Source organism: Cupriavidus sp. GW823-FHT06D04 (genome assembly GCF_058795055.1).
Genome location: NZ_JBXAHL010000027.1, coordinates 1 through 106,815, shown reverse-complemented (window position 1 = coordinate 106,815; position 106,815 = coordinate 1). Strand labels below are relative to the sequence as shown.

Annotated in this window: 102 protein-coding genes, 5 tRNA genes and 1 pseudogene; 41 read left to right on the top strand and 67 right to left on the bottom strand. The window is 66.2% G+C overall.

The window, feature by feature from the left end; translation table 11 throughout:
- Window positions 1-168: pseudogene (locus tag AC1Q7H_RS27345) on the top strand (bifunctional UDP-4-keto-pentose/UDP-xylose synthase); the annotation flags it as partial.
- A gap of 197 nt (window positions 169-365) precedes the next feature.
- Here the strand turns inward: AC1Q7H_RS27345 and AC1Q7H_RS27340 are convergent.
- The 13 genes from AC1Q7H_RS27340 to AC1Q7H_RS27280 all read right to left on the bottom strand — a co-directional run bounded on the left by AC1Q7H_RS27340 (window position 366) and on the right by AC1Q7H_RS27280 (window position 13,507).
- Entirely contained in the window at window positions 366-791 is a 426-nt protein-coding gene (locus AC1Q7H_RS27340) for an Hsp20/alpha crystallin family protein (protein ID WP_013956438.1), read from the bottom strand.
- A gap of 15 nt (window positions 792-806) precedes the next feature.
- The gene (locus tag AC1Q7H_RS27335) at window positions 807-1,247 is read right to left on the bottom strand and encodes an Hsp20/alpha crystallin family protein (RefSeq protein ID WP_153956169.1); all 441 of its coding nucleotides are present in this window, start codon (window positions 1,245-1,247) and stop codon (window positions 807-809) included.
- Window positions 1,248-1,472: 225 nt separating this feature from the next.
- Window positions 1,473-2,609 carry an alpha/beta fold hydrolase gene (locus AC1Q7H_RS27330; RefSeq protein WP_211980973.1) on the bottom strand — a complete coding sequence of 379 codons (1,137 nt, stop codon included), beginning with the start codon at window positions 2,607-2,609 and terminating at the stop codon, window positions 1,473-1,475.
- A gap of 67 nt (window positions 2,610-2,676) precedes the next feature.
- Window positions 2,677-3,066 (bottom strand): hypothetical protein, encoded by a 390-nt coding sequence (locus AC1Q7H_RS27325; protein ID WP_153956167.1) that lies wholly within the window; start codon window positions 3,064-3,066, stop codon window positions 2,677-2,679.
- Window positions 3,067-3,272: 206 nt separating this feature from the next.
- Complete coding sequence (locus AC1Q7H_RS27320) at window positions 3,273-3,677, bottom strand: hypothetical protein (protein WP_153956166.1); 405 nt, start codon at window positions 3,675-3,677, stop codon at window positions 3,273-3,275.
- Window positions 3,678-3,939: 262 nt separating this feature from the next.
- Window positions 3,940-5,841: a potassium transporter Kup gene (locus AC1Q7H_RS27315; protein ID WP_153956165.1), complete on the bottom strand. Its 1,902-nt coding sequence runs from the start codon at window positions 5,839-5,841 to the stop codon at window positions 3,940-3,942.
- 300 nt (window positions 5,842-6,141) lie between these two features.
- On the bottom strand, window positions 6,142-6,855 hold the full coding sequence (locus AC1Q7H_RS27310) for an ABC transporter ATP-binding protein (RefSeq protein ID WP_013956432.1): 714 nt from the start codon (window positions 6,853-6,855) through the stop codon (window positions 6,142-6,144).
- A complete protein-coding gene (locus tag AC1Q7H_RS27305) occupies window positions 6,852-7,622 on the bottom strand; it encodes an ABC transporter ATP-binding protein (RefSeq protein WP_013956431.1) in 771 nt (256 codons plus the stop codon). The genes AC1Q7H_RS27310 and AC1Q7H_RS27305 overlap by 4 nt, the downstream gene beginning before the upstream one ends.
- Entirely contained in the window at window positions 7,619-8,716 is a 1,098-nt protein-coding gene (locus tag AC1Q7H_RS27300; RefSeq protein ID WP_013956430.1) for a branched-chain amino acid ABC transporter permease, read from the bottom strand. Before AC1Q7H_RS27300 ends, AC1Q7H_RS27305 begins: the two co-directional genes overlap by 4 nt.
- A 1-nt stretch (window position 8,717) precedes the next feature.
- Window positions 8,718-9,584 carry a branched-chain amino acid ABC transporter permease gene (locus tag AC1Q7H_RS27295; RefSeq protein WP_153956163.1) on the bottom strand — a complete coding sequence of 289 codons (867 nt, stop codon included), beginning with the start codon at window positions 9,582-9,584 and terminating at the stop codon, window positions 8,718-8,720.
- 72 nt (window positions 9,585-9,656) lie between these two features.
- Complete coding sequence (locus AC1Q7H_RS27290) at window positions 9,657-10,859, bottom strand: ABC transporter substrate-binding protein (RefSeq protein ID WP_013956428.1); 1,203 nt, start codon at window positions 10,857-10,859, stop codon at window positions 9,657-9,659.
- A 120-nt stretch (window positions 10,860-10,979) separates the two neighbouring features.
- Entirely contained in the window at window positions 10,980-11,795 is an 816-nt protein-coding gene (locus AC1Q7H_RS27285; protein ID WP_228772678.1) for an alpha/beta fold hydrolase, read from the bottom strand.
- Window positions 11,796-11,851: 56 nt separating this feature from the next.
- Entirely contained in the window at window positions 11,852-13,507 is a 1,656-nt protein-coding gene (locus AC1Q7H_RS27280) for a benzoate-CoA ligase family protein (RefSeq protein WP_153956162.1), read from the bottom strand.
- A 268-nt stretch (window positions 13,508-13,775) separates the two neighbouring features.
- Here AC1Q7H_RS27280 and AC1Q7H_RS27275 point away from each other — a divergent pair, with 268 nt between their 5' ends.
- From AC1Q7H_RS27275 to AC1Q7H_RS27225, 11 genes are all read left to right on the top strand, one after another.
- The gene (locus AC1Q7H_RS27275; RefSeq protein WP_013956425.1) at window positions 13,776-14,735 is read left to right on the top strand and encodes a helix-turn-helix transcriptional regulator; all 960 of its coding nucleotides are present in this window, start codon (window positions 13,776-13,778) and stop codon (window positions 14,733-14,735) included.
- A 107-nt stretch (window positions 14,736-14,842) separates the two neighbouring features.
- Window positions 14,843-16,552, top strand: a complete 1,710-nt coding sequence (boxC, locus tag AC1Q7H_RS27270; RefSeq protein WP_013956424.1) for a 2,3-epoxybenzoyl-CoA dihydrolase — start codon at window positions 14,843-14,845, stop codon at window positions 16,550-16,552.
- A gap of 35 nt (window positions 16,553-16,587) precedes the next feature.
- Window positions 16,588-18,012 (top strand): benzoyl-CoA 2,3-epoxidase subunit BoxB, encoded by a 1,425-nt coding sequence (boxB, locus tag AC1Q7H_RS27265; RefSeq protein ID WP_013956423.1) that lies wholly within the window; start codon window positions 16,588-16,590, stop codon window positions 18,010-18,012.
- Between the two features lie 43 nt (window positions 18,013-18,055).
- A complete protein-coding gene (gene boxA / locus AC1Q7H_RS27260) occupies window positions 18,056-19,306 on the top strand; it encodes a benzoyl-CoA 2,3-epoxidase subunit BoxA (RefSeq protein ID WP_013956422.1) in 1,251 nt (416 codons plus the stop codon).
- Window positions 19,307-19,398: 92 nt separating this feature from the next.
- Window positions 19,399-19,788 (top strand): MbcA/ParS/Xre antitoxin family protein, encoded by a 390-nt coding sequence (locus tag AC1Q7H_RS27255; protein ID WP_013956421.1) that lies wholly within the window; start codon window positions 19,399-19,401, stop codon window positions 19,786-19,788.
- Window positions 19,748-20,500: an RES family NAD+ phosphorylase gene (locus AC1Q7H_RS27250; RefSeq protein WP_013956420.1), complete on the top strand. Its 753-nt coding sequence runs from the start codon at window positions 19,748-19,750 to the stop codon at window positions 20,498-20,500. Before AC1Q7H_RS27255 ends, AC1Q7H_RS27250 begins: the two co-directional genes overlap by 41 nt.
- A gap of 122 nt (window positions 20,501-20,622) precedes the next feature.
- A tRNA-Met gene (locus tag AC1Q7H_RS27245) sits at window positions 20,623-20,698 on the top strand.
- 214 nt (window positions 20,699-20,912) lie between these two features.
- Window positions 20,913-21,497, top strand: coding sequence for an NUDIX hydrolase (locus tag AC1Q7H_RS27240; protein ID WP_153956161.1), 585 nt, complete (start codon window positions 20,913-20,915; stop codon window positions 21,495-21,497).
- 40 nt (window positions 21,498-21,537) lie between these two features.
- A complete protein-coding gene (gene aat, locus AC1Q7H_RS27235) occupies window positions 21,538-22,290 on the top strand; it encodes a leucyl/phenylalanyl-tRNA--protein transferase (protein WP_013956418.1) in 753 nt (250 codons plus the stop codon).
- 68 nt (window positions 22,291-22,358) lie between these two features.
- Entirely contained in the window at window positions 22,359-23,147 is a 789-nt protein-coding gene (locus AC1Q7H_RS27230; protein ID WP_013956417.1) for an arginyltransferase, read from the top strand.
- 88 nt (window positions 23,148-23,235) lie between these two features.
- Entirely contained in the window at window positions 23,236-24,270 is a 1,035-nt protein-coding gene (locus AC1Q7H_RS27225; protein ID WP_114136441.1) for a quinone-dependent dihydroorotate dehydrogenase, read from the top strand.
- 53 nt (window positions 24,271-24,323) lie between these two features.
- On the opposite strand, the gene AC1Q7H_RS27220 is transcribed toward AC1Q7H_RS27225, so the two are convergent.
- The 3 genes from AC1Q7H_RS27220 to AC1Q7H_RS27210 form a co-directional block, all read right to left on the bottom strand.
- Window positions 24,324-24,809, bottom strand: a complete 486-nt coding sequence (locus tag AC1Q7H_RS27220) for a hypothetical protein (protein ID WP_013956415.1) — start codon at window positions 24,807-24,809, stop codon at window positions 24,324-24,326.
- 11 nt (window positions 24,810-24,820) lie between these two features.
- On the bottom strand, window positions 24,821-25,639 hold the full coding sequence (locus AC1Q7H_RS27215) for a DUF2092 domain-containing protein (RefSeq protein ID WP_013956414.1): 819 nt from the start codon (window positions 25,637-25,639) through the stop codon (window positions 24,821-24,823).
- A gap of 246 nt (window positions 25,640-25,885) precedes the next feature.
- Window positions 25,886-26,077, bottom strand: coding sequence for a hypothetical protein (locus AC1Q7H_RS27210; RefSeq protein WP_148271572.1), 192 nt, complete (start codon window positions 26,075-26,077; stop codon window positions 25,886-25,888).
- A gap of 200 nt (window positions 26,078-26,277) precedes the next feature.
- Between AC1Q7H_RS27210 and AC1Q7H_RS27205 the strand changes: the two genes are divergently transcribed.
- The 3 genes from AC1Q7H_RS27205 (at window position 26,278) to AC1Q7H_RS27195 (ending at window position 29,123) form a co-directional block, all read left to right on the top strand.
- Window positions 26,278-27,255: an ABC transporter substrate-binding protein gene (locus AC1Q7H_RS27205; protein WP_013956413.1), complete on the top strand. Its 978-nt coding sequence runs from the start codon at window positions 26,278-26,280 to the stop codon at window positions 27,253-27,255.
- Between the two features lie 175 nt (window positions 27,256-27,430).
- The gene (locus tag AC1Q7H_RS27200) at window positions 27,431-28,327 is read left to right on the top strand and encodes an ABC transporter permease (RefSeq protein ID WP_013956412.1); all 897 of its coding nucleotides are present in this window, start codon (window positions 27,431-27,433) and stop codon (window positions 28,325-28,327) included.
- Between the two features lies 1 nt (window position 28,328).
- Window positions 28,329-29,123 (top strand): ABC transporter ATP-binding protein, encoded by a 795-nt coding sequence (locus tag AC1Q7H_RS27195; RefSeq protein ID WP_013956411.1) that lies wholly within the window; start codon window positions 28,329-28,331, stop codon window positions 29,121-29,123.
- A gap of 64 nt (window positions 29,124-29,187) precedes the next feature.
- On the opposite strand, the gene AC1Q7H_RS27190 is transcribed toward AC1Q7H_RS27195, so the two are convergent.
- From AC1Q7H_RS27190 to AC1Q7H_RS27180, 3 genes are read right to left on the bottom strand one after another with little or no spacing between them, the layout of a single operon-like run.
- Window positions 29,188-30,234: a tripartite tricarboxylate transporter substrate binding protein gene (locus AC1Q7H_RS27190; protein WP_211980971.1), complete on the bottom strand. Its 1,047-nt coding sequence runs from the start codon at window positions 30,232-30,234 to the stop codon at window positions 29,188-29,190.
- Window positions 30,235-30,290: 56 nt separating this feature from the next.
- Complete coding sequence (locus AC1Q7H_RS27185; RefSeq protein WP_013956409.1) at window positions 30,291-31,127, bottom strand: phosphate/phosphite/phosphonate ABC transporter substrate-binding protein; 837 nt, start codon at window positions 31,125-31,127, stop codon at window positions 30,291-30,293.
- Entirely contained in the window at window positions 31,124-32,125 is a 1,002-nt protein-coding gene (locus AC1Q7H_RS27180; protein WP_013956408.1) for an ornithine cyclodeaminase family protein, read from the bottom strand. Before AC1Q7H_RS27180 ends, AC1Q7H_RS27185 begins: the two co-directional genes overlap by 4 nt.
- Before the next feature lie 151 nt (window positions 32,126-32,276).
- On the opposite strand from AC1Q7H_RS27180, the gene AC1Q7H_RS27175 reads away from it, so the two are divergent.
- On the top strand, window positions 32,277-33,164 hold the full coding sequence (locus AC1Q7H_RS27175; RefSeq protein WP_013956407.1) for a LysR substrate-binding domain-containing protein: 888 nt from the start codon (window positions 32,277-32,279) through the stop codon (window positions 33,162-33,164).
- An 18-nt stretch (window positions 33,165-33,182) separates the two neighbouring features.
- Here AC1Q7H_RS27175 and AC1Q7H_RS27170 read toward each other — a convergent pair whose 3' ends face one another.
- The 3 genes from AC1Q7H_RS27170 to AC1Q7H_RS27160 are packed head-to-tail and all read right to left on the bottom strand — an operon-like array spanning window position 33,183 to window position 35,616.
- Complete coding sequence (locus tag AC1Q7H_RS27170; protein WP_153956159.1) at window positions 33,183-33,452, bottom strand: hypothetical protein; 270 nt, start codon at window positions 33,450-33,452, stop codon at window positions 33,183-33,185.
- Complete coding sequence (locus AC1Q7H_RS27165) at window positions 33,449-34,861, bottom strand: LutB/LldF family L-lactate oxidation iron-sulfur protein (protein ID WP_153956158.1); 1,413 nt, start codon at window positions 34,859-34,861, stop codon at window positions 33,449-33,451. The genes AC1Q7H_RS27170 and AC1Q7H_RS27165 overlap by 4 nt, the downstream gene beginning before the upstream one ends.
- A 29-nt stretch (window positions 34,862-34,890) precedes the next feature.
- The gene (locus AC1Q7H_RS27160) at window positions 34,891-35,616 is read right to left on the bottom strand and encodes a (Fe-S)-binding protein (protein WP_011615043.1); all 726 of its coding nucleotides are present in this window, start codon (window positions 35,614-35,616) and stop codon (window positions 34,891-34,893) included.
- Between the two features lie 235 nt (window positions 35,617-35,851).
- Between AC1Q7H_RS27160 and AC1Q7H_RS27155 the strand changes: the two genes are divergently transcribed.
- The 3 genes from AC1Q7H_RS27155 to AC1Q7H_RS27145 all read left to right on the top strand — a co-directional run bounded on the left by AC1Q7H_RS27155 (window position 35,852) and on the right by AC1Q7H_RS27145 (window position 38,955).
- Window positions 35,852-36,637, top strand: a complete 786-nt coding sequence (locus AC1Q7H_RS27155; RefSeq protein WP_013956405.1) for an IclR family transcriptional regulator — start codon at window positions 35,852-35,854, stop codon at window positions 36,635-36,637.
- Window positions 36,638-36,777: 140 nt separating this feature from the next.
- The gene (locus AC1Q7H_RS27150) at window positions 36,778-37,527 is read left to right on the top strand and encodes a FadR/GntR family transcriptional regulator (protein WP_153956157.1); all 750 of its coding nucleotides are present in this window, start codon (window positions 36,778-36,780) and stop codon (window positions 37,525-37,527) included.
- Window positions 37,528-37,542: 15 nt separating this feature from the next.
- Entirely contained in the window at window positions 37,543-38,955 is a 1,413-nt protein-coding gene (locus AC1Q7H_RS27145; RefSeq protein ID WP_211980970.1) for an FAD-binding oxidoreductase, read from the top strand.
- Between the two features lie 68 nt (window positions 38,956-39,023).
- Here the strand turns inward: AC1Q7H_RS27145 and pbpG are convergent, their stop codons facing one another.
- The 5 genes from pbpG to AC1Q7H_RS27120 form a co-directional block, all read right to left on the bottom strand.
- A complete protein-coding gene (gene pbpG, locus AC1Q7H_RS27140) occupies window positions 39,024-40,247 on the bottom strand; it encodes a D-alanyl-D-alanine endopeptidase (RefSeq protein WP_211980969.1) in 1,224 nt (407 codons plus the stop codon).
- Window positions 40,248-40,519: 272 nt separating this feature from the next.
- Window positions 40,520-41,242, bottom strand: a complete 723-nt coding sequence (locus AC1Q7H_RS27135; RefSeq protein ID WP_153956154.1) for a nitroreductase — start codon at window positions 41,240-41,242, stop codon at window positions 40,520-40,522.
- On the bottom strand, window positions 41,239-41,718 hold the full coding sequence (locus AC1Q7H_RS27130; RefSeq protein WP_492381915.1) for an acyl-CoA thioesterase: 480 nt from the start codon (window positions 41,716-41,718) through the stop codon (window positions 41,239-41,241). The genes AC1Q7H_RS27135 and AC1Q7H_RS27130 overlap by 4 nt, the downstream gene beginning before the upstream one ends.
- Before the next feature lie 72 nt (window positions 41,719-41,790).
- Window positions 41,791-42,714 carry a DMT family transporter gene (locus tag AC1Q7H_RS27125; RefSeq protein ID WP_013956399.1) on the bottom strand — a complete coding sequence of 308 codons (924 nt, stop codon included), beginning with the start codon at window positions 42,712-42,714 and terminating at the stop codon, window positions 41,791-41,793.
- A complete protein-coding gene (locus AC1Q7H_RS27120; RefSeq protein WP_041228360.1) occupies window positions 42,711-43,631 on the bottom strand; it encodes a histone deacetylase family protein in 921 nt (306 codons plus the stop codon). Before AC1Q7H_RS27120 ends, AC1Q7H_RS27125 begins: the two co-directional genes overlap by 4 nt.
- Before the next feature lie 359 nt (window positions 43,632-43,990).
- On the opposite strand from AC1Q7H_RS27120, the gene phaP1 reads away from it, so the two are divergent.
- Entirely contained in the window at window positions 43,991-44,569 is a 579-nt protein-coding gene (phaP1, locus tag AC1Q7H_RS27115; protein ID WP_013956397.1) for a TIGR01841 family phasin PhaP1, read from the top strand.
- 281 nt (window positions 44,570-44,850) lie between these two features.
- On the opposite strand, the gene amrS is transcribed toward phaP1, so the two are convergent.
- The 7 genes from amrS to aceE form a co-directional block, all read right to left on the bottom strand.
- Complete coding sequence (gene amrS / locus AC1Q7H_RS27110; protein ID WP_153956152.1) at window positions 44,851-45,939, bottom strand: AmmeMemoRadiSam system radical SAM enzyme; 1,089 nt, start codon at window positions 45,937-45,939, stop codon at window positions 44,851-44,853.
- On the bottom strand, window positions 45,936-46,130 hold the full coding sequence (locus AC1Q7H_RS27105; protein ID WP_013956395.1) for a hypothetical protein: 195 nt from the start codon (window positions 46,128-46,130) through the stop codon (window positions 45,936-45,938). The genes amrS and AC1Q7H_RS27105 overlap by 4 nt, the downstream gene beginning before the upstream one ends.
- A gap of 94 nt (window positions 46,131-46,224) precedes the next feature.
- Window positions 46,225-46,662 (bottom strand): universal stress protein, encoded by a 438-nt coding sequence (locus AC1Q7H_RS27100; RefSeq protein WP_041227872.1) that lies wholly within the window; start codon window positions 46,660-46,662, stop codon window positions 46,225-46,227.
- A gap of 331 nt (window positions 46,663-46,993) precedes the next feature.
- A complete protein-coding gene (lpdA, locus tag AC1Q7H_RS27095; protein ID WP_492381914.1) occupies window positions 46,994-48,778 on the bottom strand; it encodes a dihydrolipoyl dehydrogenase in 1,785 nt (594 codons plus the stop codon).
- A 33-nt stretch (window positions 48,779-48,811) separates the two neighbouring features.
- Window positions 48,812-49,489, bottom strand: coding sequence for an Ntn hydrolase family protein (locus AC1Q7H_RS27090; protein WP_013956392.1), 678 nt, complete (start codon window positions 49,487-49,489; stop codon window positions 48,812-48,814).
- 72 nt (window positions 49,490-49,561) lie between these two features.
- The gene (gene aceF / locus AC1Q7H_RS27085) at window positions 49,562-51,232 is read right to left on the bottom strand and encodes a dihydrolipoyllysine-residue acetyltransferase (RefSeq protein WP_492381913.1); all 1,671 of its coding nucleotides are present in this window, start codon (window positions 51,230-51,232) and stop codon (window positions 49,562-49,564) included.
- Window positions 51,233-51,399: 167 nt separating this feature from the next.
- Window positions 51,400-54,087, bottom strand: a complete 2,688-nt coding sequence (aceE, locus tag AC1Q7H_RS27080; protein WP_153955938.1) for a pyruvate dehydrogenase (acetyl-transferring), homodimeric type — start codon at window positions 54,085-54,087, stop codon at window positions 51,400-51,402.
- A 422-nt stretch (window positions 54,088-54,509) separates the two neighbouring features.
- On the opposite strand from aceE, the gene AC1Q7H_RS27075 reads away from it, so the two are divergent.
- Window positions 54,510-57,095 (top strand): PAS domain S-box protein, encoded by a 2,586-nt coding sequence (locus AC1Q7H_RS27075; RefSeq protein WP_492379700.1) that lies wholly within the window; start codon window positions 54,510-54,512, stop codon window positions 57,093-57,095.
- Between the two features lie 169 nt (window positions 57,096-57,264).
- A complete protein-coding gene (locus AC1Q7H_RS27070) occupies window positions 57,265-57,897 on the top strand; it encodes a response regulator transcription factor (protein ID WP_010813074.1) in 633 nt (210 codons plus the stop codon).
- A 102-nt stretch (window positions 57,898-57,999) separates the two neighbouring features.
- Here the strand turns inward: AC1Q7H_RS27070 and AC1Q7H_RS27065 are convergent, their stop codons facing one another.
- The gene (locus tag AC1Q7H_RS27065; RefSeq protein ID WP_153955936.1) at window positions 58,000-58,680 is read right to left on the bottom strand and encodes a hypothetical protein; all 681 of its coding nucleotides are present in this window, start codon (window positions 58,678-58,680) and stop codon (window positions 58,000-58,002) included.
- 160 nt (window positions 58,681-58,840) lie between these two features.
- On the opposite strand from AC1Q7H_RS27065, the gene folD reads away from it, so the two are divergent.
- The 5 genes from folD (at window position 58,841) to AC1Q7H_RS27040 (ending at window position 65,122) form a co-directional block, all read left to right on the top strand.
- Window positions 58,841-59,692, top strand: coding sequence for a bifunctional methylenetetrahydrofolate dehydrogenase/methenyltetrahydrofolate cyclohydrolase FolD (folD, locus tag AC1Q7H_RS27060; RefSeq protein ID WP_013956386.1), 852 nt, complete (start codon window positions 58,841-58,843; stop codon window positions 59,690-59,692).
- Window positions 59,693-59,795: 103 nt separating this feature from the next.
- A complete protein-coding gene (locus tag AC1Q7H_RS27055) occupies window positions 59,796-61,880 on the top strand; it encodes a M3 family metallopeptidase (RefSeq protein ID WP_013956385.1) in 2,085 nt (694 codons plus the stop codon).
- Window positions 61,877-62,707, top strand: a complete 831-nt coding sequence (gene xth / locus AC1Q7H_RS27050) for an exodeoxyribonuclease III (protein ID WP_492381912.1) — start codon at window positions 61,877-61,879, stop codon at window positions 62,705-62,707. Before AC1Q7H_RS27055 ends, xth begins: the two co-directional genes overlap by 4 nt.
- 86 nt (window positions 62,708-62,793) lie before the next feature.
- Complete coding sequence (hpaR, locus tag AC1Q7H_RS27045; RefSeq protein ID WP_492381911.1) at window positions 62,794-63,312, top strand: homoprotocatechuate degradation operon regulator HpaR; 519 nt, start codon at window positions 62,794-62,796, stop codon at window positions 63,310-63,312.
- A gap of 19 nt (window positions 63,313-63,331) precedes the next feature.
- Complete coding sequence (locus AC1Q7H_RS27040) at window positions 63,332-65,122, top strand: SulP family inorganic anion transporter (RefSeq protein WP_013956382.1); 1,791 nt, start codon at window positions 63,332-63,334, stop codon at window positions 65,120-65,122.
- A 221-nt stretch (window positions 65,123-65,343) separates the two neighbouring features.
- On the opposite strand, the gene AC1Q7H_RS27035 is transcribed toward AC1Q7H_RS27040, so the two are convergent.
- On the bottom strand, window positions 65,344-65,607 hold the full coding sequence (locus AC1Q7H_RS27035; RefSeq protein WP_010813081.1) for a DUF1488 family protein: 264 nt from the start codon (window positions 65,605-65,607) through the stop codon (window positions 65,344-65,346).
- Between the two features lie 226 nt (window positions 65,608-65,833).
- On the opposite strand from AC1Q7H_RS27035, the gene AC1Q7H_RS27030 reads away from it, so the two are divergent.
- Window positions 65,834-65,909: transfer RNA gene (locus AC1Q7H_RS27030), tRNA-Lys, on the top strand.
- Window positions 65,910-66,024: 115 nt separating this feature from the next.
- Here the strand turns inward: AC1Q7H_RS27030 and AC1Q7H_RS27025 are convergent.
- Both AC1Q7H_RS27025 and AC1Q7H_RS27020 read right to left on the bottom strand, forming a co-directional pair.
- A complete protein-coding gene (locus AC1Q7H_RS27025; RefSeq protein ID WP_211980964.1) occupies window positions 66,025-67,413 on the bottom strand; it encodes an 8-oxoguanine deaminase in 1,389 nt (462 codons plus the stop codon).
- A gap of 133 nt (window positions 67,414-67,546) precedes the next feature.
- Window positions 67,547-68,455, bottom strand: coding sequence for a LysR family transcriptional regulator (locus AC1Q7H_RS27020; protein WP_153955931.1), 909 nt, complete (start codon window positions 68,453-68,455; stop codon window positions 67,547-67,549).
- Window positions 68,456-68,602: 147 nt separating this feature from the next.
- Here AC1Q7H_RS27020 and AC1Q7H_RS27015 point away from each other — a divergent pair.
- The 3 genes from AC1Q7H_RS27015 (at window position 68,603) to AC1Q7H_RS27005 (ending at window position 70,675) form a co-directional block, all read left to right on the top strand.
- Window positions 68,603-68,678 (top strand) — tRNA-Lys (locus AC1Q7H_RS27015).
- A gap of 339 nt (window positions 68,679-69,017) precedes the next feature.
- A complete protein-coding gene (locus AC1Q7H_RS27010; RefSeq protein WP_013956378.1) occupies window positions 69,018-69,998 on the top strand; it encodes a Bug family tripartite tricarboxylate transporter substrate binding protein in 981 nt (326 codons plus the stop codon).
- Window positions 69,999-70,315: 317 nt separating this feature from the next.
- Window positions 70,316-70,675: a hypothetical protein gene (locus tag AC1Q7H_RS27005; protein WP_114130423.1), complete on the top strand. Its 360-nt coding sequence runs from the start codon at window positions 70,316-70,318 to the stop codon at window positions 70,673-70,675.
- A gap of 81 nt (window positions 70,676-70,756) precedes the next feature.
- Here the strand turns inward: AC1Q7H_RS27005 and scpC are convergent, their stop codons facing one another.
- A complete protein-coding gene (scpC, locus tag AC1Q7H_RS27000; protein WP_013956375.1) occupies window positions 70,757-72,274 on the bottom strand; it encodes a succinyl-CoA:acetate CoA-transferase ScpC in 1,518 nt (505 codons plus the stop codon).
- A gap of 396 nt (window positions 72,275-72,670) precedes the next feature.
- On the opposite strand from scpC, the gene AC1Q7H_RS26995 reads away from it, so the two are divergent.
- Both AC1Q7H_RS26995 and AC1Q7H_RS26990 read left to right on the top strand, forming a co-directional pair.
- The gene (locus AC1Q7H_RS26995; RefSeq protein WP_153955930.1) at window positions 72,671-73,225 is read left to right on the top strand and encodes a MarR family transcriptional regulator; all 555 of its coding nucleotides are present in this window, start codon (window positions 72,671-72,673) and stop codon (window positions 73,223-73,225) included.
- A gap of 168 nt (window positions 73,226-73,393) precedes the next feature.
- On the top strand, window positions 73,394-78,250 hold the full coding sequence (locus AC1Q7H_RS26990) for an NAD-glutamate dehydrogenase (protein ID WP_211980963.1): 4,857 nt from the start codon (window positions 73,394-73,396) through the stop codon (window positions 78,248-78,250).
- A 22-nt stretch (window positions 78,251-78,272) separates the two neighbouring features.
- Here the strand turns inward: AC1Q7H_RS26990 and AC1Q7H_RS26985 are convergent, their stop codons facing one another.
- The 4 genes from AC1Q7H_RS26985 to AC1Q7H_RS26970 all read right to left on the bottom strand — a co-directional run bounded on the left by AC1Q7H_RS26985 (window position 78,273) and on the right by AC1Q7H_RS26970 (window position 79,628).
- A complete protein-coding gene (locus AC1Q7H_RS26985) occupies window positions 78,273-78,632 on the bottom strand; it encodes a hypothetical protein (RefSeq protein ID WP_013956372.1) in 360 nt (119 codons plus the stop codon).
- Between the two features lie 100 nt (window positions 78,633-78,732).
- On the bottom strand, window positions 78,733-78,921 hold the full coding sequence (locus AC1Q7H_RS26980) for a hypothetical protein (protein WP_018310329.1): 189 nt from the start codon (window positions 78,919-78,921) through the stop codon (window positions 78,733-78,735).
- A 91-nt stretch (window positions 78,922-79,012) separates the two neighbouring features.
- Complete coding sequence (locus AC1Q7H_RS26975) at window positions 79,013-79,246, bottom strand: hypothetical protein (protein WP_035817458.1); 234 nt, start codon at window positions 79,244-79,246, stop codon at window positions 79,013-79,015.
- 40 nt (window positions 79,247-79,286) lie between these two features.
- Window positions 79,287-79,628 (bottom strand): DUF6566 family protein, encoded by a 342-nt coding sequence (locus AC1Q7H_RS26970; protein WP_235205703.1) that lies wholly within the window; start codon window positions 79,626-79,628, stop codon window positions 79,287-79,289.
- A 271-nt stretch (window positions 79,629-79,899) separates the two neighbouring features.
- Here AC1Q7H_RS26970 and AC1Q7H_RS26965 point away from each other — a divergent pair, with 271 nt between their 5' ends.
- The 4 genes from AC1Q7H_RS26965 to AC1Q7H_RS26950 all read left to right on the top strand — a co-directional run bounded on the left by AC1Q7H_RS26965 (window position 79,900) and on the right by AC1Q7H_RS26950 (window position 81,618).
- Window positions 79,900-80,160: a hypothetical protein gene (locus tag AC1Q7H_RS26965; RefSeq protein WP_035817461.1), complete on the top strand. Its 261-nt coding sequence runs from the start codon at window positions 79,900-79,902 to the stop codon at window positions 80,158-80,160.
- Between the two features lie 43 nt (window positions 80,161-80,203).
- Window positions 80,204-80,710, top strand: a complete 507-nt coding sequence (locus tag AC1Q7H_RS26960; protein WP_492381910.1) for a cupin domain-containing protein — start codon at window positions 80,204-80,206, stop codon at window positions 80,708-80,710.
- A gap of 314 nt (window positions 80,711-81,024) precedes the next feature.
- Window positions 81,025-81,303 carry a type II toxin-antitoxin system RelE/ParE family toxin gene (locus AC1Q7H_RS26955; RefSeq protein WP_041228359.1) on the top strand — a complete coding sequence of 93 codons (279 nt, stop codon included), beginning with the start codon at window positions 81,025-81,027 and terminating at the stop codon, window positions 81,301-81,303.
- A gap of 12 nt (window positions 81,304-81,315) precedes the next feature.
- The gene (locus AC1Q7H_RS26950; protein ID WP_013956365.1) at window positions 81,316-81,618 is read left to right on the top strand and encodes a HigA family addiction module antitoxin; all 303 of its coding nucleotides are present in this window, start codon (window positions 81,316-81,318) and stop codon (window positions 81,616-81,618) included.
- Window positions 81,619-81,710: 92 nt separating this feature from the next.
- Here the strand turns inward: AC1Q7H_RS26950 and AC1Q7H_RS26945 are convergent, their stop codons facing one another.
- From AC1Q7H_RS26945 to phaZc, 14 genes are all read right to left on the bottom strand, one after another.
- The gene (locus tag AC1Q7H_RS26945) at window positions 81,711-82,004 is read right to left on the bottom strand and encodes a hypothetical protein (RefSeq protein WP_238553062.1); all 294 of its coding nucleotides are present in this window, start codon (window positions 82,002-82,004) and stop codon (window positions 81,711-81,713) included.
- 160 nt (window positions 82,005-82,164) lie between these two features.
- Window positions 82,165-82,241 (bottom strand) — tRNA-Pro (locus AC1Q7H_RS26940).
- A gap of 55 nt (window positions 82,242-82,296) precedes the next feature.
- Window positions 82,297-82,722: a MerR family transcriptional regulator gene (locus tag AC1Q7H_RS26935; protein ID WP_013956331.1), complete on the bottom strand. Its 426-nt coding sequence runs from the start codon at window positions 82,720-82,722 to the stop codon at window positions 82,297-82,299.
- Between the two features lie 116 nt (window positions 82,723-82,838).
- Window positions 82,839-83,249 (bottom strand): integration host factor subunit alpha, encoded by a 411-nt coding sequence (locus AC1Q7H_RS26930; RefSeq protein WP_153955928.1) that lies wholly within the window; start codon window positions 83,247-83,249, stop codon window positions 82,839-82,841.
- 101 nt (window positions 83,250-83,350) lie between these two features.
- Window positions 83,351-85,798, bottom strand: coding sequence for a phenylalanine--tRNA ligase subunit beta (pheT, locus tag AC1Q7H_RS26925; RefSeq protein WP_153955927.1), 2,448 nt, complete (start codon window positions 85,796-85,798; stop codon window positions 83,351-83,353).
- A gap of 57 nt (window positions 85,799-85,855) precedes the next feature.
- Window positions 85,856-86,887 carry a phenylalanine--tRNA ligase subunit alpha gene (gene pheS / locus AC1Q7H_RS26920; RefSeq protein ID WP_013956328.1) on the bottom strand — a complete coding sequence of 344 codons (1,032 nt, stop codon included), beginning with the start codon at window positions 86,885-86,887 and terminating at the stop codon, window positions 85,856-85,858.
- Window positions 86,888-87,125: 238 nt separating this feature from the next.
- Window positions 87,126-87,482 (bottom strand): 50S ribosomal protein L20, encoded by a 357-nt coding sequence (rplT, locus tag AC1Q7H_RS26915; RefSeq protein ID WP_008650487.1) that lies wholly within the window; start codon window positions 87,480-87,482, stop codon window positions 87,126-87,128.
- 28 nt (window positions 87,483-87,510) lie between these two features.
- Window positions 87,511-87,708 (bottom strand): 50S ribosomal protein L35, encoded by a 198-nt coding sequence (gene rpmI / locus AC1Q7H_RS26910; RefSeq protein ID WP_006575466.1) that lies wholly within the window; start codon window positions 87,706-87,708, stop codon window positions 87,511-87,513.
- A 167-nt stretch (window positions 87,709-87,875) separates the two neighbouring features.
- Window positions 87,876-88,397, bottom strand: a complete 522-nt coding sequence (gene infC, locus AC1Q7H_RS26905) for a translation initiation factor IF-3 (protein ID WP_080569535.1) — start codon at window positions 88,395-88,397, stop codon at window positions 87,876-87,878.
- Window positions 88,398-88,445: 48 nt separating this feature from the next.
- Complete coding sequence (gene thrS / locus AC1Q7H_RS26900) at window positions 88,446-90,353, bottom strand: threonine--tRNA ligase (protein WP_013956326.1); 1,908 nt, start codon at window positions 90,351-90,353, stop codon at window positions 88,446-88,448.
- A 361-nt stretch (window positions 90,354-90,714) separates the two neighbouring features.
- Window positions 90,715-90,791 (bottom strand) — tRNA-Val (locus AC1Q7H_RS26895).
- Between the two features lie 21 nt (window positions 90,792-90,812).
- Window positions 90,813-93,041 (bottom strand): RelA/SpoT family protein, encoded by a 2,229-nt coding sequence (locus AC1Q7H_RS26890; RefSeq protein ID WP_153955926.1) that lies wholly within the window; start codon window positions 93,039-93,041, stop codon window positions 90,813-90,815.
- Between the two features lie 15 nt (window positions 93,042-93,056).
- Window positions 93,057-93,419, bottom strand: a complete 363-nt coding sequence (locus AC1Q7H_RS26885) for a RidA family protein (RefSeq protein WP_010813105.1) — start codon at window positions 93,417-93,419, stop codon at window positions 93,057-93,059.
- Window positions 93,420-93,463: 44 nt separating this feature from the next.
- Entirely contained in the window at window positions 93,464-94,345 is an 882-nt protein-coding gene (gene phaZc / locus AC1Q7H_RS26880) for a 3-hydroxybutyrate-oligomer hydrolase PhaZc (protein ID WP_013956324.1), read from the bottom strand.
- A 206-nt stretch (window positions 94,346-94,551) separates the two neighbouring features.
- Between phaZc and AC1Q7H_RS26875 the strand changes: the two genes are divergently transcribed.
- Complete coding sequence (locus tag AC1Q7H_RS26875) at window positions 94,552-95,328, top strand: 3-hydroxybutyrate dehydrogenase (protein WP_114130446.1); 777 nt, start codon at window positions 94,552-94,554, stop codon at window positions 95,326-95,328.
- Window positions 95,329-95,338: 10 nt separating this feature from the next.
- Window positions 95,339-95,821, top strand: a complete 483-nt coding sequence (locus AC1Q7H_RS26870; protein ID WP_153955925.1) for a DUF411 domain-containing protein — start codon at window positions 95,339-95,341, stop codon at window positions 95,819-95,821.
- 35 nt (window positions 95,822-95,856) lie between these two features.
- Here the strand turns inward: AC1Q7H_RS26870 and AC1Q7H_RS26865 are convergent, their stop codons facing one another.
- The 3 genes from AC1Q7H_RS26865 to AC1Q7H_RS26855 form a co-directional block, all read right to left on the bottom strand.
- The gene (locus AC1Q7H_RS26865; protein ID WP_013956321.1) at window positions 95,857-96,240 is read right to left on the bottom strand and encodes a putative zinc-binding protein; all 384 of its coding nucleotides are present in this window, start codon (window positions 96,238-96,240) and stop codon (window positions 95,857-95,859) included.
- A gap of 225 nt (window positions 96,241-96,465) precedes the next feature.
- Window positions 96,466-97,104, bottom strand: a complete 639-nt coding sequence (locus tag AC1Q7H_RS26860) for a CoA transferase subunit B (RefSeq protein ID WP_013956320.1) — start codon at window positions 97,102-97,104, stop codon at window positions 96,466-96,468.
- A gap of 11 nt (window positions 97,105-97,115) precedes the next feature.
- On the bottom strand, window positions 97,116-97,817 hold the full coding sequence (locus tag AC1Q7H_RS26855) for a CoA transferase subunit A (protein WP_013956319.1): 702 nt from the start codon (window positions 97,815-97,817) through the stop codon (window positions 97,116-97,118).
- Between the two features lie 182 nt (window positions 97,818-97,999).
- Between AC1Q7H_RS26855 and AC1Q7H_RS26850 the strand changes: the two genes are divergently transcribed.
- Entirely contained in the window at window positions 98,000-98,545 is a 546-nt protein-coding gene (locus AC1Q7H_RS26850; RefSeq protein ID WP_013956318.1) for a PAS and helix-turn-helix domain-containing protein, read from the top strand.
- Window positions 98,546-98,560: 15 nt separating this feature from the next.
- Here the strand turns inward: AC1Q7H_RS26850 and AC1Q7H_RS26845 are convergent, their stop codons facing one another.
- The 5 genes from AC1Q7H_RS26845 to AC1Q7H_RS26825 form a co-directional block, all read right to left on the bottom strand.
- Complete coding sequence (locus tag AC1Q7H_RS26845) at window positions 98,561-98,962, bottom strand: acyl-CoA thioesterase (RefSeq protein WP_013956317.1); 402 nt, start codon at window positions 98,960-98,962, stop codon at window positions 98,561-98,563.
- 52 nt (window positions 98,963-99,014) lie between these two features.
- Window positions 99,015-100,043 carry a DctP family TRAP transporter solute-binding subunit gene (locus tag AC1Q7H_RS26840; RefSeq protein ID WP_013956316.1) on the bottom strand — a complete coding sequence of 343 codons (1,029 nt, stop codon included), beginning with the start codon at window positions 100,041-100,043 and terminating at the stop codon, window positions 99,015-99,017.
- A 49-nt stretch (window positions 100,044-100,092) separates the two neighbouring features.
- Window positions 100,093-101,397, bottom strand: a complete 1,305-nt coding sequence (locus AC1Q7H_RS26835) for a TRAP transporter large permease (RefSeq protein ID WP_013956315.1) — start codon at window positions 101,395-101,397, stop codon at window positions 100,093-100,095.
- Window positions 101,394-101,996: a TRAP transporter small permease gene (locus tag AC1Q7H_RS26830; RefSeq protein WP_013956314.1), complete on the bottom strand. Its 603-nt coding sequence runs from the start codon at window positions 101,994-101,996 to the stop codon at window positions 101,394-101,396. The genes AC1Q7H_RS26835 and AC1Q7H_RS26830 overlap by 4 nt, the downstream gene beginning before the upstream one ends.
- Before the next feature lie 268 nt (window positions 101,997-102,264).
- On the bottom strand, window positions 102,265-103,050 hold the full coding sequence (locus AC1Q7H_RS26825; RefSeq protein ID WP_013956313.1) for an SDR family oxidoreductase: 786 nt from the start codon (window positions 103,048-103,050) through the stop codon (window positions 102,265-102,267).
- A 310-nt stretch (window positions 103,051-103,360) separates the two neighbouring features.
- Between AC1Q7H_RS26825 and AC1Q7H_RS26820 the strand changes: the two genes are divergently transcribed.
- On the top strand, window positions 103,361-105,049 hold the full coding sequence (locus tag AC1Q7H_RS26820; RefSeq protein WP_013956312.1) for an electron transfer flavoprotein-ubiquinone oxidoreductase: 1,689 nt from the start codon (window positions 103,361-103,363) through the stop codon (window positions 105,047-105,049).
- A 73-nt stretch (window positions 105,050-105,122) separates the two neighbouring features.
- Here AC1Q7H_RS26820 and AC1Q7H_RS26815 read toward each other — a convergent pair whose 3' ends face one another.
- Both AC1Q7H_RS26815 and AC1Q7H_RS26810 read right to left on the bottom strand, forming a co-directional pair.
- A complete protein-coding gene (locus AC1Q7H_RS26815; RefSeq protein WP_256449307.1) occupies window positions 105,123-106,172 on the bottom strand; it encodes a lipase secretion chaperone in 1,050 nt (349 codons plus the stop codon).
- Window positions 106,159-106,692 carry a hypothetical protein gene (locus AC1Q7H_RS26810; protein WP_013956310.1) on the bottom strand — a complete coding sequence of 178 codons (534 nt, stop codon included), beginning with the start codon at window positions 106,690-106,692 and terminating at the stop codon, window positions 106,159-106,161. Before AC1Q7H_RS26810 ends, AC1Q7H_RS26815 begins: the two co-directional genes overlap by 14 nt.
- Window positions 106,693-106,815: the final 123 nt, after the last annotated feature.

Genomic DNA, 106,815 nt, shown 5'->3' with positions numbered 1-106,815 from the left:
TATGGCAAGGGCTACCAGGACGTGCAGCACCGCGTGCCGAAGATCGACAACACCATCGAAGAACTGGGCTGGAAGCCCGGGATCAGCATGGAAGCGGCGCTGCGCCGCATCTTCGAGGCGTATCGCACGCACGTGACGGACGCAAGGACGTTGGTGAACCAGGGGTGAGGCTGGAGGCAGTCTCAAGCCGCATGCCGAAGCCTGCTGGCGTTCCTTCTGGCTTGGGTACTCCCTCTCCCGCTTGCGGGAGAGGGTTGGGGTGAGGGCCAGGTGTATCGACGAAGTAACGCGTGTCGGTATGCCTGTGCCTGCCCTCACCCCCTGCCCCTCTCCCGCAAGCGGGAGAGGGGAGCACACCCGCGGCCTCAGCCGACCGACACTTCAATCCGCCGCGGCCGCGCCTCTTCCCTGCGCGGGATCGTCAGCTTCAGCACGCCGTCCTGCAAGTTGGCCTCGATGCGCGAGGCGTCAAGATCCGGGCTGAGCGTAAACGTACGTGCATAGCGCGGCTGCCGAATCTCGGCATGCTGCACGCGCAGGCTCGCGGGCGTCGGCACGACGGCTTCGCCTTCGATGCGCAGGCTGCTGTCGTGGACGTTGACCTCGAGGTTCTCGCGCGGCACGCCGGGCAGATCCGCCCACAGCGTGACTCCTGCTGAGGTTTCGTAGATATCGACCGCGGGCACCAGCGTCATGGTCTGGATTTCCTCGCGGCGTTGCGCGACGGCGCCCCGCTCGCCTTGGCCGCTTGTGTTCTGGTCGCGCTGGACGACCTGCTTCGAATCGTTCATGGCGTCCTCCTCACGTTAGCTGACGGTGATGGCGCGCGGACGCGACGCTTCGCGCTTGCCTACGCTGATCGAGAGGCAGCCGTTGGTATAGCGTGCCTGCACCTTGTCCGGATCGGCCGACTGCGGCAACTCGATCACGCGGCGGAAGCTGCCGAAGAAGCGCTCCTGCGCATAGGGCCGTATCTCGGCTTCGCCCTCCGGCTGCACCTGGGCACGCTCGCCGCTGATGGTCAGCAGGCCCTTGTCGATCGATACCTCGAGCTGGTCCGTCTTGATGCCGGGCGCGAACACCACGATCTCGATCGAGTCATCGGTCGCGCCGATATTCAGCGGGGGGAACGCCCCGAAACGCCCGGAGCGCAGGCTGGTTGAAAACCCGCCGAAGAGATTCGCCATCTGCCGTTGCATCCGGTCGAATTCACTGAACGGGTCGTTCCCGAAAAAGAAGTCACTCATGGTTAGATCCTCCTTCTATGCAGCGGGGAGGCGCAGGACCCTGATGTAGTGCACCTGGCCTCCTGCCAGGCCGCTGCAAACCAACGGAAAACACGCAGCGCCGCGTTGCCGCGACGACTGGGCAATCCATAATTAGTGCTGCCCCGCGCGAATTTCAAGGGGTCGGATAGCGGGACAATCTGACGCTGGCAGGTATCGACCGCATCACAGCCTCAGGTCCGGAATTCAGGCGCCGGCGCGATCGAAGCCGGCCTTGCGCGCCAGCACGATGGCCTGCGCGCGGTTCTCCACTTCCAGCTTGGCGAAAATGCTGGTGATGTGGTTGCGCACGGTCTTTTCACACAGGTCAAGATGCGCGGCGATCTGGGCGTTGTCGCGGCCCTGCGCGATCAGTTCGACGATATCGCGCTCGCGCCGTGTCAGCGCGGTGAAGGCCGGGTCGCGCACTGGCTCCCCAGCCTGCAGGAAGGCGCGCACCTCGTCCAGCCAGCGCAGCCATGCGGGCTCGGTTTCCAGCAACAGGTGATTGCCGCTTTCCAGCGGCACGAAGCGCGCGCCGGGAATCTCGCTGGCGATCAGGCGCCCTTCGTCGAACGGCACGCGCGCATCGCGCACCGCGTGCAGCACCAGTGTCGGGCACGATACCTGGGGCAGCAGCGCCACCACGTCGATCTCATTGAAGACGCGCATGAAGCGTGCGGCATTCAGCGGCGAGGTCGAGACCCGCTCCAGTTCATTGAACCATGCATGCTGCTCGGCCGTGCCGCCGGGGATGAACTGGGTGGTGAAGAACTGGCGGAAAGCCGGATTCTCCTGGCCCCAGCCAAGCTCGGCGAGCTTGTTCATCAGCTCGGCCTCTTCCAGCAGGCGCTGGCTCAGGTGGTCGCGCTTCAGGCGCCCCCGCGCGTAGCCACCGTGCAGCACCAGATGGCTGACCCGCTCGGGATGCGCGACCGCGTAGGCGACGGCAATCGACGCGCCCTGCGAGATGCCCAGCAACGGAAAATGGTCCACCCCGGTGGCGTCGACGATGGTTTCCAGGTCGCGCAGCCACGCGTCGAAGGACAGGTCCTCGATATCCCGGTCAGAGAGCCCGCAGCCGCGCTCGTCATAGCGGATCAGCGTATGCGTGGCAGACAGCGCCGTGATCATGTGGCTCCACACCGGGCTGCCGACGTCGAACTCCAGGTGGCTCATCCAGTTGGCCGCCTTGACCAGCGGCGCGCCGCTGCCCGTGATGGCGTACGCAAGGCGAACGCCGTCACGGCTGGTGCACAGGCGGAGCTGCTGCTTGAACATCGGCATGTCGGGGCCGCGCGGTGCTGGGACGGCCTGCCGGCAGCCGCGGGCCGCGGCTGCCATGCGGGCGCGCCGCGTGACTTCCCTAGCTTAGGCAAAGGATGGGCGGCGCCAAAGCGCCGTCGATCACTCAGGACAGGCATTCCTCGCTGCCGCGTGCATCGCTGCGCGCGCCGTCGGTGAAACCATCGCGAGAACTGATATGCGTCCCCTCGGTAAAGGGATCGAAGCGTCCCATGCGCGCGCCATCCGTGTATGGATCAGGCTTGCGCTTCGCATCCCGGTTCGGATCAAAGCCACGGACCACGCACACTGACATGCTGCCGCGAGCCACCACGGGCCGCATCGCGGCCTCGGCGGCCGGACTGCGCGCGCCGTCCGTGAAGGCGTCGCGCTGCGCGTTGTGGCGCGGCACGGCAGCGGCCAGGGCTTCGCCATATGCACCGGCGTGGGCGGCATGACTGAACCCGGCGGCGAGTGCGGCAGCGACTAGCAGGGTCTTGGCAAAATTCTCATGCATTGCAATCTCCAACAGGGATGCCGGCGGCATTGCCGCGACGGCACGCCTCATGCGGGCGATCGGCTACGAAACAGCACGGGCCGCACGGGATCGCCTCGAGCCGTGCCAGCCGTTGCCTGGCGCAAGCCGGCTGCCATCCCATCATGGCAGCGGCGCAGCGCCTGACTCCTGGATCAGTGTTATGCGGATGCGGGAAAGCGGCCGCCCTAGTGCAGCCATGCGAGCATCGCGAACAGCGCTGTCAGCGACGGCAGCAGCCGCGCCGGACTGCGCCCGAGTGCTGCCAGGCACGCCGCCCCCCGGTCGGCGGCCAGCTGCACCGCGGCGTGCCAGGCAGCCGGATCCGGTGCCTGGCGTCCGCGCAGGGAGCGCGCCAGCGACAACGCGCGTCCCAGCTCGCGCGCCGGCGCGCCGTGATCGTGACTCAGCTCACGCAGTGAGGCGAGGCACGATTCCCAGTTCGCATGTGAATGACAGAAGACGTAGAGCAGCAGGAGCGCCGGCAGCAGCAGCGGCAGCCACGGCGGCAGCGCCCGTCGCAGCCGACGGATGCGACGGATACCGTCGGCATGCCGGCTGGACTGGCGAGACCACTGCTGCAACGCGCACATGGCACAGGCTCCTTCTGGAAGAGACCGCCTTGAAGGCGGTCAGTGACAAGCTGAGGGTTGCATTGTGTGGCGCGGGGCGGTGTGCACGCATGAGGCCGGTGTCCCAGTTCGGGGTCCGCAATGCGCGACTTCCCGGGACATGCGCCCCGAGGGCCGGGCTGCAGGCGGCGCAAACCAGGCAGAAAGCAAAACCCCCGGGTTGCCTGGCGGCGCGTCCGGGGGTTGCTGAGTTCGACGGAAGCGGGCGCCGGGGCCCGCGCGCTCAGATCTCGACCTTGGTGCCCAGCTCCACCACCCGGTTGGCCGGGATCTGGAAGAAGTCCGACGGCTTGGCGCCGTTCTGGTGCATCCAGGCGAACAGGCTCTCGCGCCACATCGGCATGCCCGGCAGCTTGGACGGAATCACCGATTCGCGCGCGATGAAGAACGAGGTCTCCATCAGCTCGAAGTGCATGCCAAGCTTGTGGTCGGCCAGGTCCAGCACCCTCTGCACATCTGGCGTTTCCTTGAAGCCGTATTCGGACTTCAGGATAAAGACGCCGCCGCCGAGGTCCTTGCTGCTCACGCGCTGGTTGTCGTCCACGTAGGGGATATCGCGGGTGACGAAGGTCAGGAACACCACGCGCTCATGCAGCACGCGGTTGTGCTTCAGGTTGTGCAGCAGCGATACCGGCACGGAGTCGGTATTGCCGGTCAGGAACACCGCGGTGCCCTCGACCCGGTGCGGCGGGTGCGCCAGCAGCCCGGCGATAAAGGGCTCGAGCGGGATGCCGTCTTCCAGGCTGCGCGCGCGCAGCAGCTTGCGGCCGCTGTGCCAGGTCATCAGCAGGAAGAAGGCCGTACCGCCCATCAACAGAGGGAACCAGCCGCCTTCGGCAATCTTCAGCAGGTTGGCCGAGAAGAACGCCAGGTCGACCAGCAGGAATGACAGGCCGATCAGCGTGACCAGCACCGGATGCCACTTCCAGACATTACGCATCACGACGGCCGCCAGGAAGGTCGTGATCACCATGGTCGTCGTGACGGCAATACCGTAGGCAGCCGCCAGGTTCTCAGACTTCTTGAACGCCACCACCACGATCACCACCAGTACCAGCAGGATCCAGTTGATCACCGGCAGGTAGATCTGGCCGATTTCTGCTGCAGAGGTATAGCGGATGCGCATGCGCGGCACGAAGCCAAGCTGGATCGCCTGGCTGGTCAGCGAGAAGGCTCCCGAGATCACGGCCTGCGAAGCAATCACAGTGGCGGCGGTCGCCAGCAGCACCATCGGCAGCTGCAGCATGTCCGGCACCATCAGGTAGAAGGGATTGGAGATGTTTGCCGGATTGTTCAGCAACATCGCGCCCTGGCCAAAATAGTTGAGCATCAGGCAGGGCATCACCAGCGCGAACCACCCATACCGGATCGGGCGCGCGCCGAAGTGGCCCATGTCCGCGTACAGGGCCTCGGCACCGGTCAGCACCAGGAACACCGAACCCAGCACGACGAAGGCCTGCAGCGAATGCTCCATCAGGAAGCTGATCGCATAGTGCGGGCTGACTGCCAGAAGGATGCCCGGCGCCTTCACCAGGTGCAGCAGCCCCAGCGCACCAAGCGCGAGGAACCACGCAACCATGATCGGGCCGAACAACTTGCCCACGGCATGCGTGCCGCTGCGCTGGATGAGGAACAGCGCACACAGGATGACCAGCGTGATCGGAATGACGAATTGCGACAGGCCCGGCGCGGCGATCTCCAGCCCTTCCACCGCCGACAGCACTGAGATTGCCGGCGTAATGACCGCATCGCCATAGAACATGCAGGCACCAAAGATGCCCAGCATCATCAGCAGGCGCGCCATACGCGAGCGCGGTGCCGCTGTGCGCAGCGCCAGCGCCATCAGGGCCAGCACGCCGCCCTCGCCGTCGTTATCAGCGCGCATCACGAACATCACGTACTTGAGCGAAACGACGATGATCATCGCCCAGAACAGCATCGAGATGATGCCAAGCACGGCATCAGCGCTGAAGGGAATGCCGTGTTCCTGGCTGAAGCACTCCTTGAGCGCGTAAAGCGGGCTGGTGCCGATATCCCCGAAGACGACACCGATCGCTCCCACGATCAGCGCCCGCGTACTGGGGCTTTCGACAAAATAATGACTGGTTGTTGCGGATTGGGTCATGAGTATTGGTCTGATTGACCGGGCTCGCGGGCGATTGATGCCTCTCCGGCGACCCGGCCCTGACGCGGTGGCTGCGGGTCCGCTAACTTCTTCTATTGCATCGCACAAACGCGCGCAATTTTAGATGAACTGTCGACGATCGACCACTGCGGCAAAAAGGGATGCCGCTTTCGTGACTTCGCAAGGATGGGAGGGAAGCGGCGGATGGTCAAGCCCCGGGAGAGCAAAACAGCGTGTCCTTGCGCCCGCAAGCAGCGTTGCGGCAGGACAACATAAGGGTCTTATGCGGCGCTTTCCACCTCAAACGCCCAGATAGCGGTCCAGCGCTTCGGGCTTGCCGGCAAGATCCGACGCGGGGCCAGACATCACCACCCGGCCCTTTTCCAGCACCACGGCGCGGTCGGCGTGGGCCAGCACCGAGCGGAAATTGCGGTCGACCACGACCGAGGCGATGCCGGTGCCGCGCACGGTGGCGATGACCGCCCAGATCTCGCGCACGATGCGCGGGGCCAGCCCTTCGGTGGCCTCGTCCAGCACCAGGCAGTCGGGATTGGTCATCAGCGCGCGGCCGATGGACAGCATCTGCTGCTCGCCGCCGGACAACTGCTGGCCGCCATGGGACAGGCGTTCCTTCAGCCGCGGGAACAAGTCGAGCACGCGCGCCTCGTCCCAGTCGTTGCGGCCGTTGCAGCCCTTGCGCGCGGCCATCAGCAGGTTTTCACGCACCGACAGGCTGGGGAAAATGCCGCGGCCCTCCGGCACGTAGGCCACGCCCAGGCGCGCGACCTCGAACGGCTGCGCGCGCGAGACGTCGCGGCCAGCCACGCGGATCTGCCCCTGGCGCTGGCGCACATGGCCCAGCAGCGTGCGCAGCAGCGTGCTCTTGCCCATGCCGTTGCGGCCCAGCAGCCCGACCGTTTCGCCCACGCCCACGGTGAAGTCGACGTCGCGCAGCACGTGGCTGGAGCCATACCAGGCGTTGATGCCGGTGGCTTCGATCATCGGGGCATTCATGCGGCCTCGCTCTCTTCCTCGCCCAGGTAAGCGACCTGGACCTCGTGGTTGGTCCGGATCGCCTCGGGGCTGCCAGTGGCAATCACGGCGCCGTTGACCATCACGGTGATGCGGTCGGCGACCGAGAACACCGCGTCCATGTCATGCTCGACCAGCAGGATGGCGTGGCCCTCGCGCAGGCCGCGCAGCAGCGCCAGCATCCGCGCCGACTCTTCCGCGCCCATGCCGGCCAGCGGCTCGTCCAGCAGCAATGCGACCGGCTGCGTGGCCAGGCACATCGCCACCTCCAGCTGGCGCTTCTGGCCATGCGCCAGGTCGCTGGCGAGCCGGTCCGCCAGCGGTGCCAGGCCGGCCCGCTCCAGGGCCTCGTCGGCCAGCGTGGCGCTGGTGCGGCAGCCCTGGGCGCTTTCCCACAGCCGCCACGCGCGCTGCGCGCGCGATTGCGCGGCGAGCCGGCAGTTTTCGCGCACCGTCAGCGGCAGGAAGATATTGTTGCGCTGGTAGCTGCGCCCGACCCCATGGCGCGCCAGCCGCGGCTGCGACCAGCCGGTCACGTCCTCGCCCTTCAGGTGCAGGCGGCCGGACGACGGCGGCAGTTCGCCAGACAGCATATTGATCAGCGTGGACTTGCCCGCGCCGTTGGTGCCGATCACGGCATGGATCTCATGCAACTCCAGCGACAGGTCGACGCCCGCCACGGCGGTCAGGCCGCCGAAGCGCCGGGTCAGTTGCTGCGCCTGCAGGATCGGGGTTCCTTGCGATGTCATGCGGCCTCCGTATTGCGGCGTCCTTCGCGGCGGCTGTCCGCGGCGCCCGCGGCCTCATCCGTGCCGGTGCCGGCATCGCCATTGCGGCGTCCGCGGCGACCGTGCCGCAACACCGACGGCAGGCTGACCAGTCCGCGCGGCAGCAGTGCCACCGCGACGATGATGAAGCCGCCCATCAGCAGCTGCCAGTGCTTGGTCAGGGTGCTGAACCACTCGGCCAGCAGCACGAACGAGAACGCGCCCAGCACCGCGCCGGCCAGGCTGCCCACGCCTCCCAGGATCACCATCAGCATGGCGTTGCCGGACTGGTGCCACGACGCGATCTCCGGATTGACGAAGCCAAACTGGATCGCATACAGAAACCCGGCCAGCCCCGCCAGCAGCCCGCCCGCGACAAAGGCGCCAAGCTGGTAGCGGTAGGTGGCATAGCCGGCCGCGCGCATGCGCTGCTCGTTGTGGCGGATGCCGACCAGCGCGTGCCCGAAGCGCGAGCGCAGCACCAGCGCCAGCACCGCTACCGTCAGCACCAGCCCGATCCATACCATCCAGTAGAAATGCGTGGGATCGTTGACCGTCAGCAGGTGCTCGCCAGGCACCGGGAATTCCGGCCGGAAGTAGATATAGGTGCCGTCGCTGCCGCCCGCGATCTTGGTGTCATGGAAGACGAAATACACCATCTGCGCGAACGCCAGCGTGACCATGATGAAATACACGCCGCGGGTGCGCAGCACCAGCGCCCCCACCACCAGCGCCAGCAGCGCGGACGCGGCCAGCGCACCCGCCAGCAGCAGCCAGCCGTTGCCCGGGCCGGCCTGCGGCGCCAGGATTGCGGTGGCATACGCCGCCATGGCGAAGTACGCGGCATGGCCCAGGCTGACCAGCCCGGTGTAGCCGATCAGCAGCTGCAGCGACAGCGCGAAGATCGCCATGATCATCACCTTGCTGAGCAGCTCGATGTAGAACTTGTTGCTGTCCGCGGTCAGCAGCAGCGGCAGTGCCGCCAGCACCGCGAACGCCACCAGCCAGCCCAGCCCGGTGGCCAGCGTGGCATTGCGCAAGGAGTGCCGGCGCGCCGGCAATGTCGTCGGGTTCATGTCATCCTGCCTTGAACAGCCCCTGCGGCTTCCACAGCAGGATCACCGCCATAAGCAGGTAGATCAGCACGCCGGCCGCCTCCTGCCAGAACACCTTGCCGAAGGTATCGACGAAGCCCAGCAGCAGCGACGCCACCAGCGCGCCCTTGACCGAGCCGATGCCGCCGATCACCACCACCACGAAGCAGACGATCAGCACCTGCGCGCCCATGCCCGGATAGACCGACGACACCGGCGCGGCGATCATGCCGGCCAGCACTGCCAGCGCCACGCCCAGCGCGAACACGAAACGGTACAGCACCGTGATGTTGATGCCCAGCGACTGCACCATCTCGCGGTTGGTGGCGCCGGCGCGGATCATCATGCCCAGCCGGGTGCGCCGGATCACGTAGTACATCGCCAGGGCCACCACCAGGCATACCGCGGAGATAAAGAGGCGGTACACCGGATAGGTCATGTCGTTGCCGATCGCCAACGAGCCGTCCAGCAGCGCAGGCACCTGCACGCCGTGCACGTCATCGCCGACCAGGATGCTGCGCAACTCCTCGAACACCAGGATCAGCCCGTAGGTCATCAGCACCTGCTGCAGGTGGTCGCGCTCATACAGGTAGCTGAAGAAGGCCCATTCCAGCACGTAGCCGAATGCCACCGCCAGCACGATGCCGAGCGGGATGGCGATAAACAGGTTGCCGGTCAGGCCGGCGAGCGTGAAGGCCAGGTAGGCGCCGAGCATGTAGAAGCTGCCGTGGGCGAGGTTGATCACGCCCATGATGCCGAAGATCAGCGTCAGGCCGCTGGCCACCAGGAACAGCAGCAGGCCGTACTGGACGCTGTTCAGGCACTGGATCAGGAAGGAGACGATATCCATGTTGCGTCAGCCGCCACCGCGCCTGTCCCTGGAGGACGAAGGCGCGGTATCAGGCTGCTCCGGAAGAGCCGATCAGAGGCGGCAGCCGCGGGCCGGGTCGGCCAGTGCCTTGACGGCCACCGAGCTGACCTTGTTCTCGCGCCCGTCGACCTTGCGCAGGTAGAAATCCTGCACCGGGTTATGCGCCTTGGACAGCGTGAAGGCGCCGCGCGGGCTGTCGATCCTGGCCGCGCCCATGGCCTTGTACAGGTCGGCCTTGCGCGTCATGTCGCCCTTCACCGCCGTGGCGCCGGCGGCCAGCAGCTGGGCGGCATCGTAGCCCTGCACTGCGTACACGTCCGGCTGCAGCTTGTAGGTCTTGGCGTAGTCCAGGCGGAAGTTCTTGTCGCGCGGGTTGGTCAGGCCATCGGCGTAGTGCAGCGTGGTTTCCAGCCCCTGCGCGGCGTTGCCCTGTGCTTCGAGCGTGCCGTCGGTCAGGAAGCCCGAGCCGTACAGCGGAATCTTGTCCTTGAGCCCCGCCGCAGCCCAGTCCTTGACAAACTTGACCGCGCCGCCGCCGGCAAAGAACACGAACACGGCGTCAGGCTTGAGCGACGCCACTTCGGTGATCAGCGCCTGGAACTCGACATTGGGGAACGGCAGGTTCAGTTCCTTCACCACCTTGCCGCCCTTGGCCTCGAACGCTTCCTTGAAGCCCTTCACCGACTGTTCGCCGGCGGCGTACTTCCAGGTCAGCGTCACCACCTTCTTCAGGCCGCGCTCGCCCAGCACCTGGCCCATGGCGTAGCCCGGCTGCCAGTTCGAGAACGAGGTGCGGAAGATATTGGGGCCGCACAGCGGACCTGTTGCCTCATCCACGCCGGCATTGGGAATGATCAGCAGCGTGTTGTTCTCCTTGGCCACCTTGACGATGCCCATCTGCACGCCCGAATGCACCGTGCCGACCACCACGTCGACCTGGTCGCGCTTGACCAGCTTGGTGGCGTTCTCCGGCGCCTTGGCCGGATCGGATTCATCGTCGACCTTGAAGTACTCGATGTCGCGTCCGCCAAGCTTGCCGCCCTGCTGCTGCACGTACATGCGGAAGCCGTTCTCGATGGCCGTCCCCAGGGCCGCGTAGGTGCCGGTGTACGGCAGCATGAAGCCGACCTTGATCTTTCCCCCGGGTGCAGCGGGTGCGGGGGCTGCTGGCTGCGCGGACGCGCCGGCCATGGCAAAGACGGTGGCGACGGCAAGGCAGGCAGGCGCAAGCCTGCGCGAGGTGAAGCGACGCATGGTGTCTCCTGGTGGTCAAGCCGGTGGCTCGCTGGACCGTTGCCGGTCACCCCTGCCCTTGCCGTGTCCCGCGCTGGCGCATGCACCGTGAGGACCCTTCGCAACAGGCGGGAAGCCGAATTATTTTAGGTTTGAAGTATGCAGATTTATATGCCGAACGGCAGCCAGCGTCAACGGTTCTTTTTGGTCCCGGTGTGGCGAATGCCCGCATCGCGCGAGTTTAAGCAAGGTGGTCTGGGGGGCATATCGATGGATACCCTCGATCTGCGCCATGGTGCCGTACACGTCGTCCTCGCCCTGCACCGCCAGCACCGGGCAGCGCAGCCCAGACAGCAGCGGACGCAGGTCCCACTGGCGGAATTCGGGGTCGAGCCAGATATCGTTCCAACCCCAGAAGGCCGAATCGACGTCGTCATGATGGCGCGCCAGCCGCTGGCGCAGGTCGGTTTCCAGGTAAGCCCGGCGCGTGCCCGCGATGCTGCGCACCGACAGGTCTTCGACCACGATATGCGGCGCCAGCACGGTGATGCCGGCAACCGCCTGTGGAAAGCTGGCGGCGTGGATCAGCGCGATCGAGCCGCCGTCGCTGTGACCCAGCAGCCAGGGCATGCCGTGCGCGCGGCCGGGACCGATGTCGAGCGCGTCGAACAATGCGGGCAGCGCCTCGCATGCCTGGCGATGCATGAAGTCGGGACGCCATTTTTCGTCGTGCGGCCGCGGCGTCGAACGTCCGTAGCCGTAGCGCGAGAACACCAGGCCACGATAGTCGCCGGCTTCACAAAATTCACGCGGAAAATCGCGCCACATGCTGACCGAGCCCAGCCCCTCATGCAGGAACACCACCAGCGGGCGCTGCGCGCGTTCAGGTCGCAGCCACTGGTACTCGATCCGGATACGGCGGTTGTCGAAGGGAATTTCCACCAGGCTGCTTTGCATGGGCACGCTATTGTCTTGCATCGGTTCAGAAGGAATGTCCAGAAGCTACGGGCGCTTCATTGCGCCGCCTCCCGCGCGGCTTGCTCGCGCTGGCGCAGGCGGAAACGCTGGATCTTGCCGGTCGCGGTCTTGGGCAGTTCGGGCACGCATTCGATCTGGCGCGGGTACTTGTACGGCGCGAGGCGCGACTTGATAAAGGCCTGCAGTTCCGCCGCCATGCCGTCATGCCATTGTTGGCCGGGCCGCAGCACGACAAAGGCCTTGGGCTTGACCAGTTCGTCGGCATCCGTGACCCCGATCACCGCCGCCTCCAGCACGGCCGGGTGCTGCGCCAGCGCGGCCTCGACCTCGAACGGCGACACGTAGATGCCGCCGACCTTGAGCATGTCGTCGCTGCGGCCGGCATAGGTGTAGTAGCCATCGGCATCGCACAGGTACTTGTCGCCGCTGCGCGTCCATTCGCCGACAAAGGTATCGCGACTCTTGTCGCGGTTGCACCAGTACATCAGCGCGGCACTGGGGCCCTTGATATAGAGATCGCCGATCTCGCCGGGCGCGCACGGCTCGCCGCGCTCGTCCAGCAGCTTCAGCGCGTAGCCTGGCACCGGCTTGCCGGTGGTGCCGTAGCGCACCTCACCCGGCCGGTTCGACAAGAAGATATGCAGCATCTCGGTGGAGCCGATGCCATCCAGGATGTCGCAGCCGAAATGCGCCAGGAAGCGTTCGCCGATATCGCGCGGCAGGGCCTCGCCGGCAGAGGTGCATACACGCAACGCCACCTCGGCGCGCGGCGGCAGCTCAGGCGCCGCCAACATGCCCGCAAACAGCGTGGGCACGCCGCAGAACACCGTGGGCCGCTGCTCGCGCAGCCGCCTGAACACGGCCGCCGGCGTGGGCCGCTCGGCCATCAGCACGGTGGTGGCGCCGACCGACATCGGAAAGGTTAGCGCATTGCCCAGCCCGTAGGCAAAGAACAGCTTGGCGGCCGAGAACACCATGTCGTCTTCGCGGATGCCCAGCACCTGGCGGGCATACAGGTCAGCCGTATGGAACAGGTTGCCATGCGTGTGCACGGTGCCCTTGGGCCGTCCGGTCGAGCCCGACGAATACAGCCAGAACGCCATGTCGTCCGGGCCGCTGCGCACGGTCTGCGCGGGGGAACGCGTGCGCGCCAGCATCGCGCCCACGCTGCACGCCGGCGCGCCATCGGCATGCGGCGCCGCCTGGATCACCATCGGCGCCAGCCCGCTCTTCTCGATGGCCGCCTTCATCACCGGCAGCAGCGGCTCCGACACCACCACGGCGCGCGCGCCGCTGTGGCCAAGCATGTAGGCGTAATCGTCCGCGGTCAGCAGGGTATTGACCGCCACCGGCACAACGCCCGCCAGCAGGCAGCCGAGAAATACCGTGGGGAAATCAATGGTATCGAGCGCGCACAGCAGCAGCCGCTCTTCCTGGCGGAAGCCCGCGTCGCGCAGCGCGCCGGCAAAACGGCGGGCGCGGGCATCGAGCTCGGCGTAAGTCAGCGAGGTGGTGTCGTCGATGTAGGCAGTCTTGCCCCCGCGCCCTGCCTCCAGATTGCGCGACAGCAGGTCCTCGGCGGCGTTGTAGCGGGTGGGCAGTGCCGCCACGACATCGGTAGCGGGTGGAACATCCGGCAGCACGGGCGATGCTGCCGCTGGCATGCCGGCGGCGGTATTGGGGGGCGTCATTGTCTCCACTCCTTGGTGTCGCGCCGCGGGCCACGGGCGCCGCGCCAGCGTCAGTCCAGTCGCTGTTCTGTTTGCCGATGTCCGCCAATGTGCATGCCGGCATCCGCTTGTTGATGCATTTTATTTCATATCAACTATTATGCAAGCGAGGGGATGCACTATAGGACAGGCTTTATCGAACCGACTGCCTGCCGCGCCACTTGGCGCACCAGGGCTGCTCGTATAATGCGCCCTTGCTTTTTCTGCCGGTCAACCCGAAACCACCACCATGCGCCGCGATCCCACCCCGCTGCCCGCCAACGAGACCGAAGCCGACGCGCGCCCTGCCGGGGATGCGCCCGCCGCAGCCGCCAACGCCGAGCGCGACCCCTACCTGACGCTGCTGGGCGAGCGCATCCGCTCGCTGCGCGCCTCGCGCGGCATGTCGCGCAAGGACCTGGCGCGCGGCGCCGGCGTGTCCGAGCGCTACCTGGCCAACCTGGAAACCGGCACCGGCAATGCGTCGGTGCTGCTGCTGCGCCAGGTGGCGCGCGCGCTCGACGTGCCGCTGCCGGTGGTGCTGGCCGAAGTGGACGGCCTGAAAGGCGAGCAGGCCACCGCGTTTGCGCAGATGGTGCAATGGCTGGCGCAGTTGCCCGCGGGCGATCTGGCGCGCGTGCGTGAAGCCTGCCGCCATGCACTGGCCCCCGCAGAGTCCGGCGATGCGCGCCACCGCCGCATCGCGCTGATCGGCCTGCGCGGCGCCGGCAAGTCCACCCTGGGCCGCGCGCTGGCAGCGGCCAGGGACGTGCCCTTTGTCGAACTGAACACCGTGATCGAGCAGGAAGCCGGCGCCAGCCTGTCGGAAATCCATTCGCTCTACGGCCAGGCGGCCTACCGCCGCTACGAAATGCGCGCGCTGGAACGCACCCTGCGCGAGCACGACCGCCTGGTGCTGGCCACGCCGGGCAGCCTGGTCTCTGAACCGGCCACCTTCAACCTGCTGCTGTCGCAGTGCTACACCATCTGGGTGCGCACCTCGCCGGAGGAACACATGGCGCGCGTGGTGGCCCAGGGCGACATGCGGCCGATGGAAGGCAACCGCGAGGCCATGGCCGACCTGCGCCGCATCCTGCAGGCACGCGCGCCGCTCTATGACCGCGCCGATATCTCGATCGACACCAGCGGCCAGGACGCCGCCGCCTCGCTGCAACAGTTGCGCGCCCAACTGCAGGCCGCCGGCGCCTAACCACCCTGCCGGCGGCGCACGGCTGACAAAGACATTGCGCCGGCCGCCTCCATGCACTATATTTCATCAAAAGCCGCAAGGCACTATAGTGCACTCAGGAGACAGCCATGTCCGCGCCGGCAACCGCCCCACTGCGCCCTGACCAGGCAGCCGCCCCGTCAGATGCGCCCGCCCCCGTCACCTTCGAGCGTCATCCCGACCAGTACCGCCACTGGAAACTGAGTTTCGACGGCCCCGTCGCCACGCTGGCGATGGACGTCGACGAGGAAGGCGGACTGCGCCCCGGCTACGCGCTGAAGCTCAATTCCTACGACCTTGGCGTCGATATCGAACTGCACGACGCGCTGCAGCGCATCCGCTTCGAACACCCCGAAGTGCGCACCGTGGTGCTGACCAGCGCGCGCGAGCGCATCTTCTGCTCGGGCGCCAATATCTTCATGCTGGGGCTGTCGTCGCATGCGTGGAAGGTCAACTTCTGCAAGTTCACCAACGAGACCCGCAATGCCATCGAGGATGCCAGCCGGCACTCGGGGCTGAAGTTCATCGCCGCCTGCAACGGCACCACCGCCGGCGGCGGCTATGAACTGGCGCTGGCGTGCGACGAGATCGTGCTGGTCGATGACCGCTCGTCCGCGGTAAGCCTGCCCGAGGTGCCGCTGCTCGGCGTGCTGCCCGGCACCGGCGGCCTGACCCGCGTGACTGACAAGCGCCACGTGCGCCGCGACCACGCAGACATCTTCTGCACCACCACGGAAGGCGTGCGCGGCCAGCGCGCCAAGGACTGGAAGCTGGTTGACGAAGTGGTCAAGCCGGCGCGCTTTGCCGAGCATATCGCCGAGCGCGCGGCGGCGCTGGCGGCCACCAGCGACCGGCCACAGGGCCACCATGGCATCACGCTGACACCGCTTTCGCGCACCATCGAGCCCGACGGCTACCGCTACGAGACCGTGCGCGTGCATGTCGATCCCGCTGCGCGCAAGGCCACGCTGACCGTGTTCGGGCCCGACAAGCACCAGCCCGCGGATCTCGCCGGCGTGGTCGCGGCCGGCGCGCAATGGTGGCCGCTGAAGATGGCGCGCGAACTGGACGACGCCATCCTGACACTGCGCGCCAACCACCTGGATATCGGCATCTGGGTGCTCAAGACCGATGGCGACTCGGCCGCGGTGCTGGCCGCCGACGCGCTGCTGCAGGCGCATGCCGGCCACTGGTTCGTGCGCGAGACCATCGGCATGCTGCGCCGCACGCTGGCGCGGCTGGATGTGTCGTCGCGCAGCCTGATCGCGCTGATCGAAGCCGATTCCTGCTTTGCCGGCACGCTGCTGGAACTGGCGCTGGCCGCCGACCGCAGCTACATGCTGCACCTGCCCGACGCCCCGGACGATGCGCCGCGCGTGTTCGCGTCCGCGCTCAACTTCGGCCACTACCCCATGCCCAACGGGCAAACCCGGCTGGCGGCGCGCTTCTATGGCGACGAGGCCGCGCTCACGGCGGTACGCGAGCATATCGGCGCGCCGCTGGATGCGCTCAGCGCCGACTCGCTCGGGCTGATCACCGCCGCGCCCGACGATATCGACTGGGAGGACGAAATCCGCATCGCCCTGGAAGAACGCGCCAGCCTGTCGCCGGATGCATTGACCGGGATGGAAGCCAACCTGCGCTTCGGCGGCGCCGAGACCATGGAAACGCGCATCTTCGGCCGCCTGACCGCATGGCAGAACTGGATCTTCCAGCGCCCCAACGCCGTCGGCGAGTACGGCGCGCTGAAGGTCTTCGGCAGCGGCAACAAGGCACGCTTCGACTGGGACCGGGTGTAGCGCCCGGGCCCCGCCAGACAACAAGGAGACAGCACGTGAGCATCGACTACAGCCAGAAGATTCCCAACAACGTCAACCTGTCCGACGACCGCGCGCTGCAGCGCGCGCTGGAACACTGGCAACCAGCGTTCCTCGACTGGTGGCGCGACATGGGACCGGACGGCTCGCACAACTTCGATGTGTACCTGCGCACCGCGGTGTCGGTCGATCCATCGGGCTGGGCGCACTTCGACCACGTCAAGATGCCGGACTACCGCTGGGGCATCTTCCTGCAGCCGGCCGACCCCGAGCGCAGGATCCACTTCGGCGAGCACAAGGGCGAAGCCACCTGGCAGGACGTGCCGGGCGAGCACCGCGCCAACCTGCGCCGCATCATCGTCACGCAGGGCGACACCGAGCCCGCCTCGGTCGAGCAGCAGCGCCACCTGGGCCTGACCGCGCCGAGCCTGTACGATCTGCGCAACCTGTTCCAGGTCAATGTGGAGGAAGGCCGCCACCTGTGGGCGATGGTATACCTGCTGCACCGCTATTTCGGCCGCGACGGCCGCGAGGAAGCCGAGGCGCTGCTGGAGCGCCGCTCGGGCGACCAGGACAATCCGCGCATCCTCGGCGCCTTCAACGAGCGCACCCCGGACTGGCTGGCGTTCTTCATGTTCACCTACTTCACCGACCGCGACGGCAAGTTCCAGCTGTGCGCGCTGGCCGAATCCGGCTTCGATCCGCTGGCGCGCACCACGCGCTTCATGCTGACCGAGGAAGCGCATCATATGTTCGTGGGTGAATCCGGCGTGTCGCGCGTGATCCAGCGCACCTGCGAGGTGATGCGCGAACGCGGCATCGAAGACCCCGCCGAAGTGCGCGCCGCCGGGGTGATCGACCTGGAGACCATCCAGCGCTACCTGAACTTCCACTACAGCGTCACCATTGACCTGTTCGGCGCCGACCAGTCGTCCAACGCCGCCACCTTCTACAGCGCCGGCCTGAAGGGCCGCTTCGAGGAAGGCAAGCGCGCCGACGACCACGTGCTCAAGAGCGATGTCTACCGCGTGCTGGAAGTGCGCGACGGCCACCTGGGCGAGCGCGAGGTGCCAATGCTCAATGCGCTCAATGAAGTACTGCGCGACGACTACATCAAGGACAGCATGGGCGGCGTCGCGCGCTGGAACAAGGTCATCGAGAAGGCCGGCATCGCGTTCCGCCTGACCGTGCCGCACAAGGCCTTCAACCGCAAGATCGGCACGCTCGCCAATGTGCACGTCTCGCCCGAGGGCCAGCTGATTTCCGAAGCCGAGTGGAAGGCCAACGAACGCAAATGGCTGGCCACCGATGAAGACCGCGCCTTTGTGGCCTCGCTGATGGGCCGCGTGGTGGAGCCGGGCAAGTACGCCAACTGGATCGCGCCGCCGGCGGTGGGCATCAACCGCCAGCCGATGGATTTCGAGTACGTGCGTTTCAACTGAACCAGAACCACAAGGACAGGCCAGGAGCCACCGGAGACACGCCATGGGCGCCCCCGACATCATCAAGCAGCACCTGATCGATCCGGAAATCTGCATCCGCTGCAATACCTGCGAGGACACCTGTCCGATCGATGCCATCACCCACGACGACCGCAACTACGTGGTCAGGGCGGACGTGTGCAACGGCTGCAACGCCTGCCTGTCGCCCTGCCCGACGGGCGCCATCGACAACTGGCGCACCATGCTGCGCGGCCAGGCCTACCCGATCGAGGCGCAATTGCTGTGGGACGAATTGCCGGCCGAGGTGCCGCTGCCGGAACTGGCCGACCTGGGTGAGGCACCGCAGGCAACCCTCGGCAGCGGCACGGCAACCGGCGCCGCACCCGACGCCGTCATCCAGTCCGTGGAAACCAGCCGCCACACCTCGCCGCGTGCGCCGTGGTCGGCGGCCCATCCCTATGTGAACCTGCATGGCGTGCGCGCACCGGTCACCGCGACCGTGGCCGGCAACTACCGGCTGACCGCCGAGGACGCGTCCAGCGACATCCACCATATCGTGCTGGATTTCGGCACGCACTTCTTCCCGATCCTGGAAGGCCAGTCGATCGGCATCGTGCCGCCCGGCACGGATGCGTCGGGCAAGCCGCACTACATCCGCTTGTACTCGGTGGCCAGCCCGCGCGACGGCGAGCGCCCCGGCTACAACAACCTGGCGCTGACCGTCAAACGGGTCGACCAGGACCACGATGGCAAGCCGGTGCGGGGCGTCGCGTCCAGCTACCTGTGCGACCTGGCCAAGGGCGACAACGTTCAGGTGGTGGGCCCGTTCGGATCGACCTTCCTGATGCCCAACCATGCCGAGGCCAGCATCATGATGATCTGCACCGGCACGGGCTCGGCGCCGATGCGCGCCATGACCGAGCGCATGCGCCGCAACATGGCGCACTTCGGCGGGCGCCGGATGCTGTTCTTCGGCGCCCGCAACGCCAACGAACTGCCCTACTTCGGCCCGCTGCTGAAGCTGCCCAGGGACTTCCTGGACATCCATTTCGCCTTTTCGCGCGACCCCGCCGCGCCGCGCCGCTACGTGCAGGACGCGATCCGCGAGGCCGGGGACAGCGCCGCCGCCCTGCTGGCCGATCCCAACGGCCATGTCTATATCTGCGGACTGAAGGGCATGGAAGCAGGCGTGCTGGAGGCATTCGAAGCGGTGTGCGCCGGCGCCGGGCACGCCTGGCTGGAGATCGAGGCCGCCATGAAGGCGGAGGGCCGGCTCCATATCGAGACCTACTGACGCCGCCCCGCTGCTTGCTGGTCTTTTCAGCAAGCGCTTCCCTTCTGAAAGGCATCGCCTATAATATTTCTCAAGAAACAGGAGTGATGGCGATGCAATCCAGGCGGATTCCGGAAATCGATCCCGCCGGCGGCCCCGACCCCGGCACCACGCTGACCAAGGCGGTGATGCGCGCCGCGGGCTTCCTCGGCATCAGCCAGGCCATCGTGGCAAGCGTGCTGGGCATCAGCACGGCATCGGTATCGCGTATGGCATCTGGCGGCTATGTGCTCGATGCGCACCGCAAGGAGTGGGAATTCGGCGTGCTGTTCGTGCGCCTTTTCCGATCGCTGGATGCCATCCTGGGCCACGGCGACCAGGCCCGGCTATGGCTGACCAATGAAAACCTCGCGCTGGGCGGCAAGCCCCTTGAAATGATCCGCACAACGGAAGGTCTGGTCCGTGTCGTTCACTACCTGGACGCCACCCGCGGTCGCATCTGAGCGCCGGCAGTTTGCGCTCACGCTGTGGCGGGCGGTGGAGGCCCAGCACGTCGTATCCACCATGCCGCTGGTCGACAGCCTGGAAGAACAGGCTGTGCTGGAAGCCGTGCTTGACGCCGGCAAACCCGCCGTGCCCGCCGAGGCGCGCCACCTGCACTACCTGCTGTTCACCCCGTTCCGCTATCCGCCCTCGCCCTGGGGCTCGCGCTTTCGCGCCAGCCAGGACCCGGGCGTGTTCTACGGCGCCAACGAGATCCGCACCGCCTGCGCCGAACTCGGCTACTGGCGCTGGCGCTTCCTCAACGACAGCCCCGCGCTGCCGGGCATCGACGCCCGCGCGCAGACGCTGTTCGAAGTGCGCGTCGAGACCTGGGGCGTGGCGCTGGACACACCGCCGTTCGACCAGGACCACGCAACCTGGACCGACCCCGACCACCACGAGCCCTGCCAGGCCTTCGGCCGCATTGCGCGCGAGGCCGGCCTTGGCATGATCCGCTACACCTCCGTGCGCGATCCCCAGCATGGCCCCTGCGGCGCGGTGCTGACCCCGCGCGCGTTCTCCCACCCGGCGCCGCTGGCCACCACCACCTGGATGCTGACGGTACGCCGCGACCGCGTGATCTGGCAGCGCGACGACCTGCAGCAACGCGACAGCTTCGAGTTCGAAGCCGCGCTGTGGCAGCGCACAACCAATAGCGCTGGAAAGGGCTGAACCTCTGCCCCGTGCCGGCGATCTAATCGTTATGGCAGGCGGCAATGCTCACCGCTGGAAGGTATTTTTAAACAAGTGTTGCATTGCGCAACCGGATGCCATATAATCTTTTCTTCGACGGACGCGGGGTGGAGCAGTTGGCAGCTCGTCGGGCTCATAACCCGAAGGTCGCAGGTTCAAGTCCTGCCCCCGCAACCAACCGCATGATGCGTATCATGTGGCGCCGTTAAAGCAGATAAACCCGCCTCTGGCGGGTTTTTTGTTTTCTGCTGCCCCGGTGCTGGCAATCGGATGCTGCCCTCCGTGCAGCACGCAGGTTGCGTTGACCGATGGTGCCCCACCGCCCCAATCATGCCTGCCGGCCCCCTCGGCGAGGGTGATACACTTTCGCCATTCCTCCCGGACGCCCCTCATGAAATTCTGCTCGAACTGTGGTCATGCGGTCGTGTTGCGCGTGCCTGACGGCGACAACCGCCCGCGCAGTGTTTGCGACAACTGCGGCACCATCCACTACGTCAATCCCCGCAACGTCGTCGGCACGATCCCGGTGTGGGAAGACAAGATCCTGCTGTGCAAGCGCGCGATCGAGCCGCGCTACGGGTTCTGGACCCTGCCGGCGGGCTTCATGGAGATCGGCGAGACCACCGCGCAGGCCGCCTCGCGCGAGACACTGGAAGAAGCCGGCGCGCGCGTGCAAGTTGGGGAACTGTTCTCGATACTGAACGTGCCGCATGTGCACCAGGTGCATCTTTTCTACCTGGCCACGCTGGACGACCTGGATGTCGCCCCCGGCGAGGAAAGCCTGGAGGTCAAGCTGGTGGAAGAGGCCGATGTGCCCTGGGATGAACTGGCGTTCCCCACCGTGATCCACACCCTGCGCTGCTTCTTTGCCGACCGCGCCGCCGGCCGGCTGCAGGACGGCAGCTTCCGGCTGCACAGCCTGGATATCGACAAGCCGATGCGCCCGCTGACCAGCCGGGCCACGGTCACGCCCTGAGCGGCGCGGCTGCCGCGCATCGCCCTACGGCGCAGCCCGCATGATTGCCTGGCTGGACCCGCAAGATCCGTTTCCGCCGGTTGCCGAGGCGCTTGGGCCCGATTCCGAGGCCCCCGGCCTGCTGGCGGCCAGCCGCGACCTGTCGCCCCAGCGGCTGCTGCTGGCGTACCGCCAGGGCATCTTCCCGTGGTATTCGAGTGGCCAGCCGGTGCTGTGGTGGAGCACCGATCCGCGCATGGTGCTGCCCCCGTCGGCGCTGCGCGTCTCGCTCAACCTGCGCAAGACCCTGCGCCGCGTGCTGCGCGATGCTGACTGGGAGATCCGCGTCGACGACGACTTCCTGGCGGTGATGCGCGCCTGTGCGACCACGCCGCGCGACGGCCAGGATGGCACCTGGATCACCGACGACATCATTGCCGCGTACGGTACGCTGCACCGCAACGGCATGGCCCATTCGGTCGAAAGCTGGTACCGCGGCGAACGCGTGGGCGGCCTGTATGGGGTGGCGCTGGGGCGGATGTTCTTCGGCGAATCGATGTTCGCGCACCGCACCGATGCATCAAAGATTGCGCTGGCGGCGCTGTGCGCGTTCCTCGGCAATCACGGCGTGGCGATGATAGACTGCCAGCAGGAAACCGACCACCTGGCCTCGCTGGGTGCGCGCCCGATCCCCCGCGCGGAATTCGTGGCCCATGTGCGGGCGGCGACGGCGCAACCGGCGATCAGCCCGTGGCGGTTCGACAAATCGGTGCTGGAGCGCTGGGCCGGGACGCCAGCCGCGCCGGCCGGCTGAAACCTGGCACGGGGCGCCCCGCTGACTGCGCGTCCGGCCGCATCGTCCCGCCCGGAGCCCCCTGAGTCATGAGCAAGCTGAAGGAACTTCCGCTCTCCGCGCTGCAGTTCTATGCCACGGCGCCCTACGCTTGCAGCTATCTCGACGGCCGCATGGCACGCTCCCAGGTCGCCACCCCGGCGCACCTGATCAATGCCGACGTCTATTCACGCCTGGTGCGCGCCGGCTTTCGCCGCAGCGGCATCTTCACCTACCGGCCGTATTGCGACGAATGCCACGCCTGCACGCCATGCCGCGTGGTGGTCGACCAGTTCGCGCCGGACCGCTCGCAGCGCCGCGCCTGGAGCCGCCACCAGCACCTGCAGGCACTGGTGGCGCCGCTGACCTATGTCGAAGAGCATTATTCGCTGTACCTGCTGTACCAGTCGATGCGCCACGCCGGCGGCGGCATGGACCAGGACAGCCGCGACCAGTACGAACAATTCCTGCTGCAGAGCCGCGTCAACTCCCGTCTGGTGGAGTTCCGCGAACCGCCGGGCTCGCCCGAGGCCGGGCGCCTGCGCATGGTCAGCATGATCGACGTGCTCGACGACGGACTGTCGTCGGTCTACACCTTCTACGACCCGCTCGAACGCAACGCCAGCTACGGCACCTACAACATCCTGTGGCAGATCCGCCAGACGCGCGAGCTGGGCCTGCCGCACCTCTACCTGGGCTACTGGATCGCCGACAGCCGCAAGATGGCCTACAAGGCACGCTTCCGGCCGCTGCAGGTGCTGACCGGCAACCACTGGCATGCGTTCGAGGACGAAGCCGGGGATACGGCCACCGCCGCGCCTGCACCCACCCGGGAATAGGCGGGTCGCGGCATCCGTCCGCGCGCTGCCCGGGTATGCGGCCCAGCCGCTACAATGCGGGCCTGGTATTCACTCTGCCCTGCCTCACGTGCTCAACGCGCTCTACCCCCTGTTTCGCCCGGCCCTGTTCTCGATGGATGCCGAGGACGCCCACCATTTCACGCTGAACAACCTGCTGCGCGCCCACCGCATGGGCCTGGGCGGCTGCATCGGCAATAAGATCGCCGACGACCCGCGCACGGTCATGGGGGTGCGTTTCCCCAACCCGGTCGGCCTGGCCGCGGGGCTGGACAAGGACGGCGCCTATATCGACGGGCTGGCCGCGCTCGGCTTCGGCTCTATCGAGGTGGGCACGGTCACGCCGCGCGCGCAGCCGGGCAACCCGCGCCCGCGCATGTTCCGGCTGCCGCAGGCAGATGCGCTGATCAACCGCATGGGCTTCAACAACGGCGGCGTCGATGCCTTTGTCGCCAATGTGCGGGCCTCGCGCTGGAAGGCCGAGGGCGGCGTGCTGGGGCTGAACATCGGCAAGAACGCCGATACGCCGATCGAGCGCGCCAACGATGACTACCTCTACTGCCTGGAGCGCGTCTACCCGCACGCCAGCTACGTGACGGTCAATATCTCGTCGCCCAACACCAAGAACCTGCGCCAGCTGCAAGGCGCGAGCGAGCTGGACAGCCTGCTGTCGACGCTGAAGGACGCGCAGCAGCGCCTGGCCGACCAGCACAAGCGCTACGTGCCGCTGGCGCTGAAGATCGCGCCGGACCTGGATGCCGACCAGGTCGGCAACATCGGCGACGCGCTGGTGCGGCACAAGATCGACGGCGTGATCGCCACCAACACCACCATCTCGCGCGAGGCGGTCAAGGGCCTGCCCCACGCTGAAGAAGCCGGTGGCCTGTCCGGCCGCCCGGTGTTCGAGGCCTCGACCCGGGTGGTGCGCGCGCTGCACGGCGTGGTCGGCGACGCGGTGCCGATCATCGGCGTGGGCGGCATCTTCGGCGGCGCCGATGCGCGCGCCAAGATCGATGCCGGCGCGAAGCTGGTGCAGGTCTACAGCGGCCTGATCTACCGCGGCCCGGCGCTGGTGCGCGAGTGCGCCGCGGCGCTGCGCGGCTGAGCCGGCGCCGTCAGGCAGGACTGGCGCGGCTCAACCCATCGCAGCCGGCCGCGTCAGTACGGAGCATTCACCACGACGTACTGGGTTCCCTGCGGCTGATACCAGGTGCTGCCGCATTGCTGGTACACCATGCCGCCATAGCTGACTGGGACGCAGCTTGGCGGGACCGAGCGCACGACCGACCCCACCACGGCAGCGGTCACAGCCACCGTTGCGGTAACGGCGGCAGCGGTGGCAACCGGATGGTAGTCATTGTCCCAGCCGCCGCAGCATCCGCCATGCGTGTCGACATTGACGTTGACGTTCCGGTTCGTATTGACGTTGACATTCCGGTTGGCACTGACACTGTTCACGCTGGCGCTGCGGACATTGTTCGTGCGCGCGTCGGCCCGCACGTTGCTGACCTGTGCGCCGCCGCCACCACCGCCGCGCCCCGCGGCGTGACCGCCGCCACGCGCTTCAGCCTGCGGCACCCAGCCATAGGTGGCAAGCACGACGGCACCCAGGACCGCGAGGAGGGACGTTTCGACTCGTTTCATGTGCCTCTCCTTCACTGGGTCTTGAGCGGAACGAACTTGGCCTCACGGGCGCCCTGCGGCGGCGTGAAGTGGAAGACGGAATCCTTGAAAGCCGGCTTCAGCTTCCAGTCCAGCCAGGTTACCGACTGCGGACGTGCCTCGTCAGCCCGGTTGGTCATCACCACCTTGCGCGGCACCGGACGGCTGCCGCTTGCAATCCAGATCTGCCAGTCGACCGCCTCCTGGCGCAAGGCATAGTGATCGCAGAGGGTGCCATCGATGTAGTCGCTGCCCGCATACATGGCCGAGGTGATGTTGTCCACGGGTGCCGCGGGCGTTCCCCACAGGAACAGGTCGCCGATCGGCACCTCGATCCCGAACCGCTGGCGCAGATGAACGATCAGATCGCCAAGGTTTTCCGTCACGCCGGCTGACGCGTAGTACTTTTGCGCCGGCTGGTAGAGCGTAACGGTCTTGCCGTCGTAGATCAGGTCACGTTGCGCGCGCGCGCTTCGCATCTGCGCCCGCATCTTGTTCGGCCGGTCGATGTCGACCTTGGCGGTCGCCGAATGCTGCAGCTTCTGGCCATCGGCCAGGACGCGCTCTCCGTCCAGGTCGATATCGACGCTGAAACGCTTCAGCGTCGACAGGTAGGTGCCCATGTTGTTCAGGGCCTGGATCACCGCCGGGTCCACGGCATTGGCTGCCGGCTTGCTGGCAGCCGCCGGTTCAGTGGAAGCCGCGGGCTGGACCGACGCGGGCTGGGTAACCGGCGCCGAAGCTGTCGGGGCCGGGCTGCTGCACGCCGCAAGCGAGACCCCCAGCACGGCAATACTCAAGACACGATACATAGCGAACCTCACAGGTTTTGATGCCATCACGGAGGACAATCCATCTCATCGCTCGCGGATCCGGCGATGTGCCGGAGAGTTCGGGGCAAAGCCCTCTTCCAGGGGTGTCCCGGCGCTGCCACGGTGGATGAATGCTAGCTGATCTGAAATTCCGGATATCGATCGGAAGACATGAATCTTTTCGAAACGTGAATTCAAGATCCCCGCTTTGACCGCCACTACGTGGCGCGTGCCGCATCGTTTTCATCATGCTGGTGAAAGCCAGGGATCGAGGAAAGCCTCGACACCCGGATCGCGCAATTGCATGAAGATGTCGCCGCCGCAATCAGGGTAATCCACAAGCAAAATATGAATCCCGCGCAATAAAATGCGCCTCGATGGCGGATTGCGGGCGTCTGACAGCATCCGATGCCCCACTTCGGCATGATGACTGTCCATATCGTGCGCGGGAAGTGGTATCCTCGCAGGCTTATCGCTGTCGCATCCGACGCGCCCGCGCACGCTCCCTCCAGCCGCAGGAAGCCGCCGCGCCCGCCCGGACCGGCACCGTACGCCAGCATGCGCGCGGGCCAGGACGGCGGACCGAACCATCCGCGGCCGTATCCAATCCAGAACCGAGTTTCGGGGGAGAACAGACAATGAAGTCCATCAGGGGTCTCGCAGCAACCAAGTCCATCCTGGGCGGCGCCGTGGCGCTGGCACTGCTGTACGGCGGCGCCGTGCAGGCCCAGACCGTCAAGGTGCTGTCGATCGTTGACCATCCCGCGCTGGACGCCATCCGCGACGGCGTGCGCGCCGAACTGAAGGCCGCCGGCTATGACGCCGACAAGAGCCTGAAGTGGGAATACCAGAGTGCCCAGGGCAACACCGGCACCGCGGCGCAGATCGCCCGCAAGTTCGTCGGCGACAACCCGAACGCCATCGTTGCCATCGCCACGCCGTCGGCCCAGGCCGTGGTTGCCGCCACCAAGACCGTGCCGGTGGTGTACTCGGGCGTGACCGATCCGGTCGCCGCGCAGCTGGTCAAGAGCTGGTCGGCCTCGGGCACCAACGTGACCGGCGTGTCGGACAAGCTGCCGCTGGACAAGCAGGTCGCCCTGATCAAGCGCGTGGTGCCCAAGGCCAAGACCGTGGGCATGGTCTACAACCCGGGCGAAGCCAACTCGGTGGTCGTGGTCAAGGAACTGAAGGAGCTGCTGGCCAAGGACGGCCTGACGCTCAAGGAAGCCGCCGCGCCGCGTACCGTTGACATCGGCCCGGCCGCCAAGAGCCTGATCGGCAAGGTCGACGTGATCTACACCAACACCGACAACAACGTGGTGTCGGCGTATGAGTCCCTGGTCAAGGTCGCCAACGAATCCAAGATCCCGCTGGTGGCCGCCGATACCGACAGCGTCAAGCGTGGCGCCGTGGCCGCGCTGGGCATCAACTACGGCGACCTCGGCCACCAGACCGGCAAGGTCGTAGTGCGCATCCTGAAGGGCGAGAAGCCGGGCGCGATCGCCTCGCAGACCAGCGACAACCTGGAGCTCTTCGTCAACACGGGCGCCGCTGCCAAGCAAGGCGTCACGCTGTCGCCTGAGCTGGTCAAGGAAGCCAAGACGGTCATCAAGTAAGCACAGACCAGCATTGCCCCCTGCCGCCGCAAGGCGGCGGGTGCTCCGTCGGGCCTATCCGGCCCGACGGGACAGAACAGGGCGAGGCGGCCGGCAGCCCCACACGGGCGTGCCGGCCCACCCGCCCCGAAGGCGGCGCCAAGGCAGCCGCCAGCCCCTGCAACAGGATTCCCCCATGTCCCTCTTTTCCCTTCTGGGCGCCCTGGAGATCGGCCTGATCTTCAGCCTGGTGGCGCTCGGGGTGCTGATCTCCTTCCGCATCCTCAACTTCCCCGACCTGACCGTTGATGGCAGCTTTCCGCTCGGCGGCGCCGTCGCCGCGACGCTGATCGCCGCCGGCCAGGACCCGTTCGTGGCCACTGCCGTGGCGATCGCGGCCGGCGCGCTGGCAGGCTTCATCACCGGCTGGCTCAATGTGCGCCTGAAGATCATGGATCTGCTCGCCAGTATCCTGATGATGATCGCGCTGTACTCGGTCAACCTGCGCATCATGGGCCGCCCCAATGTGCCGCTGATCACCGAGCCCACGCTGTTCACCATCCTGCAGCCCGAATGGCTGCCTGACTACGTGCTGCGCCCGCTGGTGCTGCTCGTGGTGGTGGTGGTGGCCAAGGTCGGCCTGGACTGGTTCTTCAGCTCGCAGCTGGGCCTGGCGATGCGCGCCACCGGCGCCAACCCGCGCATGGCCCGCTCGCAGGGCATCCCCACCGGCCGCGCCACGCTGGCCGGCATGGCGCTGTCCAATGCGCTGGTGGCACTGGCCGGCGCGCTGTTCGCGCAGACGCAGGGCGGCTCCGATATCTCCATGGGCATCGGCACCATCGTGATCGGCCTGGCCGCGGTGATCATCGGCGAAACCATCCTGCCGGCACGCCGCCTGATCTGGACCACGCTGGCCGTAGTGCTGGGCGCCATCCTGTACCGCTTCTTCATCGCGCTGGCGCTGAACAGCGACTTCATCGGCCTCAAGGCGCAGGACCTGAACCTGGTCACCGCCGCGCTGGTGACGATCGCGCTGGTGCTGCCGGCGACCCGCAAGAAGCTGTTCGCCCGCAAGAACGGAGGTGCCTGAGATGCTGCGCGCACAAGACCTGAAGCTCACCTTCAACCCGGGCACCCCGATCGAGACCCGCGCCCTGCGCGGCCTCAGCCTGGAGATCCCGAGCGGCCAGTTCGTGGCCGTGATCGGCTCCAACGGCGCCGGCAAGTCGACCTTCCTGAACGCGATCAGCGGCGACCAGATGGTCGACTCGGGCCGCATTGCCATCGATGACACCGACGTCACGCGCCAGCCCGCATGGGACCGCGCCCAACTGGTGGCCCGCGTGTTCCAGGACCCGATGGCCGGCACCTGCGAGGCGCTGACCATCGAGGAAAACATGGCCCTGGCCATGGCCCGCGGCAGCCGCCGCGGCTTCCGCCCGGCACTAAACCGCGTCTCGCGCGAGCTGTTCCGCGAGAAGCTGCGCCTGCTCAACCTGGGCCTGGAAAACCGCCTGACCGACCGCATCGGCCTGCTCTCCGGTGGCCAGCGCCAGGCGGTGAGCCTGCTGATGGCGTCGCTGCAGCCGTCGCGCATTCTGCTGCTGGACGAGCACACGGCCGCACTGGATCCGAAGACCGCGGCCTTCGTGCTGGAACTGACCGCGCGCATCGTCGAGGAAAGCAAGCTGACCACGATGATGGTGACGCACAGCATGCGCCAGGCGCTGGACTATGGGCAGCGCACGGTGATGCTGCACCAGGGGCAGGTGGTGCTGGACGTGTCGGGCGACAAGCGCAAGGGCCTGGATGTGCCGGACCTGCTGAAGATGTTTGAGCAGACGCGGCACGAGCAGCTGGATGATGATGCGCTCTTGCTGGGTTGAAGACAGCGTGCAATGAAGAGGGGGAGCCAGGCGGCTCCCCTTTTTCATGCCAGTGCGCGACGCGTCAGTCGATAGTGATATGCCGCTGCCGAATCACGCCGGCCCAGCGCGTACTTTCCTTCTGGATGGTGGTGGCAAGCTGCTGCGGCGTGCCGCCGGCCGCTTCCATCCCCAGCGTGGCCAGCTTTTCCTTCAGCGTCGCATCAGCCAGCACTGCATCAACATGCTGACTGAGCTTGCGCACGATCTCCGCGGGCGTACCGGCCGGGGCCATCAGCGCATACCACGACAACGCCTCGAACTTCGGGAAGCCCTGTTCGGCGATGGTCGGTACATCGGGCAGCACCGCCGAGCGCTTGGCGCTGGCCACACCCAGCGGGCGCAGCTTGCCGGCCTTGATATAGGGCAGCGCCGCCGACATCTGCGCGAACATCATCGTCACCTGGCCGCCGACCACATCGGTCATGGCCGGGCTGATGCCCTTGTACGGCACGTGGTTCAGCTTGACATGGGCATCCAGCTGCAGCAGTTCGCCGGCCAAGTGCGCCTGGCTGCCGGCGCCGGGCGAAGCAAAGCTCAGCTCACCCGGCTTCTGCCCGGCCAGCTTGAGCAGTTCCGCCAGCGATTTGACTGGCGTGGCCGCATTGACCACCAGCACGTTCTCGGCGGTGGCCAGCATCGCCACCGGCGCCAGGTCGGCCGGCTTGTACGGCAGGTTCGGCATCAGCGTGGGGTTAACCGCGATATTGCCGACCGGCACCAGCGCCAGCGTATAGCCGTCGGGCGCGGCCTTGGCCACCATGTCGACGCCGATGGTGCCGGCGGCGCCGGCCTTGTTCTCCACCAGCACGCTCTGGCCGGTGGCCTTGGCGATGCCTTCGCCGACCGCGCGGCCGAGCACATCGGCGGGCCCGCCGGCGGCGAACGGCACCACGATGCGCACCGGCTTGGCGGGATACCCAGGCGGCTGGGCCAGCGCGGGTGCGGCAGCGAGCCACGGGGCGCAGGCCGCGATGCAGGCAAGCACGCAGCGCATGGCCATGCGTCGAAGGACAGGATTTACGGCGGGCTTCACGGCAGCTTCCACATCAGGTTTCACAGCGGTCTTCATGACGGTTTCCCCTATTTGGCAGTGATCAGGCTTGGCTCCCCCACCGCGCCGGCAGTCTAGTTATCGTGCTTGGCCGTGCCCGGTCCGGCATCGGTCAGCGCAAACCCCGCCTGGTCCGCTTCGCGTGCGAGTTCAGGCAGAACGGCATAGTCGGCCGGTTGCACCGGCGCAAAGCGCGCCAGCCCCAGCATGGACAGCAACGCGCTCCCCGTTGCACCCTCATGCAGCGTCAGCAGCGCGGCACGCACATACGCGCACTCGTGCGGGTCGGCCTGCGCGGAGGCGACCAGCGGCGGGATCGGCGCGGCCGGGGTCACCTCCAGCGTTTTCAGCTGCCCCGCGAGCCCGGGTTCGAAGCGGCGCAGCAGGTCCAGCACATAGCTGTCGACCACTCCCACCTCGGCATCCCCGCCGATGACCGCGTCGATGACTTGGCGCGGGGTCGGCGTGGGTGCGGCGGCAGGCCGGTACAGCGCACGGGTGCCGGCCGGCGCCAGCCGCATCAGGTGATGGCGCGGCGCGTTGTAGCCCGAGTTGGACTCAGGCAGCATGCATGCCAGCCGAGCGCCGAAGGTCTGCGCCAGCGCCTGCACCGGCGCGTCAGCACGCACGATGAATTCGCTGAAGTAGACCGGGCGCCCGCCGTAGCGCGCCAGCGCCGGCACCGGCGCGGCCAGCAATTGCGGCGTTGCCGGCGCGCTGGCATAGGGATAGCCGCACATGAATACGCAGCCGCAGTCCAGCCGCGCCCACAACGCGTTGACCGGGGCCGGCGCGGGATGTTCGACATATGGCAGGTCCACGCCGGCGCGGTCGGCCACGTGCGCCAACAGCGCGCGCCACGCCTGCTCCACCGGCGCGCTGACCGAGTACATGCGGGCGTTGGCGATCATGCGTAGAGCAACCTCTGGCCCAGGCCGCGGCTCTCGGCCTTTTTCAGGATAGCGTGGCCCAGCGCGATATCGCTCAGCGACAGGCCGCGGTGCCAGAACAGGTTGGTCTCGTCGTCGCTCTGGCGGCCCGGCTTGCGCCCGGCGACGATCTCGCCCAGTTCGGCATAGAGCGTCTGTTCCGACAGCTTGCCGGCTTCCACATGCGCGCGCAGCGAGCCGAACATGCCGCCCTTGCACTGGCCCCAGTCATCCACCACCATCCTGGTCATGATGTCGGTCAGCGACAGCTCGACCGCGCTCATGGTGCCGTACGGCACGATAAAGGCGCCGGGCTTGATCCACTCGGTCTTCAGCATCGGCGTCGGCCGCTCCAGGCGCGAGGCCTCGATCACGATATCGGCGCCGCGCACGCACGACTCCCAGTCTTCGGTGACGACGATCTTCTTGCCGAGATCACGCTCCAGCCTCGCGGCGAAGGCATTGCGGCTTTCGGGGCGGCGCGAGTGCACGCGGATCTCGTCGAAGTCGAACAGGCTGTCGAGCAGGCGCACATTCCAGTAGGAGGTGCCGCGCGCGCCGATATGGCCCAGCACCTTGCTGTTGCGGCGCGCCAGATGCTTGGCGCCGAGCGCGGTTAGCGCGCCGGTGCGGGCATCGGTAATGAAGGTGGCATCGATCATCGCCACCGGCATGCCGGTGCGCGGATCGAACAGGTTGAGCATCGCCATTTCCGATGGCAGCCCGAGCTTGTAGTTGTCGACGAAGTCGCCGACGATCTTGACGCCTGCCAGCCCCAGCGGCGCCACATAGCCGCGCAACACGTTGAAGTGGCCGTTGAAGGCGGGGTCGGGAATCAGGTGCACGCGTGGCTCGATCACGGTCTGGCCGTTGCCCTGCGCCACGAGCGCCTGCTCGACCGCGTCGAGGATCTCGGCGTCGGTCATTTCCAGGCGCGCGATGTCCTTGCCGTTGATGTAGGTGAGATGGATGTCGCTCATACAGTCTCCTGCCTCCGGGATGGAAAACCCTGCACATCGCTGGTGCGTGCCCTGCGGCGCGCGGCGTGTGTCGATGGAGTTCAGTGTAGGTATGGCGCCATTGACTGTCATATGCTTATATGTCCGCCAGCCTTAACATCAGGTTAATGTCATGAAAATGAACCTGCGCCAGATCGAGGTGTTCCGCGCGGTGATGCTGACCGGCTCGATCAGCGGTGCGTCCAAGCTGCTGTACGTGTCGCAGCCGGCCATCAGCCGGTTGATGTCGCACACCGAGCAACGCCTCGGCCTGGAATTGTTCCGCCGCACCAAGGGGCGGCTCTACCCTACGCCGGAAGCGCGGCGCCTGCTGGGCGAAGTGAATGCGGTCTATGAAGGGATCGAGCGCGTCAACGAGATCGCCGAGGACCTCGCGGCCAACCGCACCGGCAGCCTGCGCCTCACATGCAGCCCCAACCTGGGCCAGACCGTGCTGCCGCGCGCCATCGCGAGCTTTCGCGCTGCGCACCCGGCGGTGCGGGTGGTGGTGCGTACGCAGATCCCCGGCAATATGCTGCGCGCGTTACTGTCGGGACAGGTGGACCTGGCCGTGTCGAACATGCCGCTGGTGCACCCCAACCTGGAGGCGCGCCTGCTGGTAAAGAACGCGATCGTGGCGCTGGTGCCGGTGGATCACCGGCTGGCCACGCGGAGTTGGGTGCGCCCGGCCGAGCTGGTCGGGGAGGACCTGATCGGCTACGGACCGGACGTGCCGTTCGGATTGCTGGTCCATGAGATGTTCGGCAGCGAGGGCAACCAACCCGATATGCGCGTGCAGGTGGAGCAGGCGCACGTGGCGCGCGCGCTGGCGCAGGCCGGCGCCGGCATCGCGCTGGTCGATGCCATGACCGTGTTCGGCCAGAGCTGGCCCAATATCGTCGCGGTGCCGGTACGCACCAAGGTCAATGCCTCGGTGCAGATCTTCCATGTGCAGACTGAACCGCTGTCGCGGCTATCGCTGGAATTCGTGGATACGCTGACGGGGATGATGAAGGGTTAGTGGTGCTGTACTGAAGCCTCAGACTGTTGCCGCCTTGTCCAGCCAGCGCGTCAGCTGGTCTGTCACAGCCGAGCTCGAGAACGAGCAGCTATCCTGCGCGAACACTGCCGACATCTCGAGCCGGCGCAGCAGCTCTTCCATTGCCTGCCCGTAGACCGGCGGCAGCGCCAGCCCCGTACCGGCTTCGCGCCATGCGCGCACCAGGTCGCCAGCGGGCATCGATCCGGCCAGGTGCTGGTCCAGTGCGGCACGCATGCGCACCAGTGCTTCGTTGTTGGCGGCGCTCATGAACGTGCCCTCCTTTCCTTGTACAGTTCGCGGAACGTGCGGCCCGACGGGGCCGGCATGTCGCGGGTTTCGGTCCAGCCCTTGCCGGCCATCGGCAGGCTGGCAATCAGCTTGTTGCTGCCGCCCATGCGGCCCAGCAGCCAGGCGCCGATGCGGGTGGCAAAGGCATACAGCTCCGGGCGCTTGGCGACGTAGCCCCACGCCTGCAGCGCGAAGCGCTCCTGCCATGGGCGCAGCCCGCGTTCCATCTGCTTCTCGCGCAGCTTGCGCAGCAGGTCCGACAGCGGGATCGATGCCGGGCACACGCGGTTGCACTCGCCGCACATGGTCGCCGCCTGTGGCAGGTCGATCGCATTGGCGAGGCCGACATAGCTTGGCGTCAGCACGCTGCCCATCGGTCCCGGGTAGACCCAGCCATAGGCATGGCCGCCGATCTTCTGGTACACCGGGCAATGATTCATGCAGGCGCCGCAGCGGATACAGCGCAGCATCTCCTGGAAGTCGCCGCCGATCAGCCCGGTGCGGCCGCCATCGACCAGCACGAAGTACATGTGCTCGGGGCCGTCGCGCTCGCCCTCGGCGCGCGGGCCGGTCAGCAGCGAGAAGTAGTTCGAGATGGCCTGGCCGGTGGCCGAGCGCGGCAGCAGGCGCATCACCGTGGCCAGGTCTTCCAGCGTCGGCAGCACCTTTTCGATGCCGGTCACGGCCACGTGCACGCGCGGCATCACCGTGCACATGCCTTCGTTGCCCTCGTTGGTGACCACCGCCACCGAGCCGGTCTCGGCAATGATGAAGTTGCCGCCGGTGACGCCCATGTCGGCGCTCAGGAACTCGGGCCGCAGCACTTCGCGCGCCTCGCGCGTCATCTCCGGGATCTCGGTCAGCCGCGGCTTGTGGTGAACCCTAGCGAACAGGTCGGCGATCTCGTCCTTGTCCTTGTGCACCACCGGCGCAATGATGTGCGACGGCGGCTCCGAGTCGTTGATCTGCAGGATGTATTCGCCCAGGTCGGTCTCGATGCTCTGCACGCCCATCTCGCCCAGCACCTGGTTCAGCCGCATTTCCTCGGTCACCATGGACTTGCTCTTGATGACCTTCTTCACGTCATGCTTCTGCGCGATCTCGGCCACCAGGCGCGCGGCATCGGCGGTGGTCTCGGCAAACAGCACCGTGGCGCCGCGCCTGGTCGCGTTCTCTTCGAAGGTGGCCAGCCAGACGTCGAGGTTCTCCAGCGCGCGGTTGCGGCGCTCCTTGAGGGCCTCGCGCGTGGCGTCGAAGTCGATATCGCGGATCGCATCCGCGCGGGCCGTGACGAACTTGGTCGAAAGCTTCTTCAGGTTCTGCTGCAGGCGCTGGTCGGCCAGCTTCTGGCCGGCACGCGCCTTGAATTCCATGCTGTGGACTTGCATCGTGGCGATTCCCCGGATTTCAGCGGATGTCAGGCGTCGCCCGCCAGCACCTGGGCGATATGCAGCACGCGCGTGCTGCTGTCGCCGGTGCGGCGCAGGCGGCCTTCGATATTGAGGATGCAACCCAGGTCGCCCAGCACCACCGTATCGGCGCCGCTGGCCTTGATGTTGGCGCACTTCTCATCGACGATCGCCGTCGAGATATTGCCGTACTTGACCGAGAAGGTGCCGCCAAAACCGCAGCAGGCTTCGCAATCCTTCATTTCTGTCAGCTGCACGCCCGGCAGGCGCGACAGCAGCTCACGCGGCTGCTGCTTGACGCCCAGCTCGCGCAGGCCGGAACAGGAATCGTGATAGGTGACATGGCCCGAGAACGACGACGGCAGCGTCTGCACCCTGGCCACGTTGACCAGGAAATCCGTCAGCTCGAACACGCGTTCGCGCAGGCGCTCGTAGCGACCGTTGAGTTCGGGATCGTTGTGCAGCAGGTCGCCGTAATGCTGGCGGATCATGCCGCCGCAACTGCCCGACGGCACCACGATGTAGTCGAACATCTCGAACTCGCGCAGGAATTTCTCCGCCAGGTCGCGCGACACCGCGCGCTCGCCCGAGTTGTAGGCCGGCTGGCCGCAGCAGGTCTGCGCCTCGGGCACCATGACCTCGTAGCCGGCGGCTTCCAGCAGCTTGAGCACCGAAAACCCGATTTCCGGACGCATCAGGTCCACCAGGCAGGTGGCGAACAGACCAACTCGCATTGTCGACTTCTCCAGACCCCGAAACCCCACAATTATGCGCGTTTGCGTCGCGCGTGGCGCACAAACCGTTCAGCAAGGGCGTGAATCAGGTGCAATGCACATCACTTGCGCGAGCGACATCACCGGGCATTTCTTACGGTAATGTCATTTCACCTATTGAAATTTTCACAATGCGAGATAGAATCAGGCAGACGCTTAAAAATGCCGCAAGGCAACATTTTTCTTTTTCCCATCTATGTCCGACGCAGACAAGTCACCCGGCAAGACGTCCATCCAGGTCATCGAGCGCATGATGACCCTGCTGGACGCGCTCGCGCAGCACGCCGACCCGGTCAGCCTGAAAGAGCTGTCACTGGCCACGGGGCTGCATCCCTCAACTGCCCACCGCATCCTCAACGACATGGTGGCCTGCCGCTTTGTCGACCGCTCCGATCCCGGCAGCTACCGGCTCGGCATGCGGCTGCTGGAACTGGGCAACCTGGTCAAGGCACGCCTGTCGGTGCGCGACGCGGCGCTGGCGCCGATGCGCGCGCTGCACCGCGTCACCGGCCAGACCGTGAACCTGTCGGTGCGCCAGGGCGACGAGATCGTCTACATCGAGCGCGCCTACAGCGAGCGCTCGGGCATGCAGGTGGTGCGCGCCATCGGCGGCCGCGCGCCGCTGCACCTGACCTCGGTCGGCAAGCTGTTCCTGGCTGCGGACGAAGCCGCGCGCGTGCGCAACTACGCCACCCGCACCGGGCTGGCCGGACATACGCGCACCTCGATCACCGACCTGACCAAGCTCGAGCGGGAACTCAGCTGGGTGCGCTCCAACGGCTATGCGCGCGACAATGAAGAGCTGGAACTTGGCGTGCGCTGCATTGCCGCCGGCATCTATGACGATTCGCGCCGGCTGGTGGCCGGGCTGTCGCTGTCGGCGCCGGCCGACCGGCTGCAGGACAGCTGGCTGCAGAACCTGAAGGACACGGCGCTGCAGATCTCGCGCGGCATGGGCTACGTGACCGAAGCTGCCGCCTGAAAAGACCGAATCACCAGCCACCGCCAACGCGCGGATTGCCATCATGGCAGTCCGCGCGTTTTGCTTTGGGGCCGCGGCCATCCCAATTCAATGGTTTACCCTATGTTTTCAGATAACCAGCAAACCTTATAATCGGCACCATGCGAACCCGTGCCGTCACCCTCACCGAACAGGTCACCCGCCAGTTGCGCGCCGACATCGAAAGCGGCACCTACCCCGTCGGCAGCCGACTGCCGACCGGCAGGCAGCTGGCCGAGCAGTACGGCGTCAGCGCCGCAGTGATCCGCGAAGTCACCGAGCACCTGCGCTCGCAGGGGCTCGTCGAGTCACGCCAGGGCGTTGGCTGCACGGTGCGCTCGCGTACCGGCGCGGCGGGGTTCCAGCTGCCGCGCGAACCCGATATCGACGCCAGCGGGCTGGCGGACCTGTACGACCTGCGCATCGACCTGGAAGGCGCCGCCGCGGCGCTGGCCGCCGCGCGCCGCAGCGATGAGGACGTGGCCGCACTGAGCGGGTTGCTGCAGCGGCTGCACGCTCATCTCTATGACCCGCAGCCGGCCGCCGATATCGACGCCGCCTTCCATATCGGCATTGCCGCCGCCACGCACAACCCCTACTACCGCCAGCTGCTGCAGTACCTGAACCTGCAGCTGCACCAGGCCGTGGCCACCGCGCGCGCCAATACGCTGCGCCAGGCCGGCCTGGCCGAGACCGTGCATGCCGAGCATGAAGCGATCGTCGATGCTATCCGCCGTGGCGATGCCGCGGCAGCCCGCGCCGCCGCGGTGACGCACCTGCAATGCGCCGCACGCCGACTTGGCCTTGTGCTGCGCACGCGCGCCGATGAAACGTCGACAGCGCGCGCCAGCAGCCACCCTTCCCTTTCCTGAAACGACACCGCCATCATGCAAACCGGCCAATTCGCCCAGCGGCTCACCGAGGCCCTCGGCGCCGACACCGTCCTGACCAACCCCGACGACATCGCCCCGTGGCTGTCCGACTGGCGCGGCATCTACCGCGGCCAGGCCCAGGCCGTGCTGCGGCCGCGTACCGTGGACGAGGTGTCGCGCGCCCTGGCGCTGTGCCAGCAGGCCGCGGTGCCGGTGGTGCCGCGCGGCGGCAATACCGGCCTGTGCGGCGGCGCCACACCCGATGCGCAGGCGCAGAACGTGGTGCTGAGCCTGGATCGCATGAACGCGGTGCGCTCGCTCGACACCATCGCCAACACCATGGTTGCCGAGGCCGGCTGCATCCTCGGCAACCTGCGCCGCGCGGCGCAAGACGCCAACCGGTTGCTGCCGCTGTCGCTGGCGGCTGAAGATTCATGCCAGATCGGCGGCAACCTTGCGACCAATGCCGGCGGCGTGAACGTGGTGCGCTATGGCATGGCGCGCGAGCTGGTGCTGGGCGTGGAAGCCGTGCTGCCCAACGGCGAGGTCTTCCACGGCCTGCGCACGCTGCGCAAGGACAATACCGGCTATGACCTGAAGCAGTTGCTGATCGGCTCCGAAGGCACGCTCGGCGTGATCACCGCGGCCGCGCTGCGGCTGTTCCCGCGCACCGACACGCGCAGCGTGGTGCTGGCGGCGGTGGCCTCACCGGCGCAGTCGCTGGCACTCTACGAGCTGCTGTTCGCGCAATGCGGCGCGCGCCTGCAGGCCTTCGAGTTCTTTACCGGCGACTGCCTGGACCTGGTGCTCACGCACGCGGAAGGGGTGCAGGAACCGTTTGCGCAGCGCTACCCCGCCTATGTGCTGGTGGAACTGGCCGACACCACCGATGAAGCGGCACTGAACGCGCTGCTCGAACGCGTCATCGGCGAGGCGCTGGAGCGCGAGCTGTGCCTCGATGCAGCCGTGTCTGCCTCGCTCGCACAATTGCAGGCGCTGTGGAAACTGCGCGAGGAAATCTCCGAGGCACAGCGCGCCGACGGCCCGCACCTGAAGCACGACATCTCGCTGCCGATCGAGCAGATCCCGGCCTTCATGACCTCGATGGAAACGCGGCTGCGTGGGCTCGATCCCGCCATCCGGCCCTTTATCTTCGGGCACTTCGGCGACGGCAACCTGCACTACAACCTGTCGCGCCCAGCCGGCGCGCCCAGGGACTGGGCGGCCACGCAAGGCGATGCGGTGACCGACGCAGTGCTGGACGAAGTGATGCGCTACGGCGGCAGCATCAGCGCCGAGCATGGCATCGGCCAGCTCAAGCGCTATGCCTTCCTGGCCATGAAGGACCCGCTGGAACTGCGGCTGATGCGCGAAATCAAGGCCGTGTTCGACCCGGCCGGGATCATGAACCCCGGCAAGCTGCTCTGACGGCCGCGGCCGCCAAAAAGAAAAACGCGCCGTAGCACGGCGCGTTTTTTCCGGTCAGGCGTTCCGTATCAAATGCCGCGCGACTGCTGCGAAGCCAGGATCGCGTGCGCGCCGCCCGGAGCCTGCGTCAGGTTCGGCGACGACGGGAAGCCACGCTGCGGGGACGATGGCGACGGCGCATGCTCCAGCCATTCCTTGACGCGGTTGGCATCGGCAAAGCGCGACAGCTTGCCGGCCGAGTCCAGGAACACCATCACCACGTTGCGGCCCTGGACCTTGGCCTGCATCACCAGGCACTGGCCAGCTTCGGAGATAAAGCCGGTCTTCTGCAGGCCGATCTCCCAGTTGCCGCCGCGCACCAGGCGGTTGGTGCTGACGTAGTGCTGGGTGCGGCCCATCACGTTGACCTCATGCTCGGTCTGCGTCGAGAACTCGCGAATGGTCGGGTTGCGGTACGCTGCGTTGACCATGCGCACCAGGTCTGTCGCGCTCGACACATTGCTGCTCGACAGCCCGCTGGAATCGACGAAGTGGCTGTCGTTCATGCCCAGCTCGCGGGCCTTGCGGTTCATCGCCTGCACAAAGGCCGGCAGGCCGCCCGGATAGTTGCGGCCCAGTGCCGACGCGGCGCGGTTCTCGGACGACATCAGCGCCAGCAGCAGCAGTTCCTGGCGCGTCAACTGCGTACCGAAGCGCAGGCGCGAACTGCTGTGCTTCTCGGTGTCGCGGTCGTCCTCGGAGATGGTCAGGACTTCGTCCATCGGCAGGCGGGCGTCCATCACCACCAGCGCGGTCATCAGCTTGGTGATCGAGGCAATCGGCAGCACCGCGCTGGCGTTCTTCTGGAACAGCACCTCGTTTGAGTTCTGGTCCATCACCAGCGCCACGCTGGAACGCAGTGCCAGCGCGTCATCGGTGTCGCGCAAGCCCATGGCTTCGCCCAGCGACGGCTTGGCCGGGGTGAAGACGGCGCGCACGGGTGCCGCGCGCTGGGCCACAACGGTATGGCGCTTGCCGTTCCTCAGCACCACCACCTTGCGCGTGCTGCTTGCTTCGCTCTTGGCGACCTTGCCGCCACGCGAACTCTTGGCGACAGTCTTCGAAGCACTCTTTTTCTCGGCGTTAGCCGATTTTGCCTGCTTCTTGGACGTTTTTTGGGTGGTTGCAGACGTGGTGGCCGCTAGGGCCACGGGTGCCGCGACCATCGACACCGACACCAGGACCGCGGCAGCAACAGCGGACAGGGGTGCGGAGCCGAAGAATCTGGAAAAAATGGAATCAGACCGGAACATGATTCGTTCAGCGCATAGGAATGGCGCTAGTGTAGGAAAGAAAGAAATTGTTAGCAAGATTAAAGACTTACAGACGCTCCTTAAAGTTCGATTTGCAAACATTTCCACATTGTGGAAAAAGCAACCAAAAGGTCACGTTTGCATGCGAACCGCCTCTGGCTTGCCCCGGGCGTACCCGGGTTCACCTTGCTGCCTCCTGGAAACACTCCAGCCAACACAGGGAAGTCACCTTGTATATCGGCATTCATCGTTACACATTGATACAAGCTTTACTATGAGAGGAAACGCGCGAACTCGCTGACCGGTTCACGTTCCGTGGTCAGTTGGTTCTCGATCGCTTCCGGGTCGGCAAAACCCAGTGACATGCCGCACACCACCATTTCCTCCGGCGGCAGCCGCAGGTGACTGCCGATGATCTTGTGGAATTGCGTGAACGCCGCCTGCGGGCAGGTATCGAGCCCCCGCGCCCGGGCGGCGACCATGATGCTTTGCAGGAACATGCCGTAGTCCAGCCAGCTGCCCTGCTCCATGATGCGGTCGATGGTGAAGATCATCCCCACCGGCGCATCGAAGAAACGGAAGTTGCGCGCATGCTGTTCATGCATGCGCGCCTTGTCTTCACGGCTGATCTCAAGCAGCCCGTACAGGTCCCAGCCCACCTTGCGCCGCCGCGACAAGTAGGGATCGGCCCACTCGCGCGGGTAGTACGGATACTCCTCCAGGTACTTGCTGTCGCGCTCGGGGTCTTCGTAGGCGCCCAGCACATCGGCGCACAGCTTGGCCTTGGCCTCGCCGGACAGCACATAGACGCGCCACGGCTGCGTATTGGTGCCCGACGGCGCACGGCTGGCCACAGCCAGGATTTCTTCGACGGTCCGGCGCGGCACCTGCGTATCGAGAAAGGCCCGCACCGAACGCCGCGTCAGGATCGCGCGATCCACGCAGTCCACGGCATCCTGCGAACCGAATTGCACCTCGTGGGACATCTTGTTCATCTCCTGTTGCCCCGTTCCCACCCTTGCTCGCCCGCCACCGCGTCGGTCATCACCAACGGCAGCAGCGCCTCGCGCAGCGGCTCGGGCAACGGCACCGGCCGGCGCGTGGCGCGATCGACATAGACGTGGATGAAATGCCCCTGCGCGGCGGCGATCTCGTTGTCGCCGCTGAACAGCCCGACCTCATAGCGCACGCTCGACGTGCCCAGCCTTGCCACGCGCAGGCCGGCCACGACGGTCTCGGGGAAGCTGAGCGACGAGAAGTAGTTGCACTGCGTCTCGATCACCAGCCCGATCGTGTCGCCCGATGTGACATCGAGCACGCCCTGCCGGATCAGGTAGGTATTCACCACGGTATCAAAATAACTGTAGTAGACAACGTTGTTAACGTGGCCATAGACATCGTTATCCATCCAACGCGTGGTGATCGGCTGGAAGTACAGATAGGCACTGCGCGACTCGGCTTGCGGTTTCATGAGACGTGGACGGAACAGGATGGAATAGGAATACTCTGAAGTAGCCGCGTACGCGACTCGAACGCGCCGCGGCTAGCGGCGGATGACAAGTGCGACACCCAGCGCCGCGAGCACCATGCCGGCAGCGGCCAGCGGCGGAAAGCGCTCGCCGAAGAGCAGCCAGGCCATCACTGCGGTAGTGGGCGGCGTCAGGTACATCAGGCTCGACACCTTGGTGGCCGCGCCCTGCCGGATCAGCAGGAACAGCAGCGAGATCGCGCCGATCGACAGCGCCACCACCGACCACGCCATGGCACCGAACATCGCGGCACTCCACTGCACCGCGCGGGTCTCGAACAGGAACATGAACGGCACGCACGCAAGTGCCGCCGCGGCGAACTGGATCACCGAGCCCATGCGCAGGTCGAACACCGGGCAGTAGTGCTTCTGGTAGACCGTGCCGACCGTGATGCTGAGCAAGGCGCCACCCGCCAGTGCCAGGCTTGCCGGCGTGAGCCCGCTGGCACCCAGTTTGTTGGCCACCACCAGTGCCACGCCGGCAATGCCCAGCAGCAACCCCAGCCACTGGCGCGCGCCGATGCGCTCACCCATGCGCGTGGCGATCAGCGCGGTCAGGATCGGCTGCATGCCGACGATCAGCGCCGATACGCCGGCGGGCATGCCAAGCTTGATCGCCGCCCAGACGCCGCCCAGGTAGCCCGTCTGCAGCAGCAGCCCGGCGACGGCGATATGGCCGACGGCGCGCCAGTCCGTTTCCGCCTTGCCTGGCAGGCGCGGCAGCGGCACGCGCGCCAGCAGCACGAATGGCACCATCAGCACCACCACGCCGGCAAAGCGCAGGAACAGGAAGGTCATCGGCTCCGCATACGGCATGCCGTATTTGGCGACGATAAAGCCGGTGCTCCAGATCAGCACGAACAGCCACGGCATCGACGCCACCCACAGGGTGGCGCGGGCGCTTGCCGCTGCGCCGCCTTGCTCCATCACGCCACTCATGAGGCCAGCGCCACCTGTGCATGGCGCGCGTGATATTGCGCGGCTAGGCTCACAGTCTGCGCGTGGACCGCAACCGTATCCTCGATCTGGTTGCCGTAGCCGCCCGCCATCGCCACTGCCACCGGCAACTGGCGTGCATGCGCGGCATCGAACACCAGCCGGTCGCGCCGTGCCAGGCCCGCCAGGGTCAGCCTGAGCCGCCCGAGGCGATCGCCCTCATGCGGATCGGCACCGGCCAGGTAGATGAGCAGTTCAGGATCGAAGCGACTGAACAGCGTGTCCAGCGCCGCCTGCAGCGCCTGCGCATAGGTGTCGTCGTCGCAGCCGTCTGGCAGGCCGACGTCCAGGTTGCTGGCTTCTTTGCGGAACGGATAGTTCTTCTCGCCATGCAGCGACAGCGTGAACACGGAGGGATCGCCTTGCAGGATCGACGCGGTGCCGTTGCCCTGGTGCACGTCCAGGTCGACCACGGCCACGCGGCGCACGGCACCATCGCGCTGCAGCACGCGGGCCGCAATGGCGGCATCGTTGAACACGCAGAAGCCGCCGCCCTTGTCGGCATACGCATGGTGGGTGCCGCCCGCCAGGTTCACGGCAACGCCTTCGCGCAGCGCCGTCCGGCAGGCCTCGATGGTGGCGCCGGCGGAGCGCCGCGAGCGTTCCACCATGGCCTCGGACCACGGGAAGCCGATTTCGCGCTGGCGCGCCGCGTCGAGCGTGCCGGTTGACGCGGCCTGCACGTACCCGGGCGTGTGCGCCAGCAACAAGGCGTCGTCGCCCGCGCGCGGCGCCTCCACCAGGCGCAACCCCGGCACCTGCGCCGCGACGGCATCGCGCAGCATGCTGTACTTGCGCATCGGGAAACGGTGCCCGGGTGGCAGTGGCAGCACAAAGTGGTCGGCGTAGAAAGCGAGCATGGAAGTGGCCTGGGCGGTTCGGTTCATGTCTTGTTGGATTCCCGGCGGCGGCCAGCCGTGCGGGCGCGGGCAATCCGGGATGGTAGCACCCCTGCCCGGCCATCGCCGGAGCGTGCCGGGATAGCGCAGCCGCCACATCCGTACATCGTCTGCAACGCTCTTTTGTGCATCGCACAAAATCCACTTGACATTGAATCCGGCGTCTCTACAATAGGAATTGTTGCGGCGCACCAAACAAGAAATGCGCCTTGACCCACCCACACGCCTGGGCTGGCCGAATCCGGCACAACACCGTCACGGCCCTGACATCTAGGCGGCTTAATTTGCTAGACCTTGAAGTTCACCACTGGAGACCAGCAATGATCCTCACCCCGGAACAAGTTGCAGCAGCGCAAAAGGCCAACCTCGAAACGCTGTTCGGCCTGACCACCAAGGCGTTTGAAGGCGTCGAAAAGCTCGTCGAGCTGAACCTGCAGGTCGTCAAGACCTCGTTCGCAGAAAGCGTCGACAACGCCAAGAAGGCACTGTCGGCCAAGGACGCGCAGGAACTGCTGGCCATCCAGGCCGCAGCCGTGCAGCCGGTTGCCGAAAAGACCCTGGCCTACACGCGCCACCTGTATGAAATCGCTTCGGAAACCCAGAGCGAGTTCACCAAGGTAGCCGAGGCCCAACTGGCCGAAGGCTCGAAGAACGTGCAAGCCCTGGTCGAGAACCTCGCCAAGAACGCCCCGGCCGGTTCGGAATCGACCGTGGCCATCGTGAAGTCGGCGATCTCCGCTGCCAACAACGCCTACGAGTCGGTGCAGAAGGCGACCAAGCAAGCGGTCGAAATCGCTGAAACCAACTTCCAGGCTGCGGCAACGGCTGCCACCAAGGCTGCCCAGCAAGCCAGCGCCACGGCCCGTACGGCCACGGCGAAGAAGACGACGGCTGCCTGATAGCAGTCTGCGTTGAAGATGGACCGGCTACGGCCGGTCCGTTGGCAAAGCATATCGACGCCTGGCGTTTGCGGTGTGCTTTGCCAACGATGAAGGTAGTGCCCTGACTGAGTTGCACCGGCGCTGCCTTGTCTGCCGATGTCTCCTCGGTACCGCGGTCTCCTTGTCCAAAGGTATCGTTAAACCCGACCTCTACAGGTCGGGCTTTTTTTTGCGCTTCCCCCTTCCACCAGGTTGGTCCCAGCGACCAGCGGCTGTGGGCACTGCGCCTGCATGCCGGCTTATTCCCCGATGTACACAGGAATCCGCCGCCGCCCGAACTGACGCTCAAAATTCCCGAAACGTCCTGCAATCTGCGCAAAGCAGTCCGGGCAAGTTCCCGTGGGCGTCAGGCGATAGCTTTCGATCGCATGCCAGTCGCGCACAATGAGCTGCGCGCGGCAAACAGGGCAATACGTGGTGGCACCGGCAGTATCGTGGACGTTGCCGGTGTAGACGTAATGCAGCCCCTCCGCCAACGCGTGCTTGCGAGCGCGCGCAAGGGTGGAGCATGGTGTCGGCGGCACGTCGCGCATCTTGTAGTCCGGATGGAATCCGGTGAAGTGCAGCGGCACGTCGGGGCCAAGCTCCCTGGCGATCCACTGGGCCTCGGCGCGAATCTCGTCATCGCTGTCGTTCTTGCCGGGAATGAGCAGCGTCGTGATCTCCAGCCAGACATCGGTTTCGTGTTTCAGGTACTGGAGCGTCTCCAGTACCGGCTGCAGGTGCGCCCCGGTGAAGGCAACATAGAACGCGTCGGTAAAGCCTTTCAGGTCGACGTTTGCCGCATCCATCCTGGCGTAGAAATCACGCCGCGCCTGGGCGCCCATATACCCGGCGGTCACTGCCACCGCCTTGATCCCCAGTTCGTGGCAGGCATCGGCTACGTCCATGGCGTATTCGGCGAAGATCACCGGGTCGTTGTAGGTGAAGGCCACGCTCTTGCAACCATGCGCCGCCGCCGATGCGGCGATCGCTTCGGGCATGGCCGCATCGGCCAGGGTCTCCATCTCGCGCGATTTACTGATATCCCAGTTCTGGCAGAACTTGCAGGCCAGGTTGCAGCCGGCCGTGCCGAACGACAGGACGGCGGAGCCCGGGTAAAAGTGGTTGAGCGGCTTCTTCTCTACAGGATCGATACAGAAGCCCGACGAGCGGCCGTAGGCGGTCAGCACCATCCGATCGCCGACCCGCTGGCGCACGAAGCAAGCGCCGCGCTGCTCGCCGTGCAGGCGGCAGTTGCGCGGGCACAGGTCGCATTGCATGCGGCCGTCATCCAGGAAATGCCAGTAACGGCCGGGGTAGCTCCCTGAACCGGGCACATCCTTCATGGATGGTCCTTGTGCGGCTTGCTGATCACGGTTACCGACAACACATCCAGGTCGAAGAACGGGCTGTCCGCCGGAGGCGGGGGCAATCCGGCACCCCAGCCGGCGATGGCATGCTTGATGTACTCTGCCATCTGCTCGTCGGCAACGTCCCTGGGCTGGTCGATCATCACGACATAGCGGCGAGTGCTCATGGCGGATCCTTTATGGCGCCCATGACAGGCAACCATGGTGGCATCACGAACGTGTCCGGCATCATCGATGCCGGCGACCCCATTCACGCGGCGTTCAGCGATATACCAGCACCGGAATCTTGCTGTGGGTCAGTACCTTCAGGGTTTCGCTGCCGATCAGCAGACCCTTCACACCCCTGTGTCCATGAGATGCCATGACAATCAGGTCACAATCCTTTTCTTCGGCAGCCTTGATGATGGCATCGTAGGGGTGGTCGTCGACCACGCTGCTGGTGTCACAAGGCACGCCTGCTGCGGCGGCCTCTCGGGCGATGCCGTCCAGGTATTTCGATGCGTCCTCGAGGACCGCCTCTTCGAACTGCTCTCGGGTGTCGGTGAGCATTTCGGTGTGGTAAGTCGTGATGTGGAAATCCGGGCAGGCGCGCACCGCCGTAATGCTGGCTTGCGTCTCCTGCGCGAACACCAGTGCCTTGCGAAAGGCCGCTTCGGCCAGGGCGGAGCCGTCTACCGCAACAAGAAGATGCCTGAACACGTCGTGCCTCCTTGTCAGCTGAACGGTAGCCACACGGGGGGCCACCGGATCCCGCCAGCAGACATCTGGCAAGCGAACGGCCGCGTGCGAATATGCAGTGCCGCCCTCGGTTGCATTGAGGTGCATGCCGGCTGCATTCAGTATAGGCAGCGAAGATCTTGCGCCGCTCCTGTCGCAAACTGCATCCGGGCCGCGATGCAAGCGGTTGTGGCACCAGATCTCGCGGACGCCGCCAAACCCTGGCGGTTAATTGCATAATTGCCCATGAGAAAGCCCGCCTGGACAGGCGCTGCCTGGACAGGCGGGCTTTCTCGCTTGCGGCGACCGGCGCTCAGCGCTTGCGCGGCGGCGGCACGTCAGTACACGTACCTTCATAGATCTCCGCCGCCATGCCGATCGACTCACCCAGCGTCGGGTGCGGATGGATGGTCTTGCCGATATCCACCGCGTCGGCGCCCATCTCGATCGCCAGGCAGACCTCGCTGATCAGGTCGCCGGCATGCGTGCCGACGATGCCGCCGCCGATCACGCGATGGGTTTCCTCGTCGAAGATCAGCTTGGTGAAGCCCTCGTCGCGGCCGTTGGCGATGGCGCGGCCCGAAGCCGCCCAGGGGAACACGCCCTTGCTGTACTTGATCCCATTCGCCTTGCATTCGTCTTCGGTCAGGCCGGCCCAGGCCACTTCCGGATCGGTGAAGGCCACCGACGGGATCTGCTTGGCATCGAAGTAGGCCTTCTCGCCATGGGCGGCTTCCGCCGCCACGTGGGCTTCGTGCACGGCCTTGTGCGCCAGCATCGGCTGGCCGACGATGTCGCCGATCGCAAAGATATGCGGCACGTTGGTGCGCAACTGATTGTCGACGTTGATAAAGCCGCGGTCGGTCACGGCAACGCCTGCCTTCTCGGCGCTGATGCGCTTGCCGTTGGGCGAGCGGCCTACCGACACCAGCACCAGGTCGTAGCGCTGCGGCTCGGCCGGTGCGGCCTCGCCTTCGAACTTGACGTAGATGCCGTCCGATTTGGCTTCCACGCCGACGGTCTTGGTCTTCAGCATGACCTTGCCGAAGCGGTCCTTGTTTTTCTTTTCCCAGACCTTGACCAGGTCGCGGTCAGCGCCGTTCATCAGGCCGTCGAGCATTTCCACGACGTCGATCTCGGCACCCAGCGTGCTGTACACCGTGGCCATTTCCAGGCCGATGATGCCGCCGCCAATGACCAGCATCTTGTTGGGCACTTCGGGCAGCTCCAGCGCGCCGGTCGAGTCGACGATGCGCGGGTCTTCGGGGATGAAGGGCAGCTTCACCGCCTGGCTGCCGGCGGCGATGATGGCCTTCTCGAAACGGATCACGGTCTTCTTGCCGGTGGTCTGCTTGCCCTCGCCTTCAGTCAGCTCCACCTCCAGGTGATGCGGGTCGAGGAAATTGCCGACGCCGCGCACCACCTGCACCTTGCGCGCCTTGGCCATGCCGGCCAGGCCGCCGGTCAGCTTGCCGACCACCTGGTTCTTGTAGTGGCGCAGGCCGTCCAGGTCGATCTTGGCTTCGCCGAACAGGATGCCGTGGGCAGCCAGCGCCTTGGCTTCGTCAATCACGGCGGCGTTGTGCAGCAGCGCCTTGGACGGGATGCAGCCCACATTCAGGCAGACGCCGCCCAGGGTGCCATAGCGCTCCACCAGCACGGTGTTCATGCCCAGGTCTGCGGCGCGGAAAGCGGCCGAATAGCCGCCGGGGCCGGCGCCCAGCACCAGCATCTCGCACTGGATATCGGCGCCGCCGCTGTGGCTGGCGGCGGCAGGAGCCGGGGCCGGAGCAGCCGCCGCGGGTGCGGGAGCCTGCGCCGGTGCCGGGGCTTGCGCGGGCGCCGGGGCGGCCGCGGCCTGCTGGGCCTCGATGGTGCAGATCACCGCGCCCTGGCCGACCTTGTCGCCGACCTTGACCTTGACCTCAACCACCTTGCCGGCGGCCGACGACGGCACGTCCATGCTGGCCTTGTCGGATTCCAGCACGATCAGGGACTGTTCCACCTCGACCGTGTCGCCGGCCTTGACCAGCACCTCGATCACTTCCACCGCGTCGAAATCGCCGATATCCGGCACCTTGACTTCGATCACACTCATGTTTGCTCCTCTATGCGCGCCCGCCTCTCGGCTTCAGGGCGCGCCGTCGTTGTTGGTTGCCGCGCTGTCGGGTGCTGTATTGCCGGTCGACGGATTGCCACCCGCGGTACCGCCAGCCACCGCCGCCGGTGCGGCGTCACCCTCGTGCAGCCGCACGGTGTGCACCTCGATCGGCCCCGCCGAACTCTTGTCGAACTCCACGCCCGCATCGACGCCGATACGCGCGATCTCGCCCGCATCCAGGTCCGGCCGGTCATAGACCGCATGCATCGCGCCCAGCGCGTAGTTGCGGCCCGAGCCGATGCCCCAGAAGCGGTCGAACGAAAACACCTCGCGGTACGAATAGACGCCGAAGATGCCCGCCGGATTGGCGATCAGGCATACGATCTGCGACGACTCGTAGGGATCGTCCTCGTCTTCCTTGGTGTTGACGAAATAGTCCGACTTCAGCTTCTCATGCACCTTCAGGAAGGTGCGGAACACGTCGTCGCGCGAGCCCAGCCGGCACTCCTCGCCCAGCCCCGCCAGCAGCGTGCGCATGACCGGGAAGTGCGCGGTGGTCCCGGCCAGCGCGATAAAGCCGTCGCCCACCGGGAACACCTTCTGGTTGCGCTCGTAGGCACGCGACAGGCGCGTGTCGCCAAAGGTGACAAGCGCGTCTGCCGCGATGGCCACCTCGGCGCCCTTCCTGACGACCACGCAGGTAGTCATGGCTCGCTCCCGGTTGCGCGTGGTGCGCCGGGCAGGCCAGGCCGTCGGCCTGCCCGCCCGGCGCAACCCCGCTTACAGCAGGATCCGGCGGAAATCCGCCAGCAGTTGCCCGAAGTACGTGTTGAAGCGCGCGGCCTCGGCACCGTCGATGACGCGGTGGTCCCACGACAGCGACAGTGGCAGCGTCAGGCGCGGCACGAACTGCTTGCCGTCCCACACGGGCTTCTGGTACGACTTGCACACGCCCATGATGGCCACTTCCGGCGCATTGATGATCGGCGTGAAGTACGTGCCGCCAATGCCGCCCAGCGACGAGATCGAGAAGCAGCCGCCCTGCATCTGGTCCGGCTTGAGCTTGCCGTCGCGTGCCAGCTTGGCCAGTTCGTTCATTTCCTGGCTGATCTCCAGCACGCCCTTCTTGTCGGCGTCCTTGATCACCGGCACGACCAGGCCGTTCGGGGTGTCCGCGGCGAAACCGACGTTGAAGTACTTCTTCAGCACGAGGTTGTCACCGTCCAGCGAGGCATTGAAGTTCGGGAACTTCTTCAGCGCCGCCACCGTGGCCTTGATCATGAAGGCGAGCATCGTCACCTTGATGCCGGCCTTTTCGTTTTCCTTGTTCAGCTGGACGCGGAAGGCTTCCAGTTCGGTGATGTCCGCTTCGTCATGGTTGGTGACGTGCGGGATCATGACCCAGTTGCGGTGCAGGTTGGCGCCCGAGATCTTCTTGATGCGCGACAGGGCCTTGCTTTCGACCTCGCCGAAGCGGGTGAAATCGACCTTCGGCCACGGCAGCAGGCCGAGCTCGCCACCACCGGCACCAGCCGCGGCGGCCTGCGCGGGCGCGGCGGCCTGGCCGCTCATCACGCCCTTGACGTAGCCCTGCACGTCTTCCTGGGTGATACGGCCCTTGGGGCCGGTACCCGGCACGCGCGACACGTCCACGCCCAGCTCGCGTGCGAACTTGCGCACCGAGGGGCTGGCGTGGGCGGCCTTGCCGGTTGCGCCAGCGGCGGCCGGCGCGGCAGCAGGCGCTGCGGCCGGAGCCGGGGCGGCGGCTGCGGGGGCCCGCGCCGGTGCGAGCGCGCTGGCAGCCGGAGCCGGTGCCGCGGCGGCAGCGGCCGGGGCGGCGGCTGCGGCGGCGCCTTCCAGGATCAGCAGCAGCGTGCCTTCGGCGACGTTGTCACCGACCTTGACCTTGACTTCCTTGACCACGCCGCCTTGCGGCGACGGCACGTCCATGGTGGCCTTGTCGGACTCCAGCGTCACCACGGCGTCTTCGGCATTGATGGTGTCGCCCGCCTTGACGTGAACTTCGATGACCGGCACGGCGTCGTAGTCGCCGATATCAGGCACCTTCACCTCGATGATGCCGCCACCGCCAGCCGGCGCTGCGGCCGGAGCCGGCGCGGGGGCTGCGGGGGCTGCGGCGGCTGTCGGGGCCGGTGCAGCGGCGGCAGGCGCCGGTGCGGCTGCAGGCGCGGGCGCAGCAGCGGCCTGGCCGGCCGGCTCCAGCATCACCAGCACCGAGCCTTCGGCGACGTTGTCGCCAACCTTGATCCTGACTTCCTTGACCACGCCGCCCTGCGGCGAGGGCACGTCCATGGTGGCCTTGTCCGACTCCAGCGTCACCAGCGCGTCTTCCGCGTCGATGCTGTCGCCGGGTTTCACATGCACTTCAATGACGGGAACGGCGTCATAGTCGCCGATATCCGGCACCTTGATTTCAATCGCTTGACTCATTCAGTGTCTCCTGGGCAGGCCGGCACGCGCGACGTCCGCAAGCGGCGAGATTACCTTCGCCGCCCGCTTCTGTCACGCCGCCATGCCGCAAGGCGCCGTCCGGGCTCTGGCCGGGGCGCCCGCGGCACGGCGTTGCCGTACTGCGGGGGTTGGTGCTGGCTGCCGGATCAGACCGACATCGGGTTGGGCTTGTTCGGATCGAGGTTGTACTTCTTGATGGCCTCGGCGACCTTGTCGCGGCCGATCGCACCCTCGTCGGCCAGCGCCTTGAGCGCGGCCAGCGTGACCCAGTAGCGGTCCACTTCAAAGAAGTGGCGCAGCTTCTCGCGCGTATCCGAGCGGCCGAAGCCGTCGGTGCCCAGCACCACGTAGCGGCGCGGCACGAACGGACGGATCTGCTCGGCAAAGGCGCGTACGTAGTCGGTGGAGGCGATCACCGGGCCGCGGGCCGATTTCAGACTCTTGGCCACGTGCGATTCGCGCGGGGTCTCGGTCGGGTGCAGCAGGTTGAAGCGCTCGACGTCGTGGCCTTCGCGGGCCAGTTCGGTGAAGCTCGGGCAGCCCCACAGGTCCGACTCCACGCCCCAGTCCTTCTTGAGGAGGTCAGCAGCGGCGATCACTTCGCGGAAGATCGTGCCCGAGCCCAGCAGCTGCACGCGCGGCGCGTTGCTGTTCTCGACGCCCTTGCGGAACTGGTACATGCCCTTGACGATGTCCTGCTCTACGCCAGCCGGCATTTCCGGATGCTCGTAGTTCTCGTTCATCACCGTCAGGTAGTAGTAGACGTCTTCCTGCTCGGCGTACATGCGGCGCAGGCCGTCCTGCATGACCACCGCCAGCTCGTACTGGAAGGTCGGGTCGTACGAGATGCAGTTCGGGATGGCGGCGTGGAACACGTGCGAGTGGCCGTCTTCATGCTGCAGGCCTTCGCCGTTCAGCGTGGTGCGGCCGGCGGTGCCGCCCAGCAGGAAACCGCGCGAGCGCATGTCGGCAGCGGCCCAGCACAGGTCGCCGATCCGCTGGATGCCGAACATCGAGTAGTAGATATAGAAGGGGATCATCTGCACGCCGTGCGTCGAGTACGACGTGGCGGCGGCGATCCAGTCGCACATGGCGCCGGCTTCGTTGATGCCTTCCTGCAGCACCTGGCCAGTCTGCGATTCCTTGTAGAACATCAGCTGGTCATGGTCTTCCGGCACGTACTTCTGGCCTTCCTGGTTCCAGATGCCGACCTGGCGGAACAGGCCTTCCATGCCGAAGGTGCGCGACTCGTCCGGGACGATGGGCACCACGTGCTTGCCGATCTGCTTGTCTTTCAGCAGGGTGTTCAGGATACGCACGAAGGCCATGGTGGTGGACACTTCTCGGCCCTCGCCGGTGGCCTTCAGCAGCGCCTCGAACGCGGACAGTTGCGGGACCGGTAGGGCTTCGGCCTTCTGGCGGCGGGTCGGCAGGTAGCCGCCCAGGTTCTGCCGCGCCTGGCGCATGTATTCCAGTTCCTTCGAACCTTCCGGGAAGGTGATGTACGGCACATCTTCCAGCTGGTCGTCGGCAACGGGGAGATTGAACTGGTCGCGGAACTTGCGGATCGCGTCCACCGGCATCTTCTTCTGCTGGTGGGCCACGTTCATGGCCTGGCCGGCGTCGCCCATGCCATAGCCCTTGATGGTCTTGGCCAGGATCAGCGTGGGCTGGCCCTTGTGCTCGCTGGCGGCCTTGTAGGCGGCGTAGATCTTGTGCGGATCGTGGCCGCCGCGGTTCAGGCGCCAGATATCGTCGTCGGACCAGTCGGCCACCATCGCCTTCAGTTCAGGCGTGTTGAAGAAATGCTCGCGGACATAGGCGCCGTCCTTGGCCTTCATAGTCTGGTACTCGCCGTCGACGCATTCCATCATGCGCTTCATCAGCAGGCCCTTGGTGTCGCGCGCCAGCAGGGAATCCCACTTGCTGCCCCAAACCACCTTGATCACGTTCCAGCCGGCACCGCGGAATTCGGATTCCAGTTCCTGGATGATCTTGCCGTTGCCGCGCACCGGACCGTCCAGGCGCTGCAGGTTGCAGTTGATGACGAAGACCAGGTTGTCGAGTTTCTCGCGGCCGGCCATGCCGATCGCGCCCAGCGATTCCGGCTCGTCGGTCTCGCCGTCGCCCAGGAAGGCCCAGACCTTGCGGTCGCCGGCCTTGGCCAGGCCGCGGCTGTCCAGGTACTTCATGAAGCGGGCCTGGTAGATGGCCATGATCGGGCCCAGGCCCATCGACACCGTCGGGAACTGCCAGAAGTCCGGCATCAGCCATGGGTGCGGGTAGGACGAGATGCCCTTGCCGTCCACCTCCTGGCGGAAGTTGTCGAGCTGGTCCTGGGTCAGGCGGCCGAGCAGGAAGGCGCGCGAATACACGCCCGGAGCCGAGTGGCCCTGCACGAAGACCAGGTCGCCGCCGCTGGCTTCCGACGGGGCGCGCCAGAAGTGGTTGTAGCCGACGTCATACAACGTGGCAGCCGAGGCGAACGACGAGATGTGGCCGCCGACGTTGGTGTGCTTGTTGGCGCGCAGCACCATCGCCATGGCGTTCCAGCGGGTGTACGAGCGGATGCGGTGCTCGATGTCCTGGTCGCCGGGGATGCGGGCCTGCTGCTCGACCGGAATCGTGTTGATGTACTGCGTCTCGGCGTGGAACGGCTGGGTGACGCCGTTCACGCGTGCGTATTCGATCTGCTTGTCGATCAGGAAAGCGGCGCGCGCCGGACCTTCGGCGGCCAGGACGCCCTGCAGGGCGTCGAGCCATTCATGGGTCTCCTGGGGATCGGCGTCGTTGGCGCTCGAGGCGCCGAGAATCTGCTCTGGTACGGCGGACATGACTGTCTCCTGGGTGAATTCTTTGCTTCCGCGCCCGCGCTGGCAGCGCCTGGACACGACTTTACGTATGACTCGCACCGACTTGCGGATCCGGTGCCATGCCGCCTTGCATCGGGCCGCCGCCGGGAAACCTGTTCCGGTCTCTCCGCGCGGCAGGCACATGGCTACCGCCCGCATTGTTGGGTCGAACCGATTCTATGGAAGCGCAAAGTCCAACACAAGTGAAATTTTCAAATTGCGATATCGTTTTTTATAATGTGGAATTATGCGGCGGCGCACCAAGAATCACCACCGGACCGGCCCGCCATGCGCCATAAGCCTGCCCGCACCGGCCGCAGCAGCAATGTTTTCATTGGCGCTTTCCCCAAGCGACGCACCGCAATAATCTCGGTACACTGGTCGGTCAGCCGTCAATCCCTCCCATGCCGTTTTTCGACCGACTTCTCTCCAGCCTGCGTGCAGCCATGCTTCCTCCCGACGCGTCGGGATCAGCCAAGGCGGCCGGAGGCGATCCCGCGCACGCCCCTTCGCCGGCGGCCGGACTGGGGCCGATCGAGGCGCTGGGCCCCGACGACGGCGCCCCCGTGGCCGCACCGCGCGGGCTGTGGTGGCTGCGCTGGCGCAACCTGGTGGCCACCAGCTGGTTCATGTTCATCCCGCTGGTTGCCATCGTACTGTTCACGGTGGCCATGGGCGTGATCCTGTGGTCCCTGCACGAGACCGAGCGCCAGCAGCAACGCGACGCCCTGTACCGCGACGCCGCCTGGGCACAGCAGCGCGTGCGTCTGTCGCTGCTGAGCAACCAGGACCAGCTGGCCTCGCTGGCGCGCGACATCGCCGCCGCGCAGCTCGAGCAAGGCGCCTACCGCACCGCGGCGCAGGAAATCCTGCGCGAAAACCCCGAGATCGTCTTCATCAACTGGCTCGATGCCACCAAGCGCGGCCGCTGGTCGCTGCCATCGACCTCGGAATTCGCCAGCCGCCTGCGCGAGACCCAGGACCAGCCGCTCGAGCCCGAAGTGCTCGACACCTTCGACGCCGCGCGCGAGACCCAGCGCGTGGTCTATTCGCGCCCGCTGGTCAACGACCGCGGCGACAGCTTCATGCTGATGGAAGTGCCGATCGTGCGCGACAACGAGTTCCTCGGCACGCTCGGCGCGCTGTACTCGATCAACGGCATCCTGACGCACCTGCTGCCGCCCGAGCTGACCGAGCGCTACCGCTTCTCGCTGATCGACAAGAACAACCAGACCCGCGCCAGCACCTCATTGCGGCCAGTGCCGGGCAATGCGCTGTCGTACGAAGTGCTGCTGGATCCGCCGGGCCACTCGCTGTCGCTGCGCGCCGATGCCTACCCGCCGGCGTCGAACCTGCCCAACAACATGCTGCTGTGGCTGGTGGTAGGGCTGTCGTGCTTCCTGCTGTGGAGCCTGTGGAGCATGTGGCGCCACACCAGCCGCCGCTCCGAGGCGCAGCGCGCGCTGCTGGCCGAGACCTCGTTCCGGCGCGCGATGGAAAACTCGATGCTGATCGGCCTGCGCGCGCTCGACCTGAACGGCCGCATCACCTATGTCAACCCGGCCTTCTGCCGCATGACCGGCTGGCAGGAGAACGACCTGGTCGGGCGCCTGCCGCCCTTCCCCTACTGGCCGCCCAACGACCAGCAGGAGATGCAGAAGCAGATCGACCTGACCCTGCAGGGCAAGTCGCCCGCCGGCGGCTATGAGATGCGCGTGATGCGCCGCGACGGCAGCAGCTTCTATGCGCGCATGTACGTGTCGCCGCTGGTGGACAGCCGCGGCCGCCATACCGGCTGGATGAGCTCGATGACGGACATCACCGAGCCCAAGCGCGCGCGCGAGGAACTGGCCGCGGCGCATGACCGCTTCACCACGGTGCTGGAGAGCCTGGACGCCGCGGTGTCGGTGCTGGCCACCGACAAGGCGGAGCTACTCTTTGCCAACCGCTATTACCGGCAGCTGTTCGGCTGGGAGGCCGAGGGCCACCTGAAGCTGGCCGGCGACGACCTCGACAAGGACCAGGTCTCCAGCGACAACACCGACTATGTCGACGCCTATGCCGGCCTGCCGGCGTCCGAGCTGATGCCGTACGCATCGGATGCGCGCGAAGTGTTCGTGCCGGACATGCAGAAATGGTTCGAAGTGCGCCGCCGCTATATCCAGTGGGTCGACGGCCACCTGGCGCAGATGCAGATCGCCACCGACATCACCGCGCGCAAGGCCGCCGAGGAAATGGCGCGCCAGCATGAAGAGCGCCTGCAGTTCACCAGCCGCCTGACCACCATGGGCGAGATGGCGTCGTCGCTGGCGCATGAGCTGAACCAGCCGCTGGCGGCCATCAACAACTACTGCATGGGCGCGGTGGCGCGGCTGCACTCGGGCCGCAGCACGCCCGAGGACCTGATCCCGGTGCTGGAGAAGACCTCGGCCCAGGCGGTGCGCGCCGGCACCATCATCAGCCGCATCCGCGGCTTCGTGAAGCGCAGCCAGCCGCAGCGGCGCGAGGCCGCGCTGCACGACATCGTCGCCGACGCGGTAGGCCTGGCCGACCTGGAGGCCACCCGCCGCCGCGTCACCATCCTGACCCGCCTGCCAACCCCGCCGCTGACGGTCTATGTCGACCCGGTGCTGATCGAGCAGGTGCTGGTGAACCTGCTCAAGAACGCCGTGGAAGCCATGGCCGGCCTGCCGGCTCTGCATGCCGGCGGCGTGGTGCGCCTGCACGCGCGGGTGGAGCCGGGCGAGATCGGCGACAACGTCCATATCGACGTGATCGACCAGGGGCCGGGCGTGGACGAAGCCACCAAGGAGCGCCTGTTCGAACCCTTCTTCAGCACCAAATCCGACGGCATGGGCATGGGGCTGAACATCTGCCGCTCGATCATCGAGTCGCACCAGGGCCGCCTGTGGGTGGAGAACAATGCCGACGGCATCGGATGTACATTTAAGATCATGCTGCCGCTGCAATCGGCGCTGGCCGAGCATTAAGCCGAACCACAGGCCCTGTTGCCGGGGCCTTCGCGCCCGGGCGTACCCAAGGATTCCAGAAAAAGCCGGCCCGCCCCGTTTCCCCACGGATGTGGGGGGCCTGTCTCGCCACAGAGGGCCGCTGCCGGTTACACTTCGCAGCAATGAATTGTTGTCCCGAGGAGACTACATGACCGCAACGCCAAACCCCACGCCCCACCGCGGCGAGACCGTGTTCATCGTCGACGACGATGAAGCCATGCGCGACTCGCTGACCTGGCTGCTGGAGGGCAATGGCTATCAGGTGCGCAGCTTCACCAGCGCCGAGCAGTTCCTCGCCGCCTACGATGCCAGCCAGGTGTCGTGCCTGATTCTCGACGTGCGCATGCCCGGCATGAGCGGCCCGGAGTTGCAGGAGCGCATGCTGGCCGAGCAGATCGACATTCCCATCGTCTTTATCACCGGCCACGGCGACGTGCCGATGGCGGTGTCGACGATGAAGCGCGGCGCCATCGACTTCATCGAAAAGCCCTTCGACGAGTCCGAGTTGCGCGCACTGGTCGAGCGCATGCTGACCAAGGCCCGCACCGACCATTCCGCCGCACGCGAGCAGCGCGCCGCCAAGGACCTGCTGGGCAAGCTGACCACGCGCGAACAGCAGGTGCTGGAGCGCATCGTGGCCGGCCGCCTGAACAAGCAGATCGCCGACGACCTGGGCATTTCCATCAAGACCGTGGAGGCGCACCGCGCCAACATCATGGAAAAGCTCAACGTCAACACCGTCGCCGACCTGCTGCGCCTGGCGCTGTCGCGCAACAGCTGAGCGGCCGGCGCCTGCCTCCGCCTGACCCGGTGCGGCCCGCGGCCGCACCGGCTGCCCTCTCCGCGCGCCGTCCGGCGCCGCCTCTGCATCCCCTCAGTCCCGTCAGCGGTCCAGGTATTCCTCGTCCCGGAACGTGACGACCCATTGTGGCCGATAGACCACAAAAATCGCCACCAGCATGCCGGTCAGGAAGGCCTCGCCAAAGGCCAGGATGACGGCTGCCGTCAGGGTTTCGGCAACGCTCCATGGCAGGCCCGGCGCCGTCAGGTGGCGCCAGCCGGCTTCCGCCGCACTGGCGCCCAGCGCGGCCAGCCCGGCCGTGAAATAGCCGTGCCCCAGGATAAAAACGAACGGATGGCGTGGCAGCAGGCGCCGCATCATTGCCTGCAGCGCCGCGGAGATCAGCGCCGGCAGCAGCGCCAGCCAGACGTAGCGCACCCACAGCGAGGGCCAGTCGAACTGGGCCCAGCCATGCCCGGCCAGGTATTCGAGCCCGAACAGCGACACCACGTCCACCACGAACAGCGACAGCAGCGCCAGCGGCAGCCCGAACAGCGTCACCATCAGCGTGGCGCCGAGCAGCTGGATCACCAGCCCGCCGACCAGCGTGGCGCGCAACGTCCACAGCAGCGCCACCAGCACCATCGCACCCAGCCAGGCGTTCTGCAGCGCATTGCGCCGCAACAGCTGCCAGGGCCGGCGCGTCAGCGCCCACAGCAGTGCCGCCAGGGACAGCAACAGCAGCAAGGGGTGGGACAGCAGGGACGGCAGCGCGGTGTGCATGCGGCCGATGCTACCAGCGCTGCCCCCGCTCGGCCCTTGCACCCGGTCAAGCTCCGTGCGGCAAGCCCCACGCAACCTTTATAATTCCGCCTTTAGCCCAACCCGCGCTCCGGCGCGCGGCGGCACCTCCACCTCCCGGCCACGAACCCGCCCAGCCTCCATGCCTGCCCACCTGATCGACGGCAACGCCCTTGCCAAACAAATCCGCTCCGAAGCCGCCCTGCGCGCCGCCCGCCTGACTGAGCGTGGTCACCGGCCCGGCCTGGCCGTGATCCTGGTCGGCGAGGACCCGGCCAGCCAGGTCTACGTCCGCAACAAGGTCAAGGCCTGCCAGGACAACGGCTTCCATTCCTCACTCGACCGCTACCCGGCCGACCTGTCGGAGGCGGAACTGCTGGCCCGCATCGAGGCACTAAACCAGGACCCCAACATCCACGGCATCCTGGTGCAGCTGCCCTTGCCCAAGCATATCGACAGCCACAAGGTGCTTGAAGCCATCGCGCCGGAAAAGGATGTCGACGGCTTCCACGTGGCCAATGCCGGTGCGCTGATGACCGGAGCCCCGCTGTTCCGCCCCTGCACGCCCTACGGCTGCATGAAGATGCTGGAATCGGTCCAGTTCCCGCTGCGCGGCGCGCGCGCCGTGGTGGTGGGCGCCTCCAATATTGTCGGCAAGCCGATGGCGATGCTGCTGCTGCAGGCCGGCGCCACCGTCACCATCTGCAACAGCAAGACGCGCGACATCGGCGCCCACACCCGCGACGCGGATGTGGTGGTGGCCGCGGTCGGCAAGCGCAACCTGATCACCGCCGACATGGTCAAACCGGGCGCGGTGGTGATCGACGTGGGCATGAACCGCGACGACAACGGCAAGCTGTGCGGCGACGTCGACTTTGCCGGCGTGCGTGAAGTCGCCGGCTACATCACGCCGGTGCCGGGCGGGGTCGGGCCGATGACCATCACCATGCTGCTGGTCAATACGCTGGAAGCCGCCGAGCGCGCCGCCGGCTGAGGCCGCGCGTACGATACGCCACCCGGGGCTCTGGAAAATCCAGCGCCCCGGCCCCATCTGCGGGAATATTGCCCGATCGAGGCCAGCCAACCGAGAACACGCCATGGACCAAGCCGCCAACGCTACCAATCCTCTGCTGGACTTTTCCGACCTGCCCCGCTTTGCAGAAATCCGGCCCGAGCACATCAGCCCGGCGCTGGACGTGCTGCTGGAACGCGCCCAGCAGGCCGTCGCGCGAGCCGAAGATCCGGCCACGCCCGCCGACTGGGCCAGCGCCGTGCAGGCGCTGGAAGCGGCCACCGAGCCGCTGGGCCGCGCCTGGGGCGTAGTCAGTCACCTGAGCGCCGTGGCCGATACGCCCGAACTGCGCCGCGCGCACGCCGAGAACCTGCCGCGCATGACCGAGTTCTGGTCCTCGCTCGGCCAGAGCCTGGCGCTGTACGACAAGTACAAGGCGCTGGCCGCCAGCCCGGAGTTCGCCGGCATGAGCGCGGCGCGCCACCAGCTGATCGAAAACGAACTGCGCGGCTTCCGCCTGGGCGGTGCCGAGCTGCCTGAGGACAAGAAGCCGCGCTTCGCCGAGATCCAGGAGCAGCAGGCCCAGCTGTCCAAGGCCTTCTCCGACCACGTGCTGGATGCCACCAACGCCTACGCGCTGCATGTCGAGGACGAGGCCCGCCTGTCCGGCCTGCCCGACGACGCCAAGGAAGCCGCCCGCCATGCCGCAGAGAAGGATGGCAAGGCCGGCTGGAAATTCACCCTGCACTTTCCGTCCTACTTCCCGGTGCTGCAGTACGCGGACGACCGCGCGCTGCGCCAGACCCTGTACGAAGCCAACGTCACGCGCGCCTCGGAACTGGGCCCGCAGCATGGCCAGGGCCAGGCCGACTGGGACAACACCGCCAATATGCGCGAGCAGCTGGCCCTGCGCCGCGAAGAGGCGCAGATGCTCGGCTACCAGTGCTACGGCGAAGTCTCGCTGGTGCCGAAGATGGCCGAATCGCCGGCCGAGGTGTTGAAGTTCCTCGACGAGCTCGCCGTCAAGGCGCGCCCCTATGCCGAGAAGGACTGGGCCGAGATGAAGGCCTTCGCCGCAGCAGAGCTGGGGCTGCCTGAACTGGCTCCGTGGGATGTCGCCTATGCCTCGGAGAAGCTGCGCCAGCAGCGCTATGCGTTCTCCGAGCAAGAGGTCAAGCAGTACTTCCCAGAAGCGAAGGTGCTCGAGGGCCTGTTCGGCGTGGTGCAGAAGCTGTTCTCGGTGCGCATCGAGCCCGAGCAGGCGCAGACCTGGCACAAGGACGCACGCTTCTTCCGCGTCACCACCGCCGACGGCACGCTGTTGGCCCAGTTCTACATCGACCTGTACGCGCGCGAAGGCAAGCGCGGCGGCGCCTGGATGGACGACGCGCGCGGCCGCAAGGTGCTGGAGCAAGGCGGCGTGCAGACGCCGGTGGCCTACCTGACCTGCAACTTCTCCGCGCCGGTGGGCGGCAAGCCCGCGCTGTTCACGCACGATGAAGTGATCACCCTGTTCCATGAGTTCGGCCATGGCCTGCACCACATGCTGACGCAGGTGGGCGAGCTGGGCGTGTCGGGCATCAACGGCGTGGAATGGGATGCGGTGGAACTGCCGTCGCAGTTCATGGAGAATTTCTGCTGGGAGTATGAGGTGCTGACCGGCATGACGCAGCACATCGACACCGGCGCGCCGCTGCCGCGCGCGCTGTTTGACCGCATGCTGGCGGCCAAGAACTTCCAGAACGGCATGATGACGCTGCGCCAGATCGTGTTCTCGTCGTTCGACATGCACCTGCACACCGACTTCGACCCGGCCGGCGCCACCTCGGTGCTGGACCTGTCGCGCCAGATCAACGACCGCGTGCACGTGGTGCCGCAGCATCCGCTGTCGCGCTGGCCGAACACCTTCAGCCATATCTTCGCCGGCGGCTATGCGGCGGGCTACTACAGCTACAAGTGGGCCGAGGTGCTGTCGGCCGACGTGTACGCAGCGTTCGAAGAGGCCGCGCAGCTGTCAGGCAGCGTGCTCGACAGCGAGACCGGTGCGCGCTACCAGCGCGAGATCCTGTCGGTCGGCGGCAGCCGTCCGGCGATGGACTCGTTTGTCGCATTCCGCGGCCGCGCGCCGCAGATCGACGCGCTGCTGCGCCACGGCGGGATGGCAGCATGAGCGCCGCCGCCCTGCCCGCCAGCGGCCCGCTTCGCATTGCCAGCTGGAACGTCAACTCGCTCAAGGTGCGCCTGCCGCAGGTGCTGCAATGGCTGGCCGAGCAGGACCAGGCCGGCGCGCCGATCGATGCGCTGTGCCTGCAGGAACTGAAGCTGCCGGACGACAAGTACCCGCTGGCCGAGCTGGAGAACGCGGGCTTCCACAGCATCTACACCGGGCAGAAGACATACAACGGCGTGGCCATCCTCGCCCGCGACGCCAGCATGCCCGGCCCCGCCGACGTGGTGCGCAACATCCCCAGCTTCGAGGACGCGCAGCAGCGCGTGATCGCGGCCACGTACGGCGACGTGCGGCTGGTCTGCGCCTACTTTCCCAACGGGCAGGCGCTGGACTCGGACAAGTTCGTCTACAAGCTCAAGTGGCTGGATGCGATGACGGCCTGGCTGCGCGAAGAGATGAAGCGCTACCCGAAGCTGGCGCTGCTGGGCGACTTCAATATCGCGCCGGAAGACCGCGACGTGCACGACCCCAAGAAATGGGAAGGCCAGAACCTGGTCTCGCCACAGGAGCGCGCTGCATTCGCCGCCCTGGTGGAACTCGGCCTGGCGGATGCGTTCCGCCAGTTCGAGCAGCCCGAGAAGGCCTTCTCGTGGTGGGACTACCGCATGATGGCATTCCGCCGCAATGCGGGCCTGCGCATCGACCACATCCTGCTGTCGCCGGCATTGACCAGCGGCTGCAGCGCCTGCGTGATCGACCGCGTGCCGCGCACGTGGGAGCAGCCGTCGGACCACACGCCGGTGGTGGCCACACTCAGCTGCGGCTGAACGCGCCGCTGGCGCCGCGCGCAGGTTCAGGCAAGTCCGGACAAGCCCCGCTCGCCGCGCGGCGCCGCGCCCGCTACACTGCGGGCATGAGCCACACCAGCCAGGCCATGTTCCGCCACCGCAACCTTCCTCACCTGCTGCTGCAAGCGCGCGAGACATTGCTGGCCGGCTTTCGCCCGATCCTGCGGCAGTTCGGCATCACCGAGCAGCAATGGCGCGTGATGCGCACGCTCAACGAGCACGAGCCGATGGAGCCGAACCAGCTGGCCGATGCCTGCCTGATCCTGAGCCCCAGCCTGACCCGCATGCTGTGCGGCATGGAAGACGCCGGGCTGGTCGAACGGACCCGCTCTGCCACCGACCAGCGCCGCCAGCTGGTCAGCCTGACGCCGTCGGCGCGCGCCATCATCATGCAAATGGAGCCGCTGGTCGATGCACGCTACCAGGAGCTGGCGCAGCGGCTCGGCCCCGAGCGTCTGACCGACGTCTACCGCGCGCTCGACGCCATGCTGGCCGGCCTGGTGCCGCAGCCGAACCTGCCCGAATCCACCCCGCCCGAATCCGTTGCCTCGCCACCGCCCGGGCGCGGCGGCGAGGCCGGCTAAGCCTGCTCCTTCATTGCCAATGCCCGCGTCCCATCCCGGATCACTCCTGCCGCGCCTGTTCCCATGGAGCCAGCGCGTCGACAAGACCACGCTGCGCGCCGACCTGGTGGCCGGCCTGCTCGGCGCCGTGCTGGTGCTGCCGCAGGGCGTGGCCTTCGCCACGCTGGCCGGCCTGCCGCCGCAATACGGCATCTACAGCGCGGTGGTGCCGTGCATCGTGGCGGCGCTGTTCGGTTCGAGCTGGCACGTGATGTCGGGGCCGACCAACGCCAATTCGCTGGCATTGTTCGCGATGCTGAGCCCGCTTGCGTTTGCCGGCAGCCCGGCCTATATCGGGCTGGCGCTGGCGGTCACCATCGTGGTGGGCGTGATCCAGCTCGCCGTGGGGACGTTGCGGCTCGGCACGCTGGCCAACTTTATCTCGCCGTCGGTGCTGCTCGGCTTCACCTGCGGCGCCGCGACGCTGATCGGCCTGTATGCGCTCAAGGACCTGTTCGGGCTGGCGGTGCCGACCGGCACCAGTGCGTTCGGCGTGCTGCGCCACCTGTTCGAGAACATCGACACCATCAACTGGGGCGCGGCCACCGTAGGCGCGGTCACGCTGGTGGTGACGCTGCTGTGCAAGCGGCTGTGGCGGCGGCTGCCGTTCATGTTGCTGGGGCTGCTGGCCGGCTATGGCGTGGCGCTGCTGCTGAACCAGTCCGGCGCGGGTGGCGCCCACCATGTCAACGTGGTCGGGCCGATCCCGTCGGCGCTGCCGCGCTTCCACCTTCCCGATGTCGACTGGCGCAAGCTGCCCGACCTGCTTGGCATTGCCTCGGCGCTGACCATCGTCGCGCTGGGCCAGTCGATCTCGATCGCCAAGGCGGTGGCGCTGCGCTCGGGCCAGCATATCGACGCCAACCGCGAGTTCATTGGCCAGGGTCTGTCCAATATCGCGGGCGGCTTCTTCTCTGGCTATATCTCGTGCGGCTCGCTCAACCGCTCGGTGCCGAACTTCGAAGCCGGCGCGCGCACGCCGCTGGCCAGCGTGTTCTCGGCGCTGTGGCTGGTGGCGCTGGTGGCCGTCAGCTCCCCGCTGCTGGCACAGATCCCGATGGCGGCGATCGCCGCGATGCTGCTGCTGGTGGCGTGGGGCCTGCTCGACACCGCGCGGCTGCGCCGCATCTTCACGCTCAGCCGCACGGAATTCGCCATTTCCATCGGCACCTTCGCCGCCACGCTGGTGATCCGGCTGGAGATGGCGGTGCTGCTCGGCACCGTGCTGTCGCTGGTGGCCTACCTGTACCGCACGTCGCGGCCTGCCGTGCGCAGCCTGGTGCCCGACGCCGACGATCCCGGCCGGCGCTTCACGCCGCTGGACGAACTGCGCCGCCCGCAGCCGGAATGCCCGCAACTGAAACTGCTGCGCATGGAAGGCGCGATCTACTTCGGCGCCGTGCAGTACGTGACGGATCGCCTGCACTGGTTGCGCACGGTCAACGCCGGCCAGACGCACCTGCTGGCGATGACCAAGAGCATGAACTTCATCGACCTGGCCGGTGCCGAGATGTGGGAAAACGAGCTCGCCGAACGGCGCGCGCTGGGCGGCGATCTGTACTTCCACCGCCCGCGCACGCAGGTGCTGCAGACCTGGGCGCAGACCGGCTTTACCGACAAGCTCGGGGCCGACCATATCTTCCCGACCAAGCGGCAGGCGCTGCACACGATCGTCGAGCAGCTTTCGCCGGACATCTGCGCGCAATGCACCGTGCGGATCTTTGAAGAGTGCGCGTCACGGCCTGGCGCCGCGGCCCCGGCAGCACAATGAACTGAAGCACCGGCGCGTCGGCATGAGCGGCGGCCGCACACCAGCGTTCAAGCCACAATACGGCTGCAGGAAAACCAGGAAACTGAAACGGGAAAACCGGGAGATTGCCTGTGCCGGCGTTGCCGGCTTGGCACGCAAGGCCGGACGGCCCTACGTCTGGGAACCTGACAACAGATGGGCGCCCGCGGCATGCCGGGGGCTGGCCGGGGCATCCATCCGCATCAGATCGGCGCCACGTGGGCGCGCTTGACGACGATTGGCTGGGGCGCGCCCTGCTCGATCAGCACCACGGCGGCGCGTTCGATGGTTTCGCGACCGGCACGGAATGCCTCTTCCAGCGACAGTACCTGGTCGGCACTGAAGCCTTCCCACAGTGCTTCGCGTGTCACCACGCAAGTCACCTTCTCGCCATTGACAAGTGCCTGGAACAGCAAGCCTTCATTATTGATGTCGTAGCGCTCTTGCTCTTGGAATTTGATTTCCATCGGTGCAGCCCTCCATATGCAAGTGGAGAAACATCCTAACATGGCTCCGGCAAAATCGTATGGATAGAGCCCATGCGAATGCGCTCATTGCGAAGACCATCGCGGCCGTCTTTGAGTTCCATCCGCGCGTATGTGTGGCTCCCGGTCACAACGACGGGGGGTGTTCCGGCAAGTGCATCAAACATTTGACAGCGCCGAAAATCATGCTAGAATCTCGTTCTTCGTTGGGGCGTTAGCTCAGTTGGTAGAGCAGCGGACTCTTAATCCGTAGGTCGAGTGTTCGAGTCACTCACGCCCCACCACCGAATACAGAAAGGCCGGAAGCAGCAATGCTTCCGGCCTTTTGCTTTGTGCGCTTGCTTGATTGGCTAATCTGCTGTGGCACAGGCACATGCCCACGCCACGGCGGTCCCTGCATCAGGCGCCCTGGCTGGCCCGCTCGAACAGCGTACGCGCCAGCGCGCGATGACGCAGCAGTACGTTGGGCAGGTCGGCCGTCAGCAGTGCACCGTCGCGCACCACTTCCCTGCCGTTGATCACGCTCGCCGCGACGTTGGCCGGCGTGCAGAACACCAGCGCCGCCACCGGGTCATGGCCAGCGCCGGCAAAGCCGACCTGCGACATGTCGAAGGCGACAAAATCCGCCGACATGCCCGGCGCCAGCGCGCCGATATCGTCGCGGTTGAGCACGCGCGCGCCACCCAGCGTGGCAATCTCCAGCGCCTCGCGCGCGCTCATTGCGGCCGGCCCGTAGCCAACGCGCTGCAGCAGCATGGCCTGGCGCGCCTCGCCCAGCATATGCGCGCCGTCGTTCGAGGCGCTGCCGTCCACGCCCAGGCCCACCGGCACGCCGGCATCGCGCATGGCGCGCACCGGCGCAATGCCGGACGCCAGCCGCATGTTCGAGCACGGACAATGCGCCACGCCGGTCCCGGTGCGGGCAAACAGTGCGATGCCCTCGTCGTCCAGCTTGACGCAGTGCGCATGCCACACATCGTGGCCGACCCAGCCCAGGTCCTCGGCATACTGGGCCGGCGTCAGGCCGAATCTCTCACGCGAGTAGGCAATGTCGTTGTCGTTCTCGGCAAGGTGCGTGTGCAGCGACACGCCATAGTGCCGCGCCATGTTGGCCGACTCGCGCATCAGGTCGCGCGACACCGAAAACGGCGAGCACGGCGCCAGCACCACGCGCAGCATCGCGTGGCGCGCACTGTCGTGGTACTGCTCCACCAGCCGCTGGCTGTCGCGCAGGATGGCGGCTTCCTCTTCCACCACCACATCCGGCGGCAGGCCGCCCTTGCTGCGGCCCACGCTCATCGAGCCGCGCGCGGCGTGGAAGCGCATGCCCATCTCCTGCGCCGCGGCAATCGAGTCATCCAGGCGCGAGCCGTTCGGGAACAGGTAGAGGTGGTCGCTGGTGGTGGTGCAGCCCGACAGCATCAACTCGGCTATCGCGGTCTTGGTCGACACCGCGATCATTTCCGGCGTCAGGTGCGACCACAGCATGTACAGGTTGGTCAGCCACGAGAACAGCTCGGCATCCTGCGCCGCCGGCACCGCGCGCGTCAGGCACTGGTACATGTGGTGGTGGGTGTTGACCAGCCCGGGCGTGACCACGCGGCCGCGCATGTCGAGCACCTGCGCGCTGCCGTCATCGACCATGCGCCGGTACTGCGGCGGCAGTTCCGAGGTGGGGCCGACCCACTGCACGGCGGGGCCTTCGGCAACCAGGGCGCCGTCGCGGATCTCGCGGCGTTGCGCGTCCATGGTGACCAGCACGTCGGCGTTCAGGGCAATCAGGGTCATGGCGGAATTCCTTCTGCAAAGCGAATTGGGGGACTGGATGGCCGCCAGTCTACGGCGGCGAGGTGCCATCCCCCAAGCGCAGAATTCCGATCAACCTGTCCACAAAAAGTGGACACCTGCGGCACCCTGTTGCTCAGCGCGCCTGCGCGAACAACACCGCCAGCGCGTCGCCGATGCGCTCGGCCATCAGCTCGGCTGCGGCGCTGAGCGGGCCACGGGCGCGCGCCACCAGTGTCAGCGTCTGGCCCTGCAGGTGGCGGTCGCGCAGCGGCACATAGACCAGCGCCTGGCGGGCGCGCTCTTCCATCACATCGAGCGGGTTCAGCAGCGCGATGCCGGTGCCCAGCATCACCAGTTGCCGGATCAGCGCGGTCGAGGTGGACTCCGCCACCGGCGAGACCTCGATTGCATTGCGGGCAAAGGCCGCGTCAAGGATGGCGCGGATCGATAGCGAGGGCGCCGGCAGGATCAGCGGATAGCCGACGCATTCGCTCAGCAGCGCCGATTGCCGGGCCGCCAGCGCATGGCCCGGCGGCACCACCGCGCCGATCTGCCAGTCGCTGGTGGCCAGCGCGCGGAAGGCAGGCAGCTCAGGCAGGTCATAGCCAAGGCCCAGGTCGGCGTCGCCCTGCTCCACCGCCGCGATAATGTCGGCCACCGGCAGGTCGGCGACGCGCACCACGATGCCCGGATAGCGCTGGCGGAAGTCATGCACCAGCGACGGCATCAGCGAGCCCGCCAGGCCGGCCGTGACCGCCACGGTGACCTCGCCGCGGCGCGCGCCTTTGAAGTCCTCGATGCGCTCGCGCAGCGCGTCGTGCTCGCGCAGCGTCTGGCGCACGTGGGCCAGCACCATCTCGCCCAGCGGCGTCAGCCGCAGCCGCTTGTTGATGCGCTCGAACAGCGGCGCGCCCAGTTCCGCCTCCAGATCCAGGATCTGGCGGTTGACCGCGGTCGGCGCCACATGCAGGTGCTCGGCCGCCTTGCGGATCGAACCGCGGCGGACGACCTCGTCGAGATAGCGCAGGACTCTGGCATGCATGGGCTGGGCAAGCTGGTGGATCGGAACCACCGCGCGGGATGCGCGCGGTGGCCTGGCATTGTAGCGGCCAGTGCAGCCTGGCTCGCAGAAATTGCGCGAAGGCTATTGCGTCTTATCCGATACCTTGCTACAATCTTTTTCTTCGTTGGGGCGTTAGCTCAGTTGGTAGAGCAGCGGACTCTTAATCCGTAGGTCGAGTGTTCGAGTCACTCACGCCCCACCAGCGAATTCAGGAAAAGCCGGAAGCGTTGCTTCCGGCTTTTTTCATTTCCGCCGCCCGGCTTCTGCGCGCGGTCGGCATGGCTGCCGCTTTCTTGATACGCGGGTTCTCACCAATTCCCCTGCGCCCGCTTTCCCGGTTGAATCGCATCCGCGCACATTGTGGAACATGGTTCCGTATCGCGGAACTATCGCAAGGTGCCGGCCGTCGCCGCATCCCGGCACGGCCTGGTCATGCCAGCGCGGGGATCCGTGACAGCGCGGGGCGCAGACGAAAGGTCGCGCCCGAAGAAACGCCTGCAGCCCGCCTGGCAAATCAGTGAAAGAAGAACGGAGGCACTCCTTGAAAGCAGTTATCAACGCCGGCGCAGCCACCTGCATCGCCGCCCTTGGCCTGGCCCACGCCGGCCTGGCCCAGGCCCAGTCCTACCCCAACAAGCCGATCCGCCTGATCGTTCCGTTCGCGGCCGGCGGCACCACCGACATCGTCGCGCGCGCGGTCTCCGACGGCCTCGGCCGCGAGCTGGGACAGCCGGTGGTGGTGGAAAACCGCGGCGGCGGCGGCGGCGCGATCGGCGCCGACGCGCTCGCCAAGTCCGCCCCGGACGGCTACACGCTGGGCATCGCCACCGTCAGCACGATGGCGACCAACCCCGCCACCAACCCCAAGAACCCGTACGACCCGCTCAAGGACTTCGCGCCGATCACCAACCTGGTCAACGTGCCGAACGTGCTGACGGTCAATCCGAAGGTGCCGGCCAAGACCCTGAAGGAATTCGTCGCGATGCTGAAGGCCAACCCCGGCAAGTACAGCTACGCCTCGGCCGGCAAGGGCAGCATTTCGCATCTGGACGGCGAGCTGTTCAAGGACATCACCAAGACCGACATGGTCCATATCCCCTACCGCGGATCGGGCCCTGCGCTGAATGACACGCTGGCCGGCCAGGTCAACGCGCAGTTCGACAACCTGCCGTCGTCGATGCCGCATATCCAGGCCGGCAAGCTGCGCGCGCTGGCAGTGGCGGCGCCCAAGCGGGTCGAGGGCCTGCCTGACGTGCCGACCTTTGCCGAAGCCGGCATGAAGGACATGAACAACATGGCCTGGTACGGCCTGGTGGCCCCGGCCGGCACGCCGGCGGCAATCATCACGCGCGTGCATGATGCCGCGGTCAAGGCGCTGCAGGACCCGAACGTCAAGCGCCGCCTGGCCGACAGCGGTGCCTACACCGACGGCAACACCCCGGCGCAGTACGCCGCCCAAATCAAGCGCGAACTGGACCTGCGCAAGAAGATCGCACGCGACCAGAACATCACACTGGAATAACCGGACGGCGAAACCGTCCCGCGAGGGTCATGACCGGCTGCCACCTGGCAGCCGTTTTTTTATGGCTGGCCGTTGAAAATGGGCCATGGGGCACCCACATCTATCTAAAGAGCGTTGCATTTGATCCGGCGCAGTACGCAGGCAACGCCATGGGTGTTCAATACTTGTAAAAGAAATTTTCACTTTGCGGACAAGCGCTGACTCGGTACATTTACCGGGTGTTCCGCCATATGTGCCCGGCCGTCACCGGCCAAGCTCGGCCCTAAAACCGGATTCGCGCAGGCGCTGCGCGACCGTCAATCGCGAGGATAAGCAAGATGCTGAAGAAGACCGTTTCGACCCTGATCGTTGCAGCACTGGCCGCGCTGGGCGCGACGCAGGTCTATGCGCAGAAGAACTACACTGACGGCGGCGATCTCTACGGTGGCAGCCACACCAAGAAAGCCAGCCCGAACCAGAACCCGGCCAAGTCCGGCAAGTTCGACCCGTACACCGATGGCGCCAAGCAATCGACCAAGTCGGACCTGACCAACTCGGGCAAGAAGTTCGATCCGAACACGGATGGCGCCAAGGCCGGCAAGTTCGATCCGTACACCGACGGCGCCAAGGCCGGCAAGGCTGATCCGTATACCGACGGCGCCAAGGCACCCGCCAGCCAGGGCGGCAAGGCGCAGTAAGCCTGCCCCGCCGCCAACCGGCGGCACCAAGGCAGACAGCCCGCTTGCGCGGGCTGTTTTGCTTTCTGGCGGAGGCAGCGCTCAGGCTGCCATCGCCTGGGCCGGATGCGCGGGCTGCATGGTGCCGCGGTCGCGGAAGCCGACATGCCAGGACAGCGCCTCTTCCAGCAGGTGCGGGGTCTGGCCACCATGGGCGCTGGCGCGCCGGAAGTAGTCGCCCAGCAGCTCGCGGTATTGCGGGTCGGCACAGTTGGCGATGAGCGTGCGCGCGCGTTCGCGCGGCGCCAGGCCGCGCAAGTCGGCCAGGCCGTGCTCGGTGACGATGATGTCGACGTCGTGCTCGGTATGGTCCACGTGCGCCACCATCGGCACGATGCTGGAGATATCGCCGCCCTTGGCCACCGACTTGGTCACGAATACCGACAGGTGCGCATTGCGCGCAAAATCCCCGGAGCCGCCGATGCCGTTCATCATGTGCGTGCCCCCCACATGCGTGGAGTTGACGTTGCCGTAGATGTCGCACTCCAGCGCCGTATTGATGGTGATCAGCCCGAGCCGGCGCAGGATCTCCGGATGGTTGCTGATCTCCTGCGGACGCAGCACCAGGCGCGAGCGATAGCGGTCCAGGTTCGACAGGAAGCGCTGGTACACCTCGCGCGTCAGCGTCACCGAAGAGGCCGAGGCAAACGCCAGGCGCCCCGCATCCAGAAGTTCGATGGTGCTGTCCTGCAGCACCTCGGAATACATCTGCAGGTCGCGGAACGGTGAATCGACCATGCCGTGCAACACCGCGTTTGCAATGGTGCCAATGCCCGCCTGCAGCGGCTGCAGCGAGGGCGAGAGCCTGCCGGCGCGGACTTCGCGCAGCAGGAAATCGTTGAGATGGCCGGCGATATTGCGCGTATCGGCATCCGGCGGCAGCGCGTTGGACGGGCTGTCGTCCTTGGCGGTGATGACGATGGCCGCGATCTTCTCGGGATCGATGGGGATATACGGCAGGCCAATGCGCTGCTCGGGCGCGATCAGCGGGATCGGCTGGCGGTAGGGACGCTGCACCGGGAAGTAGATGTCGTGCAGCCCTTCCAGCTCCAGCGGCATGTTCAGGTTGATCTCGACGATCACCTTGCGCGCCAGCATGGCGAAGCTGGCCGAGTTGCCGACCGAGGTGCTGGGGATGATGCCGCCCTGCTCGGTGATCGCCACCGCTTCCACCACCGCAACGTCCACCGGCGCGATCTGGCCGGAGCGCAGTTGCTCCACGGTCTCGGACAGGTGCTGGTCGATGAACATCACTTCGCCGGCGTTGATCTTGCGGCGCAGCGTGGCGTCAGACTGAAACGGCAGGCGGCGCGCAATCACGTCGGCCTCTGCCAGTACCCGGTCGATATCGTTGCCCAGCGAGGCGCCGGTCATCAGGGTGATGCGCAGTGGCTCGGTTGCCGCCCGCCGCGCCAGCGCAAACGGGACTTCCTTGCAGTCGCCCGCGCGCGTGAAGCCGCTCATGCCTACCGTCATGCCGTCGCGGATCAGCGCGGCGGCTTCGTCGGCCGAGACAACCTTGTCGTGCAGCCTGGCCAGGCGAATGCGTTCCTTGTACATCCTTATCTCCGGTCTGGCGGCCGGGCCCGTGCCCGCGCCGCGCGCCCCGTGCTGGCCTGAAGGCTCGTTGGCGGGGGTCTCCGGCAGGCAGTGTAGCCAGCCGCATACATTCTGGCTGTGATTTAAAATCATAGTATCCAGTCGCTTTATTCATAGCTAAAAGAATGCTGGGAGACGTGCGGGCCACTATGTCCCTGTGATGCCACAGGGCATTCCCTCGCTGTCACATTGCCGGCAAAGGATTCTGGTAGTGTCTGCCCCATCGGTCGACCGTGCCCCGCCAGAGAGGTTGCGGCGTCCGTGCCGCCCGGGCCGGCCATGCTCCGGCCCCTGGTATCTGTGCGACGGATGCCAGCGCATCGCAGTGGCGGCAAACCAAAACAGGAGACGCCATTCATGCAGCCAAGACCCCTCGAACCCAGCGAGCCGGTTGTCCTTGCCCTGGTTGATGCCGTAACCGCCTGGCAAAGTGCGTTGGAACAGACGCTGTGCGCCTCTGGCCTGAACTACGCCCAGTGGCTTCTGTTGCGGGCCATCCGCCAGGATGCCTTCGTGCGCGGCTCGCCCTTGACCGGCCCGATGCCGATCGATGTCGCGCGTTCCGAGACGATGCTGGATGAACTGCAGCGCGACGGCTGGATCGAGTACGCAGACACCCAGGCGCCCCGCATTGCAGATAGCGCAGCCAGCCGGCTGCAGCGCACCGCGCAGGCCCTCAGCGCGCTGCACAGCGTGTCAGTGGCGGCGTTCAGTTCGCAAGAGCGTGTTGCGCTGGGCTCCCTGCTGGAGCGGATGAAGACCACGCTGAGCGACCACACCACGCGCCAGGTTCGCGCGGGCACCCAAGCCGCCCGGCAGGAGACAGCTGCCGCGCCCCCGCATTGCCCCGGCCTGCCGCCGGTCGCCCACCGCCCCACCACCTGCCCCACCCTCGCCGCCACGCGCCTCTGAGCGCCGCGCAAGCCGGTCCCGCGGGCAGCAGCGGGAGCCGACCCTTTTCTTCACGCGCCATCCTCATACCCGCCACTTTTCTTGCGCCGGGCATGCGGTTTTTTCCTAAAGTATGAGCATGCCCCGGCACATGCTGCGGGCCGCCCATCGACACCGCGAGGAGGGATCATGCCGCAGGAGAACGAAGACAAGGTCGCGCACCTGCTGGACGAACTGTCCAGCTTCGCGCGCGAGCGGCTGCCGGCGGCGATGTTCGCCGTGGTCGAGCCCTTCCTGCTGCACTACTACGACCAGGCCGACGCCGAAGACTTGCTCCAGCACGACGTCGACGATCTCTACGGCGCCGTGATGGCGCACTGGCAGACCGCACAGAAATTCACGCCCGGCAATGCGCGCATCCGCGTCTACAACCCCAACCTGGAAGAGCACGGCTGGCACTCGGACCACACCGTGGTCGAGATCGTCAATGACGACATGCCCTTCCTGGTCGACTCGGTGACGGTGGAGATCAACCGGCAGGGACTGGCGCTGCACTCGGCGATCCATCCCGTGTTCCGGGTCTGGCGCGACGCGCGCGGCGGCATCGAGCGGATCGCCAAGGGCGGCGCCGGCGAAGCCGGGGACAGCTCGCGCCTGGAGTCCTTTATCCACTTCGAGATCGACCGCAGCGGCGAGGCCGCGCGGCTGGAGGCGCTACGCAGCTGCATTGCGCAGGTGCTGGTCGACGTGCGCGCGGCGGTGGAAGACTGGCCGAAGATGTGCGACATCACCCAGACCACCATCAGCGCCATGGCGCAGGCGCCCGACGCGGCCGCGCCGGAAAGCGCCGAAGCGCGCGCCTTCCTGGACTGGATGATGGATGACCACTTCACCTTCCTCGGCCAGCGTGACTACCAGCTGGTGTCGCAGGACGGGCGCTACTTCCTGCGGGGCGTGCCGGGCTCGGGCGCGGGCATCCTGCGCGAAAGCCTGCGCGAGCCCGATACCGAAGACCTCACGCTGCTGCCCGCCGCGGCCACCGCGATCATCGAAGGGGCTTCGCCGATCTTCCTGACCAAGGCCAACTCGCGCGCCACCGTGCACCGGCCGGGCTATCTCGACTATGTCGGCGTCAAGCTGCTCGATGACAAGGGGCAGCTGTTCGGCGAGCGGCGCTTTGTCGGCCTGTACACCTCGACTGCCTACATGGCGCCGATCGCGGAAATCCCGCTGGTGCGGCTCAAGTGCGCCAATATCCTGGCGCGCGCGGGCTTCCTCGCCAAGGGGCACCTGTACAAGTCGATGGTGACCATCCTTGAGCAATACCCGCGCGATGAACTGTTCCAGGCCACCGAGGATGAACTGTTCGATATCACCACCGGCATCCTGCGGCTGCAGGAACACCAGCGCACCCGGCTCTTTGTACGGCGCGACCGCTTCGACCGCTTTGTCTCGTGCCTGGTGTTCGTGCCGCGCGACAAGTACAACACCGACCTGCGCCAGAAGATCCAGAAGCTGCTGACCGCGGCCTTCCACGGCACCAGCTGCGAGTTCACGCCGCTGCTGTCCGAGTCGCCGCTGGCGCGCATCCAGCTGACCGTGCGCGGCGAGCCCGGCACCATGCCGCACGTTGATACGCGCGAGCTGGAGGCGCGCATCGTGCACGCCAGCCGCCGCTGGCAGGACGATCTCGCCGAAGCCTTGCATGAAAGCCATGGCGAAGAGCAAGGCAACCGGCTGCTGCAGCGCTATGGCGGCTCGTTCCCCGCCGGCTACCGTGAGGACTATCCGGCCCGCACCGCGGTGCGCGATATCGAGCTGATGGAGCACGCGCTGCGCGGCAACGGCATGGCGATGAACCTGTACCGGCCGATCGAGGCCGCGCCGGGGGTGTTCCGCTTCAAGGTGTACCGTGCCGGCGAGCCGATCGCGCTGTCGCACAGCCTGCCCATGCTGGAGCACCTGGGCGTGCGCGTGGATGAAGAGCGCCCCTACCTGATCGAACCCGACAGCGGCACGCCGGTATGGGTGCACGACTTCGGGCTGGAGATTGCGGACAGCGGCGGCGCGGCGGAATTCGATATCGCGCGCGTCAAGGCATTGTTCGAGGATGCCTTCGCGCGCGCCTGGCACGGCGAGATCGAGAACGACGACTTCAACCGCCTGGTGCTGCGCGCCGAGCTGGCCGCGCGCGACGTCACCATCCTGCGCGCCTATGCTCGCTACCTGCGCCAGGTCGGCTCGACCTTCAGCGACGCCTATATCGAGCGCGCACTGACCGGCAACGCGGCCATTGCCGCCATGCTGGTCGGCCTGTTCGTTGCGCGCTTCGACACCTTCAGCGAGGTCGCCACCGACACCGCTCGCCAGGCGCGCTGCGACAAGCTGCTGGCCGATATCGGCGCGGCGCTGGACAAGGTGCCCAACCTGGACGAGGACCGCATCCTGCGGCTCTTCCTGGGCGTGATCAACGCCACCGTGCGCACCAACTATTTCCACCGTGGCGAGGAAGGCCAGCCGCGCCCGTATGTGTCGTTCAAGTTCAATCCCGCGCTGGTCCCCGGCCTGCCCGAGCCGCGCCCGATGTTCGAGATCTGGGTCTACTCGCCGCGCGTTGAGGGCGTGCACCTGCGCGGCGGGCGCGTGGCCCGCGGCGGACTGCGCTGGTCAGACCGGCGCGAGGACTTCCGCACGGAAGTGCTGGGACTGATGAAGGCGCAGATGGTCAAGAACACGGTGATCGTGCCCGTGGGCTCCAAGGGCGGCTTCGTGGTCAAGCGCCCGCCCCCGCCCACCGACCGCGATGCTTTCCTGCAGGAGGGCATTGCCTGCTACCAGACCTTCCTGCGCGGGCTGCTGGACCTGACCGACAACCTCGTCGGCGGCCAGCTGGTGCCGCCTCCCGAGGTGGTGCGCCACGACGACAACGACCCCTACCTGGTGGTCGCAGCCGACAAGGGCACCGCGACGTTCTCCGATTTCGCCAACGCGATCTCGGCCGAATACGGCTTCTGGCTGGGCGATGCCTTTGCGTCCGGGGGCTCGGTCGGATATGACCACAAGAAGATGGGCATTACCGCGCGCGGTGCGTGGGAATCGGTCAAACGGCATTTCCGCGAGATGGGTGTCGATATCCAGACCACGGACTTCACCGTGGCCGGCATCGGCGACATGTCGGGCGACGTGTTCGGCAACGGCATGCTGCTGTCGCCGCATATCCGGCTGGTGGCGGCTTTCGACCACCGGCATATCTTCCTCGATCCCGACCCGGACACGGCAAGGAGCCTGCAGGAACGCACGCGGCTGTTCGGCCTGCCCCGCTCCAGCTGGGCCGACTACGACGCCACGCTGATCTCCGCCGGCGGCGGCATCTATCCGCGCAGCGCCAAGACCATCCCGCTGTCGCCGCAGGTGCAGGCAGTGCTGGGGGTCACGGCAGCCACACTGTCGCCGGCCGAGCTGATCCACGCCATCCTGATGGCGCCGGTCGACCTGCTCTACAACGGCGGCATCGGCACCTACGTCAAGTCCAGCCAGGAAACCCACCTGCAGGCCGGCGACCGCACCAACGACGCGGTGCGCGTCAATGGCAACGACCTGCGCTGCAAGGTGGTCGGCGAAGGCGGCAACCTCGGCTTCACCCAGCTGGGCCGCATCGAGTTCGCGCGCAACGGCGGGCGCATCAACACCGATGCCATCGACAACTCGGCCGGGGTGGATTGCTCGGACCACGAGGTCAATATCAAGATCCTGCTCGGACTGGTGGTTGCCGACGGCGAAATGACCGAGAAGCAGCGCAACAAGCTGCTGGCCGAGATGACCGACGAGGTCGGCCTGCTGGTGCTGCAGGACAACTACTACCAGACCCAGGCACTGTCCGTGGCCGGGCGCAGCAGCCCCGCGCTGCTCGACGGCGAGGCGCGCCTGGTGCGCTGGCTGGAGCGCGCCGGGCGGCTCAACCGCCCGCTGGAGTTCCTGCCTTCGGAGGAGGAAATCGCCGAGCGCAAGCTGGCCGATGAAGGCCTCGCATCGCCCGAACGTGCGGTGCTGCTTGCCTACAGCAAGATGTGGCTGTACGACGAACTGCTGGCCTCCGACGTGCCGGAAGACGCGCTGGTTGCCGGACTGCTGTCGGACTATTTCCCGGTTCCGCTGCGCCAGCGTTACGCCGACGCGATGCAGCGCCACCCGCTGCGACGCGAGATCCTGTCGACGCACCTGACCAATATGCTGGTCAATCGCATCGGCGCCACCTTCGTGCACCGGATCATGGAAGAGACCGACGCACGCCCGGCCGATATCGTGCGCGCCTGCCTGATCGCACGCGATGTCTTCGGCCTGACCACCCTGTGGCAGGAGATCGATGCGCTGGACAACCGTGTGGCCGATGCCGAGCAGGCGCGCATGTTCGGGGCCGTGGCGCTGCTGCTGGAGCGCGCGTGCCTGTGGTTCATCCGCTATCTGCGTAGCGGCAGCAAGGCCGCCGAGGATCTGGCGCGCTTTGCCCAGGCAGCGCAATGGCTGGCACCGCAACTGCCGCGGCTGCTGCCACCGGCCGATGCGACGGCGCTGTCAGAGCGCACCCGCGCCTTGACGGATGCGGGGGTCGACGAAGCGCTGGCCGTGCGCGTGGCCGGCAGCGAGATCTCCGCTGCCGCGCTCGATATCGCCGAAGTGGCCACCGCGTGCGAACGCAGCCTGGACCTGGTGGCGGGGGTTTATTTCGCGCTGGACAGCCACCTGAGCTTCAGCTGGCTGCGCGAGCGCGCGCTGGCGCTGCCATCGGACACGCACTGGGATCTGCTGGCACGCACCACCACGCTGGAAGACCTGGGGCGGCTCAAGCGCGCACTGACCGTCAGCGTGCTGACACAGGCGGGTGAACTGGATACGCCCGAAGCCATGATCGATGCGTGGCGGTCCAGCCGTCATGGCGCGCTGGAACGCTTTACGCGCATGCTGGCCGACCAGCGCGCCTCGGGGGCTGCTGGGCTGTCGATGCTGTCGGTCGCGGTGCGCGAAATCGGTATGCTGGAACGCGCATAGAGCGGCGCTGTCCAGCCGGGGGTTATTGGTCTGCTTCTGCGTCCGTGTCGATGTCCGCAGCGTCGCCGAAGCCTGCGTCGGCACCACGCGGGCGCAGTTCCAGCCCGAGCAGGACCAGCAGATCGAAGGCATCGGAAAGCAGGTGCTTCTGCCTGGGCAGCAGGCTGGCGTACGGCATGTCGTAGATCGACTGGTGCGCGGCACGCTCGCCCTTGAGGCCACGGTCGCGCGCGATATCCGACAGCAGCGCGGCAAACCCTGAGAGATCCTGCGCTGCCAGTGCTGAATTCAATACCTTGGCGATCACTTCCGGCGAAGCGTTCGCCCAGCCCATGCGTTCGGCATTGGAAGCAGAGTCTTGAGGAAGGTCGGCAAAGTCCATGATGTGTATAACGGTCCCGCCTGAGCAAGCTTAAGGCAGCAGCCATGTGTATTTGACCCCACATGCGTGGGGTGACATGGCGTGCCGCCGTCGGTCCGGACTAGCGCGGTGCCGGCTTCGCCGCCACCTGGCGGTAGACCGTGCTGCCGTCGCGCGCGGTGCGTGCCTGGACGTGATTGCGTGCACCGCATTGCGGGCAGCGGAACACGGGACCCTGCCCTTCATTGCGGATCTGCACCTCATTCGGCTCCCAGCGCGCCCCGCAAGCCTGGTTCCCACAAACAAACATGAATTCTCCTTGAAACAGACGCCCGAGAGCCTGAGCCGGGCGCGATACCGGGCATGGCCGCACCGCCTGGTGGCGGCGCGGCCATGCCTGCTCAGCCGTGATTATCAGGCCAGTCGGCCGGCCGCGGGCCCATTCGCCACATATTCGGCGGCTCACCCAATGCCGTGCTCTGATACATCCAGGCGCCGCAGCCAGTGCAGCGCCAGCGGCTGTCGACCTTGCAGCGGTTGCTCATCGCAGCCATGCCCGAGGCAGCCAGGTTCTCGTGCGGCGGCACGCTGGACGGTTCGCCCACCAGCTGATGACACAGGTCACAGGCGTGCATCGGCATCTCCTGTCATGGCGATGATTGCGCGGCGGCGCCTTCAGCCATTGTGCTGCACCCATTGCCGCGCCCACGAAATCGCCGCGGCCCGCGCGTCTTCAGGCGTCGCGTGCGTGGCCGGCGGCGCGCCGCCCTCCAGCACCACGGCGCCCGACTCCCAGATATCGCACAGGGCCTTGAACCGCCCCATGCCCAGCGCGTGGCAATACACGTGGATCACGAAGCCGCCGTACTCCACCACGTCGGTGGCGGTATCGGTCAGCGCCTGATCCGCCGCGGGATCGGACGGCACCAGCGGCGCATCGCGCTGGCGCAGCACCCGCTGCTCCGCGGCGGTGCGCACCAGCATGGCGCAGGCACTGCCCACCGCCGCGCCCAGCACCGCGCCCAAGCCAAACCAGCAAGCCCTGCTCCCGCACCTCGCCATGGCATCCCCCGTAGCGACCCTGCCGGCCTGCCACGACCACGCTGTGCGACCGGCATCGTTTTCAGGTTATACCAATCCAGGCCGACACCGCTTGCCACCAACTTCCACGCGGCAAGGACGCAGCGCCGCAGGGTGTGCCGGCGCACGAAAATGAGAATCGTGGGGGATGACCGAACCGCCGGCCAGGGCTATACTGTACATCCATACAGTATCCGGATACTGCCCCATGCCCTTGTACCAGTCCGATTCCATCCTGCTCGAGGCCTACTACTTCGGCGACGACAGCGAATCCCTGCGCCTGCCCTGCGGCAGTGTCTGCGTGGGCGCCGGCGCCATCCTCGTCGACGGCATCGAGCCACGCCAGCTGCAGGCGCTGCGCTGGACGCCGGATTTCCTGTCCTTCGACGCCCAGGGCACCCGTCACCGCTACCCGGTCAGCCGCCCCGCCCTTGTCGGCCCCGGCCAGGCACGCTTCGCGCTGCTTTAAGCTACGGCTTCCGCATCCCCGATGCGCCACGCCCCTTGCCCACATGCCAGACCTCAGTCCGACCGCCCGCCAACTGATCCGCTCGCTCGACCTGCAGCCACATCCGGAAGGCGGCTACTACCGCGAAACCTATCGCGGCGAAGAACAGGTCGTCTGCCAGGACGGGCGCACGCGCGAAGCCTGCACCGCAATCCACTACATGCTGTGCGGCAACGACTATTCCGCGTGGCATCGCATCCGGTCCGACGAACTCTGGCACTACCACGCAGGCTCCCCCGTGGACGTGCACCGGATCGTGGACGGCACCATCGTCACGCAGCGCCTGGGCGACCCGCTGCGGCATCCCGGCGCGGCCTTCCAGGCAATGGTGCCCGCCGGACTATGGTTTGCCGCCGAACGCCTGGATCTGGGTGATGGCGTGGACTTCGCCCTAGTCGGCTGCACCGTGGCACCGGCCTTCCGCTTCAGCGATTTCGAACTGGCCGACGCAACAGCGCTTGCCGGCCTGGCAAGCGGACATGACACGCTGTTGCGCAGACTGACTCGCTAGCCCCCAAAAAAACAGCCCGCCGCGGCGGGGTGCGGGCGGGCTGGCAAGTACAGCGGCACGACTCTAAGCCAGGGCCCCAGCGGGCCATGATGGGAGAACCCGGGTATCTCGCCGCTTTTTCTGGAAACGGCCGAGCAGCGCGTATAGCCCAACAGGCACTCAGGATGCAGATCAATATCTGCGGCTACAGATAATCTTGAGCTCGCCTATCACTCCCGGTCTGGAGCGGGCTCCCGGAATCGAACCGCTCGGCAAGGCCGCACGGGAAACAGTAATAACGCTTTACGTTATTAACGCTTCGCGTTAATATGACCATGATCACTTCGTTCAACTGCCGCGACACGGCACTGCTCTTCGCAGGCACGCGGATCGCCCGGTTCGTCAACATAGAATCTGTTGCCATGCGCAAGCTCCAGCAGTTGCACGCGGCCGGCGACCTCAGCTTTCTGCGAGTCCCGCCGGGTAACAGGCTGGAAGCGCTGCAAGGGCACCGGGCTGGTCAGCACAGCATCCGTATCAACGACCAATGGCGAATCTGCTTTTGCTTCGCCAATGGCCATGCAACTGACGTCGAGATCGTCGACTACCACTGAAAGGAGGCCTCCATGGCACGCGAAGTACCCCTGGCCACTCCGGGAGAAATCCTTCAACTGGACTGGCTCGACCCGCTTGGCATTTCTCAGTACGCCCTGGCCAAGGCCATCGACGTACCGCCTCGCCGTATCAATGAAATTGTGAAGGGTGGCCGCGCCATAACGGCGGACACCGCTGTACGCCTTGGTGCGTTCTTCGGCACCGATCCCCAGAGTTGGATGAACCTGCAGACGCACTTCGACACCGAAATGGCAAAGGAGAAGATCGGCGAGAAGAAGCTGGAGTCGATCAGGCAGCATGCCGTGCTGGCATGATGCGCGAAGCCTGAAATCGGCATTGGGGGCAGCCGCCAATGGGGCTGCGGCCCAGCCACGCCACCCGGCTGGCGGACCGAAAGGTCATGCACTCATCCACGCTTGCATTCGACCTTCTCTTCGTATTCACCGTCGTCCTTCCATTCGCGCTCGATCAGGCAAGGGCCGTCGCGGTACTTCTGCTTCTGCTCATAGCCACGCGGACCACCCTTGCATTTGCGCTCTTCCTTGTATTCGCCATCGCGCTTCTGTTCGCGTTCGATTTCACAAGGGCCGCTACGGAATTTCTCTTTGTACTCGCCGCCACGATAGGCGCTCGGGTAGCCGCGGTCATCGGCGCGTGCGGCAGGCGCGGCCGTCAGCCAGAGGAGCGCAAAGGTAGCCACACAGAGCTTTCGGAACATAAGTGGGGAATCGGCCAGGAGGATGGCAGAGCATAGCAACGGGCATCGGCGACGGCTGTATCAAAGCGTTACCGCACCGGCCGGCCATTTCCACGCGGAAAATAAAAAACCCGCTTGGCTATTCACCAAGCGGGTTTCTGTCTGGTCGGGGCGAGAGGATTTGAACCTCCGACCACCTGCACCCCATGCAGGTACGCTACCAGGCTGCGCTACGCCCCGAAGCAAAAGATTATAACAGAAGCATTTCTCGTATGACTAGCTCCTGACGTCGAAATTATCCGTGCTTCGCGATCTCCCGCAGTTGCGCGAGCAGGTGCTGCACTTCGACCAGTTCATTGCGCAGGCCGCTGATGTCGACCGACAATGCCGCCGCGTTTTCTTCGCCAACCTCTGCGGCCTCAGGCGCTGCCGCTGCCCCACTGTGATGACGGCCTTCATCGAGGCGGTTGCGCGCCCCGTTGATGGTGAAGCCCTGTTCGTAGAGCAGTTCGCGGATGCGGCGGATCAGCAGGACTTCATGGTGCTGGTAGTAGCGGCGGTTGCCGCGGCGCTTGACGGGCTTGAGTTGCGTGAACTCCTGCTCCCAATAGCGCAGGACGTGCGGCTTGACAGCGCAAAGCTCGCTCACCTCACCGATGGTGAAGTAGCGCTTGGCCGGAATCGGCGGCAACGCGATGCGATCGCTGGATTTGTCCGACATGTGGTGTGTAGACAAGCGTCAGGCCATGCCGGCCATGCGGTTGGCGCGCACCAGGTGCGCGCCCAGAAGCATACCGATGCCGGCTTCGGGAAGCAATCCGCCGTTCGGGTGACGCGTCAGCCGACGATGCCTGCGCGTTCTTCCACCAGGCCCTTGAGCTTCTGGCTGGCGTGGAACGTGACCACGCGGCGCGCGGTGATTGGAATGACTTCGCCGGTCTTGGGATTGCGGCCGGGCCGCTGCGGCTTGTCGCGCAACTGGAAGTTGCCGAAGCCGGACAGCTTGACGCTGTCGCCCTGCTCCAGCGCTTCGCGGATGACGTCGAAGAAGGCTTCGACCATGTCCTTCGATTCACGCTTGTTCAGGCCCACCTGGTCGAACAGCATCTCGGCGAGTTCGGCCTTGGTCAGCGTGGGAACTTCGGTCGCGCGGTTATCCGGCATCGCGTCGTCAAGGGAGGAAGCCTGCCGGTCGCTCATCTCACCCAGTGCTGCAGCGGTCATGGAATTCGCGTCTCGATCATTCATGTCGATCGCTCAAGTGTATGTCTGGCGATCCGCCCAGGGCGAGCCCGGGCGCCCTTGTTTATCGTGTGTCCGTCGCGTACTTGTCGCGTACTGGCGATGGCTTAGCCGCGCAGCCGGGCCTGGAAGGCCTCTGTCAGCGCGTCGACCATGCAGCGCACTGCGCTGTCGACGGTTTCGTCCTGGAGGGTCGACCCAGTATCTTGCAAGGTCACCCGGAACGCAAGGCTTTTCTCGTCCGCGCCAATGGCAGCTGAAGCGCCCTTGGGACGGAACTCATCGAACACCACCAGGTTCTGGCAGTAGCGGCCGTAGCCCTGCTTTTCCAGTGCGGCACGCATGGCGTCGAGCAGATCCTGCACGCGTACCGATTGCTTCACGACCACGGCCAAGTCGCGCACGGCGGCCGGGAACTTGGAGATCTCGGTGTACACCGGCAGGCCGGTGTCGCGCAGCGCGTCAAGCGCCAGTTCAAACACGACCGGGGCGTGCGTCAGCTCGTATTCCTGCAGCCAGCGCGGATGCAGCTCGCCGACCACGCCCACGGCCTTGCCGTCGAGCAGCACGCGCGCGGCGCGGCCCGGGTGCAGCGCGGGGTGCGACACCGGCTCGAAACGCGGCACGCGCGGATGGAACAGCGCCTCGACATCGCCCTTGATGTCGAAGAAGTCGACGTTGCGCGTGGGGATGCCCCACTGCTCTTCGAAGGCCGGGCCGTAGGCAATGCCCGCGGCCATCATCGGCTGATCGTAGCCGGCCACCGTCAGGCCGCCGTCCTTCACGCTGTCGTCACGATGGAACACGCGGCCCACCTCGAACAGGCGCACGCGCGCGGCCTTGCGGTTCAGGTTGTAGCGCACCTTGTCGACCAAGCCGCCGATCAGCGTCGAACGCATCACCGCCAACTGGCTGGCGATCGGGTTCAGCAGGCGGATCGGGTTGTCGTTGGTGGCGAAGTCGCGCTCCCACTTCTCTTCGACGAAGGCGAAATTGATGACTTCCTGGTAGTCGCGCGCGGCCACGGCATGGCGCACCACGTGGGTGGAGCGGCGAGCCTCGTTGGTCGGGCGCATCTCGCTCTCGGCGATCGGCGGACGCGCCGGGATGCGCTCGAAACCATAGATGCGGGCCACTTCCTCGATCAGGTCTTCCTCGATCTCGATATCGAAGCGGTAGCTCGGCGGCGTGACTTCAAACACCTCGCCCTCGGCGCCCTGGGTGCGCACGAACGGCAGCTGCAGGCGCTGGAATACATCGGCGATGGCCGCCGGCGACAGCTCGATGCCCAGCACGCGCTCGGCGCGCGCCACGCGCAGGCTGACCGGCTTGCGCTGCGGCAGGTTGACCACGTGGTCGTCCACCGGACCGGCCTGGCCGCCGCAGATCTCGAGGATCAGCGCGGTGATGCGCTCGATATGCTCGACCGTGGTGGCGTAGTCCACGCCGCGTTCGAAGCGGTGTCCGGCGTCGGTCGAGAAATTGTAGCGGCGGCCCCGGCCCTGGATCGCAGCGGGCCACCAGAATGCGGCCTCGAGATAGATGTCCGTGGTGTCCAGCGTCACGGCAGTGCTGTCGCCGCCCATGATGCCAGCCAGGCTTTCGATCTCCTTGTCATCGGCGATCACGCCGACCTGTTCGTCGACCTCGATGGTATTGCCGTTGAGCAGCTTGATCTGCTCGCCCTTGCGGCCCCAGCGCACATCCAGGCCGCCGTGGATCTTGTTCAGGTCGAACACGTGCGACGGACGTCCCAATTCCAGCATCACATAGTTCGAGATATCGACCAGTGCGGAAACACTGCGCTGGCCCGAGCGCTCAAGGCGCTGCACCATCCATGCCGGCGTGGCCGCGCGCGCATTGACACCGCGGATCACGCGACCGGAGAAGCGGCCGCACAGGTCCGGCGCCGATACCTTGACCGGCAGTTTGTCCTGGATCGTCACCGCCACCGGCTTCATCTCGGGCAGCGTCAGCGCGGCGCCGGTCAGTGCCGACACTTCGCGCGCCACGCCATGGATCGACAGGCAGTCGGCCTTGTTCGGCGTCAGCTTGATGACAAAGACCTGGTCATCCAGGTCGAGGTATTGGCGGATGTTCTGGCCGACCGGCGCGTCTTCCGGCAGCACCAGCAGGCCACCGTGCTCTTCCGACAGCTTCAGTTCGCGCGCCGAGCACAGCATGCCATAGCTGTCCACGCCGCGCAGCTTGCCGACCTTGATCTCGAACGGCTTGCCGCCGTCCTCGGACGGGGGCAGCACGGCGCCAACCAGTGCGCACGGCACCAGGATGCCGGGCTTGACGTTGGGCGCACCGCAGACGATCTGCAGGGTCTCGCCGGTGCCGGCATCGACCTGGCACACGTTGAGGCGGTCGGCGTTGGGATGGCGCTCGGTCGACAGCACGCGCGCGACCACCACCTTGTCGAACGGCGGCGCGACCGAGCCCACCTCTTCTACTTCCAGGCCGGCCATGGTCAGCGTGTGCGACAGCGCGTCGGTGGAGATCTTTTCAGGGTTGGCGAAGGTGCGAAGCCAGGATTCCGAGAATTGCATGGCGCTTCTGATCCGGTAAGTATTCTGTGTGGTCGTTGACGAGGGGACGGCGGCGCGTCAGGCGAACTGGCGCAGGAAGCGCACGTCGCCCTCGAAGAACAGGCGCAGGTCGTTGATGCCATAGCGCAACATGGTCAGGCGCTCCAGGCCGGAGCCGAACGCAAAACCGATATAGCGCTCGGGATCGAGGCCCATGTTGCGCAGCACGTTCGGATGCACCTGGCCCGAACCGGAGATCTCCAGCCACTTGCCATTGCCGAAGGCCATGTCGATCTCTGCCGACGGCTCGGTGAACGGGAAGTACGATGGGCGGAAGCGCACCTGAATGTCATCGCGCTCGAAGAACTTGCGCAGGAAATCGGTGTACACGCCCTTGAGGTCGGCAAAGCTGACGTCCTCGCCGATCCACAGGCCTTCGACCTGGTTGAACATGGGCGAGTGCGTGGCGTCGCTGTCGACACGGTAGGTGCGGCCCGGACAGATCACCTTGATCGGCGGCATCGCCTTGCCGGCGTACTTCTCGACATGCATCTTCGCGTAGCGGACCTGCATCGGGCTGGTGTGCGTGCGCAGGAGCAGCAGCTTGTCGTCGCTGTCGCGGCCGTCGACATAGAAGGTGTCCTGCATCGAACGCGCCGGATGGTTATCCGGATTGTTCAGCGCGGTGAAGTTCATCCAGTCGGTCTCGATCTCGGGGCCGTCGGCCACATCGAAACCGATCGAGCCGAAGATCTGCTCGACGCGCTCCCACGTGCGCATCACCGGGTGCAGGCTGCCGCGGCTCACCGCACGGCCAGGCAGCGTGACGTCGATGGCCTCCGCGGCCAGGCGCGCGTTCATCAGCGCATCGGCCAGCGCCTGGCGGCGTGCCTGCAGGGCGGCTTCAACCTGCTGCTTGATCTGGTTGATGCGGGCGCCTTCCGTCTTGCGGGTTTCCGGGTCGAGCTTGCCTAGGCCCTTGAGGAGTTCGGTCAGCGCACCGGTCTTGCCCAGGAAGCGGGCCTTTTCGTTTTCCAGCGTGGCGTTGTCGTTGGCAGCAGCGAAGGCGGCCTGGGCATCGGCGACAATTTGATCCAGATCCTGAGACATGGCGGCGGTCGTGGGACTTTTGGCGTCGGGCCGGTACGCACCGGTCCGACGTGGGTTGGCACTACGTGCGGTGTTCGTTTCGAATGCGGTCTCGGCAACCGGATTCCGGCAACTGAAACGGCATTCGAAATAAAAACGGGGCTCGGTGAGGAGCCCCGTTTCAGCGGACCTTGCGGTCAGCGGTCGACCTTGCGGTCGGTGCTTGCCCGGCAGCGCTTACGCGCTACCGCAGCCGGCATCAGGCAACGGTGGCTTTCACCTGGTTGACGATGGCGGCAAAGGCAGGCTTGTCGTGAATAGCCATGTCCGACAGCACCTTGCGGTCCAGTTCAATCGAGGCCTTCTTCAGACCGTTCATGAACACGCTGTAGGTCATGCCATGCTCACGCGTCGCGGCATTGATACGCGCAATCCACAGAGCGCGGAACACGCGCTTCTTGTTGCGGCGATCGCGGTATGCGTACTGGCCAGCACGCATGACCGCCTGCTTGGCGATGCGATAGACATTATTGCGACGGCCGCGGTAACCCTTGGCAGCATCGATGACTTTCTTGTGACGGGCCCGTGCAGTGACCCCACGCTTTACTCGAGGCATGTAATTCTCCTTTCGTTTTCGTCAGGGGTTATGCGTAAGGCATCATCGCGCGCACCGACTTCAGATTCGTCTCATGGACGTCCTGAGTACCGCGCAGTTGACGCTTGTTCTTGGTGGTCTTCTTGGTCAGGATGTGACGCTTGAAGGCCTGGCCACGCTTGAACGAACCGTTCGGACGGGCAGTAAAGCGCTTGGAGGCGCTTTTCTTCGTCTTCATCTTCGGCATGAAAAACTCCAGCTCATATGACATGCATGCAGGTGGACGGCTCACGCCGACGCTTGCAAGACCCGCATCCACTTGTTGTTGCACAGCGGCCCTTGCGGGCCGCGCGCGACTTCCGCACGAAGCAACGCCGGGATGCCTGGCATCCCGGCCGCTGCAACGCGCAGGAATTACTTCTTCTTCTTGGGGGCGAGCACCATCACCATCTGGCGCCCTTCCATCTTCGGCATCTGCTCGACCTGACCGATTTCATCCAGGTCCGCCTTCAAGCGTTCGAGCATGCGCGCGCCGATTTCCTGGTGCGCCATCTCGCGACCACGGAACCGCAGCGTGATCTTGGTCTTGTCGCCATCTTCCAGGAAGCGCTTCAGGTTGCGCAGCTTGACGTTGTAGTCGCCATCATCCGTACCCGGCCGGAACTTGACTTCCTTGACCTGGATGATTTTCTGCTTCAGCTTCGCCTCGTGGGCGCGCTTGGCTTCCTCGTACTTGAACTTCCCGTAATCCATGATCCGGGCGACGGGCGGAACCGCGTTCGGCGCGATCTCGACCAGGTCCAAGTCCTTATCTTCAGCCAGCCGCAGTGCGTCCATGAACTTGACGATGCCGAGCTGTTCGTTATCAACCCCTACCAGGCGCAGCTCAGGCGCGCTGATTTCCCGGTTGATGCGATGACCTTTGTCCGTAGCGATGTTGCGTTACCTCAAGAAGACAAAAAAACAAGCCGTGCTCACCACCCATCAGGCTTTGCTGGCGACGTCGTTTTGCAGACGCTCAACAAACGCGGAGACGGGCATCACACCCAGATCCACGTTGCCACGGGCACGCACGGCCACTTGACTGGCATCCCGCTCCTTGTCGCCCACTACCAGCAGGTAGGGAACCTTTTGAAGCGAATGCTCGCGGATTTTATACGTAATTTTCTCATTACGCAAATCGGCCTTGGCCCTAAACCCTTGTTTTTGCAGCAATTGCACGACGCTTTCGGCGTATTCCGCCTGCGAATCCGCAATATTCATGACCACCACCTGCTCCGGGGCCAGCCAGGCCGGCAACGCACCGGCGTGGTTTTCCAGCAGGATGCCCAGGAAACGCTCGAACGAACCCAGGATGGCGCGGTGAAGCATCACCGGGCGCTTGCGCGAGTTGTCCTCGGAGACGTATTCGGCATCCAGGCGCTCCGGCAGCACCAGGTCAAGCTGCAGCGTGCCGCACTGCCACGAGCGGCCGATCGCGTCCTTGATGTGGTACTCGACCTTGGGGCCGTAGAAGGCGCCCTCACCCGGCAGCTCTTCCCAATCCACGCCGCAGGCGCGCAGCGCCAGGCGCAGGCCCTCTTCGGCGTGGTCCCAGACCTCGTCGGAGCCAGCACGCTGGTCCGGGCGCAGCGACAGCTTGACCTTCACATCCTTGAAGCCGAAGTCGTCGTAGACCGAGAACGCCAGTTCGTTGAAGGCCTTGGCCTCCGCCACGATCTGCTCTTCCGTGCAGAAGATGTGCGCATCATCCTGCACAAAGCCGCGCACGCGCATCAGCCCGTGCAGCGCGCCCGACGGCTCGTTGCGGTGGCAGGCGCCGAACTCGGCCAGGCGCAGCGGCAGGTCGCGGTACGAACGCAGGCCGTGGTTGAAGATCTGCACATGGCCTGGGCAGTTCATCGGCTTAATCGCGTAGTCGCGCTTCTCCGACTCCGTGACGAACATGTTCTCCTTGTAGTTCTGCCAGTGGCCGGACTTCTCCCAAAGCGAACGATCCATCACCTGCGGCGTACGGACTTCGTCATAGCCGGCGTCTGTCAGGCGGCCGCGCATGTATTGCTCGACGGCCTGCCACACCTGCCAGCCCTTCGGATGCCAGAACACCATGCCGGGCGCCTCTTCCTGAAGGTGGAACAGGTCGAGCGTCTTGCCCAGCTTGCGGTGGTCGCGCTTCTCGGCCTCTTCCAGCATGTGCAGATAGGCTTCCTGGTCTTCTTTCTTCGCCCAGGCCGTTCCGTAGATGCGCTGGAGCATCTCGTTGTTGGCATCGCCGCGCCAGTAGGCGCCGGCCACCTTCATCAGCTTGAAGACCTTCAGCTTGCCCGTGGACGGCACGTGCGGGCCACGACACAGGTCGACGAAGCTGCCTTCGCGGTACAGGCCGATTTCCTGGTCGGCGGGGATCGAGGCGATGATCTCGGCCTTGTACTTCTCGCCCATCGACTCGAACAGCGCCACCGCTTCGTCGCGGTTCCACACTTCGCGCACGACCTTCTCGTCCTTGCGGGCGAGCTCCGTCATCTTCTTCTCGATGGCGGCCAGGTCTTCGGGCGTGAAGGGACGCTTGTAGGCAAAGTCGTAGTAGAAGCCGTTTTCGATCACCGGCCCGATCGTCACCTGCGCTTCCGGATAGAGCTCCTTGACGGCATAGGCCAGCAAGTGCGCCGTGGAGTGGCGGATCACATCGACGCCATCGGCGTCCTTGTCCGTGACGATGGCCAGCTCGCCATCGCGGTCAATCTTGTAGCTCGTGTCGACCAGCTGGCCGTCCACCTTGCCGGCCAGCGCGGCCTTGGCCAGGCCGGCACCGATGCTCTGCGCCACTTCGGCAACCGTCACCGGGCCGGGAAACTCGCGGCGGGACCCATCCGGCAGCGTGATTGCGATCATTTCGACTCTCCAGGTTCCGCTGGCTGCGCCTTGCGCATCGCCTGAGCGGATCAAACTGCATCTTGTGGCACCGGCCCCGGCATGCCTGCGGGACTGGCGATTTATTCTTTACTGCCCTGCTCTGCCGCACCGGAAAGGCGGCAGCTTATCAGGGTGCTGGCAGGCGACAGACGAAAAAAAACGCGGCCAAGGCCGCGTTTCTCTTTGTCAAACCCAATCCAACCGGGTCGAAGGCGCACCTCGACTACTGTCGCTTGCCAGCGGTAGTAGTTCGCGGTGTCATAACCATGATGCCCTTCCGTTCCGTATGGGGTTGAATCGGACTTGCCACACTTCTTTTTACTGCTTTCCTGCAATTCGTTGGTAGGCTCGATTGGACTCGAACCAACGACCCCCACCATGTCAAGGTGGTGCTCTAACCAGCTGAGCTACGAGCCTAGCGAAGCCGCAAGTATAGCATCACTTTCTTTTCGCCTGCAACACCCCCTGGACGTCTTCGATCAACTGCAGCGCGCGCTGCAGCTGCGTAGCCTCGGACACTTCGGCAGTGAACTGCATGCGTGCCACGCCCTTGCTGGAGAGCGTCTTGACGCCGGTGACGTTGATCTTCTCGCGCGACAGCACTTCGGAGATATCGCGCAGCAACCCCTGGCGATCGATCGCCTCGACGTGGATGTCGACCGGGTAGACCGCGGCGTGGCTCTTCTGGCCCCACTCGGTCTGGATCACCCGCTCCGGCGCGCGCCCGGCCAGTTGCTGGAAGGTGTGGCAGCTGCGCCGATGGATCGACACCCCGCGCCCGCGCGTGACAAAGCCGACGATGTCATCCGGCGGCGCCGGCTTGCAGCAGCGCGACATCTGCGTCATCAGCGAATCCACCCCCACCACCAGCACGCCGCTCTTGGCGCCGCGCGCCACGCTGGTGGCGCGGCTTTTCTTGGTGACAGCATCTTCCTCGCTCAGCGGCGCCTGGACCTCGCCCTCCGGGTGTCGCAGCGCGTGCTCTACGTGACGCAGGCTGAACTCATCCTTGGCCACTGCCGCAAACAGGTCCTCCGGCGTCTTGAAGCCCAGCCGCGTGGCCAGGTCTTCCAGCTTGACCGCGGTCTTGCCTTCGCGCTGCAGGGTCTTGTCGATCAGCACGCGGCCCTGCGCGATGGTCTCCTGCGAATCGAGCGCATTGAACCAGGCCCGCACCTTGGCCCGCGCGCGGCTGCTGGCCAGGTAGCCCAGGTCCGCGTTGAGCCAGTCGCGCGACGGTCCGCCCTGCTTGACCGCGATGATCTCCACGGTCTGGCCGTTCTTCAGCGGCGTGTTCAGCGGCACCATGGTGCCGTCCACGCGCGCGCCGCGGCAGCGGTGGCCGAGATCGCTGTGCAGGTAGTAGGCAAAGTCCACCGCGGTGGCGCCCTGCGGCAGCGCCACAACGCGCGCCTGCGGCGTCAGCACGTAGATGTGGTCGTCGATCGCGGCATGCTTGATCTGCTCCCACGACTCGTCGTGCGCCACGCTGTGGTCGGCATCGTCCTTCCACGCCAGCAGCTGGCGCAGCCAGGCTATCTTCTCGTCATAGCGCTCGCTGGCGGAAAACTGCCCGGCATAGCCGCGGCTGCCCGCCTCCTTGTAGCGCCAGTGCGCGGCCACGCCGTATTCAGCAAAGTGGTGCATCTCGTGGGTGCGGATCTGCACCTCGAAGGCGCGCCCGTCATCGCCGATCACCACCGTATGCAGCGACTTGTAGCCGTTGGCCTTGGGTCGCGAGATGTAGTCGTCGAACTCGCGCGGGATCGGCTGCCAGATATGGTGGACGATACCCAGCACCGTGTAGCAGTCCTTGATATCGTCGACGATCACGCGGAAGGCACGCACATCGTACAGGTCGGCAAAATCCAGCTCCTTGCCGCGCATCTTCTTCCAGATGCTGTAGATATGCTTGGGCCGCCCGCTGACCTCGGCAGGGATGCCGGCGGTCGCCAGTTCGGACTGCAGCCGTTCGATGGCGCTGGCGATATAGCCTTCGCGCTCGATGCGCTTTTCATCCAGCAGCTTGGCGATGCGCTTGTAGGTATCGGGCTGCTCGAAGCGGAACGCCAGGTCCTCCAGCTCCCACTTCATCTGCCAGATACCAAGGCGGTTGGCCAGCGGCGCGTAGATGTCCAGCGTTTCGCGCGCCACGCCCGGCTGCGGCGCCTGTTTGGTCTCGGCCATCCAGCGCAGCGTCTGCAGCCGCGAGGCCAGGCGCACCAGCACCACGCGGATATCCTGCGCAAACGCCAGCAGCATCTTGCGCAGCGCCTCGACCTGTTCGTGGCGCGCCTGCGCTTCGTTTTTGGACGGCGCGGCCGGCTCGGCCTCGGGGCGGCTGCCGGCGATGGCACCGATGCGCAGCAGCTGCCGCACACCGTCGACCAGCCGCGCCACCTCGTCGCCAAAGCGCGGCGCGATCTCGGCCTCGGTGGCGGGCACGAAGGCCACCAGCCCGAACAGGCAGGCGGCGGCGCGCGCGGCGTCGTCGACGCGCAGGCCGTCGAGAATGCGCAGCATGCCCTGCGCGTGCGACAGCACGGTCTCGCCGGTGGGCAGCGCGACCTCGGCACCATGCTCGCGCACGTAGGCCAGTGCGCGTTCGACCAGTTCGGCATCCGGAATGCCCGCGACCCGACCGGTCAGGTCGGTGGACGTCACCATGTCACAACGCCTGCATCAGTTGAGCGCAGCGGTCACCACCACTTCGATCAGGTAATCGGGATTGGCCAGGCGGGCTTCGACGGTGGCGCGCGGGGGCGTGTTGCCTTGCGGCACCCAGGCGTCCCAGACCTCGTTCATCTCGCCGATCTGGTCGACATTGGTCAGGAAGATCTGGCACGACAGGATGCGGGTCTTGTCGCTGCCGGCCTCGGCCAGCAGGCGGTCGATATGGCCGAGGACCTCGCGCGTCTGGCCGCGGATATCGGCCTTGGGATCGACCTCGGGCACCTGACCGGCGAGATACACCACACCGTTATAGACCGCGTATTCGGACAACCGCTTGCCCACGTGGGCGCGCTTCAGTTCAAGGTTACTCATGACAATGCGTTGACTGATAAAAACAAGGCCGGCATGCGATGCAATCAGGCCCCGGTAAAAAACTGCCGGGCGATCGCAATCTGCGCCGGATCGACAAAGGTCGGGGCATGGCCCACGTCGGGCACTTCCACCGAGCTCACATGCTTGCCGCGCGCCACCATTTCGGCCACGGTCTCGCGCAGCAGCAGGTCCGACTGCGCGCCGCGCACCACCAGCACCGGGCCTTCGATGGCCTCGAAGCTGCGCCACAGCGCGGCCTCGCCGGCAGCAATGGCCTCGGGCGTGGATTTGCGGAACGGCACTGCCAGCTGCGGATCGTAATGCAAGCCCCATTCCAGGCCGTCCGTGCCCTGCACCGGTTTCAGGATGGCGGCGTTGAGCTCGCGCCACTGCTCTGGCGTATGGCGCCCGAACGATGCGCTGATGGTCTGCAGGTAGGCCAGGCCTTCCTCGAAGGTCTTGAAGCGCACCGGCAGCCCCAGGTAGGCGCCGATCCGTTCCACCGCCGAGGGCGCCAGCTTCGGCCCCACGTCGTTGAGCAACAGCTTGCGCACCGGCGACTTCGGCAACCCGGCCAGGCCCATGCCGATCAGCCCGCCCATCGAGGTGCCGAACCAGTCCACCTTCTCCACATTGAGCCGCGCAATCAGCGTGACCATGTCCGCGACGTACTGCGGCACCACGTAGCCGTGGGCATCGGCCAGCCATTCCGAGCGGCCGCGCCCGGCCACATCGGGGCAGACCACGCGGTAGTCGCCGCACAGCGCGCTGGCAACGGTGTCGAAGTCGCGGCCGGTGCGCGTCAGCCCATGCGCGCACACCAGCACGCGCGGATTGGCGGGGTCGCCCCACTCGTGGTAGGCCATGCGGTGCAGGCCCGCCGGACTGATGCACTGGACAAAACCGAGACGCGGACTGGCAGACATCTGGACTCCCTGGCGAACCGGACCGCGGACCGCAAAAAAGACGGTGCTGCCGGAGGTTGAGCAAAGCTGGATTGTACGCCGCAGCGGGTACAATGCCACAGCACAGTGTCAGCGCCCCGCGTGCGCGGCCGCGCACCGCCACGGCGCGCGCCGCCAACCCTGTGGCATTCCTTCTGTGGCATCCCTTTCTCTCGACGGAGGCTTACATGCTCAACGGCAAGACCGCACTGGTGACTGGCTCGACCAGCGGCATCGGGCTCGGCATCGCGAAAGCGCTGGCGGCCCAGGGCGCTAACATCATCGTCAACGGCTTTGGTGACGCGGACGCCGCAAAGGCAGAGATCGCGCAGGCCGGCCAGGGAATCCGGGTCGGCTACCACGGCGCCGACATGAGCAAGGCGGCCGAGATCGAGGACATGATGCGCTACGCGCAGTCCGACTTCGGTGGCGCCGACATCCTGGTCAACAACGCCGGCATCCAGCACGTGGCCGCCATCGAGGATTTCCCGCCCGAGCGCTGGGACGCGATCATCGCCATCAACCTGACTTCGGCCTTCCACACGACGCGCCTGGCGCTGCCCGGCATGAAGCAGAAGGACTGGGGCCGCATCATCAATGTTGCCTCCACCCACGGGCTGGTGGCCTCGGCGCAGAAGTCCGCCTATGTGGCGTCCAAGCACGGCATCGTCGGCTTCACTAAGGTGACCGCGCTGGAAACCGCGCAGACCGGTGTCACCGCCAACGCGATCTGCCCGGGCTGGGTGCTGACGCCACTGGTGCAGAAGCAGGTCGAAGCCCGCGCGCAGAAGGAAGGCATTCCGGTGGAACAGGCCAAGCGCGAGCTGGTGCTGGAGAAGCAGCCCTCGGGACAGTTTGTCACGCCCGATGAACTGGGCGCGCTGGCCGTGTTCCTGTCGTCCGAAGCGGCCCGCCAGGTCCGCGGAGCGATCTGGAACATGGACGGCGGCTGGGTGGCGCAGTAAGGAGCAAGCGATGCAACGACGCAGTTTCCTGCGCGCGCTGGCGCTGGGCGCGGTCTCGGCCGGAGCGCTGGCACCGGTGGCCGGCGCGCTGGCGCAAGCCGCCAGGCCGCTTGCCATCGACGTCTACAAGAGCCCGCTGTGCGGCTGCTGCGAGGATTGGGTCAAGCACCTGCGCAGCAACGGCTTCACCGTGACGGTGCATGACGTCGAGGACACCGGCGTGTACCGCAAGCGCTTCGGCATGCCGGAACGCTTTGGCTCCTGCCACACCGGGCATATCGGCGGCTACGCCATCGAGGGCCATGTGCCGGCGGCGGATATCCGCAAGCTGCTGGCCACAAAACCCAGGGCCGTCGGGCTGGCCGTGCCGGGCATGCCGGTCGGCTCGCCCGGCATGGAGCAGGGCCCGCGCAAGGACCCGTTCGACGTGCTGATTGTAAAAGCGGACGGCGCCGCTTCGGTGTTCGCAAGCTACAACAAGCAGGCCGGCTGACCTGCCGCACCGGGCGTGCCACGGCGCGCCCGGCTTCAGCCTGCGGCTGCCAGGCTCGTCAGTGCCGCCTCTACCGCTCCCCAGATCGCTTGTTCCTCGGCCTCGGTGCATGCGCCGTGCTGCCGCTTGGTCGCGCCGAGCCGGTTCAGCACCAGGTGCCGGTCCGCCGCCACGCCCGCGCTGGCCAGGCAGGCCTTGACACAGGCCAACGGGCAGCCGTCCAGCGCCAGGATCGGCCGCCCCGAGCGCGCCACCCGCGTCAGCGCCGGCACGCCGCCACCCACGCCGCTGATGCAGGACATTTCCGCACGGCCGCTGCGGTCGAGCCGCACCGCGCAGGCATTGGCCAGTTGCGCCACGCTGGAGCAACCGGAGCAGGCGTAGACCAGTGGCAAGGATTGGTTCGGGGAAGCCGGCATGACGCACCTTCCGTGAGGGTTCGACCGCGGCAGGGTCTGCGCCTTGCCGGAGAGCAGCCAGCATAGTGCGCTGCGATGCTGCCGGGCTATTCGCCGGAAGAGCTAGGGAGTGCAGCCGGCTGGCGTAGCCCGGCCGGTGAGTTCCAAGGCGGAGCGACCTGACAAAAAAGCCCCTGCGGCGCATCGCACTGCAGGGGCCCTGTCAGGCTTCGGAGCTCAGCCCGCTTACAGCAGCGGCGCGCCCGTCTTGGCCTGGATTTCCTCGCGGCTGACGCCCGGAGCGGTTTCCACCAGCTTCAGGCCGGCCTCGGTCACGTCGATCACGCCCAGGTCGGTGATGATGCGGTTGACCACCCCAACACCCGTCAGCGGCAGGTTGCAGTCCTTCAGGATCTTGATGTCCTCGGTGCCGTCCTTCTTCTTCGCGGTGTGTTCCATCAGCACCACCACGCGGCCGACGCCGGCCACCAGGTCCATCGCGCCGCCCATGCCCTTGACCATCTTGCCCGGGATCATCCAGTTGGCCAGGTCGCCCTTCTCACTGACCTGCATCGCACCCAGGATCGCCAAGTTGATGTGGCCGCCGCGGATCATCCCGAACGAATCCGCCGAAGAAAAGATCGACGAGCCTGGCAGCGTCGTCACGGTCTGCTTGCCGGCGTTGATCATGTCGGCGTCGACTTCGTCCTCGGTCGGGAACGGGCCGATGCCCAGCAGGCCGTTCTCGGACTGCAGCCACACTTCCATGCCTTCCGGCACCCAGTTGGCCACCAGCGTCGGCAGGCCGATGCCCAGGTTGACGTAGAAACCGTCCTGCAACTCGGTCGCGGCGCGCGCGGCCATTTCGTCACGTGTCCATGCCATGATGGGTCTCCTCAGCTGGCCGCGCGCACGGTGCGCTGCTCGATGCGTTTCTCGGGGGTGGTGTTCAGCACCAGGCGCTTCACGAAGATGCCGGCCAGGTGGATTTCATCCGGGTCCAGCTCGCCGGTCTCGACGATATGCTCGACCTCGGCGATGGTGACCTTGCCCGCCATCGCGCACATCGGGTTGAAGTTGCGCGCAGTGCGGCGGAACACCAGGTTGCCGGCCTTGTCGGCCTTGTATGCCTTGACCAGCGCGACGTCGGCGGTCAGCGAACGCTCCATCACGTACTGCTCGCCGTCGAATTCGCGGATTTCCTTGCCTTCGGCGACGATGGTGCCGACACCGGTCTTGGTGAAGAAGGCCGGGATGCCGGAGCCGCCGGCGCGCAGCTTCTCGGCCAGCGTGCCTTGCGGCGTGAATTCCAGCTCCAGTTCGCCCGCCAGGTACTGGCGCTCGAACTCCTTGTTCTCGCCCACGTAGGACGAGATCATCTTCCTGATCTGGCGCGTGGCCAGCAGCAGGCCCAGGCCGAAGCCATCGACGCCGGCGTTGTTGGAGATGCAGGTCAGCTGCTTGGCACCGCTGTCGCGCAGCGCGGCAATCAGCGCCTCGGGGATGCCGCACAGGCCGAAACCGCCAACGGCGATCGTCTGGCCGTCGCGGACGACGCCTGCAAGCGCTTCTGCGGCGCTGGCGTAGACCTTGTTCATGTTTCGCTCCTTCCTCGGTAGTTCCCTGTCGCTCTTCCCGCCACCGGATTGTGCGGCGGGCGACGCAGGGAAATTGTAACGGTACAATCGGCAACAGGCGGGCGACAGTCGCCGCAACTCGTCCGACCGACAGCATACGCAAGCGCAGCCGGCTACGCCATTACGTAAAAATACATAAGCAGATGCCCGCAATCGACTACCAGACCGCCTTCCAGCTCGCCCCCGTGGGCCTGGTGCTGTCACGCGAACGCGTGATCGAGGACTGCAACGAGGAGGTCTGCCGCATTTTCGGCACCACGCGCGAGGCGCTGCTGGGCCAGTCCTTCCTGGTGCTTTACCCCACCCCCGACGAATTCGAGCGCACCGGCGCGCGCATCGCGCCTATCATGGGCAAGCGCGGCATGTACTCGGACGAGCGCATCATGAAGCGCGCAGGCGGGGAACTGTTCTGGTGCCATGTCACCGGGCGCGCGCTGGACCGCACGCAACCGCTGGGCGCCGGGATCTGGACCTTCGAGGACCTGTCGCAGAAGCGCCAGGTCACGGCCGAGCTGACCGCGCGCGAACGCGAGATCGCGGCGCAGCTGGTGGAGGGGAAAACCAGCAAGCAGATCGGCAAGTTGCTGGCGATCAGCCCGCGCACGGTGGACATCTACCGGGCGCGGCTGATGAAGAAGTACGGGGCCAGTACCTCGGTGGACCTGGTGCAGCGGCTGGTCAACCACTGAGCCCCGTGGCGGGCGTCAGCCCTCGATGATCGCTCGGATCTCGGCCGGCACCGGCACCGACTTCTCCTGCGTGTAATCGCACCACACCACCTTGGCCCCGCCCTCGGCCCAGACCACGTCGGGCAGGTCGGTGCGGCGGATTTCCATGCGGGTCTCGAAGCTGGTGCGGCCGAGCTGGCCGGCGTAGACGCGGCACTCGATGTCGCCCGGATAGCGCAGCTGCTTCAGGAAGGTCATATGCGCATTGATGATGACCGGGCCCTGCCCGTTCGCGTCCTTGCCGCCGCGGCCCAGCGACGCGAACCACTCGATGCGCGCCTGCTCCAGGTACTGGAAATAGACGGTGTTGTTGACATGGCCCATGGCATCCATGTCGCCCCAGCGGATCGGCATGACCACCGTATAGACGTGCTTCATCACAGTCTCCAAAGGAACAGGCCCGCCGAGTCTGGCGGACCCTCTGCGTGGCTTAGCGCTTGGCGATCGCGCCTTCGGCCTTGGTCACCAGGTCGGCGCCGATCTGCTTCTTCCACTTGTCGTAGACCTTGGCGGTGGCCTTGCGGAAGCTGTCGTGCTCGGCCGGCGTCAGGTGCGTGACCCTGACGCCGTGCGCCTCCATGTCCTTCCAGGCCGGCGCGCCCGGCTCCACCAGGCCCTTGCGGGCCAGCGCGATTTCCTGCTTGCCGGCGTCGATGGCGGCCTGCCTGACGATCTCGCGGTCGGCCGGGGTCCAGCTTTCCCAGATCTGCTTGTTGACCACGAAGATCAGCGGGTCAGCCACGTAGCCCCAGGTGGTGACGAACTTCTGGCCCACCGTGTACAGCTTGGCGGCGGCGAACACCGACTGCGGGTTCTCCTGCCCGTCGACCGCGCCCGAGGCCATCGCCGGCTGCGCGTCGGCCCAGCTCATCTGGGTCGGGTTGGCGCCCAGCGCGTTGAAGGTCTCGATGTACAGCGGCGAACCGACCACGCGCAGCTTCATGCCCTTGAGGTCTTCCGGCTTGCGGATTTCGCGCTTGGAGTTGGACACTTCGCGGAAGCCGTTCTCGCCCCAGGCCAGCGGCACGACGCCAGCCTTTTCCAGCGTGGTGAAGAGCGACTTGCCGACTTCGCCCTGCGTGAGCGCGTCCAGCGCCTTGTAGTCGGGCATCAGGAACGGCAGCGAGAACAGGTTCAGTTCCCTGACCTGCGGCGACCAGTTGATGGTCGAGCCCACCGCCATGTCGATCACGCCCTGGCGGATCGCCGAGAATTCGCGGGTCTGGTCGCCGGCCACCAGCGAGGTGCCCGGGTACAGCTTGATATTGATGCGGCCGTTGGTGCGCTGCTTGACCAGGTCGGCCCAGATCTCGCCGCCCTTGCCCCACGGGAAGGCCGGGCCGAGCACCAGCGACATCTTGTACTCGGACTTGTAGGTCTGGGCCATTGCGCCGGCGGGGGCGAAGGCGGAAGCGGCAATGGCGGCAGCCGTTGCGAGCATCAGGGCACGACGTTTCATCTCATCTCCTCTCGGGAAAGCGTCAATTCTTGTTTGTGAATGCGGAACATCAGTAGCCGAGGTACTCAGGCAGCCAGGTCGCCAGCGGCGGATAGGCCAGCACCATCAGCATGGCGATAAACATCGCCAGCAGCATCCAGATCACCCAGGGCACGGTCTCTTCCATGCGCACGCGGGCAATCCGGCACGACACCATCAGGTTCACGGCCAGCGGCGGCGTGAACTGGCCCAGCGCCACCTTCAGCGTCAGCACCACGCCGAACCATACCGGGTTCCAGTGGAAGGCATTGGCGATCGGCAGCAGCAGCGGCACGAAGATCAGGAAGATCGAGATGCCGTCCAGGAACATGCCTACCGTCATCAGCAGCAGCACGATCAGCGCCAGCACGCCGTACTCGCCCAGCCCGGAGGTGGCGATGGCATGCGCCAGCGGGTCGATCACGCCCAGCGTCGACAGCGCATAGGCAAAGATGCCGGCCAGCGCCACCACCAGCAGGATCACCGCCGAGGTCTCGGCCGCCTCCTGGAAGATGGTGAACAGGTCGCGCATGCCGATGCTGCGGTACACCACCATGCCGACAAAGAGACCGTAGACTACGGCCACCACGGCGGCCTCGGTCGGCGTGAACCAGCCAGCGCGCATACCGCCCAGGATCAGGAACGGCGCCACCAGACCCCAGGCGGCCTCGCGCAGGCTCTTCCAGAACGGCGGGCGCGGCAACCCGGCCTCGATCGCGCCCATATTGTGCTTGCGCGCCAGCCACACCGCCGGAACGATCAGCGCAACGCCGGCCAGGATGCCCGGAATCATGCCGGCCGCGAACAGCGCCGGTACCGACGCGCCGGGCACCAGCACGCTGTAGATGATGAACGCCACCGACGGCGGGATCAGGATGTCGGTCGCGGCGGCAGCGCCAACCACCGCCGCGCTGTACGAGCCGGGATAGCCGGCGCGCGACATCGCCGCGATCATCACTCCGCCCACCGCGGCCGCGTTGGCCGGACCGGAACCGGAGATGCCGCCCAGGAACATTGCCACCAGGATCGCCACCAGCGGCAGCATGCCGGGGCCGCGGCCGACGATGGCGATGGCAAAGGTCACCAGCCGCTGCGCCACGCCGGAGCGGTCGAAGATCGACCCCACCAGCACGAACATCGGGATCGCCAGCAGCGGATACTTGGCCAGCCCCGCATAGAAGTTCTGCGGCACGGCCAGCAGGCCGAACATCTGGGTGTCGAGATTGGACAGGCCGATGGCAACCAGGCCGCCCAGCCCCAGCGACACGCCGATGGGCACGCCCAGCAGCATCAGGCCGATAAAGACCACGAACAGGATGATGGCAACGAGAGTCATGGCGCCTGCTCCATCGTGCCTGTCCTGGCTGCATGCAGCGCCTTGAGCGCGCGCACGTTGCGCAGCACCAGCCCCAGCGCGCGCAGCGCGATGCCGGCCGACAGCACCGGCAGCCAGATCGAGTACCACCAGCTTGGCACGCCAATGCCCGGCGAGGTCTCGCCGAAGGTGTATTCGTCCCAGGTGATGCGCGCCCCCAGCACTGCCAGCGCGATGAACATCACCGCCACGGCCAGCGCCGACAGGATCGCCAGGCGCCGCTGCCGGGCCGCGCTGCCGCGCTCGAAGAAGAATTCGATGCGGATATTGCGGTCGCGCGCCACCGCGGCGCTGCCGGCGACCAGCGCCAGCACGATCATCAGGAAGACCGAGAACTCCTCGGTCCAGGCAAACGACTCGTCGGTGAAATAGCGGACCACCACGTTGGCGAAGGTGATGCCGACCAGCAGCACCATCACGATCACGCCAATCCAGTCCTCGATGCGGGGCGAAACCCGGAATTCAGCGTCCTGCGCTTCGTCGGCAGCCTGCGGGATCACCGCGGAATCGACGACGTGTTGCGGCACGGCGTTGCGCCGTGCCTCTTCTTGTTGCTCCATCTCCCCGGCCTCCGGTCCGGGCCGCTCGGGCCATGCAGCCACCGCGGCGTTTTTTTACTTGTATGTAAAGACTTAATCTGCAGACATGGCGGATTATGCCAAGACTGGCCCATCACGCACGAATTTTCTGATGATTGGTGTGTGCTGACGACGGCGCACCCAAGGGGACCGGATAAGCCCTGGGCGTGCAATCTGGCCATCCCGCGGCACTTTTGGCGCGCAGCCGGGATGCAGGGGGCCTTGCGCCCCCCGGTCAGCGGTCAGGCGGTCAGACCATGCCGTCGTCGGCGGTAATGACAGCCCCGTTGATGAATTGCGACTGATCGGATGCCAGCAGCAGCAACAGGCCGTCGAGATCCTCTGGCTTGCCCAGGCGCTTGCGCGGCAGCATCTGGATCAGCTTCTGCCCCGCGTCCGAGTCCCAGTGGTGGTGGTTGATATCGGTGTCGATATAGCCCGGGCAGATGGCATTGGTATTGATGCCGTGGCGCGCCCATTCCAGCGCCATGGCCCTGGTCATGTGCACCACGGCCGCCTTGCTCATGCAATAGACGCCGATCTGCGACAGCACCTTGAGCCCGGCCACCGAGGCGATATTGACGATGCGCGCCTGCGGCAGCGGGCTGCCGTTGCGCTCGGCGCCCTTGGCGCGCGCAATCATGCGCTTGGCCACTTCCTGGGCGACGAAGAAGGCACCGCGGGTATTGGTGTCGAAGACGAAATCGAAGTCATCGGCGGTCACATCGGTCAGCTTCTGCGTGGTCGACACGCCGGAGTTGTTGACCAGGATGTCGATGGAACCGGCCTCGGTCTCCGCGTGCGCCACCGCGGCGCGGATGCTGTCCGGGTCGGTGACGTCCAGGCGCACCACATGGGCGCTGCCGCCCTCGGCCTCGATCGCCGCGCGCAGTTCCTTGAGCCGTTCGGTGCGGCGCGAGGCCAGCACCACCTTGGCGCCGGCGGCGGCCAGCACCGTGGCGAAACGCGAGCCCAGCCCGCTTGAAGCGCCGGTGACCAGCGCGACCTTGCCTTCCAGATTGATCGACAAACCCATGATTACCTCTTGTGCGGGAGCTCCTCCGGCCTATGCGGGAGCAGAAGGCAGCATATCAAAAAAAGAACGACCGTTCCAAAAAAATCCTTGCCTGTGGGTGGCGAGTCCCGGACAATGCCGGAGATTCTAAGAACTTGGCCAGTAAAGGGAAAGAGGGAAAACGCGCGATCCGGGCGTCTTTGGACTCCAAATCGCTGCCAACTCACCCACCCGCGGCTCCCGTCCGCGCGCTGGCCCGGTTCTCGGCAAAACGATCACCGCATTTCCCACAATTGCAAGCAAGCAGCAAAGAAATAGAGGGTTAGAGACAATGGATCAGCAACAGCTCGTGGAGCAGTTCGGCCCGCGCGAAGCCATGGAATACGATGTGGTCATCGTCGGCGGCGGCCCCGCCGGCCTGGCCACCGCCATCCGCCTGAAGCAACTCGCGCAGGAGAAAGGCGCCGACGTCAACGTGTGCGTACTGGAAAAGGGCTCCGAGCCCGGCGCCCACATCCTGTCGGGCGCCATCATGGATCCGCGCGCCCTCAATGAGCTGATCCCGAACTGGAAGGAACTGGGTGCGCCGCTGAACCAGGCGGTCACCGAAGACAAGTTCCTGTTCCTGAACGAGTCCGGCTCCAAGGGCACGCCGCCCGCGCTGCTGCCCGAGTGCTTCCACAACGAAGGCAACTACATCATAAGCCTGTCGAACTTCGTGCGCTGGCTGGGCCAGCAGGCCGAAGCGCTGGGCGTGGAGATCTTCCCGGGCTTCCCCGCCGCCGAAGTGCTCTTCAACGAAGACGGCTCGGTCAAGGGCGTGGCCACCGGCAATATGGGCATCAACAAGGAAGGCGAGCCCACCGAGAACTTCCAGCTGGGCATGGAGCTGCATGCCAAGTACACCATCTTCGCCGAAGGCGCGCGCGGCCACCTGGGCAAGCAGCTGATCGAGAAATTCAAGCTCGACACCGGCAAGGATCCGCAGAGCTACGGCATCGGCCTGAAGGAACTGTGGGAGATCGATCCCGCCAAGCACAAGCCTGGCCTGGTGGTGCACACCGCCGGCTGGCCGCTGGACCCGGCCACCTACGGCGGCTCGTTCCTGTACCACATGGAAGACAACAAGGTCGCGGTCGGCTTTGTGGTCGGCCTGGACTACACCAACCCGTGGCTGTCGCCGTTCGAGGAATTCCAGCGCTTCAAGACGCATCCGGAAATCCGCCAGTACTTTGAAGGCGGCAAGCGCCTCTCCTACGGCGCGCGTGCCATCACCGCCGGCGGCCTGCTGTCGCTGCCCAAGACCGTGTTCCCGGGCGGCGCGCTGGTCGGCTGCGATGCCGGCTACCTGAATGCCTCGCGCATCAAGGGCAGCCACGCCGCCATCAAGACCGGCATGATGGCCGCCGAGGCCGCCTATGACGCGCTGCAGGCCGGCCGCCAGCACGACGAACTGGCCGCCTACCCGGCTGCGTTTGAGCAGAGCTGGCTGCACAAGGAACTGCTGCAGGCCAAGAACTTCAAGCAGTGGTTCAAGAAGGGCCGCACCACCGCCACGCTGATGACCGGCATCGAGCAATGGCTGCTGCCCAAGCTGGGCATCCGCAACCCGCCGTGGACCATCCACCGCGTGAAGCCGGATCATGTGTACCTGAAGCCCGCGGCCGAGTGCCAGAAGATCGAGTACCCGAAGCCGGACGGCAAGCTGACCTTCGACCGCCTCAGCTCGGTGTTCATCAGCAACACCAACCACGAAGAGAACCAGCCGGCGCACCTGACGCTCAAGGACGCCAGCGTGCCGGTCAACATCAACTGGGACAAGTACGCCGGCCCCGAGTCGCGCTACTGCCCAGCCGGTGTGTATGAGTTCGTGCAGGACGAGACGTCGGGCAAGGAGCGTCTGCAGATCAACGCGCAGAACTGCGTGCACTGCAAGACCTGCGACATCAAGGATCCGACCCAGAACATCGTCTGGGTGACGCCGGAAGGCGGCGGCGGTCCGAACTACGTCGGGATGTAAACCTGCCGAGCCAGCGGCTGTAAAAACGGCACCGGGAACCCGGTGCCGTTTTTCTTTGGGCGATGCAGCGCGGCTATCGTGCCTGCCGCCGCGCGGCCATCGCCTTGTCGACCACCTCGGCCTGCAGCGCTTCGCTGGGATTGCCGAAGGTCTGGCTGCGCAGCGCATCCAGTTGCTGCCGGCGGTCCTGCTCCGACAACCCCGGGAAGGCCTCGATCTGCGCGCGGCGCGCGGCGTAGTCGTCGTAGCGCTGCTGCCAGGCCTGCCCGGCTTGCGCCTGCTGCTGGTAGCGCTGCGCCACCTCGGGACCGTAGGCCTGCGCCAACGCCGCACCGATGTCCTGCGCACTGCGGCCGGCGGCCTGCATGCCGGCGATGGTGTCGCTGATCGCCTGCGGACGCGCGCTGGCCTCCCGTGCCGCGCGCAATGGCTCGGGCAGCATGGCTTCGAGTTCGGCCAGCCGCTGCTGCCGCTGCGCGTCATCCAGGCCGGATTGCGCCGCGATGTCGAGCCGCGCCAGCATGGCATCGTCATACGCCTGCTCGTCGCCGAACCAGATTGCCGCCACCTCCGGCAGCAGGCGCTGCCGCGCACCGTTGCGCTCAGCCTGCAGCGCGCGCAGCTGCTGCACCTGCGCCGCATCCAGCGTGCCGTTCGAATCCGCCCGCGGCTTGCGGGTGGCCTGCGGTTGAATCTCGGCAAGATAGGCTACATAGCGCTGCCACAGCTGCCACGCCTGCCCTGCCGCTGGCTGCGGCACGCGGCGGCGGATATCGTCGTACACCAGCCGGTCCAGCGCGTCGGCGCCGCCGGCGTCGTGGCGGGTGCTGAGGAAGTAGTCGAAGTAGGTGCGCAGCGCGCGCGTCAGCCGCAGCTTGCCCTGCGCGTCGAGTTCGAGGCCTGCGGGCACGTCGACGCCGGAAAGCGATGGCAACGCAGCCACGCCGGCGGGTCCGGCGTCAGCCGATGTTGTCGAAGGACTCGCAGCAGTGGTGATCGCCGCCGTGCGCTGCGGCACGGCAGCCGGGCCGGACGCCATCGTCAGCCAGTACACCGCTGCTGCCGCTGCGCCGGCCGGCAGCAAGGCCAGCCAGAGCCGCGGCGAGCGCTCAGAGCTGGTCATTGCGCAGCCGGTTGGCGTGGCTGAGGATGACTGTGCGCGGATCGACGTCCTGGTACAGGCCGGCCATCTGGTTCACCTCGTCGAGGTGGTTCCAGTAGTAGCCAGTGGCCAGCACCCGGCCCCACTTGCTGCTGCAGACCGAGACCAGCCCGTCATTGGGGCCGGCGCCCTTCAGGTCCATCAGCCCGGCCGAGGTCGACATCATCACCGTGGTCGGGTCCAGCAGGTTGGAGCGCAGCAGGCTGAACGGCCCGCCCTGACCAGTCCAGGAATACGCGGCCTGGGTATGGGTGACAAGGTTGCCCGCGGCATCGCGCGCCTGCCGTTGCTCGGACACCGCGCCAGCGGTATTGCAATCCGGCCCCAGTGCCGATTTCGTGCCGGGCACCAGCGTGGCATTGAGGCGCGCATTCTGCTCGGCGGCGCCGCGCGTGGTCAGGATCTTGAGCGAGGCCAGCGCATCCTGATCCAGCGCCTGCCCGTTGCCGATGCCGTTGAACCAGCCCACCGTATCGAGCACGCCCTGGATGATGCCGACGAGTATCGGCCCGGCGATTGGAATACTGTTGACCAGGTGCGCGGCAAGCCTCGGCCTTTAGGCCGGGGAAGGATAGCGCGGACGCCGTCGGCGTCCTTTCGGCGG

Coding starts and splice junctions, on each gene's coding strand:
- AC1Q7H_RS27020 (WP_153955931.1), bottom strand. CDS start 68,455: ATGCATGCCAGAGTCCTGCGCTATCTCGACGAGGTCGTCCGCCGCGGT.
- AC1Q7H_RS26995 (WP_153955930.1), top strand. CDS start 72,671: ATGCAGCCAAGACCCCTCGAACCCAGCGAGCCGGTTGTCCTTGCCCTG.
- AC1Q7H_RS27090 (WP_013956392.1), bottom strand. CDS start 49,489: ATGACTACCTGCGTGGTCGTCAGGAAGGGCGCCGAGGTGGCCATCGCG.
- xth (WP_492381912.1), top strand. CDS start 61,877: ATGAGCGCCGCCGCCCTGCCCGCCAGCGGCCCGCTTCGCATTGCCAGC.
- AC1Q7H_RS27325 (WP_153956167.1), bottom strand. CDS start 3,066: ATGCATGAGAATTTTGCCAAGACCCTGCTAGTCGCTGCCGCACTCGCC.
- aceE (WP_153955938.1), bottom strand. CDS start 54,087: ATGTCCGCCGTACCAGAGCAGATTCTCGGCGCCTCGAGCGCCAACGAC.
- lpdA (WP_492381914.1), bottom strand. CDS start 48,778: ATGAGTGTGATCGAAGTCAAGGTGCCGGATATCGGCGATTTCGACGCG.
- AC1Q7H_RS27230 (WP_013956417.1), top strand. CDS start 22,359: ATGAGCAAGCTGAAGGAACTTCCGCTCTCCGCGCTGCAGTTCTATGCC.
- phaP1 (WP_013956397.1), top strand. CDS start 43,991: ATGATCCTCACCCCGGAACAAGTTGCAGCAGCGCAAAAGGCCAACCTC.
- AC1Q7H_RS27330 (WP_211980973.1), bottom strand. CDS start 2,609: ATGGCAGCCGCGGCCCGCGGCTGCCGGCAGGCCGTCCCAGCACCGCGC.
- boxC (WP_013956424.1), top strand. CDS start 14,843: ATGTCCGCGCCGGCAACCGCCCCACTGCGCCCTGACCAGGCAGCCGCC.
- AC1Q7H_RS27320 (WP_153956166.1), bottom strand. CDS start 3,677: ATGTGCGCGTTGCAGCAGTGGTCTCGCCAGTCCAGCCGGCATGCCGAC.
- AC1Q7H_RS27275 (WP_013956425.1), top strand. CDS start 13,776: ATGCGCCGCGATCCCACCCCGCTGCCCGCCAACGAGACCGAAGCCGAC.
- AC1Q7H_RS27255 (WP_013956421.1), top strand. CDS start 19,399: ATGCAATCCAGGCGGATTCCGGAAATCGATCCCGCCGGCGGCCCCGAC.
- scpC (WP_013956375.1), bottom strand. CDS start 72,274: ATGTACAAGGAACGCATTCGCCTGGCCAGGCTGCACGACAAGGTTGTC.
- AC1Q7H_RS27210 (WP_148271572.1), bottom strand. CDS start 26,077: ATGGACAGTCATCATGCCGAAGTGGGGCATCGGATGCTGTCAGACGCC.
- AC1Q7H_RS26985 (WP_013956372.1), bottom strand. CDS start 78,632: ATGGACTTTGCCGACCTTCCTCAAGACTCTGCTTCCAATGCCGAACGC.
- AC1Q7H_RS27295 (WP_153956163.1), bottom strand. CDS start 9,584: ATGGATATCGTCTCCTTCCTGATCCAGTGCCTGAACAGCGTCCAGTAC.
- AC1Q7H_RS26955 (WP_041228359.1), top strand. CDS start 81,025: ATGATCACTTCGTTCAACTGCCGCGACACGGCACTGCTCTTCGCAGGC.
- AC1Q7H_RS27130 (WP_492381915.1), bottom strand. CDS start 41,718: ATGAAACCGCAAGCCGAGTCGCGCAGTGCCTATCTGTACTTCCAGCCG.
- AC1Q7H_RS27075 (WP_492379700.1), top strand. CDS start 54,510: ATGCCGTTTTTCGACCGACTTCTCTCCAGCCTGCGTGCAGCCATGCTT.
- AC1Q7H_RS27005 (WP_114130423.1), top strand. CDS start 70,316: ATGCTGAAGAAGACCGTTTCGACCCTGATCGTTGCAGCACTGGCCGCG.
- AC1Q7H_RS27315 (WP_153956165.1), bottom strand. CDS start 5,841: ATGACCCAATCCGCAACAACCAGTCATTATTTTGTCGAAAGCCCCAGT.
- AC1Q7H_RS26865 (WP_013956321.1), bottom strand. CDS start 96,240: ATGCCGGCTTCCCCGAACCAATCCTTGCCACTGGTCTACGCCTGCTCC.
- AC1Q7H_RS26980 (WP_018310329.1), bottom strand. CDS start 78,921: ATGTTTGTTTGTGGGAACCAGGCTTGCGGGGCGCGCTGGGAGCCGAAT.
- AC1Q7H_RS27200 (WP_013956412.1), top strand. CDS start 27,431: ATGTCCCTCTTTTCCCTTCTGGGCGCCCTGGAGATCGGCCTGATCTTC.
- AC1Q7H_RS26825 (WP_013956313.1), bottom strand. CDS start 103,050: ATGGGTTTGTCGATCAATCTGGAAGGCAAGGTCGCGCTGGTCACCGGC.
- AC1Q7H_RS26960 (WP_492381910.1), top strand. CDS start 80,204: ATGCCAGACCTCAGTCCGACCGCCCGCCAACTGATCCGCTCGCTCGAC.
- pheS (WP_013956328.1), bottom strand. CDS start 86,887: ATGTCTCAGGATCTGGATCAAATTGTCGCCGATGCCCAGGCCGCCTTC.
- AC1Q7H_RS27025 (WP_211980964.1), bottom strand. CDS start 67,413: ATGACCCTGATTGCCCTGAACGCCGACGTGCTGGTCACCATGGACGCG.
- AC1Q7H_RS27335 (WP_153956169.1), bottom strand. CDS start 1,247: ATGAGTGACTTCTTTTTCGGGAACGACCCGTTCAGTGAATTCGACCGG.
- AC1Q7H_RS26840 (WP_013956316.1), bottom strand. CDS start 100,043: ATGAAACGTCGTGCCCTGATGCTCGCAACGGCTGCCGCCATTGCCGCT.
- AC1Q7H_RS27145 (WP_211980970.1), top strand. CDS start 37,543: ATGCAAACCGGCCAATTCGCCCAGCGGCTCACCGAGGCCCTCGGCGCC.
- pheT (WP_153955927.1), bottom strand. CDS start 85,798: ATGCAATTCTCGGAATCCTGGCTTCGCACCTTCGCCAACCCTGAAAAG.
- AC1Q7H_RS26815 (WP_256449307.1), bottom strand. CDS start 106,172: ATGACCAGCTCTGAGCGCTCGCCGCGGCTCTGGCTGGCCTTGCTGCCG.
- aat (WP_013956418.1), top strand. CDS start 21,538: ATGATTGCCTGGCTGGACCCGCAAGATCCGTTTCCGCCGGTTGCCGAG.
- AC1Q7H_RS26875 (WP_114130446.1), top strand. CDS start 94,552: ATGCTCAACGGCAAGACCGCACTGGTGACTGGCTCGACCAGCGGCATC.
- AC1Q7H_RS26855 (WP_013956319.1), bottom strand. CDS start 97,817: ATGAACAAGGTCTACGCCAGCGCCGCAGAAGCGCTTGCAGGCGTCGTC.
- AC1Q7H_RS27205 (WP_013956413.1), top strand. CDS start 26,278: ATGAAGTCCATCAGGGGTCTCGCAGCAACCAAGTCCATCCTGGGCGGC.
- amrS (WP_153956152.1), bottom strand. CDS start 45,939: ATGAAGGATGTGCCCGGTTCAGGGAGCTACCCCGGCCGTTACTGGCAT.
- AC1Q7H_RS26990 (WP_211980963.1), top strand. CDS start 73,394: ATGCCGCAGGAGAACGAAGACAAGGTCGCGCACCTGCTGGACGAACTG.
- AC1Q7H_RS27175 (WP_013956407.1), top strand. CDS start 32,277: ATGAAAATGAACCTGCGCCAGATCGAGGTGTTCCGCGCGGTGATGCTG.
- AC1Q7H_RS27290 (WP_013956428.1), bottom strand. CDS start 10,859: ATGCGTCGCTTCACCTCGCGCAGGCTTGCGCCTGCCTGCCTTGCCGTC.
- rpmI (WP_006575466.1), bottom strand. CDS start 87,708: ATGCCGAAGATGAAGACGAAGAAAAGCGCCTCCAAGCGCTTTACTGCC.
- AC1Q7H_RS27240 (WP_153956161.1), top strand. CDS start 20,913: ATGAAATTCTGCTCGAACTGTGGTCATGCGGTCGTGTTGCGCGTGCCT.
- AC1Q7H_RS26870 (WP_153955925.1), top strand. CDS start 95,339: ATGCAACGACGCAGTTTCCTGCGCGCGCTGGCGCTGGGCGCGGTCTCG.
- AC1Q7H_RS27215 (WP_013956414.1), bottom strand. CDS start 25,639: ATGTATCGTGTCTTGAGTATTGCCGTGCTGGGGGTCTCGCTTGCGGCG.
- boxA (WP_013956422.1), top strand. CDS start 18,056: ATGGGCGCCCCCGACATCATCAAGCAGCACCTGATCGATCCGGAAATC.
- AC1Q7H_RS26890 (WP_153955926.1), bottom strand. CDS start 93,041: ATGGTGACGTCCACCGACCTGACCGGTCGGGTCGCGGGCATTCCGGAT.
- AC1Q7H_RS27170 (WP_153956159.1), bottom strand. CDS start 33,452: ATGAGCGCCGCCAACAACGAAGCACTGGTGCGCATGCGTGCCGCACTG.
- AC1Q7H_RS27185 (WP_013956409.1), bottom strand. CDS start 31,127: ATGATCGCCAACGCCCGCATGTACTCGGTCAGCGCGCCGGTGGAGCAG.
- pbpG (WP_211980969.1), bottom strand. CDS start 40,247: ATGTTCCGGTCTGATTCCATTTTTTCCAGATTCTTCGGCTCCGCACCC.
- AC1Q7H_RS27220 (WP_013956415.1), bottom strand. CDS start 24,809: ATGAAACGAGTCGAAACGTCCCTCCTCGCGGTCCTGGGTGCCGTCGTG.
- folD (WP_013956386.1), top strand. CDS start 58,841: ATGCCTGCCCACCTGATCGACGGCAACGCCCTTGCCAAACAAATCCGC.
- AC1Q7H_RS27065 (WP_153955936.1), bottom strand. CDS start 58,680: ATGCACACCGCGCTGCCGTCCCTGCTGTCCCACCCCTTGCTGCTGTTG.
- AC1Q7H_RS26950 (WP_013956365.1), top strand. CDS start 81,316: ATGGCACGCGAAGTACCCCTGGCCACTCCGGGAGAAATCCTTCAACTG.
- AC1Q7H_RS26830 (WP_013956314.1), bottom strand. CDS start 101,996: ATGGAGCAACAAGAAGAGGCACGGCGCAACGCCGTGCCGCAACACGTC.
- AC1Q7H_RS27165 (WP_153956158.1), bottom strand. CDS start 34,861: ATGCAAGTCCACAGCATGGAATTCAAGGCGCGTGCCGGCCAGAAGCTG.
- AC1Q7H_RS27120 (WP_041228360.1), bottom strand. CDS start 43,631: ATGCTCGCTTTCTACGCCGACCACTTTGTGCTGCCACTGCCACCCGGG.
- aceF (WP_492381913.1), bottom strand. CDS start 51,232: ATGAGTCAAGCGATTGAAATCAAGGTGCCGGATATCGGCGACTATGAC.
- AC1Q7H_RS26850 (WP_013956318.1), top strand. CDS start 98,000: ATGCCCGCAATCGACTACCAGACCGCCTTCCAGCTCGCCCCCGTGGGC.
- AC1Q7H_RS27055 (WP_013956385.1), top strand. CDS start 59,796: ATGGACCAAGCCGCCAACGCTACCAATCCTCTGCTGGACTTTTCCGAC.
- AC1Q7H_RS27305 (WP_013956431.1), bottom strand. CDS start 7,622: ATGACATCGCAAGGAACCCCGATCCTGCAGGCGCAGCAACTGACCCGG.
- AC1Q7H_RS27135 (WP_153956154.1), bottom strand. CDS start 41,242: ATGAACAAGATGTCCCACGAGGTGCAATTCGGTTCGCAGGATGCCGTG.
- AC1Q7H_RS27190 (WP_211980971.1), bottom strand. CDS start 30,234: ATGAAGACCGCTGTGAAACCTGATGTGGAAGCTGCCGTGAAGCCCGCC.
- AC1Q7H_RS26835 (WP_013956315.1), bottom strand. CDS start 101,397: ATGACTCTCGTTGCCATCATCCTGTTCGTGGTCTTTATCGGCCTGATG.
- AC1Q7H_RS27285 (WP_228772678.1), bottom strand. CDS start 11,795: ATGCAAAGCAGCCTGGTGGAAATTCCCTTCGACAACCGCCGTATCCGG.
- AC1Q7H_RS27155 (WP_013956405.1), top strand. CDS start 35,852: ATGTCCGACGCAGACAAGTCACCCGGCAAGACGTCCATCCAGGTCATC.
- phaZc (WP_013956324.1), bottom strand. CDS start 94,345: ATGTCTGCCAGTCCGCGTCTCGGTTTTGTCCAGTGCATCAGTCCGGCG.
- AC1Q7H_RS27070 (WP_010813074.1), top strand. CDS start 57,265: ATGACCGCAACGCCAAACCCCACGCCCCACCGCGGCGAGACCGTGTTC.
- hpaR (WP_492381911.1), top strand. CDS start 62,794: ATGAGCCACACCAGCCAGGCCATGTTCCGCCACCGCAACCTTCCTCAC.
- AC1Q7H_RS26845 (WP_013956317.1), bottom strand. CDS start 98,962: ATGAAGCACGTCTATACGGTGGTCATGCCGATCCGCTGGGGCGACATG.
- AC1Q7H_RS26965 (WP_035817461.1), top strand. CDS start 79,900: ATGCCCTTGTACCAGTCCGATTCCATCCTGCTCGAGGCCTACTACTTC.
- rplT (WP_008650487.1), bottom strand. CDS start 87,482: ATGCCTCGAGTAAAGCGTGGGGTCACTGCACGGGCCCGTCACAAGAAA.
- AC1Q7H_RS26860 (WP_013956320.1), bottom strand. CDS start 97,104: ATGGCATGGACACGTGACGAAATGGCCGCGCGCGCCGCGACCGAGTTG.
- AC1Q7H_RS27340 (WP_013956438.1), bottom strand. CDS start 791: ATGAACGATTCGAAGCAGGTCGTCCAGCGCGACCAGAACACAAGCGGC.
- AC1Q7H_RS26885 (WP_010813105.1), bottom strand. CDS start 93,419: ATGAGTAACCTTGAACTGAAGCGCGCCCACGTGGGCAAGCGGTTGTCC.
- AC1Q7H_RS26930 (WP_153955928.1), bottom strand. CDS start 83,249: ATGAATGATCGAGACGCGAATTCCATGACCGCTGCAGCACTGGGTGAG.
- AC1Q7H_RS27160 (WP_011615043.1), bottom strand. CDS start 35,616: ATGCGAGTTGGTCTGTTCGCCACCTGCCTGGTGGACCTGATGCGTCCG.
- AC1Q7H_RS27125 (WP_013956399.1), bottom strand. CDS start 42,714: ATGAGTGGCGTGATGGAGCAAGGCGGCGCAGCGGCAAGCGCCCGCGCC.
- AC1Q7H_RS27300 (WP_013956430.1), bottom strand. CDS start 8,716: ATGAACCCGACGACATTGCCGGCGCGCCGGCACTCCTTGCGCAATGCC.
- AC1Q7H_RS27280 (WP_153956162.1), bottom strand. CDS start 13,507: ATGACGCCCCCCAATACCGCCGCCGGCATGCCAGCGGCAGCATCGCCC.
- AC1Q7H_RS27040 (WP_013956382.1), top strand. CDS start 63,332: ATGCCCGCGTCCCATCCCGGATCACTCCTGCCGCGCCTGTTCCCATGG.
- AC1Q7H_RS26975 (WP_035817458.1), bottom strand. CDS start 79,246: ATGCACGCCTGTGACCTGTGTCATCAGCTGGTGGGCGAACCGTCCAGC.
- AC1Q7H_RS26820 (WP_013956312.1), top strand. CDS start 103,361: ATGGATCAGCAACAGCTCGTGGAGCAGTTCGGCCCGCGCGAAGCCATG.
- thrS (WP_013956326.1), bottom strand. CDS start 90,353: ATGATCGCAATCACGCTGCCGGATGGGTCCCGCCGCGAGTTTCCCGGC.
- AC1Q7H_RS26935 (WP_013956331.1), bottom strand. CDS start 82,722: ATGTCGGACAAATCCAGCGATCGCATCGCGTTGCCGCCGATTCCGGCC.
- AC1Q7H_RS27180 (WP_013956408.1), bottom strand. CDS start 32,125: ATGAGCGACATCCATCTCACCTACATCAACGGCAAGGACATCGCGCGC.
- AC1Q7H_RS27310 (WP_013956432.1), bottom strand. CDS start 6,855: ATGAATGCCCCGATGATCGAAGCCACCGGCATCAACGCCTGGTATGGC.
- AC1Q7H_RS27150 (WP_153956157.1), top strand. CDS start 36,778: ATGCGAACCCGTGCCGTCACCCTCACCGAACAGGTCACCCGCCAGTTG.
- AC1Q7H_RS27035 (WP_010813081.1), bottom strand. CDS start 65,607: ATGGAAATCAAATTCCAAGAGCAAGAGCGCTACGACATCAATAATGAA.
- AC1Q7H_RS27105 (WP_013956395.1), bottom strand. CDS start 46,130: ATGAGCACTCGCCGCTATGTCGTGATGATCGACCAGCCCAGGGACGTT.
- AC1Q7H_RS27195 (WP_013956411.1), top strand. CDS start 28,329: ATGCTGCGCGCACAAGACCTGAAGCTCACCTTCAACCCGGGCACCCCG.